Consider the following 87,510-nt stretch of genomic DNA (forward strand, 5'->3'; position numbering starts at 1 on the left):
TTTCATTTTCATGGATGGTGTAAAGATCAATGCCAACAATATCATGTTAATGTTGACGCTTTTGAGGGCAATCCTTGGGAGCAGCATGTTGAGGCTGTTATTGATGCAGTGAAAGAGGGTAAGATACCGAAGGAGCAATATGGCGCACTCTTGATTGACGAGGGGCATGATTTTGATTCTGCCTGGTTAGCNCTCGTTACTCAGATGGTGGATACAAAAACGAATGCACTTCTTTTCATGTATGATGACGCCCAATCTATTTACAGAAAACGGGGGGCATTGGGATTTTCTCTAGCCAGTGTAGGGATCCAAGCTCAGGGACGCACATCGGTATTACGACTGAATTACCGGAATACTAAAGAGATCCTTGCATTTTCCTATCGCTTTGCACAGCAACATTTTGATTCACGTGATGATATGCATACGGCATTTATGCCGCCAGAGGCGGCGGGAATGCAAGGTGTGGCCCCCGAGTTAAAGTCATTTGAATCATTATCAAAAGAAGTGTCCTATCTTATTTCATGGATAAAGCGTGAGCATTCTGAAGGCATTTGCTGGCGGGATATGGCNATCCTTTGCCCTTCTAACAGCGTCGGTAAATACCTTGAAAAAGCGNTGGCTGATACGGATATTCCTCACAGTCACTTTTTTACTGCGTATGATAAAAAACGGTATAACCCGTCAGATGACAACGTGAGTATTTTCCCCTTACCCAGCAGCAAAGGATTAGAGTTTCATTCGGTCGCNGTTATCGACAGTAGCCATATTCTCAATGATGGTCATGATTTAGCGGATGAAGCGCGTCGCTTATATGTCGGATTTACACGAGCAACTCAGCATTTGCTGGTAACCTGGCATCAAAATAATGCACTCAGTATAAGTNTGGAAAACTCATTCAACCATCGTGGTANTTAGCGNTACTCANCTCGTCAATTTTCGATGGAACCAAGCTGTTTATTTTTTACTTTGTTTGAGTAGAACCCAACAAGAAGAAGCAAAAAAATAATTTGTGTGAAGGGAATAATAAATTACCCTGACTGGTGTTCGTCAGGGTAATTTATTTTGCAGACAATTCAGTCTCAGTAGTGTTGATAATTGACGGATACANNCGTATTAACCAATGCTNAATNGGTGTATTTAGGTTTTACTTTATGTTTTCGCTAAAATAGCGCATCAAAAATAGTATTTATCGATAAAACAATAAATAGAATACTGTTAGGCATTACAAATGTGATTTTGGAACGGTGTTAGATAGGGGAGCGTGAAAAAGCTAAATTGGGGTAATCATACCAAATGCCTTAATAGATACTTATGCCTCCTCAATGCTGGTCTTACACTGATAGATGTCATGGGAATGGTAACGGCAGAAGTTACGTTGCCAGAGGCTATACAGGGGGCCGTAGGCAGCAATAGGCTCAGGTGTCATACCAAGCTGATACCCCAACTCCCGACTAAAGTCAAAATCAATGGCATACGTTGATTCTTGACCAAATGGTGTCGCCATATAGGTAAACTCGGTTACGTAACAGATATGCCAGTGATTTCCCTGTTTCCTTTCTAGTCTAATTTCCACAGGGCGGTAACCGCCCGTTTCTGCCGTATAGTCCGCATTGCTGTAATTGAGCGTAATGCTGAAGACTTTTGGGTGACGTTCGATAACGTTGGCCAGCAGGGTAATGAAGGGTTTAAAAATAGGTAAATCACAGGTAATAGTTAAGTGCGGTGCTTTTCGTTTTAATCGGTTAGATTTTATTTTCATGAATATGTCTCATTCTTATGGTTTGTTGTGAACAAAAAGAGAGGTGGTTTTTGCCACCTCTCGGGTTTTAGTCATATTTGGCGATTTATTTTAGACCGGTGTGTGGCGTTGCATTAACCATTCATTCAGCGTTGACTCCAGCCAGCCAACAGATTTTTTACCTAATGGAATCTGTCGTGGAAATGTTGGGTCATACCGGGGTGATTTGGGATTGATCCAGTCGTATATTGTTGAGCGAGATATACCCATCTTTTTCACAACATCTTTCAACCTCAGTACTTTTAGTGGTAGTGCCGTGTTTGTGTTGTCAGGCATTTGCTGGGTATGGCTATGTAATAACATATATCTTTCCTTCTATTTCACATGTTTGCTTCGGTGAGTTCATCTTGCCGACCTAGCTGAATGGTCTGTAGACTGGTAGTATTTTTTTTAATTAAGAACACTAGAAGGATTTACTTTTAATGGAAAATATGAACGAAAATTTTTTTGATGACGTATTTCAAGAGATGTTGGATGCTTTTGATGAACAGTATCGTAAATTAGGGGAACAGCTCGAAGAGGCTGGTGAAAGCGAATATCTGAATACCTTTCGCAACTGTAAGCAGGAGGCCATTGATGCACTTAAAGGATTCAAACTCAGAACGTTAAGTTGTCTTTGTGTTTACGAAGAAATTGAAGGCTGGATGGTGGAGAAGCCTTTTGTATATAACAAAGAATTTAATGAAAGTATCTCAAGTCGTGTGCCTCGAGGCTTACTTTTTTATCGTCTGAATAAATATCAATGTAGTTATTTACCTCTGGCAATGGAGTGTTTTTATTGGGGGCAGCATAAATATGATTCTTTGGAAAAAAAGGAAGGATGCCGAGTACTACTTGATGCTTTCGTTTTTATAAGCTACTGCGTTGCTGGGGATGATAGCCGGAAATCACCAAAGTATTATTCATTAAAGAATAAGTTTGAATATGCAGATAAAAAACAGAACTCAAGAAAAGGTGGGATGAAGCGACATGAACATTCTAACAACCTTAAAACTTGGATTAAAGAATATCTCAAGAAATATGTGCCAGAAGGTGGATGGATAACCAAAAAGGATGCTATTGATGCGTTCTTGTCTTACCTTGAAAAGGAATATCCAAAATGGTGGCGTGACAATCCCAATTCACTACACGAAACTATAACAACATGGGCAAGTGGAGATCTTAAAGCTGAATTTGATGAGGCGGTGATTAGAAAAAATAATATTAAATGATATCGTCGCTGGCGGGATTCAGTGCATCTCTTGCCTACGCCATTTATTCGGGACCTCGATTATTCGAACTTCTGCGTTTTTTACGTCAGTCTCTGACGCTTAAGGCAATACTTATATGAAAATGGTTTTCGATGTAGATATAGCGGTAAAAAATAAAAGCGCCCCGAAAGGCGCAGTGAAAATGTTATCCAACTGAAGAAAACACATAATTTGCCCATACCTGCATCATTGAACGGCGTTCATCCAGCAGGTCAGTGCGATGATAGGCTGCTTCAGATTTATTCTTAATCGTGTGGGCGAGGGCTCGCTCAGCTATATCATGAGAATAGTGATGCTCACTACACCAATCTCGAAAGCTAGAACGAAATCCATGGGCGACGGCATAGCGGCCAGGAGTATCACTGATAGCCTTGGTTCTGCGCAGAAAAGAAGTCAGAACCATATCAGTCAGTACTATCTGCTTTCGTGGAGAGGGGAAGACTAGCTCTTCATGTAATCCTCTCATCTGCCTAAGTATTTCGACAGCTTGGCTAGATAGTGGTATCCGATGCCTTATACCACTTTTCATGCGACCAGGGGGAATGGTCCAGATATTGCGTTTAAAATCGACCTCGGTCCAGCACATGGCTCTAGCTTCACCTGAACGACTGGCGGTCAGAATCGTGAACAGTAGTAATGCGCGGGTAACGTTATAGCGCTCGTGACTATAGACGCGGGAGGCTAGGTATAAAGGTATGACCTTCCATGGCATGGCCGGTTGATGCTCTGTGCGTATACTAACGCTGACCTGCTGAGGAAGAAGGTGGTCAACGACATCGACTGGGTTAGCAGAGCAATGTCCGTGAGCCCATGCCCATTGCATGACTTTATGGATACGTTGCTTAACTCGACCGGCGGTTTCAGGGATCTTCATCCAGAAAGGGCGTAGTACGTCAGCCACATTTGCTGGGGTGATTTCGTTAAGATACACCGAGCCTAAGATGGGAAACACGTGCTGCTCAAGTGTGGATATCCATTGTTTACCATGTTTCTGATTACGCCATCCGGGTAGCAATTCTGTGTGGACTTGTCTGGCGGCTTCTTCAAAGGTGGGAATAATAATTTTAGTGGTTTTTGCTTTTTTGAGCTCTAGAGGATCATATCCAGAGGCTAATTGTTCGCGCATGGTTTGCGCCAATCTAGCAGCTTCAGCAATGGTTATTTCAGGGTAACTACCCAGACCGGCATTGCGACGTTTTTGGGTCACAGGGCTAACATAACGAAGAACCCATTTTCCACGGCCTTTTGTCGAGGACGGATGAAGAGCTAGGCCCGTGACTCCACCATGTGGAAGTGGCTTGTCATCAGGCTTAATGTGACGAGCTTTAGTATCAGTAAGTAGTGCCATGAGCTGAAAACTCCACTATTTTAAGTATGCCGCCAGTATGCCATTCAGTATGCCATTAACAAGAGGCTTAGTTAATATAAGGTTAAGTTGTATTGGACGAAAATTTGGGTAATGTGGCAGTATGGCTGGGTTGGTACGATGGAATTGGTTTGTATTGGACTCATACATGGCAGACGTCCGTTCCGCCACTAAAATTAAAAGGCCAACCTTACGGTTGGCCTTTTTGCTTTTGTTCAAAAATGATATCCTATCTCTAAACACTCATTTACTCCTTTCTTATCGAGTATCGTCGTCGCATATTTTCATATAACCTAACCTCAATTCAGATTTTATGAATTAGGTGACATGGCTATTGGCGTTAATGAATGTACATGCACAAAAGAGGTAGTTAAGTCACGTGCCGAAACCTACATATGCGCTTAGATATACAGCAAAAAATCCAGCAGAACGAATATTTCCTCATTCGGAAAGTTCTTCCGGCGTTGTTTTACCCGGAACGGGTCTATTGCAAGTTATGGTCTGGAATATATTTAAGCAGCAGCGGACTGACTGGTTAAATGTATTAAATAACCATGCATTAGACAGTCAGCTTGTGCTTTTGCAAGAGGCTCAGACCACGCCTGAATTAATCAATTTTGCGACTGATAATTATCTGGCGGCCGATCAGGTTCCCGCAATTATAATGCCTCAGTCAGCCTATGGCGTGATGACGCTGGCTTCAGCTAACCCAGTCTACTGTTGCCCACTACGGGAGCGTGAGCCGCTTCTGCGCCTGTCTAAATCAGCATTAATTACAGTGTATCCGCTAGATGACGGCCGGCAGTTGATGGTGGTAAATATCCATGCCGTCAACTTTAGCTTCGGCGTTGATATCTATCAGCAGCAGTTGAAGCCGATTGGTGAGCAAATTTTGCAACATCGCGGACCCGTCATATTGGCCGGAGACTTTAATACCTGGAGCCGCCAACGTTTGTATTCGTTATATCGTTTTTCGACTCTGACAGGGTTACAGGAGGTTCGTTTTCCGAATGATAGGCGTAAGAAAGTATTTGGCAGGCCGTTGGATTTCGTTTTTTATCGAGGGTTACAGGTTGCAGATGCATTAGTGCTAGAAACGCTGGCGTCAGATCATAATCCGTTAATCGTTAAATTCCACGCTAATCCATAGTGGATTAGCGTGGAAGCAATTTTATCGCTTATATAACGTTAGCGAGTCACCCGGCTGTAGGTTATGTACATCAGCCAATGCGGAGTTCCAGTCTAAAACATCGTTAATATCGACATTGTGGCGCTTGGCTATGCTTGTCAGTGAGTCCCCTTTACGTACCCGATATGTAATCGGACGCTTACGGTTACTATTGCTAACGATCTGTAAAGGCTGACCTATTTTCAGTTTGCTATTTTTAGCCATTTTATTCCAAAGCTGAATATCGCTGGCTTTGACATTATGACGTTTAGCAATTGATGATAAGGTATCGCCTTTGCGGACGGTATACTTAGTTTTAGATATCGCCTGTTTAGAGGCGTTTTGGGCTACTTGGGTCTGTTGCGCCGCTATTTGGCTGATATATTCGCCAGAAATTGGCAAAGTAATGATCTGACCCACAGATATCTGAGCGGTTAATTCGTTGGCCTGGCGAATATCTTGCGCAGCAATACCATAACGTTTTGCTAAGATCTCAACCGTTTCTCCCTTAACAACTCGATGTTGACCCCAATTCACTAAGTTCAGTTCACCATTGCTCAATGATTCTTTCAACTGCTTGGCATTATCAATAGGCAGCATGATCGAGTGAGGACCATCCGGTGCTGTAATATTATGCTTATAGCCTGCATTGTATGTTTTGAGCTTTTGTAACGGCATTCCTGCCATTTTTGCAGCCTGAGTTAACTCAATTTGCTGACCAACTTCAATGCGGGTTAATGCCCGGGTTATGGTGCTGTTGGGCAATGAAATGTTATAGCGTTCCTGATGCTTAATCATGTCGCTTAGGGCGAGCAGCTTAGGAACATAAAGAGAGGTTTCTTTAGGTAAACTTAACGACCAATAGTCGGTAGGGCGCCCCTTAGATTGATTGTCTTTTATTGCTCGAAGAACTCGGCCTTCACCACAGTTGTAGGCGGCGATTGTTTGAAGCCAGTCGCCTTCAAACATACCGTTCAGGCGCTCCAGCATATCCAGCGCGGCCGTTGTAGACTCGGCGACGTCTCTGCGACCGTCATACCATTTGTCTTGTTTCAGACCGTAGTAAAGACCCGTTGTTGGCACAATCTGCCATAAACCAGCAGCACGTGCTGATGAGGTGGCATTTGGGTTAAAAGCGCTCTCCACTATGGGTAATAGTACCAGTTCCATCGGCATATCACGTTCTTTGATTTGGCTGATGATCCAGTACATATACGGTTCAGCCCGCAATGTCACATCGTGGAGATAGCTCTTATGCTTTAAGTAGTACTCTTTTTGAACGCGAATCCGGTCATTATCCGGAATCTCCATCTTCAGCTCTTCGCTGACTACTTTCCAGATATTCTTCTCTGTTTGGCCATCGTCATTCATAAGCCAATCGATATTATCTACCTGAGAAGTTGCTGTGAAAAAGTCACTGGCTGAAGACAAATTCTGATCTACTTGAGGTAATTGTGAGACATCTTTATTTGTTGCCTGACAACCGACAAGTAGCACAGAGGCGAATAAGATCGCTCTTGCCTTCATGTATCGATTCATTTGTTGATTAAAAGTCGAGCGATAATACTTTGCTTAGCAAGATAACTCAACTAAAAGCATTAGTAATTGTCTTTCATTGACCGTAATCGCTCAAAAACTTGCCAAGTTTCAATACTTGGAACGTTCATTCCTAACTTTCTTTGTAAATCAACCTCATGGCATCGTAAAAAAAGATTAATCTTTCTTTCTAATTGCAGCTCTGTTGGTATAGAAGCTTGTCCTTGTGCGCGTAACAGTTCGATTTGTTGCTGATATGTTTCAATTTCGATGTTTTCAGGTAAAACTGAATGCGCAAAACGTAAATTTGACAGTGTATATTCGTGAGCGCAGCACACTTTTGTTGAATCGGGTAGTGAGGCTAATTTTTGTAGCGAGTGATACATTTGCTTAGCCGTGCCTTCAAAGATTCTTCCGCATCCGGCAGAAAATAGCGTGTCACCACAAAATAAATAAGGCTCAGAGTAGTAGGCTACATGCCCGAGGGTATGCCCGGGAACTTCAGTAACGCTGAACTGAATAGTACCAATGCTGAGTTTATCTCCCTCTTTTACAATTATCTGGGCGCCTTTGTTACGGGTTTCTTCCGGACCATAAACCTTTAGCTCTGGATATTGTCTAACTAGTTCAGCAACGCCACCGGTATGATCGTTATGGTGATGGGTTAAGAGAATGGCCGTTGGCGCTAAATTCTGTTGTATTAATGCATCAATAACGGGCTTAGCTTCACCGGGATCCACAATAATCGTTGTAGGGTTATTGTTGGTTAACAGCCAAATGTAATTGTCTTGAAATGCCGGAATCCTGATAAGATGCATGATAGCCCCTGATTTTTAGATGAAGATAACAGAGATAATACGTCATGAGAGCTGCCCGTACCTCAAAGATTTTATCACCGCCATCATCTTGGGATGAACTCTCTTACGGTAATTCTTATCGCAAGGCTTTAGAGCAACAGCTTGAACCTTGGTTGCCCAGACTATTCGGTTTTCATCTGATGAAGTTAGGCAGACTGAGTGCATTATTAGATACTCAATCTTGTATGGTCTCGCATCATTTTAATGTTGCTTCTTCCGGTTGTGATATTCAGGTATACGCAGATAGCTTCCAGTTACCTTTTCTAGATAAAACTATTGATGCCTGTTTATTGGCCAATACTCTGTCTTATTCGGAAGATCCTCACCGTATTTTGCGTGAAGTGGATCGGGTTTTAATTGATGATGGTTGGTTAATTATGAGTGGCTTTAACCCCTTTAGTATTGTCGGGGGAATGAAGCTGATTCCATTTATCAGAAATCGCCACCCTTACTGCTGTCGCGTATTCAGCAAAATGCGCATGATTGACTGGTTAAGCCTGCTAAATTATGAGGTATTGCACCATTCACATTTTCAGGTGGTGCCATGGGGGCCTCAAGGGCGATCGCTACTGAGTGCCCATATTCCTGCAGTAGGATGTCAGACTTTAATTATTGCCCGTAAGCGGACTATTCCATTGACACCGAATCCGCTTTTGGCATTTCAAAAGCGATTTCGTGTTAGCCGCGGGGCCGTCGGTGCAACGAAAGATATGCATAATGAAAAATAGCGTATTTCTCACTATGCATCTGGTTGGTAACCTTCATCTTTAAGCGTTGGTTGCTCTGCTGCAGTTCTGGCTAGTTGGTCACAACGTTCATTTTCTTCATGACCTGAGTGGCCCTTGACCCAACGCCAGTCAATAGTATGTCGAGTAATTGCTTCATCGAGACGTAGCCATAAATCAACATTCTTGACGGGCTTTTTGTCACTGGTTTTCCAACCACGTTTTTTCCAGTTATGTATCCAGCTCATGATACCCTGACGGACGTATTGGCTATCGGTACTAAGAATGACATTGCATGGCGATGTAAGAGACTCAAGCGCCGTAATAGCGGCTAAAAGCTCCATTCGATTGTTGGTGGTAAGAAAATAACCTGCGCTAAGGGTTTTCTCATGCTGTTTATAGCGTAAAATAGCACCATAGCCTCCGGGGCCGGGATTACCCAGACAGGAGCCATCGGTGAATATTTCTACCTGTTTTTGCATCTCTGGTAGACTCGTCATTAAGTTTAAAAACGGTAAGTCTGACACAAAATGGAACCAATAAGCACTGAAATTACACGCCAGATCGTTCTGGATACTGAAACCACCGGTATGAACATGGTTGGCGTTCACTATGAAGGTCATCGAATTATTGAAATTGGTGCCGTTGAAGTGATTAACCGTCGGCTAACGGGACGGCATTTTCATGTCTATATTAAACCTGACCGCTTAGTGGATCCTGAAGCTTATGGCGTTCATGGTATTAGCGATGAATTCTTAGCGGATAAGCCGTCGTTTGCTGAAATTGCTGATGACTTCTATGAGTTTATTAACGGTGCTGAGCTAGTCATTCACAATGCATCGTTTGACGTCGGCTTTATGGACTATGAGTTCCGCAAGTTGCGCAGTGATTATCCTAAAGTTGACTCTTTTTGTACTATCACCGACTCCCTAATGCTGGCCCGTAGAATGTACCCCGGTAAGCGTAATAGCTTAGATGCATTGTGTAGTCGTCTGGATATTGATAACAGCCGGCGTACTCTCCACGGCGCTTTACTCGATGCCGAAATACTTGCTGAAGTCTACCTGACCATGACCGGCGGCCAGACTTCTTTATCGTTTTCAGTCGAAGGCGAGTCTGCATCACAGTCCCGAGGTGCTGAAGTTCAACGTATCATTCGTGCTGAAACAGCCTTGAAAGTTATTTATGCCAGTGACGATGAAATAGAAGCCCATGAGTCACGCTTAGATCTGATTGCCAAAAAAGGCGGGAATTGCCTCTGGCGAACAGCGACTGATGAAGAGACGATAAATTAACCCATTTTACGCACTTCGTTGAATTTATGTGCAAATGACGCTGTTTTAGTAAATTTTCATTGACTCACCATGTGGGTAACCGTACTATCTGCTTCGCTTTCAAAGAAAAGCAACTGTGGAGCGGTAGTTCAGTTGGTTAGAATACCTGCCTGTCACGCAGGGGGTCGCGGGTTCGAGTCCCGTCCGTTCCGCCACTATTTAGGCTCATGTTATTATTTAACATGGGCTTTTTTCTTTTTGTAATATTTGAGTATACAATCCAGTATCCTACTGCCGTTCATCGAGCCGATTAAATCATGTTAGTCTAATTTATTTTGATAGTAGCGGCCAGGCATACCTGGCTACCTCTGTCCGAATGGGTTATCACTTTTCTATCGGCCTGCCGCTGTTTATTTTTCAAATCACTTTGTAAGTGCCTAATAGGATAGCTTCCTCAGATTGTCTTGGAGTACTTTGATCATTCTGGTTATCAGCAAATCATGCTGTTGTTTACGCGCATAAAGTGTTCGTCTACGTTATGCCCACAATATCGGTAGCTACTGAACACATTGCAAATGAAAGCTACAGAAACCGCGTCTTGAGTTTTTTAACGAACGAGAATTTTCCAGTAAATCTGACATCACAAATATGGTGGTTTTTTTAAATAGTATTTTCCATTTCAACAGTAACGATAGATTTATAGAGCTCGTTTTACTCACCTACGATGTCATCGTTATACGCTTCAACAAATAGATAGCCATGATCAATATCAGATAAGCAATATCGTGGAAATAATCTGGAACTAAATATTAAAATGGCAGATGTGGCAGTAAATAAACGTTATATTCGGGGCAAGAGACTATAGGGAACTATCCCTTGAACAGGAATGAGCGTTGTTATATTTCAGCGCCTATTAACTAGATAAAATAGCAAAACGCCCATCTCTATATCCATTATTTAATCACAGACTATTTAAAGCCATTTTGGTCTTAATGTGATAAAAAATAGAACAAAAAACTAAATTTAACCTTTATTTTAGATGGATGTAGCTGTTTTGGTGTTTTAGTGTAAGAATTACTAGGTAGACAGCGATTATTTAATTTGCTTAGATCGGCTCAATTTTGCGAAAAATAATTTATTCGTTGATACGAAGTTACCTAATCATCCTAATTATATTGGGACTAACGGATATGGATAAAGGATATATTCACAATAGTGGTCATGATATTAGTGGGATACTCTTAGATGGAGCTAAAAGAATTTTATCAGAGCGAGTTTTCAATTCTTAAAGAATTAGCCCGAGACAGGGCTTCTGTTCATCCTGAGTTAGAGAATTTTTTTTCCCCATCGGCTTCTGATCCTGATGTAGAGCGCTTGTTTGAAGGGGCTGCATTTTTAAATGCAAGACTGAGACTAAAAATTGAAGATGGCTTCCCGGAACTGACTCATAGCCTATTGGAAGAAGTGTGGCCAACGCCGTTAAGGCCGCTTCCGGCAACGACCATCATTGAATTTAAACCTACAGATAGTGGTGAAACGCTATATGTAGGGGCGGGAACCCATCTTAAGGGGCAAGCCGCTGAAGAAGGGTATCTGTTTAAAACGAGTCGAGATGTTGAGGTTCTACCTTTAGCCGTTATCGATCGAAAAATGGCTCATAGTAGTGATGGTTCGAAGATCACGTTAACCATGCAATGGTCCGGGGAACTGACCAATGACGTCTGGCAACTACAACCATTTACTTTCTTTCTTAGTACCGATCATGCAATCGCAGGATTACTGTCACTGTGGCTATCTCGTTATATTAAAAGCATAACGGTCAGATCGGCCAATCGTTCTTATTTTGTCGGGAAGCATATTTTAGAGACTTTTACGCCAGAGCTTGAATCTTTAGCTTTACCCATTGATGTAAAGCAATTTTGGCGTTTACAGCTACTTCAGGAATATTTCTATACCCCACACGTAAACGACTTTATTACGGTAGATCTTACTCAGGCAATGTCTGAATTACCGTTAGATGAAGGGGGCGTATTCGACGTGACTTTCGATTTTAATCGAATTTTCCCTTTTGAATATGTAATAAGTGAGAACTCATTTAAATTACACTGCGTACCTGCTATTAACCAGTTTGAAGCGATGAGCAATCCGGTTCAATTTGTATCTGATAGTAAAGTTCAGCAGCGTTACCCGTTAGAAACAACGCAAAAAAACCATAAATTATTCCAAGTTAAGTCAGTATATTCACCCACTGAAGCTGAAAGTAACGATCGAGGTGATGTAGAAATATATCGCCCGATTACTCGCTTTATTCCGACTCGCTTTTCTAAAGATCTCGGTCACTATTATTATAAATTAGATCTTGAAAATGATTTACGTGAACAACCAAAGCATGCGATCTCATTTTTTGATCATGCGGGTAAACCCGTTCTGAATATCGAACATCGATATTTTGTTTGTCAGCTAGAGTGCGTAAATGATGACAGCGTAATGAATTTGTCCGTAGGGGATATTTGTATTCCTACGGCTGATGTACCTACGGGAGTAACCTTTTTAAATATTACGCCATTAACCCTACAGCAAGCTCCGGTGATTAATAGCCACAGGCATTGGCCGCTTATTTCGCATCTTTCTTTGAGCCCGGTGTTTTTAGATAACGTTGAGGCTATTAAACAGGTTCTGCTCGATTTTGATATTCACGGTACGTCGAATTTACCGGCTTACGAAAAGCATAAACGCTATTTCGCCGGTATAGCGAAAGTGTCCAGTATCCCTGTAGATCGTCTTATCCGTGGACTCCCCGTTCGAGGGTTGAGAATGGATGTATATCTGGATCCAAATGCTTATCCGGACGTTGGTGAAATGTATCGCTTTGGTTCCTTGTTATCACAGGTATTCGTATTTTGCATTACGGACAGCAGCTATCTGCTTACCCGTATCTTCAATACTCAAACAGATGAATGCTGGACTCTGCCTCAGATTAAAGGAAGCAGAGAACAAATTTAAGGAGTAAAAATGAAACAGGATGGACTCTACTTCAGGTGTAAAATCGGCAAGCTGGATGAAAGCACTTTTGCGGTGCATCGGTTTACATTAACGGAAGCATTAAACGACCTGTATACGCTGGAATTGCATGTTGCGACAAAAACCTCAGATATCGAACTTCAGCCACTTATTTGTCAACAGGCAACGTTCAGCGTTTATTCTGGTGGTTCAGTTCAACGAACGATTACCGGTCTGGTAGAAGGTATCGAGTTGGGCAAAGCCGGCTTTAGGCGGATTATGTATAAAATTATTATCCGTCCTCATGCCTGGTTACTGACTTTACGCAAAGACAGCCGTATTTTTCATTTTAAAACGGTGCCGCAGATTCTCGACAGTATGTTCCAGTTTCATCATGTTCAGACGGCAAATAAATTATTCGGTAAACATAAAGAGCGCGAATATACCACTCAAAAACGAGAAACCGATTATGAGTTTCTTTGCCGTTTAGCATCTGAAGAAGGGATCACTTTCTGGTATGAGCAGGTGGGGGATGATAATGCGCAAATCTTCTATTCAGACAGCCGCCTTGGGCAAAAATCTACTAATAAACTGATTTACAATACTCATCCACAGAGTTCAAGTACCGATGATATTGCCAGCGATGTCCGATTTGGCGTCTATATGCGTCCGACTCAGGCTATTCATAAAGATCGCAACTATCTAAAGCCAGCCTATGAGCTTCAGCATAAGTCAGTATCTGACGGGGCTAATGCCAAAGACGATCGTTTTGCCTTTTTTGATAGCTATGGGCGCTTTGATGATGATGAACCGGGTAAACCTTTCACACAATATCGGTTAGAAGCACTACAGGCTGAATCAGAGCTGGGCCGGGCAACCACCAACTGCGTTAAGCTAATGCCCGGCACAATTTTCTCTTTGTCTGAACATCCTGAAAGCAAGATGAATGCAAAATGGCAGGTTATACGTATCCGTCATGAAGGCATTTGTCCGCAGGCGCTGGAAGAAGAGGCGGATAGTGGACCAACGGTGCTGACCAATGAAGTTGAGTTTATCTCTTCATTGAAAGAGTGGCGTGCGCCGTATATTCAAAAGCCAATACAGGAATCAAGTGAAGTCGCTGAAGTTGTCGGTCCTGAAGGTGAAGAGATTCATGTGAATGAACATGGTGCTATTAAGGTGCACTTTCACTGGAACCGCTATGACAAAGCGGATGATCGCGCCTCCTGCTGGGTGCGTGTTGCGCAAGCTTGGAACGGTAATGGGTATGGTTTTTTAGCGACGCCGAGGATTGGTCAGGAGGTGCTGATTTCTTATCAGGACGGGGATGTTGATCGTCCTATCGTTACTGGTGCTAACTATAATGGGGTGAATAAGACGCCGGTTCAGTTGCCGGTTAATAAAACCCATTCCACCTGGCGGAGTAAAACGCATAAGGGTGAGGGGTTTAATGAATTTCGTTATGAAGATGAAAATGAGCAAGAGCGTATTTATATGCATGCTCAGAAGGACCATGTAACAGAAATTTTGCACGATCAAGATCATACCATTGGTAATAACCGAACTAAGAAAGTGGGTGTCGATCAGAAAGAGACGATTGGGCAGGATAAAAGAACGGATGTAGGGCGGGATCATTTTGAAACTATTGGCAATAACTCGGTTATTAAGGTTATCAACGATCAAGAAATTCAGATCGATAATAATAGGACGTTGATAGTTAACAGCTCCGAGAGAAAGGAGATTTATGCTGATTCTAAGGACGAGATTGGTGGCAATAAGACTATCGTGATTCAAGGTGTTAAAGATGAAAAGGTTAACACCAAGATATTTTCCCGCACTAAGCAGTACATTATGCACGCCGAAGATAAGATGGTGATAGCCGGGCCCGGGGGGAGTATTACGATTGATGCGGGTGGCGTGACGATTAAGGCTAAAAGTTTGAAGATATTAACGCCTTCAATGGCGATCAAAGGCGGTGGAGTTGATCAAGTTGGCGCATTAACCGCAATGGTTAAAGAGGGCCAACCGTTCTGTGAAATCTGTGCGAAAGCTAAAGAAGCAGCAGAGGAAGCGGCGAAAAAATGAATAGATTAAATAAAATTGATCTGCCCACTGACCAGAAAGAGGCTTCGGCTTTAATTAAAGAATATTTATTTGGTTCTGTATCGTTATTTATGTCGGAAGACGTGACGGTTGTGCGGCCTGAGTTCGGGGCAAGTTGTTCAACGTATGCGGTAATAGACGCAATGTATAAGCCGGACATTTCCATATTTCTTGATGCGTATGATACCGAGTGGGAATGTTTGTGGAAAGGGGAGAGTCAGGAGCACTTTGAACTATTTGCGCCTTATATAGTTAAAGTCACACCGGATACTCAATTTTCTGAATGGTTGCTTGAAAGCGGGTGGGGGAAAGAATGGGGAATTTATCTTAGAAGCTACCTGCCTTTGAGTAAGCTAACACACCACCTGCGAAAATTTAATCAAATATACAATGAAATAGATGAACGCTGGGTCATGTTCAGATACTACGCTCCGGTAACGGTTAAAACATTTATCCCTTTCATGTCTGCCAGTGATTTCGCTGAATTCACAGATGGAATAACTCAAATTATCTCTGAGGATCCGGAACAGAGACGACTGTTAGTTATTTAAACAACTTGTTTTTGCGTTTGCCATCTAAGAATAGGAATTAAATTATGGACGTAATAGGAAGTGCAGTAAATACAGCCACTGAATTGGGAAAAGAGGCGGTGTCCTCCGTTGCTGATAAAGTTGGCGGTGCCATGAATGATGCTTCTGGGAGCATTGGCTCTGCGAAAGAGTTCGGTAGTGAGTCAGTCGAAAAATTGACCAATATGGCTTCAGACTATGGCGAACAGCTGGATTCAATGTTGACGACTGGCCAGAATAAAATCAATGTCTTAGGTTCTGCTCTGGTTTCAGATATGAAGGATGCTCCTGCTGATCTTCGCACAGGGCTTGCGCCGACGACGGAAGATGCAAAGGATGAGCCGGTACCCAGTGATATTCCCAAAAGTGACTGTACGGCTGATGTGAATCGTGGTTTTCTCGAAATACCTGATTCGCAAGTTGATGAACAGATTTCACTTGTCTACGACACGCCGCCGTATCCTCCGATATTAGAACCCTATGATGATGATGATGAAAAACTGGAAAAAGAACCTGCCGAGTTAGGTATTCCGTTTGATATATTTAATCAGAAAGTTACATCAACTGCCAAAGAGGAAATTGGGGATAACCCTTTCCAAAATAGGGCAATTGAGAGTGCAATAGATTTAATGATTATGGATGAATTCTATGAGGCTATAAAAAATAAATTAGGTGGAGAGAAGTTTATTGTCTTTATGGGGCTTTTTAATAAAGCACAGAAAGGTGATGGGAAAGGGAACGAGCTTAAAATTAACTATAAAGGTGAAGATATTCTCTGCGAGGATGCCAAATATACTCTGAGTATAGTTAAAAAGGGGGCTGTAATACGTCCTAAAAAACAAAGACCTTATCCTAATACTAGCTCTGGGGATAGAGTTGTTGATGATTCAGAGCCAAAATACCATGTGGATATTCGTAATGATGTTCTGATTACTGATGATTTTGATATTCAAATTGCTATTGATATTGAGGTTTTTATTTTATCTGATGCAATAGTTTTCAACACTGGTTATTACAGTCAAGATTTAAATATGCAGTATATGGGTCTTTCATATTCAGAAGCGTTGACAAAAGCTAAAGCGGAAAGTTTAGAATCGACCGGACAAATATATAGCCAACCGGTAGAGAAAATTGCTGATGACTTTCTGGATCTTATCTTTGAACATATTAAGAAAAATAGAAGTTGGGATATTTTCCGCGATGTGGCACTTGAAGTACTCGATGTAGGCTTAACTATTGCTGCAATTTGTACCGGAACAATTGCAATAAAGGCTGCCGCAAAAGTCGCGATGACTACTGGGACAAAAGCCATTCAGGCCGGGCGCGTAGGTCTGGTTGGGTTAGAAATGAATAATATGGTTCGGGCAACAGACCAACTAGTTGTTAGACGGATGTTTGGTGTTAAAGGTACAGCAATAGATCCATTGCTAGGTTTCTCCCAGTTTTTGGATAAAAAAATGGGAACTGGCCATGCTCTAGAGATTACCTATTTTGGATTTAATTGTTTAATGATATTGGGTAAAACACCAACGCAGAAATCAGTATCCGCGGTTAGTTCTGCTACTGGTGCTTCCACTATGGCTTATTGGTTTATTTCTAAGAATACGGGACAAATTGAAAATCAAGAAGCTCTAGAACAGCAGGAGGTTAAATAATGGCTGGGCGACTACGGACAAACCACGTCAGAACGGTTGATAATGTCGACCTCCAGTTAGTTAGTGTTGATAACTTTACTCGATTTTATAGTGGTAGATGGGATCGAATTGATTCGACGGATATAAGATTTAATCATTACTTCGAGCACTATAAACTTAGTCTGGAGAATCTTGAAATTGATGTGATGATTGGCTTTGTGGTCGATGGCGCTAGGCAGGAGGGAGCATTAATAAGGATTTCAGGTAGTACTCATACAACAGGCTCTGAGGTTAGAGGTATTATTCAGGCAATGCCAGGTAACCCTAGCGTTCGTGCACAAATATCATCTAATTCACCTACTTCTATTGAGTTTTTATTAACCGATCATTTATTTGCTGGTTTCAAGAGCTATAAAATAACGAGCTTTCTTGGCGGTATTGGTGAGGCAAACGTCTGGCGTAAATTATCGAATGGTGTTTCTGGAAGCCCAGCTATTTTTAATATCTATTCTAAATCTATCAGAGGAATAAAAACGATCGCATTTACCCCCATTGAGGGGACGATAATGCACTTTCAAAAGATAGGATGTGAACATGGTATTGATATTGTTTTTCAAATACTAAACCCTCAAAATCCAAGCCAAAAGATTTGGGTCATATTAGAAATAAAAACTACCAGCGTAAGATCGGATAGTTTAACCACTATAAAGAGATATCAGGGGGATCTTTCTGAGCCTCAGAGGATTGGTGATGAGTACTTTATTCGAAAACTGAATGAGTTTCTTGCTAAGCCAAGAATATATGGTTCAGCTGTAGGTGATTCAAAATATAATGCTGCAAAACAGTTACTTAAGGATTTTGAGGCCCAGATGTCCGGAACTGTTATGAGTAGTAACAGTACAGTAGTTGCTCTGGCTTTAGGCCAATCAGTCGACCAAAAATTTAGTTCCGTGAGTAGCGCAGCCAGAGTAAAGCAGTTAGGATTAGACCCTGATATGATGTTTCTCTCTGGTATGGCAGGTGAATATACCTCTCTAGGTGAGAAACTAGGTGTAGTTATCCCTAGGCATACACAAATGTTAGATTTATAGAATATGGGTAATAATAATGAAAAACTTTGAAAGTATAAAACAGTTCTACTTAAAATATTTAAAACTAGAAGAGGAAATTAATGACTCTATTCTAATAGAGGATATGGCTTTGAAATATTTCGAGTCAAATTTTATTAATGAAAATGATGTAATGAAAATACATTTGGCTAAAGGGTTGTTCTCAGATTTAGTCTATAGTAGTGGGGAAAAGTATACATGGTTATTGAATTTTAAAAACCAATATAATAATCAGGCTCTTTGTGATTACATAGCTTTTGTTTTTATGAATTTATTCTCTATCGGTGTTGCTAAATATAATGATAAGCAATCCTATATCACTGGTTTTCATACTCAGGGTTTTCAGTTATTAATTTTAATGGCGACACATAATATTGAAATGGCTGATTTATGTTATTCCCATCTAAAAAAGAATGTAATGGACGGTGTTCTAACAAGAACGGTAAGGAGAAATAAAAACGCTGATATTCCACCTAAAAAGTTGGGTGTTTTAGGGTATGGCATGTTAGCGTCAATCCATAACGAGACCTTTGACTGGGATGCTGCCCAAATTCCCTATGATCGTTTATATACCGATTTTGTCAGAGATAGCCTTTACTCTGGAGATGAGACATTAGTCGCCGAAGGCATTCTCTCCTTATTAAACAGTCATATAAAATGGGCATCGAGAAGTCTCGATATTGAAAGTGAAGTGCATTTCTTAGGGTATGAGTATGATGAGGATTATGCATTATTATGGCCATTTGAGTATCAGGCCATTAAAAACATTCGTGCACAGCGTGGGTTAACGACTCCGGTAGTTGCACACCCGTTATGTGAAGGGCCTTTGGCTACCACGGACCACCGTCCAGATTTCAGTCGGTGGCAGGCCCCGGAATGGTTTTTCCCAGTAATGGATCGATTAATTGCAATTGAGCCTAAATTTGCTGAAGCGAAAGCGTTATTTAAATAAGTAAAATTCCGGGAGAAAAATAGCATGAGGCTAACATCCGCAACGCTTGATAATGTCAATAATCGGCGCATGTTTGCGTTTGTCGAGACGTGTGTGGATTTTGTGAGTACACGTTTTGCTGATGTGATTAAGTATCGTAATATACAGCTAGAGCAGTTGCGATTAGCCGTAAAACAGACTTATGAATGGACTGAACTAGCAGGTAGGCCTAGTCAGTTGCTTACACTAAGGCTTATCTGTGCGCGAATATGTTTTGGTTCTTATTTTATGGAAGATATACGCTATTCAGAATTACAGAATATTGTTAATCGCCAGGTGGATGCTGTTCGTTTGACCGATGAAGACCCTATTTATAATTTTATTGTCGAGCATATTGATGACTGGTCGTTTGACTGTTTTGTAGAGAACCTTGAGATTACATGGAGTCTTGCGGCATCAAGACAGGTTATTCCCCGAGAATCACCAGACTGGCCTAGCGGTGAACAAATTTTCGATAAGCTATTTGACGCTGAAACAAGAACCGCATTTCACCTGACGGATACTTTGCGCTCTGGCATTTTTCAAATGCTGAAGGATACCGTTTCACCTATTTCATCCCTTCAGGCGGGAGAGCAAACACAGCTATTACTCGCCATAGCCCAGTATTATGACGGTTTTCGCTGCTTTGATGACCCTCTCAGACCACGATGGTATGGGGTATTAAATTCAGAAGATATGGACGTAACCCGCTGGCAGATCCAGAAGGTATATACCCCGGAACAAGGAAATTAAAATGAGCAAAGCCGTTGCCCTAAAAGGACATCAACATACTTGCCCTATGGTTGATCCCGGCCCTAAGCCTCACGTTGGTGGTCCGATAGATGAATGTCAGCAAACCTTTGTGACTTATAATGGGATACCTATTGCGTTAGTCGGCGATAAGCTAACCTGTGTCGGGGGGAGTAGTAAAGATACTATTTCGTCGGGGTCTTCAACGTTAACCATTAATGGAATTCCTGTTGCTCGAGTGGGGGACTCAACCGCACACGGAGGCGTTATTGTTGAAGGGGCCTCAGGGCTTAAAATTTCGTAATTTACCCACGCTTTGGCACTCTATTTTAGCAGTTTTTTAGGTACTCATTACTGCATTGAATAAACCACTGCGTCGCGCAGAAATATGAGTATTATTTGAAGGTGAAGGAATATCTATAATGTTTATAACACGAACAAGAAAAGCAGCTTTTTTCATTATTGCCGGAGCATTATTATTGTCCGGCTGTTCTACACCGGCCTCAAAAAATCCGACCTACGTCAGCTCACGGGCAATGCAAGCTCAACTCTCTGATAATGATGTGTTTGATAGTGATTTAGCGCATGAAATTACTAATGAAGAAATACGCATTACTTACGACCAGCCCAATGTAGGCGTAAATTTAGCGTCTCATTCACCGATTATTTTAGTTCAGTCGGGGTCACTGGTGCCTGATGCGTCTATGCAAACTGAAATGGCAAAATACTATCGGGTATCTGTTTATTCAGGTATTCCACCGACTAAGCCGCGGGTTAAGAAAGACAGTGAACCGGTTATTCAGAACAACTATATGAAGTCACTGCGCTTGGTGGCGGCGAAAGGTAAACAGCCTACGGTGGTAGTTTATTGGGGGAGTCTGGAGACGGGGATTTATGATGAAACCAGTAAGTCTATGATCTGGTCTCCATATCGTGGCGGAAAGCTACCGACCAATACTAAATCACTTCGTTATTTAGTGCGCTTTGTTGCAGTAGATACCCGAACCGGTAATTGGGTAACACATTCTCCGCTGAATACCGAGACTGATTACACCGTCGTGCCATTTGGTTCACAAACTAACGAACTGGCTCAGCTTGATGAGTTGAAGAAAAATGCGTACATAGCCGCTGCCAATGATTTTTCTACTCGTTACCAGCGTATAGCAAAATAAATTATTTTAGGATTACTGTGTTTCAATTTTATCAAAATATAAGCCGTATCTAATAGCTCTATACCCAAAATAATTCGAGTTGCATCGCTACCTGCAGCGGCCTTATCTCGATAAGCTTATTCAAGTATGTGATTCGGGTGAATGAGCCTAGCCAACAAAGATGCAGCTTGAAGTATTACGGGTATATAAAATGAAAAAGGAATATCTCAATGAGTAACGGAACAGGAAATACTGCTGACAAAAAGCCACTATCTAAAGGTATGCTCTACTTTTTTGTGGCAATGGGATTATTTTCTCTCGGTAAGCTTGGATATGGAATATATCAGGACCGAATCGAGAGTGCTAAGGAGCAAGCGGCAAATGAAAGAGACTTTAGTCAACTGATTAATGAAGTTGAGAGTAATATGGATAGCTATCTGGCTAACCTTAACAAGCAGCTCCCTATTGAAGTAGATGATGTGACTCAATTGGTTAAACTGGAACGCACCAATAAAGTGGTGAATGCTTACTATCAAATTACAGATGCTAATGCGGCGAATATCCTTTCTAAAGATACCACTAAGGCCTCTGAAGTCATCAAAGATAGCGTTTTAAAAGCCTACTGCACCGAAACCTGGACGAAAAGCCTGCTCAATCTTAACTATCAAATCAAATCGATATACCGTAGCGAAGGGCACCCCGAATTGCTCGACTTTATCGTGCTCAAGGCTGACTGTGCCCGTTTTAGAGGCTTGAATTAATCCAGACTAAAATGTGGGATAAATGGCAACTAACAGTCAGGTTTAAATAGATTAAGGGATTACCTCATATTTTGACCGGCCCGAAAGTATTTCCGGTCTTTCTGAGTGGGCATATCGGGTTCCTTTTTTGTACCAGCTACTTATGTCTGGCAGCCCTAGACTGTGCGCTTCTCTAATTTCGAACGGATTTGACGCAGAGCCTGATGATGAAAAGACAAAACTGTATGCGATCAGTAGTGATTTTGAGACGGGATTTGTGCGGCTGAAGAGGTTTTTTTCAATCTTAAAGGCACCTGAATCAGATGCTGTTCCGCGACTTATCGCCGACATGGAGAATGCAATCAGGTTTCTTGAAGAACATACCGATCGCTATCTTCTTCTTGAAACGATTGAGTTAGATATGATGACTGAAATCGAGGAAGCCAAACTGCGTGCGCGCGTTGAGACGGAAATCAAGAGCTGTCTGCTTGTCGGAGCTGCTGTTGATGCTCTTCCGGAGAATGTAAACGAAGCGGCAACGCTTCTGAAGAAAGCTACTCAACAAAAATGTGATGCTACGCTTGACGCCCTTTATGGTCTTCGATTTGACGATACCTGTGATTATGCGCGAGTTGACCATCCTTTGGGCGTTTCAGAGTGGAGTGAGATCCTGTACTTTGGCCTCTGGAATCGTGCTGAGTTTGAAGCGAATAGCTAATTAGCCAGAACTCCGGTTCTGCAGCTGGACATCGTTATTTAAGCTGGCGGTGTTCAGTTGCAGGGTAATGTTACGGTCAAGTCGCATTGACAATGATATGTATGTTGTCAATGGTTGGTTCGGGGAGTACTCAATATTTAATTCTGTGAGTAGCGCGAATGTTCCAATTATAATACCTAAGGCTGGAAAGTAGAAAAGGAATGCTGATGAATCGTTATAAACAAATTTATTCTTATTATTTAAAAAATACTGCATATCTTAATGAACCGCTATTTGATGAACTTTTAGAGTCAGATATATATCGTTTAGTCACTCGTTTTAAATCTGAACCTGAGAGTGAGATAAATTATTTTTCTGGGGAAATATTCAAGAGTCTAAGTGAATCATACTTTCAGAAATATATATGGACAGTTTTCCATAAGCAAGAGATAAATAATCAGTATCTTTCTATATATACTTCTGGTACTAGCATGAATCTATTCGCAAATTATTTCCAGCGCAATGGTGATGAACCATTTCATATGGATACGGCTAGTGTTGGGCTTCAAATTATGATGTTAATTGCTTGTAGTCAATTGAATATTGTTGACTTGCTATATCCTAAGGTTATGAATTCCATTATTACTGGAGACGTTAAACGTTTCGCTACGGATGATGATGGAGAAATTGAATCTCAGAAAATGTTTGTCTTAGCGATGGAGATGTTATCGAGCGAAAAGCAAAGTACTATTGATTGGGCTTCAGCGGGCATTCCGATTGAACGATTTTATTATGACTTCGTCAAAGAGGCTTTATACAGCACGGATGAAACTATTTTAAAAGAATGGCTTAATGGATTATGCGATCAGCATCTTAAGTGGTGTGCCCGGGCTCCTGATATTATGGAAGAAGCCACATTTATGGGATATGAAGTACCAGATCAACTCCATCTTTGGCCTTTTGAATACCATGCCGTTATAAATATTAGGGCTAGGCACGGTCTTAGTACGCCAGTGATTGACCATCCTCTATTAACAAACAACTTCAAGAACATGGCTATTCCAGATTTCAGTCAATGGGAAAAACCAACGTGGTTTACTGAAGTGAGTGAAGAGCTTATCCGCATCAACCCGGATTTAGCGTTCACGCGTGATTTGTTCTGACAAGTAATATTTCACCGAGTGAATGAGAGGGTTAATATCAATGATGATATCTCAGTATATTGTGAAACATTTAAAGGGCGGTTTATAAATGAACAGATTTGATAACATAGCTCAATATTACTTTGACCATCATTTATCCGATATGAATGTTGATAGGTTTTGGAAAACCTATGCCATAAAAGAAGAAATGATGTTAGAGAGAAACTCTGATAAGGGCAATGAAAATGATACGAAACTTTTTTAAGTGCTAATTCATTATTTGATATGTTGTATGGGCAGCATGACGAAGTGTCCTGTACTAGCCTTGGGCCTTTGAGCCCAAAGCTTATCTACGGGCTATTTAAAAAATCGTTTTGCTTCAGCGATTCGAGGCTCTATTTCAATGAGACGATCCATTAGCGGGAAAAACCATTCCGGAGCTTGCCACTGGCTGAAGTCGGTGCGATGCTCCGTGGTAGCTAGAAGGTTTTCACATAATGGGTGGGTAATTTTCGGCGTTGTTAGCCCCCGTTGTCCCCGGATATTTTTAATCGCCTGATATTCAAATGGCCATAGTAATGAATAGTATTCGCTATAGTCATATCCAACCGAGGGAGCTTCCTCTTCAAGGTAGAGGCCTCTGGATGACCATGTTAAGTGACTGTCTAATAAAGAATGGATCCCTTCGGAGATCAGTACTTCATCTTCAGAATAAAGAATATTTTTGACAAAATTAGTATATAAGGGGTCATAGGGAATTTGAACTGTATTCCAATTAAAAGCCTCATTATGGATTGACGCTAATATGCCATACCCCAAAATGCCCAAACGTTGCGGGCTGACATGACTTGCTTTCAATCCTAAAACGGATTTAGTCAGTACTCCATTAGCGACGTTATCTTTCAGGCCAGGATAACAAAAATTGGCCATCTCGACATTATGAGTCGCCATCAGCATCAATAATTGATAGCCCTGACGATTAAAGCTAGTGCTATATCCGTAGTATCCTTCGTACTCAGCTACGCCAGATACAAACATATTCATGAAAGTAACAGCAATGAAATTACATAATGCTTGATTATTTTGTTGATGTTTATTCATCAATAACCACGTATAAGACTCGCCATAGGTATAGTTTAAGTTGTAATAAACATCGGTACCAGCATATATCTTTGGTGTGTTTGTCGTTGAATTAATAGCACGTTGAAATCTCTCTAACAGGGATTTCTCCCGAGATTCTATGTTGGTTAAATATTTTTCCCTTTTATTATACATCTGACTAAATTGCAGAATCTCTTGATATCTGGTCATTACAATTCCCTAAGATAATCATTTCACATTTATTAAAGTAATAATACCATATCGTTCTAGAGTAAATTTCTTATGCTTTATTTTTTGCACTTCTCATTCCAAATGTCATTTCCGGTTTTGTTGATGATTGAACCGGGATCGTTATCGCGAGGGATCAGCATATTCTTGCGATACAAATAGCGCTTTCTGCCTGTGTCATTATATTCTAAAGAAACAATAAATCGTTCCTGATAAAGCTTTTTACCGCTGTTTTCATCAATGGCGGTAACAATACCACATACGTGAGCCATAACACTTTCTGACGTTCTTTCTTGCTCAACGTATTGCAAGTCCTTAAACTCTTTTTTCGCGCTTTCTGGTCTAAGTGATTTCTCTATCCCTTCCTTAGCATAGGTCACCATTGCAGATTCTGAAGGAGGACGCATATATACTTTATAACCTACATAGCTACAAACGGCGATAACCGCCAATATAATTAAGATACGTTTTTTTTTCATTTGGGCATCCATATTCAGAATGTAATAAGTTTTGTATGTAATTTATTTTTCAATATATATTAGTATGTTATCTTAGTTTATATCAGCGTAATTCTGATTGTGGGCCATAGCTAAGTAAATAATAGCGTTTCAAAACCTCATTAAAATAAGCATCAAACGCTTTTTGCTCTGCCAGCGTGATATGCCTGCCATCTTTACTTTGGGCTTCTAGCTTGCGTAAACGTTCTTCCAGCGGCTCTGACTGTGCCATTACGGCTTTAATGTTTTTGACAACGGTTCTTAGCCGGGTAATGGTGATAAATTTATTCTGCCGCTGGGCCTCATCGAGCTCACCGAGCAGGGCATTTAAACCGCGTTCGGTATCATGGTAGCCATTAATGCCTGATAGTGGAAAAGAGGAGGGCTGTAACCATTCTCGCCATGCCTGTTCCAGTGGCTTTTGCTTATCTGAATCTGGCCAGATCTTCTGAGATGTGGCAACGAGGTGATTGCCATAATAATAGGGAGCCAGAGGAGATAGCTGCTTAAGGGTATCTAACTGCTTTTGGTAATTATCAAGTACCGGTGTTTCTAACAGCCGGAGCTGGTTTAGCGGTATGTTCTCGATGTTAGCAGGCAATGATTTGGCTGGTTGATTAATAAACCAACTCAGTTGAGGTTCTGTCAGCATCCTGCCGATCTGTAGCTGTTCCTGCTGTGTTTGGTGATAAAAATATCCCGCGATACCTAATACCAAACTTGCCGTAGTGATACCAAGGATAAAACTTGGCCATCGCTTCACTGTTGCGGGGGGAACTGCGCTAACATCAGACTTAGTGGTAGTAATCACTCTTGGTGGTTGGTTTTTTGGGGGTAATTGATGCAGTTTCGCTGGCTCAGCGGGTTGAGCGTTTTCATAGTGGCTATCTGCAACAAAGATCATCTGAGTCTTATCTTGTGGCAAGTTATCCGGAAGCTGAATGACAGCCGCTTTTTCTAATTCATCTACTTTGGTTTGCACATAAAAATATAAATTATCAATACGTGGTGCTTTAGCCAGCTTGACCTGTTGCAATTTATCCGAAATAAGTTCCAGAGCTCCGCTGGCTCGTCTGAGTAAATTCAGATCTTCTATCTGGTACTCATACTGTCGAATAATTGAACCTACCCGGGTATTTAGCCAATCCAAAGCATCAACCCGTGATGGTATCTGATCCGGCCACATGGTATTCCATTGGTAATATACCAACGCGGCAGCTAATTCGGTACCTTCAACAAACCCGGCAAGACCTGCTTGCTGAGTTCTGGCTAAAGTGAAATAGCATACGCTTAGTAAATCAATACCGTTTTTCTCAAACAGAGTAATAGCGTTTATCTCAATTAACGGCCAGTTAACTGCGGGCTGTAAGGGATGAGTTAGCTTATTGATCTCTGTTCTGACTGCTTCAAATTCATCATATGAACGCGGATCGCCTCCGACATGGATAAAACGATAATGACTGTTTTCCACAATTATTCCTTAATTCCCCGGCGATACAATGCGCCGGGGCTGCAATTAGTAAAGTGTTTCAGATAAACGGAATTGGCTGAAAAGCCCTCCGGCAAACGGATTGTCTGCACTGTCGACATAGACTCTGTACACCATGTACCCGCCATCGACGGTATAGCGAACATCGAAAGTATTTTCGGTGATGTTTGACAGCTGTCCTGCATCTAATAATCTGAGCTGGGCCCATATACCGCTGCGTGAAATACCACGTTGCGTTAGGCTGGCACTGGACATTAAGGTGATACGGCTTTCAACGTTATCACGCATGGTATTGGGCCAGATCATGCGAACTTTATTGCCACGGCCATGACTGTATTCCAGCAGTTGGCCGTCAAGATTGAGTACGCTGCGTCGTTTGTTGCCCGACATCTCTACGGGTTCAATAGCATATTGAATACCTAAGCCATTTTGCGGGTTGAAGAAAGTTCTGCGGATCTTCTCAATATTTTTTAACTGGTTTAGAACATCACTCCGGATCAGTGACTGATTATCAGCGCCCTGAAGCAGGTTGTTTTCAACAAATACTTTCAGGTTTTCCTGATAGAAGCTGTCAACCGTTCCACCTGGTTTAAAGAAACGGTCAAATTCACTCAGAGGGACATCTTTCATCGATTCTTTGCTAAATGGGTAACGGCCAGCCAGATTAAGCTTATATTCGCTCACTACCTTTTCGTTCCATTCAACTTCAAGGGATTGAATTGCCTCCCTCACCACGACATCCCATACTTGAGTGGCGAGCTCATTGAGCCAGCGACCAAGCGGCTCAGGTAATGTTTTAGCTAACTGCTGGACCTCAAAAATAGGATCGCTACCGTTATTATTCAGACGTAGCTGAACGGCTTTAAGAGCAGCCTTACCCGGAGACGGCGAATTCTGTATTGCTAACAGATATCGGTGTAGATCCCCGAGCTTTTGCGTCGCATTTTGAATGGCGCTTTCCTGATTATTGGTTTCATCTAAAACCGACGTTTCTTTAGTAAACTCCCGGTGAATACGGTTGATCATCAGGCGGTCTTTAGCTGATACCGTCGCGGTAGCCAGCTCTTTTTCTGTCGGCGGATTCATTCCCTGAGTATTTTCTTGCAGTGCTATCAGCGCTTTTTTTAGCGGTTGCTCACCACCGATAACATTTTCCAGTGCAGAGATAGCCTCTGGTATATCAGAAAACTGTTTGATACTGAGATTAGCGACGGCACCATGCCAAGTACTGACATAATCACTGACATATAACTCACTGATCTGTCTTTTGATTTCAGCCCGATCGGCATCGCTATATTCAACGTTTTGCGTGATATTCAGCACCCAACTGTCCATGGAGGTTAATTCAATCAGATGGTCGTTTTGTTTCAGAAAATAGTTGAGCAACCCTGAGTGAGTTAAGAATTTTGGTATATTCAATAGCTTTTCATTATTGGCTACGAATATCGTATCAAAGCTGCTGCCGATCTGTGTTTTTAAGTTGAGATCGTTTGGTAGTACATCGCTCGCTTTGATGCGTAAATTCTGATAGACCCGCTGGTAAATCGATAGCTTACTGAGCTCTTTCTGCGCTTCTTTTATCGGTGTCTTATAGGGTGAGAACGCCTCTAATGCGCCGGCATTGCCATTTTGGCGAGACTGGTACCACTGAACGTGATCCATCGCGTATCCAAGATGATCATAGAGTTGGTCTTGTAGTGCTCGCTGCCCTTTAAACTCATTACTCCAGCGATTTTGCATGTAGCTTAAAACCAATGCATTGTTGCGGCCGGATTCATCTTCAATCATACGGATAATACGTAGAATACCTAACTTCTGCTCACTCTCTTTAGGGGCGGCGTTCAGTTCGGTAAATAAGCCGTCCATGATGGCCGGCAGATATTTTTCTTGTAACAATCGCAGGTATGTTTTTTCGATATTAGGACCGATATTGTAGCCCTGATAAAGCCCAAAGTCGGCAATAAATCGGTTACGGTCATGGTAGTTTCCGTACGCAAACATAGCTTCACTTAATGGATTGAGTAACGGTAACTGCAAATTGCCGTACAAATCTTTGCCTGTGGACTGTTCGATCTCCATAAACGCTTTAGCCTGTTTTAGGACATCTTCGCCGGCACGATAGTTTTGAATATAGTAATACTGCCAACTGCCGATAAGGCATAGGGTAAGTAAGGCGGCGCCGCTACCAAATATCGTCATTCGGCGCCGGGCTAACCGGGTATAGTGTTCATTTTCACCGGCTAGATTTGGCTCAGAAAACAGCACTTGTGAAAATAGATTACGTGTAAAATATGGCACTGTTTGAGCAGTTTGCCAGGTCGGATAGGGCTGGCGGCTGAGTTGGTACTGTGCCGCTGCAGATTTGACGAATAGGTCATCCATCTGGCCTTTTTGTGTGGATGACGTGAGGTAAAGCCCTCTAAGCAACAGGCTATTTTTGTCGATATTAAATAATAAAGACTCAATCAGATTTTTTGCAAACTCTTCCATTCCTACCATTTGGCGGCTGAAAGTAAAAAGCGAGCTACGTTGATGGCTGTCAACGTTATTCAGCATCATATCAGGCATTGCTGAATTAATACGCTGTATCCAATTTTGCCAGAATCGGGCTAATTCAGCTTCCCAACTTTGTTCATCGTTAAGAGTGAACGTGACGCCTAAGATGGTATCGCGCTCTTCTTTGCTCAACGACTGGTAGATGGATTCAAAACCATAAAATAGATCGAGCTTGGTAAAAATTAGGTAGAGCGGCACTCGATTTTGACGGGTGTTCACAATATCCGTAAGCCGTTGGTTCAAGGTGGCAATATAGGTTTCACGTTGTTGCTTGCTTGAAAGAATAAACTTATGAATATCAATCGTAAGAATAATTCCGTTCAGTGGTTGACGGGTGCGTTCCGTGGCCAACCACTCCAATAGAGAGGTCCACAGGCGGCTATAAAGTTTAGGTTTATCCTCAGGACTGTCATTTTGATTGATTAATTCACCGCGAACGTCAAAAATTGCAGCTCTGTCGCTTAATAAACACTCAAGATAGAGGTGTTCATCGGTGTCATCGGTTTCCTCTACCTCATACAGACGGGTTAATTTGATGCTTTCGTTTAACAGCGTTGTTTTACCACTGCCTTTATCACCTAACATTAGATACCAAGGAACCTGATAAACAGCAGAGCGAGACTGCTTAAAATGGCGTTGTAGCTTAATTAACCAATGTTGTAGATAGCGTTGCTGCAAGAGAACATGAGTGCTAACCGGATCTTTGATCTCTTCTTTAGTTTCTTGGCGAGCTTTTTCGTATTGGCGAATTTTTTGTACCATTAGCCAAACAACCCAAATACCCACGGTGAGCGCATAAACTGCGGTAATCAGTAAGCGTTTAGTGATGCTGGCAAACGGCGCGTAGTCTCCTATCTTCCATTCAGAACCCCATACCCATAGCCAAATTAGTGACAGTACGATGAATGCGGCAATCATTAAGGTGACTGACGATCTGACATTGGGTAACCGTGGCTTCACTAATCGAAATATTGGAAATTTTGCAGGCATTTTCATTTTGGATTCCTATTCCGATTAGCGAGAGGAGGCGGTCAATGCGCTAAGAGCGGCAAAGAAAGATGGCTCCCACTGCTCAATTGACAGATGTTTGCTGCCGTTGAGCAGGCTTTGAGCCTGCTGAGCCGCGAGTACGCCAAACCCAGCTTTAGATAACAGTTGGGCACTGAGTTTTTGTTGATGATATTGTTGGCGCATTTCTTGTCCAGGAGGTTGGGTATTGAGCTTTCTTAAGGCCTCTTCGTATCCCTGTGTCTTAAGGCATTCAAAGAGTTCGGCATCGGTATCAGAGGTTTGGTTTAAAGCCTCTGACTCGTTTTGCCGTAGCCACATTTCCATTTCTGTGGTAACTAAGCGTGATTTGTCGTTAAAGCACAGTGCGCTTATTGCCGGTAATTGAACAATAAATTGCTGAAGTGATAATTTAATCGCGTCCGCCGTAGCAGAAAAGCCGAGTCGGGTAGCAAATTGCGCTGAAATATAATGCCCTTCAAGCCACCACGGCATTACCGTCAGGCTATTCTCAAGCTTGAGCCATTGTTCGTGGGTCGGTTTTGCCAGTGATTTGTACTCAGCCACTCTGTCGGCATTTTGTGGCGGTAACTCGGTAATACCGTTACGGTTAATGGGTTCAGAAAGCGTGCTGAAAATAGCATGGCGACGAAGTTGAAAGGCAATAGGTTCTCCGGGCGAGCGTTCAAACAGAATTTCTGAAACTTTAATAAGCGTTCGTTTCCAGTCCTGATCGGTGTGCTGATTGATATTTACCTGAGGCATCACGGGGCTTGTTACGTTGGATAACTGGGCCTCAGTCAGTATGCTATTACTGTCTGGTATTGACTGATCTATGGCAGGCAGGGTGTCAGCGGTAATGTTTTCCGTGGCTATTAACGCATAGCCTTGGATCGTTTGGTTAAAGTCGTCATCTATAGGCAGATGATTGACTGTGAAGTAGTTGTATATTCGCTGTAGTTGCAACGACGCAATCTCACGTTCAATCACCGTAGATTCTGAAATAAAAAGAGGTTTAGCCTGTAAGAACCGCTGAATAATTTGTTTAAATAAGCGTAATTTTAATTTCTGTGGCGGTGCGCTACTAACCCAGTATTTTTCAATATAATCTGCGAGTAGAGAAAAGGCTAAAGCAATATCATGTGGTTTTTTTCCATGCTGGAGGGTGCGTAACAAATGAGTTACGACGCGCATATCTTTTGTCTTTTCTAACAAAAGGATCGCGTGTTCCTGAATTTTTCCAATATCGACATTGCCGTGGCCAATGGTACCCAACTCAGCAATCCTGGCATCAATATATTCCCAGTCAGAGTCGCCATCTTTAGCGGCACAGGTGACATCATCAACGTCACTCAGTATTGCTTTTCGCAAATGATGATTTTTAAATTCCATTCACATCCTGCCATATTACCAATGACAAGCCGATCGCAGAGGCGCGATAGCTTGGGGTAAAGTCGATAAATTAAAGACCAGTCCGTCCAAAACCGGATCGTCAGATTCTAACGTTAGCTTTTCTGCATTAATAAGTTGTTGAATCTCTTGTATGCCCGGTAAGCCTCGGCTGCCTTCAAAGACATAACCATTATCACGAATAAACCACTGTGTTTTGATGGCACCGTGGTTAGTTTTTAGCGTTATGTTGTTGCTACCAGAGCGGATAGGGTCAACCAATATCACTTGTATCCGAGTGATGTTGTCGACACAGCTAAATAACAAGATCGGACGAGGAGGTTGGCGACCAAGTGCGGGTGTCGTTATCAATACCTTTGGATTATCACCACCGCTGTTGCTGGATAAAAACGCTGTTTCATTGGTGCTGGTGCGATTTTTTTCCAGCTCATAGGCCCAATCCCATGCTGGTACGTGCTTAATGCTGGTTGCTGTAGTCTGTTGAACGAGCACTTCCGGACGAAGAATTTGGTCATAACAATCAAGGCGACCAAAAGCTGAAGGGTCGTTTGCACACTCAGTCAATAACTTGAGTTTGGCGGCATCATCAGGTGCCGCTAATGCCAAACTTCCCCACAGGCTCATTAGTATAATGATCAAACTACCCGATGTGATTTTCATCCGTATAGTTCCTTCTTAATCACCATGAATTACTCTACCTCGGCAATAAATTGGTTATTTACAACGGTGAAATTGATGGTGGAAATAGGTTCACCGGCAGATAGTTTATTGAGCAGAAGCAGCGATACCGGGGGTAAGAGTGCTCCATCAATGATTGATTCCAGCATACGGGCACCGTTTTCAGTACGCGTTGAACGGGATAAAATTTCATTGGCTACATCGTCAGCGAAAACTACTTCGGCGCTGAAGCGTTGGCGCAATACTTTATCCAGACGCAATAACTTATCGGTGATAATAGATTTCAAGGTATCCGAAGACAGAGGTAAGTAAGGGATGACTTCCATTCTGGCTAAAAGGGCGGGCTTAAAGAAGTCAGCCAGTTCTTGATACAGATGATCAATAATGGTGTTCGGCGAATCGGCGTAGTCTACGATGGTCTGATAACCGAGGTTGGATGTTAAAAAGAATACGATATTCTTACAGTCGATTATGCGACCTTCACCATCAGCAAGTTCACCTTTATCGAATGCTTGATAGAACAGGTTAAGCACATCCGGATGCGCTTTTTCAACCTCATCAAGTAATACAACAGAGTAAGGTTTCTGGCGAATAGCTTCGGTTAACACCCCGCCTTCACCGTAGCCAATATAGCCCGGTGGCGAGCCTATTAAGCGAGAGACGGTATGCTTCTCCTGAAATTCAGACATATTAATCGTGGTCAAGTACTGGCGGCCACCAAACAGCAGGTCTGCAATTTGTAACACGGTTTCTGTCTTACCCACCCCTGAAGGGCCCACAAGCAGAAATGCACCCAGCGGACGGCCAGGTCTGCGAAGATCTGCCCTTGAAGTTAACAGATGCCGATGTAAGTGCGCTATCGCGAGATCTTGGCCTTTAATTGATTTATTCAGATAAGTTGGAAGCTGAGTTACTACTTTCAGCTCATCCTGCGATATCTGATTTAAGGGGACGCCAGTCCATTCAGCAATTACGCTGGCGATCTGGGTTTTGTTTACATGCGGTGATACCAGAATATCCTGTTTCTGTAACGCGCTTAATTCATCGGTTAATAGTGTGAGCTTAGCCAGTATTACGGGCTGTCCATTGACCTGTTCAGGTAAGACAAGCGGATTTTCGGTAGTCGCAACTGAATGCTGAGCATCAGTTTGCGTTAATAGTTCGGAACGCAGGGCGATGATTTGGTGTACCAATGCTTGCTGCTGCTGCCATTGAGTATCAATTTGCGCTAATTCTGATTGAGCATCACCTTGCATAGTCTCCAGAGTGGCTAATCTTTCTGAGAAGTCATTGAGTCCCAGACGATGCTCCCGTTCGAGCAGGATTGATTCTGCCTGTAACTGATGGAGTTTGTTTTTTAAGGCCGAAATCTGACGAGGTGGCGAGGTTAAGTTAATGGCTACCCGAGCGCAGGCGGTATCCAGAACGTCGATGGCTTTATCCGGTAGTTGGCGGCCAGATAAATAGCGGTCACTGAGCAATGCCGCCGCCTGAAGTGCATCATCATCGATCAGAACATTATGTGATTTCTCATAAATATGGCGTAGGCCACGCATGATGATGATAGCTTCTCGCGCATTAGGTTCATTAACTTTGACTAACTGAAAGCGTCGGGATAAGGCGGCATCTTTTTCAAAGTATTTTTTGTATTCACTCCAGGTCGTTGCCGCAATAGTTTTAAGCTCCCCTCTGGCAAGCGCTGGCTTAAGCAGATTAGAAATATCAAGGCCACCCGCATTATTTCCTGCACCGATTACGGTATGCGCTTCATCAATAAATAGAATAATGGGGGTAGGCGACTCCATAACCTCAGCCATCACGCCTTTAAAGCGTTTCTCAAACTCTCCTTTGACAGATGCCCCAGCCTGTAAAGCCCCCAAGTCAAGATTCATCAGTTCAGTACCTCGTAATTTATCGGGAACCTCACCGTTAATAATCCGCAGTGCCAATCCCTCAATGAGGGCGCTTTTACCGACACCTGCCTCACCAACGACAATCGGATTATTTTTACGACGACGACAGAGAATGTCGATCATCAGATCAATTTCCTCATCTCGACAAAGCACCGGATCCAGTTTTCCGTTTCTGGCTTGAGCCGTAATATTCGTGGCATAACGGTTCAGTAGAGATGAATCAGTACTGGTTGGGTATTTACTATTTTCTAAGTCTTCGGATGCGCTTTCATTTTCAGCTGAACCTTGGGTCCAGATGGTGAACTGATTTTTGACCAGTTCAACGTTGATGACCTGCAACTGCTTAGCAATCTCTGCCGACAGATAGCGAGCCGGGTTGTCCAAAAGAGCCAAGAGCAGAGCGCCGGTTCGAATACTTGATTGATTAAGTTCCGCCGTTGCGAGTAAAAGTGCATCTTTGAACCACTCAATCAACAGGGGGGAGAATGCGGGGGTATCATCGCGTTTACCTTGCTGATAAGCACAATTTTCAAGACTGTTTTTTATTGCGTCGTAGCTCAGATTAGCCTTGTCGAAAATAACTCGCATATCGCATAACGGGGTATTCAGACATTCAAGTAAATAATGGGCAACGGTAATTTCGGACTCTTGTTGACCAACACAAGTGGATGCCGTGGTTTCTAAAATTTGTTTACTGATAGGGTTAAACCGGGCAACCAGTTTAGGGATGTCTATTCTGATCATCTTAAAGTCCTTATTAGTGCAATAACTTGTTCAGTTGCGCAAGAATGTCCATGCTTTGGCTGTGCAGCTTAAATTGATAAAACACGTATACCACGCATAGGCCAGCAGCCAACCAGACAGACATACGCTTAATGGAAAGGCGATTACTAAGAGAGTATTTACTTGTATTTGCCCTGCCTTGATGAAGTAAGGTTCCGCCGGCATCACTATCTTCTTTTAAAGCTATTATCTGATCATGCAAACGACGGAAAATTCGGTTAAATTCTTCACTGTTTCCTTCAATCACTTTGTAACGACCGCGAAATCCTAAACAGAAACAGATGTAAATGAATTCCAGTAAGTCTTTATATCTTTTTGGTTCAGCTTGAAGGCGCTCCAATAATAAATAAGCGCGTTCTCCTCCCCAGGCTTCATTATGAAATTTAACTAATAGAGATTGGTTGCCCCACGTATTTTGATTATCCCAAGGGTGTTGCATGGCAACTTCATCAATAAAAGTACAAAGAATGTAGCGGAATGAGACTATTTGACTATTTTCATACCCTTGGGATTGTAATATTTGCTCAATCGCCCCCATATCGTTGACGACTTGGCGGTATAGAGATTCTGCATTATCAAGATGAGTAATATCTCGAAGTCGTTGCACCATACCTAATAGCGGAGTGGCAGCATCAATCATAGGATTTACACTATTTCCTCGCAGGGTAAAGGCATGCTGATTCATATTTTTATTCGTCATTATTTGCCCCTGATTGCCCAAAACTGCATATCTAGCTCAGGAAAATTACCTGATACATGGAATGCAATAGCACTATTAGTCACTATGTCAGCCCATGCAGGAGCTTGAGTATCCAGTTGGAAATAGGTGTAGCCTGAATGGTGTGGCAGTTGTGCCGGTGCTGCATTCAATGGAATTAGTGGTACACCCTGTATTTGTACGCTGACCAAATCGCGAATTTTATTTGGTGATGAAATTTTAGTTTGTTGAACAAATTGGCGGAACAGTTGGTCTTGCGGTACACGAGCTTTTACCGCAATGATGAAATCTGAAGTTGCCAGCAGTTGTTTATCATGAATAACGCCGTCAGAAATACCGTGCGATCTTTTGGTCAACTGAATTGAGACCGCTCTTGGCGTTAAGACAATGCTGAGTGCACGGCGAGTTATCATCATTAACTCATGGAAGGTTAATGACAAATTGTCATGGTCATAATGAGCGAATATTGGGGCAACGCGGGATTCATCGGTAAACGTCATCAGTTCACCACACAGTGAGACTAGCTGGCGGTATAAATCTTCAGGATGAATGGCGCTACGTTTTGCCAAATGGATAAATATAGGCTGCATACGATTAAATAGCTGAAGCATCATGAACTCGGCAACATCTGCAACACCTTGCTGACCGGGAGCACTAATACGACTTGATAGCTGTTTAGCTCGTTCAGTAATTAAGCCAGAAACTTCACTAAGAAAATCATATAAGTAAGGTACAGTGATGAGTGAATTGCACGTTGGAATAAACGTTTCATCAAGTATGAGTGTACCGTCTGGGTTTCGCTCTTTGATGCAGCAAACAGGCAGCGTTGTATAGGCGCTAAGATCTTCTGAACCTTGAATAAGTTTAGGGGCTAGCATCGAGACAGGGATTGTGTTGACGCTTCCATTACGGCCAAATACATCCCGGACATCATTACTACCCTGAACAAAACGTGTGCTACCCGTTTTTAACTCTTGGGCCGTGTCAATATTTGCTATGGAAAAGTTACGAATAGGCAAAGCAAGATAAATAATTCGGCTAGATGCGTCATTTATTTGAATAATATCTAATGGGTCAGGAGACTTATCTTGATAAGGGAGTTCAAATAAGGTCCCATCCGGCATAGTTCCTTCAGCAGAAGAGAGACCAATTCGACCTAAACGCAAGTATTCCCGGTTTATTTCTAAATGGCTAAAACCATAAAAATAGCAATTCAACATGTTGAGCAGATGGCTAGACAGGTATTCATGATATCTTTGCTGTTGCTGAAAGTGTTGAGGGCCAATGGCTCCGTTTAACCAGACAACATTACTTTGCGTTCCCATTATTTATCTTCCTTTCTAATTTCAACTCGATCGGCACGCGCATGGATCATTATGTTTTCTTTTTTACCCACGCTTTCGACGTCGATAATGTCGTACCACTGCGAATCATCAATATAGGAGTAGTGGGCGATAATACCGATGAAGCGAGTTTCAGCATCGAGCTTTATGGGCGGCAGTGATTTAAACTGGCCTGGTAACAGGCTGTAGTCCTGATGGTTAACATAATTTTTGCCCAATGCTTTTTCAGGCCCGTCATTTAATATTTGGTCATAATCAATGGATGAAAACTTAGAGTCATCATTGAGATAAACAACCTGAAGTTCTATTGGCGTTGGTTCACCGCTTTGGTTAGGATTCAAATCGGGCTCTGATACCAGCGTCAGTGAAATCTCCGTAGGATTTTTCGATGGATAACCCACCGGAACATTCGGATCTTTAATCACTTCCACAATCTTTTGTGTTGTTTCACAACCAGTTAATAACGCTACCACCACCATGAAAAACAGTGGTAACAGATAGCGGTGGATACTAGGCATGATTTTCACGCTCCAGATTTAGCTTACGGATCTGTTTGTCATATTCTTGTTCATAGTGTTCCCAGAACAGCTTTTCAAATCCGGTTTGGCGGTTAGAAGAGAGCTCTTGGTAGTAGCTGCAAAACATTTGCCAACTCCAGTTGTCATCCATCTCCTGACGATTACGCCCATGTCTGTAACTTGTGAATCGGCTAAGTAATTGTTCAGGAGAAAATACATCAAGTATGGCTGAGAGGGCATATTGAGTTGCCGTATGGCTTGCCTGATTGTGGAGCTGAATGTTGTCTAAGCTTTCAGCGACCGCCGTGGGAGCGGATAAGTGCACTGAACATGCTTTAGAGGAGAATAAACTAGAGATAGTGTCTTCATAGGTTTGATTTAAGCGCAGCGGGTTATCTTCAATAGCGCGAAGATTTTTATGATTTAGAATGCTTTTAGATTGCTGAAGCTTAAGTAATCCTTCAATTGATGCACGAATTGTTTGCCCTAGCTCTTCAAGGATGATGTTTGCTTCATCGGTATTCTCAATATCAAGGCTCACGCCAAGCCCGCGTAAAAGAGGCGCGACAGCAAGATACATCTCGGGAGATAAGCGGTTATTGTGTAAGTTATTATCGCCATTATTTCTATTGGTTTTAATATTCAGAAAACCGGTATTTAGCCCTGAGGTTTCTTGTTTGAGGTTATAGTCATAAAGTTCTGGTTGAGTTGAAGATTCCGGTAAAGAGGGTGTATTGTTATGAAATTGGCTGATTACACTTAATGAATCGGCATCAATCGCTTTAAGCGGATCAATGATTACATTATCTTGGGTATCTTCAACTGAGTGATGTGATTGAGTTTTGGGATGGCTTCTTAATAGTTCTTCCAGTGGCTTATCGCTGTGATGAATAATATCCGTTGGTTGCGTACTTAATATATCGATAAAGGCCTCTGGATTTGAACCAGTCTGAATGTTGACATTAAGTTTACCGATTTGCGCTTTATCACCATGTTGTAATTTGATACGTTGATGGAGAGAACTAACTTCTGAACCATTAATAAATATGGCTTTACCACCCGCTAAGGAGATAAAAAATGCACCATCTTGGTAATCAAGATGAACTTGTGATTCGGCAATGTTGAGATTTATATCTTGCAAAATCCAGTCATTGGTTGCGGCACTGCCAATTGTTCCACCGTTTATTGAAAAATAGTGTTCACTCTTCTTCCCACTTTGCATCAGTTGTGGATTGGTGACTTTAAGCAATAGGGTATGCTGATTCTTTTCCATGTGATTATTCCCGCACACAAATAGTTACGTTTGGGTTGACTGGTACTTCACCAATAAACGAGGTCCAACCCAAGAGACAAGAGACGTCGTCGCTTAAATTCATTGTTGTTATTTGATCGGATGCCAGAGATAGTGTGATATCAAAAGCAAACTGGTCGCGCAGAATGAAAGAAACGAAATTTTTTAAAGGCTGGTAGTTATCACCAGTCGGTAGAAATGATAGATAGCGTTTAATCGAAAGGTTACCTAGGCAAAGCGTAAATTTACTGCTGCAATCGTGTAAATAGTCACCGATAACAAACGTATCACCGAGTTGTGAATTAGATATGCCTAAATTTGTTTGTTGATCCTCTGGAATTGGAACTATCCGTGGTTGCAGAGGGTTGATGTTGACATCGGATAGGTCAAAGCAATGAGCGATGATACCGCTCAAGACTTCTTGTGAGCGAGATGTGCCTGAAAGCATTCCTGCATAGGCCAGCATTTTTGTATGATTAACGTTTAACGTTCCTCGGATAGCTGCCTTCTCTAGACCAACCAAGGCAAACATTCTTTGAGAAAAGGGGTCATTCCCCCGATCTTTGAACGAAATGTAGTATCGATATTTTCGCCAAATCCGATGAAGTAACGTGACATCTCGATGGTTAAATAGATCCAAAAAATTATTTAGTCCCGCCTCATCTTGTGAATACTCCCAGGCTAAAGGTTCCAGATAAAAACCGGGCAGGGGAGATTGGCTTCCCTGTAAACCAAGAAAGTTTATGGCGAGATGGAAGCGGCCGTCGTCGTTTTGATAAAGTGATGTAAGATCGGAATGAGGAAAAGCCAGTGAACCACTGGCAGAAAAACAAATCAGTTCATCGTCTGGAGAAAGTTCTTTATCCAGGTAATCTTGCTTCCCTTCATTTTTATAAATTAACTCCAGGAGCTGATAAAAATTATATTTCTCAGGAACTATATCAGCGAGTGCTGACCGATTTTCATTGGCCATGTGTATCGCTCCTGATTATCCATGTTTATCATTGTTAATAAATGGTAAGAATTTAATGCGGCTACTTGTGAAAAAAATTGTGATAACACGGTACCGAATAAATACATCTCACCTTCAGAATTGAACGTCGATTGCTTTATAAAAATAGATGTTTCAAAGCCCCGAACCATCAATCCATCGGGTAATCTTCTCTCTGAGGGCTTGGTCTCCATTTTTTGGATACCGCTAAGTTGCTTAATCGCATTTTTTTCAGATTGACGATTATGTTGAGCCGGGAAGTTATAGCCCATTAGCATCTGTTTAAGTACTTCAGTATCTAGCAAAGACATGTAATTTTGCGCCAGATTAGAAATGGCCTTCCAGTACAAAGTGCTGTCTAATATTGGTGATAGTTGCATTGTTGGACGAGTGATGTTTTGCACTTTGATTACGTCTGCAAGTCCCTTATCAGTAATATGAGATATCTCACCAATATGAAGTTGAGCGGGCATATCTCTGTTGGTACACATCAGCCGTAATGAGATGATTTCATCCTTATTCTGCCAAAGCTCTTCATCACCTCTGACAAACGATAGCCAATGGGTGATTTTTTTATTTTTAATGTGTTGTGTCTGTTTTGATTGGTAATAGAGCCTTTGATAGCCTTTTTCTCGTTGTATCTGGTGTTTAAAACTGTTAAACGGGACGTAGGTATATTGATGCTGATTGCCATTGGTAGTTGAGCGACGATTACAGCTTTCAACATGTTCGACTGAAAAAATATCGTAATCTTCGGGATACTGATAGCTAGCGACAATAGGATATTGTGATTTTCTGCCATGAAGAATGATCGGCTCGCCATCATGATGAAAGAGATTTATCGCAGGAACACAGTTAATCTGAACGCTATCGTTGCGAAGCTTTAGTGATGGTGGAAACGAGCGACTAAAATTCACCTTGAGGCTGAATGTGGAATATTTTAAAGATTTTGGAAAAATATTTTTGTTTTCATGGGTGATGCGTAAAAAAAGAAAACCTTCATTAAAACAAAAATACTCTTGCAAGAGTCGATTACCGGTATTGGTATTCTCGGGATATGGGATCATGGCGTCGGAACGTTCGAACCCGACCAGGTTAAACTTTGGTGTTTCCAAAGGCAGCTCAACATCGTTGATAACAACCGAAGCAGAGGTGACGTAGTTAGTGAGCATCATATATAGCTGTGAGCCGATATAAGGATCTTGCCCAAGATAAAAACTGTATTGTTCTAAATCCAATGGTTCTGATGAGTGATTAAATGAGAAGGTCAATAATAGTGAATCAGAAGACTCTCGAACGATCTGACTTGATTCTAGCTTTGCCGGAGTTACGATTAAGTCTCGGCATATCTGAAATATACAAGCAGGTTGATCTGATGTAGACGTTGTGACTTGGGTTCCTTTAGGTATGAAGTTTATCCGATCGCTTAATGACGTCGCATTCATAATGGTTATGCTGGGCACCGGGCGTAGATAATTTGGCCATAGCAACTGGATCAAGTCTTGAGACAAATTTGGGAAATCTTGTTTGAGCTTTGCCTTTAAGGTTGCCGTCATATATGCCAGTCCATCGAGCATACGTTCAACGTCAGGGTCTTGCCCTTCTTCTATGAGAAATTGAGATAATTGAGGATTCATATCAGCAAAATCATGAATTGCTGATTTGATGAATGTCATTTCATCCTGAAATTGTTGCTGTAATGGCATAAAGTCCTTCAAATATCTAATAAATAATGCCGTTCATTATCAAGGCGAAGTTGAAATTCAACGTTCGTCGAACCCTGCTCATTTTGTATTGTTGCCGTAATATCAAAAAGCATGGTAAGAGGGTCATGATTATTGACCCTTGGTGTTACTGTCGCAGTCGATATGCGAGGTTCAAATTTTTCAATGCAGTCCTTTATGGACTTGCAAATAGTGATGTTTAGCTCTGTACTTGTTTGCGTGGCGTCATTTAGATCAATAACGCCTATTTCTTTGGTACTTTGGCTACTACCAGGCCGCGTATTAAGAATTCGAGTCAGGTTAAGCTTTATCGACAATAATGGATCCGTAGATACGCTATAATCATCTCTGTTTGCTTTAGCCCGAACTCTTTCGAATAGACTCCGTTTAGAGTCTTTAGACCATCTTAATAACGCGGCCATGGTATTTACACTTCCTAATCTTTGTCCAAACGTCCAACCAGCGACAGTTCAAAATTTGCACCCATGTATTTAAAATGCGGGCGAACTGATACGGAGACTTGATACCAGCCCGGATCGCCTTCAACATCAGATACGGTTATTTGAGCCGCACGCAATGGCCGGCGGCTGCGCACTTCTGCTGGTGGATTTTCTTGATCGGCAATGTATTGTTTTAACCAGGTATTGAGCTCACGTTCCAAGTCACCGCGCTCTTTCCAAGAGCCCAACTGTTCACGTTGTAAGACTTTAATATAGTGAGCAAGACGGTTGATAATAAACATATAGGGGAGTTGAGTGCCTAACTTATAGTTAGTTTCAGCCTGCTTGCCTTCCGGAGTATTAGGAAAGCGTTTAGGAATTTGCACTGAATTTGCAGAAAAGAATGCTGCGTTATCACTCCCCTTACGCATAGTTAATGCAATGAAACCTTGTTCAGCTAATTCAAACTCACGGCGATCGGTGATTAGGGTCTCTGTCGGAATTTTTGGCTGAATTTCACCCAATGATTCATATAGGTGAACAGGTAGATCTTCTACCGCTCCTCCGCTCTGTGGTCCGATAATATTTGGACACCAGCGATATTTCGCGAAAGAATCAGTAATCCGAGTACCCATAGTAAATGCAGTGTTAGCCCACAAGAAGTTTTCGTGGTTGGTATCAACATCTTCTGTGTAGTTGAAAGATTTAATCGGATTATCTGTATGTGAGTAGGGGAGTCGGGCTAGATAACGGCCAGCCACTAAACCTAAATAGCGAGCGTCCTCACTTTCTCGTAGTGCACGCCATTTTGTGTATACAGGGCTCTCAAAAATTGAGCTCAATTCTTTAATTGAAGAAAGCTCGGTATAGCTATCGATACCGAAGAATTTCGGTGAAACGGCTGAAATAAATGGCGCGTGGGCCATCGCGCCAACTGCGCTGACATATTTCATTAACTTCAGGTCTGGAGCACTGGCTGTATATGCATAGTTACCTAAAACCACACCAACGGGCTCGCCACCAAACTGGCCATAGGTATTGGAATAGATATGTTTGTAATAGCCTGTTTGAACAATTTCTGGGGCATATTCAAAATCTTCAAGAAGCTCTTCTTTTGTAGCGTGAATAAGATTGATTTTGATATTTTCGCGAAAATCAGTGCGATCCACTAAGAGCTTGATACCACGCCATGCACTTTCAATTTGCTGAAGTTGTTCATTGTGCAAAATGGCATCCATCTGTGTAGATAAAGTTTTATCTAACTCAGCGATCATTTGATCAACCAGAATTTTATTAACTGGTTCTTCGGTGTTCCCACTTTCCAGCATATTAGTGATAAACATGGCGACGCCTTGTTTAGCAACTTCATAGCCTTCATCGGATGGCTCAATGCGAGATTTTGCCATTATCTGTTCTAAAACACTTGGATTATGGGAAGTCGATTGGGCTTCTAAACTACGATCTTTTACTTGAGATTGAGACATACAAATTCCTTTCTCTGTCAGCAACATATAGTCATTCTGGCGGGGTTACTCGTGTTCTGGCTTATAAGCAGCTAGTTCTTCAAGAATTTTCTGCCGAGCTTTTTCATCTTTTAATACGTTCGCAATTTGCTCACGGAACCCTTTGATATTTCCCAATGGACCTTTTAATGCGACTAAGGCCTCTCTAAGTTCAAGAAGTGATTGCAATTCAGGAACTTGTTTTGCGATATTATCTGGTGAAAAGTCCTGCAAGTTTTTGATATTCAGTTTGACAGTAAGATCTTCTTCTGCGTCTTCTTTGAGCGTATTCGGCACGGCTAAAGTCAGGCTGATTTCTGATTTTTCCATAACGTCATTAAAGTTGTTCTTATCAATAGAAATTGCAGGCCTATCTTCAATCGAAGTTTCTTCTGTTCTGCCTTTATGATCGCCAATGACCACCATATTCAATGGTAATTCTTTTTCAGCTACCTGACCGCCGGTCGCTGGTTTGAACTTGATATTAATTCGTTCTTTTGGTGCAACACTTACGCTTTTATTACCACTCATAGGACAGTCCTTTTATTACATTCATTTCCGACAAAGATATTTAGAAAACATACAACAAAAGGCCACCCGATTATGGAAACAGTGAGGGTGGCATATACATACGCATTTATCTTAGGACATAATAATTATCACAAATTTTTAGTGTAATCTAGAAGATATTACTCGTTTCCTAAAAGGAACGACATATTTATGATTTTTTAAAAAACCTGTCATTATTACGAGCTGTATTCATTAATAGACAGGGTTATAATGACGGCATTTATATTTTGAAAATATAGATTGCCGATAGAGTATTTCTAACCATATTGGCCTATTTGATATTGGCTGATTTAATAATGAAGTTTTAAGGAGAGAACTGAATGCCAACCCCATGTTATATTTCAATCGAAGGGAAAACTCAGGGTAATATTACCGCTGGAGCTTTTACCGCTGAGTCTGTTGGTAATATTTTTGTGGAAGGTCATGAGGATGAAATGTTAGTGCAAGAATTTCTGCACAACGTTACCGTACCTACAGACCCACAATCAGGACAACCATCTGGCCAACGGGCGCATAAACCTTTTATTTTCACTGTTGCTTTAAATAAAGCCGTTCCACTGCTTTATAATGCGCTGGCTTCAGGTGAGATGCTGCCTAAGGTTCAATTGAAATGGTACCGTACTTCGATCGAAGGTAAACAAGAGCATTTCTTTACTACATCGCTGGAAGACGCGACTATTGTCGATATTAATCTGCACATGCCTCACTGTCAGGAACCGACTCAAAAAGAGTTTACTCAATTAATGGCCGTATCTCTGGCATATCGTAAAATTGTTTGGGAACACACCGTCGCTGGAACTTCTGGTTCTGATGATTGGAGAGCTCCACTCGAGTCATAATAATTATAATCCGCCCGCCTTCGTCGAGGGCGGATTAATAGCTATGTTATTAATTCATAATATAGCTATTACTTTAGAAGCATAAAGAATGATTAATGTCGAGAGAAATAGATTAAAACGGACTAAGAAAAAAGTAACCTCGTAATACTTTATACCTTGGTAATTAATACATGTATTTTAATGATCAAGGTATTGATGTTTCTAACGGGGTAGCCTGTTTTTATCCTACAACGAATAAAATGCAGCATCGAGGCACTATTTTCTGCTGTAATATTTCTTCGCTTGTTATTTCATTGTCATTATTGTGAGATTTATCTGGTTTACTGGGGATGGTTGGATATTTATCGTTAATTTCTTTAGTAAGGCTTGTTTGAAATAATTAATCAGGTTGATTAATGGTGAAATTACCTCCACTAAGTTTTAATGTGGTTAGGGTGATGATTTTAACTGTAACTATAATTTATTGCGTTAATATAACGATATAAATAATGATATAGCTATGTATTTCGTTCTCCCATCCATGCTCCGCATCGTTGGCGATTTTATACTTATGCATTTTCAGGCTTATGACATACACGAGTCCATCTTGTTAACTAAACGAGTCGGATATGAGCTTAATTAAATATAGCTATCTACGTGTTTTTATAATTAACCTCATAGGAACTAAATGGCTGAGCTTATCCCTGCGCTAAACAGTTGTACTGAAAAAATGATGCCCGGAGAACGCCGCTTGGCCAAGCGACTCGAAGCCTCTCTCGATAATAACTGTCTATGTTGGTACGACATTCCTGTCGGTCAACAACAACAACGTTACCCAGACTTTATTATTCTGAACCCGGAACGTGGATTACTATTCTTAGAAGTGAAAGATTGGCGAATTGAGAACTTACATAAGATAGACAAAACTCGAGTGGAATATGGCCGTGCCACCTTAGTTAATCCGATTGAGCAAGTTCGTCAGTGTAGCTATACCGTGATAAATCAGCTCAAGACCGACAGGCAATTATTACAACAGGATGACCGCTATAAAGGGAGTCTGTGCATCGCCTATGGTTATGGGGTCTTTTTTAGCCATATCACACGTAAACAGTTAAATAACGCCATACCTATCGACGAGCAAGTTAACCTTCTTCCTCCTCATTTAGTTATTTGCAGTGATGAAATTACTGACTCTGTCAGCCATGAATCATTTAATCAGGCGCTTTGGGCGCTATTTCCCTATCAATTTAAAACGGCACTCACGTCAGTCCAACGTGACCGTATTCGTTGGCATCTCTTTCCTGAAATTCGCATTACTCATACTCAGGCTGATTTATTCCATACTGATGAGACAGATGTGGGCAAGGGCTCTTATCAATCAGCACCGGACATCATCCGAATCATGGATATTCAACAAGAATTACTGTCCCGCAGTTTGGGGGAAGGGCATCGAGTAATTCACGGCGTTGCAGGTTCAGGCAAAACACTGATATTACTGTACCGATGTCTGTATCTTGCCGAAGTGTTGGCCTCTCCTATTTTAGTCCTTTGCTACAATACGACGTTAGCGGCTCGATTAAAATGTCAAATTGCTGAGCGAGGGCTGGATAATCGGGTACAAGTATTTCATTTTCATGGATGGTGCAAAGATCAATGCCAACAATATAATGTTAAGGTTGATGCTTTGGAGAGCAATCCTTGGGAGCAACATGTAGAGGCCGTTATAGATGCAGTGAAAGAAGGTAAGATACCTAAGGAGCAATACGGTGCACTTTTGATTGACGAGGGACATGATTTTGATTCTGCCTGGTTAGCGCTAGTTACTCAAATGGTGGATACAAAAACGAATGCACTTCTTTTCATGTATGATGACGCCCAATCTATTTATAGAAAACGTGGCGCATTAGGATTCTCTCTAGCCAGTGTGGGTATTCAAGCCCAGGGGCGCACATCTGTATTACGACTGAATTACCGTAATACTAAAGAGATCCTCGGATTCTCCTATCGCTTTGCACAGCAATATTTTGATTCACGTGATGATATGCATACGGCATTTATGCCACCAGAGGCGGCGGGAATACAAGGTGTGGCCCCCGAATTAAAGTCATTTGAATCGTTATCTAAAGAAGTCTCCTATCTTATATCATGGATAAAACACGAGTATTCCGAGGGCGTTTGTTGGCGGGATATGGCTATTCTTTGCCCTTCTAACAGCGTCGGTAAATACCTTGAAAAAGCACTGGCTGATACTGATATTCCTCACCGTCACTTTTTTACTGCATATGATAAAAAACGGTATAATCCTTCAGATGACTGCGTGGGTATTTTTCCCTTACCCAGTAGCAAAGGATTAGAGTTTCATTCAGTCGCAATTATCGATAGTAGTCATATCCTTAATGATAGCAGTGATTTAGCAGATGAAGCTCGCCGCTTATATGTCGGATTTACGCGTGCAACTCAGCGGTTGCTGGTGACCTGGCATAAAAATAATGAGCTTAGTACAAGTCTGGAAAATTCATTCAGTAATTGTGGTTGTTAGCGATATTCACTTCATCAAGGTTCAACTAGACTAATCTGTTTGTTTTTTTGTCTTGCTTGAATTGAGCTCGGTGGAATAAACAAATGTATGTGTCTTCACCGATACCGGGGTATCCCGTGAAAATGGGCCTATATACTAGTCAGCCTCTCGCATGACATTTCACTTATGGGGCAGTAGCGTAATTTAGTGGAAATAATTTCAGGAACAAATCACTTTACACACGCCTGTTATTTAGTCTTAATCACCTTATTGATGGACTGGCAGAATGACTATTTTGGTTGAAGGTTTCTATGTGGTTCTTAAAATTTTTATTTAAAAAGCGTTTTGATTCAGAATTTGTCGAGCAGCTTTTCCTGTCACTCTCTGAACGCATTAGTGATTTAGAGATCGTCTGGAAAAAGGGTGGCTCAGTCGTTGTGAAGTCAGACGCTTCATCGGCCATGATTAAAAAAGGCAAGAAAGTGCTTTTTGTTCAAAATTCGCGTGGCGGATGGGTTGATTTATTGTTTGCCGGAGAAGACCGACAGGCTTTGACTGAGGTGATTAAGCAATACAAACTGGGGCAAGAAAAACCTAATTTTGCTCCCGGTATTATTTTGGCAGTGATTTACCTTTTATTAGCCCTAAGCTCTTTAAATGTCAATGAAGGAACCGTCGAAATAGTATACCGCGTTTCCATTGCTACCGTGGTGCTGGGAACGGCGCTAATGGTGATGGGCTATTCATCAAACTGGTCTAATAATGTGCGTAGCTTATGTGCCACTATTTGGATTATGGGAATGATTATTGCCGTGCCCACTTCTTTGCTGCTGTTACCTCTGGTTATGGCCTCTAATCGACAGCAATTGACCCGCTTATATCATTAAGCTTATCGGTGGATAGCTGTTCACCTATATTCAACGATAGCGCTTCTCGCTGTAAGCGCTATCCGCTAAACTTGTATTTAATAATTTATTAAATTTCATCAAGCAAAAGAGGTTATTCATGTATCAAGATCTGATCCGCAGTGAATTGAATGAAGCAGCCGATGTTTTACAAAAATTCCTGAGTGATGATGCCAATATAGAATCAGTACAACGCGCTGCTCTATTGTTAGCTGATTCTTTTAAAGCCGGTGGCAAAGTCCTCTCCTGTGGTAACGGTGGCTCTCACTGTGACGCCATGCACTTTGCCGAAGAACTTACGGGTCGCTACCGTGAAAATCGTCCAGGGTACCCGGCAATTGCAATTTCAGATCCGAGCCATATCTCTTGCGTCAGTAATGATTTTGGCTATGACTATATATTCTCGCGTTATCTTGAAGCGGTAGGCCGTGAAGGGGATGTATTGTTCGGTTTATCAACGTCCGGTAATTCAGCAAATATTTTAAAAGCGATTGAAGCTGCCCGAGCTAAAGGGATGAAAGTGATCGTGCTGACGGGTAAAGATGGCGGCAAGATGGATGGCTTGGCTGATGTTGAAGTACGAATTCCTCATTTTGGTTATGCAGACCGCATTCAGGAAGTTCATATTAAAGTTATCCATATCCTAATGTTACTCGTTGAAAAAGAGATGGTTAAATAGTCGCTGTTATTAGTGGGTATTTTTCGTTGAAAGGTGGAGGCCGGTATGTGTGAGTTGCTCGGAATGAGTGCTAATGTGCCAACGGATATTTGTTTTAGCTTTACCGGCCTGATTCAACGCGGTGGCCGTACCGGGCCACACAAAGATGGCTGGGGTATTACTTTTTATGAAGGGAAAGGATGTCGGACATTCAGAGATCCTCAACCGAGTTATAATTCTCCGATAGCGAAGTTAGTGCAGGACTACCCGATTAAGTCCTGTGCAGTGATATCCCACATTCGCCAGGCAAATCGCGGGGCGGTGGCGTTAGAGAATACCCATCCTTTTACGCGTGAACTTTGGGGTAAAAACTGGACCTTTGCGCATAATGGCCAATTGAGCGGGTATCGTGGATTAAAGATGCCATTCTTTCAGCCAATCGGTGAGACTGACAGTGAGTATGCTTTCTGTTGGTTATTGGAACAGCTAAAACAACGTTATCCGCGTAAGCCCGGAAACTGGCCGGCGGTATTTAAATTTATTGCTGAGTGTGCTGCACAGCTAAGGGAAAAGGGCATATTCAATATGCTGCTTTCAGATGGTCATTACGTGATGGCTTACTGCTCAACCAATTTATATTGGTTAACCCGAAGAGCGCCGTTTGGCAAAGCGACATTACTCGATGAAGATGTTGAGATTGATTTTCAAAAGCAGACAACACCGGATGATGTCGTCACGTTGATTGCTACTCAGCCACTAACCGGTAATGAACAATGGCAAAAAATCCCGCCGGGAGAATTTGCCCTGTTTCATTTCGGCGAGCGAGTGCTTTAGTGAGCAAAAGGATTACGCTGATCTTGGGTGTGGTTACTCGCCAGTAATCCCTGAGGGGCTAAATCGTAGCGCCCATTATTCACCACCATGGTTGGCGGCAGGCGGTTTTTCTCAAAGAAGTCGTAGCCGGTTTTAAGCTGCTGCCAAAATTCATAATGCACATTGTGGCTATAACGCTGCATATTTTCTTCGGTCATGCGAAATGGGAATATATTTACATCCACTTCCGGCTGGCCGTTGATCAGCGCATATTCAATAAACTGGTAGATCTCTGCAATTTGTTTATTGGTCATCGCATAGCAGCCTTCGGATACACAATCACCGTGGACCATTAGATGCTTACCGGTAAAACCATGGGCCTGATCGTATTGATTCGGATAACCAATATTAAATGAACGATAGAATTTACTGTTAGGGTTGAGGCTTTTCATCGTCACCTGATAAAAACCCTCAGGACTTTTAAAGTCGCCCTGAATACGTTTTGGTCCTAATCCGCCAGAGTAATTACATACCGGATACGACTGAACTAATTTATAGCCACCCTGATTTTTAACAAATAGCTCCAGAGTCTTGTCTTCTTTTATAATCCGGATATAGACTGGTAAGCCTAATAGTTTTTGTTTTTCTGGTGACATTTGTGGTGCTGTTGGCTGTTCTACTGTTGGCGCTTCTGCATTTGAATAAAATGAAATCGGCGACAATAATAATAGGCTGAGCATTAATATGTATTTGCCCATGGTTCTTCCTGTTGTTAACGGCATATATCCGGATAGTTAATTAATACAATATTGCTATATTTATAACCAATTTTCTTGCGCGCTAGTGTAAGTCAGATTATAGAAAAAGAGTAATTCTTTTTTTATGATAAATTGTTATTTTTGTTTTTAACATTATGTATATTAAGGTAAAAAGTTTGAAGATTTTATCTAATTCATTGATGTCATTATTAGTTTTTGGCCTCTCTATTTTTCTTACGGCATGTAATCCTCAACAATCGTCAATTAACGGTCAAACCATGGGGACTTATTATTCGATTAAATATGTTGGAAATTCGGATTTGCCTGATGAAAAGACCTTACAAAAAGAAGTGGATAAATTACTAGAACAGGTTAATGACCAGATGTCGACTTATCGGCCGAACTCCGAATTAAGCCGATTTAATAGTAGCCGTGAGGTTAATCAGCCATTCCCGGTTTCAGCGGCGACGGTAAAAGTCATTAACGAAGCCATTCGGATTAATCAGCTAAGTCAGGGAACCTTAGATATTACCGTTGGGCCGTTAGTCAATTTATGGGGATTTGGTCCGGAAAATCGCCCGGATGAAGTTCCTTCAGACAGTGAACTGGAAAAACGTAAAGCTTGGGTTGGTATGGATAAATTCAGCGTTGAGGGAAATACGCTGATCAAACATGTTCCTGAACTCTATCTTGACCTGTCAGCCATTGCTAAAGGCTATGGCGTTGATGTTATCGCTGAATATCTGACATCGTTAGGTATCAATAATTATATGGTTGATATTGGCGGGGAAGTCCGGACTAAGGGACTGAACGATCGCAAAAAACCGTGGCGTATTGCGATTGAAAAACCGGTCGCCGGCATCGAGCAAAATGTTCAAGTCATTGTTGAGCCGGGGGATATGGCTATGGCGACATCCGGTGATTATAGGAATTTCTTCGAGGTCAACGGCGTTCGTTATTCCCATACCATAGACCCGCGCACCGGCAGGCCGATATCGAATAATATTGTATCTATAACGGTAATGGATTCATCTTGTATGACTGCAGATGGTCTTTCTACTGCCCTAGGCGTTCTGGGGGAAGAAAAGGCCATCATACTGGCTAATCAGCTGAATATACCGGTTATGATTATTACAAAGTCGGCTGAGGGGTTTTCTGAACACTATTCTGACAGCTTTAAAGCTAAGTTAATCAAACAGTAAGTTCCCGCATTTAGACAGACTTGAGCTATTATCGTTTAGCCTGTATATTTATACAGTCTTAATGGTGATGGCTAAAGGTGAGTTGTGCGTAAAATCATACATATTGATATGGATTGTTTTTATGCGGCAGTTGAAATGCGCGACGATCCTTCATTGGCTAATATTCCCATTGCCGTCGCTGGTCGTTCTGAGCAGCGCGGGGTGGTAAGTACCGCAAACTATATGGCTCGTCGTTATGGCGTTCATAGCGCAATGCCGGTAGCTCAGGCGCGCAAACTTTGCCCGCATCTAAAAATTCTACCCGGCCGCATGGCTGTGTATAAAGCCATTTCACATCAGATCCATGAAATATTCCTGCGTTACACCTCAATCATCGAACCACTCTCTTTAGATGAAGCCTATCTGGATGTGACCGACTGCTTAAAATTTAACGGCTCAGCGACGCTAATTGCGCAAGATATCCGACAGGCTATCTTTAATGAATTAAAACTAACGGCCTCAGCCGGCGTTGCATCGATTAAATTTTTAGCCAAAATTGCCTCGGATATTAATAAACCTAACGGGCAATATGTTATTGCTCCCGGCCAAATAGCCGATTTTTTGGCACAGTTACCATTAACTAAAATATCCGGGGTCGGGAAGGTTACCGGTAGTAAGCTGGCTGAGCTTGGGCTGTACACCTGCACAGACGTTCAAAATTATAATTTAGCCGATCTGTTACGCCGGTTTGGTAAGTTTGGCCGCGTTTTGTATGAACGCTGCAATGGGATTGATGAACGGGCGGTGTGTAGCGATCGCCAGCGTAAGTCGATTGGTGTTGAAACGACGTTGTCTAAAGATATTCATGACTGGGATAGCTGCCTGAGCGTGATTGACGGTCTGTATACGGAATTGGAACGGCGTTTGTCGAATGTCAATCCGGACCTAAGAATTGCCCGTCAGGGTGTTAAACTTAAGTTTGATGATTTTCAGTTAACCACGCAGGAACACGTTTGGCAGAAGCTCGACAGAGAAGATTTGTTAACCGTCGCTGAACAGGTTTGGCAGCAAAGGCGTAATAACCGGGGAGTCAGGCTGGTTGGCCTTCATGTAACCTTGATTGATCCTCAAATAGACCGACAGTTGGCGCTATTTTCATAGCCCGATTATGGCCAGTCGACTGTTTTATCGATTCAGACGATTATTGTTTAAAACAATAATGGCGGGAATTGCTCCCGCCATTGTTCATCAGCTATCAATATCAAATACTATTAATTGCGCTCAGGAATCGATTTAAGCAATTGAGTCAGCAACTGCCAGTAACGTGCAACGCTCGGAATATGAACCTGCTCATCCGGTGAGTGCGGGCCGGTAATCGTTGGTCCAATAGAGACCATATCCATATCAGGATAAGGGCGTTTGAACAGACCGCACTCCAGTCCGGCATGAATCACCATAATATTGGGTGTGGTATCAAACAGTTTTTTATAGCTATCACGAACCAGGCTCATAATCGGAGATTCAGGGTCTGGCTGCCAGCCAGGATAACCGCCTTTAGCACTGGTTTGTGCACCGGCCAACTGCCCCAGAGAGATCAGCATATCGGCCACATACTCTTTTCCGCTATCGATTAGCGAACGAATCAGATAAATAACCTGTGCCTGATCCTGATCGGTTGTTACAACACCAAGGTTAAGGGATGTTTCTACCACGCCTTTTACCGAGTCACTCATACGAATAACGCCATTCGGGCTGGCATTGAGTAATCCAATCAGGCGAGATTGGCTATCCGCGGTCAGTGCTTTCAGCCCGCATTCGGTAGGCTCAACGACCAGCGCCAGATTTTTTTCAACTGCGGATAATTCGTGTTTGATTACGCTGAGATAATCGGAAATAGCCTGTTTTAGTCGGTCAACATTACCCGCCGGAAGGCTTAAAACTACGGTTGCTTCACGAGGAATCGCGTTACGTAAGGTACCACCGTTGAAGGATAACAGACGTAATCCAAGGGATTCAGCATTAGCAAATAAGAAGCGCGACATTAACTTATTTGCATTACCCAAGCCTAAATGGATATCTCCGCCGGAGTGACCGCCTTTTAAGCCTTTTAATGAGAGCTTAAATAGTTGATGGCCTGCGGGTATATCTTCGCGGCTGAGGGGTAAATTAGTCTTACAGTCAACGCCACCGGCACAGCCCATATAAATCTCGCCTTCGGTTTCAGAGTCTGTATTAATTAGGATCTCACTCTGTAGCCAGTTAGGCTGTAGGCCAAATGCACCGTCCATACCGGTTTCTTCCGTCATGGTCAGTAACACTTCAATCGGGCCATGAGACAGACTGTCATCGGAAAGAACGGCCAACGCTGAGGCCATTCCAATTCCATTATCTGCACCTAACGTTGTTCCACGCGCTTTAACCCATTGACCGTCAACATAAGCCTGAATCGGATCTTTCTCAAAGTCATGCTCGGTATCATTATTTTTTTGCGGAACCATATCCAGATGGGCCTGTAGCACCACTGATTTACGATTCTCCATACCGGCAGTTGCAGGCTTACGAATCAGGATGTTACCCACAGCATCACGTTCAACGTGAAGTTTTTTCTCTTTAGCCCAATCAACAATATGATTAGCTAAAGCTTCTTCATGCTTCGATGGGTGTGGAATAGAGCAAATTTTTGCAAAGTGTTGCCATAAAATGGTTGGCGTAAGTTGAGCTAAATCAGACACGATAAATCTCCTGTAAAGATGTTTTGCTCTGTGACCGTGGATTACCGGTACGATTGACGATAAAAATAAGCGGGTAGCTACAGATAGAATGTGTTAGCTAGTTGTAAGACAGAATAACACTTAAAGAACAAAGTTTTTCTTAGTAAATGCGTTTATTGGTCACGCTTTTGTCTTTTTTTTCACTAAATGAATACTATTTGACCATAAGATAGCCATGACTGAAATGGGCTTGCTTTGAGAGATAAACCTGTTGATCGTTGTTGAGCGATTTGTTCACTATAATTAACTCATTGGGATGTAGACCAATTGGAGAAATTTTATGACAGATACACTTTTTGCCATACCGCTGGTAACGATTAGCGGTGAAAAACGTACATTAGCGGATTATTCTGCCAAAGCAATCTTAGTGGTGAATACCGCCAGTGAATGTGGTTTTACTCCGCAATATAAAGGTCTAGAACAGCTATGGCAGGCTTATAAAGATCGAGGGTTGATGATTCTTGGTTTTCCGTGCAACCAGTTTGGCCGACAGGAGAAGGGGAGTAACCAGGAGATAGCCGCTTTTTGTGAAGTTAATTTTGGCGTCAGTTTTCCGCTGTTTGAGAAAATTGACGTCAATGGTGAAGATGCTCATCCCCTGTATGTTTATTTAAAAAAACAGGCGCCGGGCGTGTTAGGTAGTGAGAAGATTAAGTGGAACTTCACTAAGTTTCTGCTCAGTAATCAAGGCAAAACAATTGAGCGCTTCTCTCCGACGACTAAGCCTGAAGAACTTAAGGCCAAAATTGAGGCAATACTCAAGTAATGTTCTCTTGGCTGATGACGGGCTTGTCTCTATCTGGAAGCAGATAAGTTTATATTTCTCTGACAGAACCGCTGGTTTTTATGGGCCAGCCTCTTTATAATCCCCTGCAACTTTTTTCCCCTGATTTTATAGGCCACCAGACTGGCTTGGATACGATTGATATGAGCGAAAAATACGTCGTCACTTGGGATATGTTGCAAATGGAAGCCCGCAAACTGGCCCGCCGTTTACTGCCAAGAGAACAATGGAAAGGTATTATTGCGGTAAGCCGCGGTGGATTAGTGCCTGCAGCGCTTTTGGCGCGTGAGCTGGGTATTCGCCATGTTGATACCGTTTGTATTTCAAGCTATGACCATGATAATCAACGCGAAATGAATATTATAAAACGCGCTGAAGGTGATGGTGACGGCTTTATCGTCATTGATGATCTTGTTGATACCGGCGGTACGGCGAAAGCAATTCGCGATATGTATCCAAAAGCGCATTTTGTCACTATTTTCGCCAAGCCTGCGGGTAAGCCATTGGTTGATGATTACGTTGTTGATATCCCACAAGACACATGGATTGAACAACCATGGGATATGGGCATTACTTTCGTTAAGCCAATTGGCGATAACTGATTGATAGTGAATATATAGCTAACGCTGAATCAAAGAAAACCGGCCATCTGGCCGGTTTTTTATCGCCAGTATCCCGACTAATCAGCAATATTCAGGATAATAATACCGTCTTCATCGGCATAAATATGATCGCCATCGTTAATAGTCTGTCCGGCAAATTCCAGCGGTTGGCCAAGGACTCCCTCTTTTAATTTAATCGGCCCCATCGGCACTGAACCTAATGCTTTTACTCCTATGGGTAATAAAGCCAGTTCGGCACTATCCCGGATAAAGCCGTAAATGATTGCCCCCTGCCAGCCATTATTGACTAGGTTTGCCCCCAGGTTGTCTCCCAGCAGTGCACAACGAGCGCTTCCTCCGCCGTCAACAACCAGAATCCTTCCATTGCCCGGCGTTAAACTCAGCGCTTTTACTGAGGTATTGTCTTCAAAACACTTTATGGTGGCCGCTTTACCGTTGAAGGTTTTTTTTCCGCCAAAATCATTGAAAATGGGTGATAGCATCCTGATTTGTTCTCTGTATTCATCACACAGATCGGCAACTTTGACGAGATTGTTATTATTATTCATGGTTAGTTCCTACAAAAAAGAGGTAGAGGAAACATAACGTAAGCCGTGGGTTTTATCTAATGGATTTAATACTCGACGGTAAAATTTATGCTGTCGCTATAGCTGTCCTGTGGTTGCTCTGACTGGTTAGGATTAATTGTTGTAGTGTAACTAATGCTTTGAGTTAATCCTGTTCCGTTAGCTAGCAGCGGCGTTGTACTGTCCCAGACTGTCGATGTATTCGGATGATAGATATTGTACTGCAACATATTGGTTGAACTGCCTTTCATGCGACGCCATGGCGATTGAAAATGACTTCCGGAACTGAAATAGGCTTTATAGGGAGCCTGTAATGTACAGGTCAGAGTAACGCTTTGCGTAATTGACTGAAACTGTTCAACCAGTGGGCTGCTGGTAAATTGAACGTTAGGCGTGCTATTTATCACACAGTTATTGGTTACGGTTAGGTTGATTTGTATTGTACTGGTACCCGTAATCGGAGGATCGAGTGACACGCAGATGCCTAAAGCATTAAGTAAACAGATGCGCGCGTACCAAGTGATAATGACCGTGTCAGTATATATTCCTGCAGGAACGTTGGCCCCGGGAGATGTGCGCGTATAGATGGTCGTTGAACCGCCGGTACCAACCAATAATAGACCGAGCAAGTTTAATCCGCCGGGGCCGTAGTCCATTGCGGTGTTTAGCTTAAACGGATAGTTAGTCGTATTATCGCCATAAAGGGTATATGGGATCTTTGCCGTGGCATTTTGGGTATTGACTAAATTGAAGCCATTAGTGGTACTGGTAATGGTCCCATTAACCGTACTGGTACCAGCCAGACTGATACTTAATCCTGAGCAACTGAGTCCGCCGGGTCCTGAGGTGTTAAGGCTGGAGTTATAAACGTTAGACGCTGCCGCCGTACCTAAATTTTGTGGTACAGGAGTAACCGTAATGGTACAGCTTGCCTGAGCTGCTGAGGCGATTAATAGCCAACATAAAATAAAGAACAATACTACTGGTCGGAGCGGGCTCAGTTTATTGGCAGGTTGGGGACTGTTATTTATCTTCATTATTATCACCTGTTACAGACCAGCGTATTGAGTGAATGAATACCATTCGTCGGATGTTCTGGTAGCGTAAAATGGACCTGACATTGAGTGTTATCATCGGCTCGTAGAATAGTTAGCTTATTTTCTGCTGCTACATTTTCAAGATAAGAGTCACCGTCCCAACCGACGTAGCTCACGTCATCTCGATCGTTCAAATAGATAATGCTACCTTTAGGCAGTGGAGTACCTGATTCATCAACTAACGTCAGCGTTGCTGGTGTGATTTTGGTGACGGGAAATTCGATGAGCGTGCCGCTACTCTCTTTAATCGATCGGGTTTGTTCCACTACCGGTATTTTTACGTCTACCGGCAGGTTTACGGGGTCAATTTCATATTTACCATTGGCATAAGAGGTGACCGTGGGTATCAGTAAATATCCATTGTTATCTGTTTTACCTAATAGCTGATTTTCATAGCGGACCGGAACATCGGGATAACCGTCGGTTGATATTAAAGCAAAAGCATCGTTAATCGGTCTGGAAGCATAGATACTACGGCCCATTGCGACCAAAGAACCACTCAACTCCCCCCAGTAGGTATAGTTTTTGTCTCCATAAATACCGCCTTGAGCTTTGGCTTTTTGTGCCAGGTATTCCACTCCGGCCTGCTTATAGTCGCTTTGATTTCCTGAGTTTTTAGCATAGGACATGTTCCAGCCGATACCTCCGTCGGTTGGCGCTGCGCGGTTATAAGATGCCTGATGAGTCCATTTGTTATTGCTATCCCGGCTAGAACTCATTGAGGCTCCGCCCCAGTTACCTAACGGAATGCTAACAATAATTTGAGCGCTATATCCTTGCTGGCCGATTTCTCGATTGATTGAGGTATAGAGACTATTTTGCCCAAACACCGTGGTGCTATAAGAGATATTGGCCAGACGTAAGCGCGAGTTATCGAAGCGCTCGACGTCAAAATAGCCTATACCGATAGAGCCAAGATCGCCCAGCGTGGTGCTGCCGGTAATTTGGCTGGTTTTTTTATTGGGGCGATAGCTGCTTTTATAGTTTGAAAGGTCCCCGTAGCCATCACTACGTATCACTCTTTGAGCATTGATACTGAAATTGCGCTGAGTATAGGAATAACTGATTGAACGCTGATCTCCGCTATTCCGGTTTTGTTGTGGGTTATAAGGATCGTCTGACTGGGTAGCATCATCGTAATAGTCGTAGGCTTGATTTTCTGGTTTAAACGCACCGTCTTTAGCTTTACTTGTCGTGTATGAGCCACCCAGAACCCCAAACTGACCAAGCATAATATTACCTCCGGCGCCGCCAACCATCAGTTGGCTGGCTTTTTCTGCCCGGCCTTCCAGCGTTAGCCAGTTAGTCAACCCATAACGGAGTGTTCCACTGGCGGCGTTATTCTGATAATCAAAATTTTCCAGGCCATAGTTATTACGGATTTTTCCGCCAGATAAGCTGAAGTCGACTAACCCTTTTTGCAATAGCTCACTGGACACATAGAAGGGGACTGAAGTACTCACTTGGCGGCCCAATGGGTCTGTGACAACCACCGTAGCGTTACCCGCGCCGTTAATAAACGGAATAGTTGATATTGTAAAGGGTCCCGGGTTGACGTTAGTCGTGGAGTTTTTGAAACTATCAATATAAAGGTCAACTGAACTAGGAACCGCAGCCTGACCAGCAAACTGAGGGAGAGGATAGGTAATTAAATCAGGTCGGGTAGCAAAGTTACGTGACAGCTGTAGCCCGCCGAGTCTGACTGACGTCCCCCATGCTAAAGAACCGGTGATGATATCTCCTGCGCTGTACCTCAGCATGGATTTTTCATCATTGTAAAACCACTTAGTATCGTAACGAATATAGCGATTTTGTGACGAATTTACCTTTTCAGAATCAAATTGCTGGTTATAAATGCCGTTGTTGGAAACGATACCGAATGGCCCTAGCAAACGTTGTTCTGTAAACGCAGAGATATAATCACTTTGAGTAATTTCAGTTGAATGACTGGCATAAACGTCGTAGTTAAATAGCATTCCTAGCGTACTGTCTGAAGCTTCGTAACCTGCCGTTTTGTATTGCGATATATTTTGTTCAGGTAACCAGTCAGTAGGAATATTGACCAAAAGCTGCTGTGTTGCGCTTTCATAAGTCACATTCAAGCCTTTGACTGTGTCAATCTCAACTTCCGGTAAGTCATCGAACTTGATTGGCAACCCGAGGCTGTTGAAGTTCTCGGATGAAATATAGTAATGGCCGGAACGATGTATTACCGGTACAACGTTTTGTGACTGCTTGCCGTTGATAACAACTTCAAGCATCAGCGACATTTCGGGCAATTGCTGGGGGCTGTCCGCTTGTTTAGCGGTTGCGGTTTTAAGTTCTATTTCGACGTTTTCCATATCCGAAGGAGGGGGTAAATCCGCCAAAGCTACAGCTGGAATTAATAACAATAGACTGCTTGAGCAAAAAATGAATTTAGATAATACCGCTGAATATGATACAGGGGCCTCTACGGAGCTGGCTCCGTAGATCATTTTTAGCTTAATCAGCATCGAATTAGCGTTTTTCTAGTACTACAGGCGTTGGATTATTATTGATGAGTGCCTGCAGTTTTTCACTGCCATTAATCTGATTTGTTGGTAACTGTAGCGTCATGCTTGAATGTGCAAGAACGTAGCCTAACAGGCCTTCAACCAGAACTTTTTCACCACTGCCTGATGCGTTAGTAATATGTGATAAACGCGCGTGTACAACCCCATCGTTCTTAACTTCAAGCAATCGACGATTGTTCTGATTGATCACCCGATAGCTTAATTTGGGGGCGGTTGCTTTTTGTATATCCCTATTTTTACTGTAATCAGGATTGGTCCAAATACCTTGTCCGCTAACAAAAAGTGGTACTGAATAACGCATCTGGAAGTTAATTCCAACGCTGGCGGGTGATGATTCTGTTATTTCATCCGGCTTTTTGGCTCTGGGGGCCTCATCAACGATAATTCGATAGGCCCTTTCCTGGTTAGGTTGAACTTTTATATTCTTGATTAACCTGATTAGTTGGCGCTTACCTGGCTCAATCAGTGCGAATGGCGGACTGACTGCAATATCAGTTTGTTTAGTATATTGATTATCATTATCTGACTGCTTCCATTCAAATACCCTGATTTGCATATATACCGGCTTATCATCTTTGTTTTCCAGCCAAAGAGAGGCTGAATTTTGGTCATCTTCGATTACCGGATCGATGGGCCAAATAAGGATTGAACTTGCATATCCCTGTGGTAATGAATAGAAGCAAACCGAAACAAGCGTGCCAATAAAAAGCCATTTTAACGATCTTCTATTTTTCATTTGTGTCTTCCAAAAATAAATACTATTCAGTATGTTATGGTTACATTCACAGTATCGCTGTACTGACCTACCGCCGGTAATGCTGTAGTAGCAAACAGGCGGGCATATAAACTAAAAGGTTTCACAGTACCGTCGGCGGTATAGCTGTAGATTTGGCCGCCGTTACTGCCATTTCCCCAAACGGTGCTGTAATTACTATCTTGGTAGAGTTGATACCTCAGCGTGCTGGCCCCCGTTGTCATCTTCATAAAACGGCCATTGCTGACGCTGCCGCCGCTGTTTAGTCCGGCGTCAATGGCGATAGTAACGCTGATACCCGGCGTACATTTCACTACAACAGAGCCGGCATTCTGTGCTGAGACCAGGTTAATATCACTGAACAAGCTTGAGATATTGCCAAAGTTGATGTTGCCAAAGGTGGTAGGATCATTGCTTGCGCTGCCTAACATGCAGCCTTTAACAATGGAGGCATTAACGGTGAAGGGGTTACTCAGCGTTTGAGACGTAGCTTGAGGCGTTATTGATATATTGAGTAACAGAACCGTCGTTACGATCAGAGAATTTCGGTAATGGTTATCTGACAAACGCACAATGGTTTTCATCATATTCTTGCTACCAGCTCACGGTGACTTGGACTGTATCAGTGTAAGTATCGACGATGGGCGTTGATTGGGCTGGAAGCTGACCATAAACTGGAATCCATTCGGGTTGCCCTGTTCCGGGTCTGGTCACTCCGGTCGTATTATTCCAAACGATCGAATCGTTAGCGTCGGTATAAAGGTTGTAATTAACGTGCTGACCTGAGGTTGCTCCGGTCATATATCGTTGGGCTACGTTGCCGCTATTACCGGTACTTAATACCACTTGATAATTTACGCCAGACGCACACTGGACCAAAATAGCCCCGGCGTTAGGTTGCCCTATCAGCCTGATGGTCTTATTTAAATAATAGAGCGTACCAAAATTGAGCGTACCGAAGGAGGTGGTTCCTGAGGTCGTAGTACCAGCGGTGCAGGCCGGTAAAACATTAACCGATACGGTCACTGTGGCTGATTTTGTCGCGGTTGTTCCAGTGCCAGAAATCATCCATAGCAGGAGAATCAATAACCGCATCCTTGGTTGATTCTGTTTTAACTGAGACGTCATTCCTTCACCCGAGATAGCACCGCTGCTAATAAATAGCGTTATATTATGGTAACGTATTGATTTACCAGTCAACGGTAACTAAAACGATATCACTGTATAAACCTTGAGCCGGTGTTGTTTGTGCCGGTACCAATCCATAAACGATCATATTGACGGCATTACCTGTTCCTTGAGCACTGAGTATGCCTGCACCCGCACTGTTCCAGGGGAGAGTACGGCTGGCATCTTGGAATAAGGAATAATTAATATAGTCATTGCTTGGGCTCACACCGCCGATTAACCGGCGTTGCGAACCAGTGGCATTCTGGCCGTTATCAAGCTTGACGGTATAAGGCAGAGCGGTAGTACATTGGATTTGTATTGCTCCGCTGGTACCTGTTGATTGCCCGGTGATAATATCTGCCAACGAAGAATACTGACCAAAGTCTAGGGTACCAAAATCATTGACCGCTCCTCCCGTACTGCCACCGGTAACGGAACAGCCGTTACCAATGGTTAGCTGAACGGTAAGATTCCCGTTAATCGTGCCCACAGCAAAAATATTTGAACTACATACCATGGCTGCAGTGCAGCCTAACGCAATCAACAGTTTTTTCATGCCAAACCCCGAAAATCATTTTGCTTAATAAGATGACTTACAGTTTAAGCGCCACCGTTAAACAACGCGCTCTGATAATAGTCACAATGGAATAATACAAATAAGCCTCTTTCAAGGGCCTGTAATGCATTAAAAGTAAATATAGTAAGTATTTTAAAAAGTTCCACTTACAAAAATATATAGTTAAAATAATAGTTTGTTAAATGCCGGGTGTATTTTTTAACCAATTGATTTTAATTTATTTTTTTAATTTTTCTTCTATGAATCTTCCTTAAAATATGAATTTATATACTTATAGGTTCATTCTATTTTTTGTTTTTTTATTACAAAATTAATTGATAGTTTTTATTGAATGTTTTGCATTGCTAGACTATTAATTTGTTATTTTTTGAGATGCGAGTATATATTGTCATCTCATTTTTTATATTTCAGCCATTCGGAATATAGTTCAGGGTAACTTCGGTTCTAAATTCAAATGTTGGGAAGGACAAATCAACATCTTCTTCTACCCATGTTTATTGGTTACACTAGGTTATAATGCCTATACCCGTCATACTTTAAGCTGCATCTTTGTTGGCTGCGCTTGCTCACCCGAATCACTTAGCTGAGTAAGCTCATCGAGGCAAGGCCCATTCATGGGCCTTGCCTCGATGAGGCCGCTGCAAGCAGCGTTCAAATCTGTTGCAGACAGATTGGTCGCTCTCTTGCCGACGCTATGCAACGCGAATTATTTGGGTATGTATACCACCAACCCACGATGCACCGGAGGCCGTAGTCTACTATGCCAAAAGCTAACCTTTCAGAAGTGTTGTTTAAACCTTCTTTTAAACATCCGGAAACGTCCACGTTGGTGAAACGAGTGACGCAGTCATCAGCCACCGTTCATTCGCCATTAGACGGTGAGACCGAATCTAATTGGTACCGTATGATCAATCGTCCAATGTGGGCATGGCGTGGTATCGATCCTATTGAGGTTGAAACCGTGTTGGCGCGTATTGCCGCATCTAAAAATCAGCGGACCAATGAAGCCTTACTAGATACTGTTGTCGGTTATCGGGGTGGGAATTGGATTTACGAATGGGCTAAAGAAGGGATGCTGTGGCAGAAAGAGGCTCAGGATCTGGCCTGTAAGGATCCGATAAAAGCCGGTAATTGCTGGTTAAAAGCCTCTAATTTCTACAGTATTGCCAGTTATCCGCATCTACGGGGAGATCGGTTAGCCGAGCAGGCTGAAATTCTGGCCGATCGCGCTTATCGTGAAGCCGCGGATCTCCTGCCTTTTGAGCTAAAACCCATCGATTTCAACGTAGATGGTGGCACGTTGACCGGATTTCTGCACGTTCCACCCACCGGGGATGCCCCTTATCCAACGGTATTGCTTTGCGGTGGGTTAGATAATTTCCAGAATGACTATTATCCGTTATTCCGAGACTACCTTGCCCCAAAAGGCATCGCCATGCTGTGTGTCGATTTGCCTTCTATTGGTTTCGCTTCGCGCTGGACGTTAACTGAAGATACCAGTGCGCTGCATCAACAGGTGCTTAACCAACTGGATCAGGTTGCTTGGATTGATAATCAACGTGTTGTTGCACTGGGCGTTCGTTTTGGTGCCAACGTCGCCGTTCGTCTGGCCTATCTTGAACCTCGCCGTTTGCGGGGAGTCGCCTGTATCGGGCCGATCGTGCACGAGCTATTAACTAATAAAGAGACTCAGCAGCGTATACCAAACGTATATCGGGATATTATTGCCAGTCGCTTGAAGTTAGATTCAACCACCGATAGTTTGCTATATATAGCATTAAATAATTACTCGCTGAAAACGCAAGGATTGCTCGGGCGACGCTGTTCGACGCCGATGTGCTCAGTTGCCTTTGAAAATGACATCTTCAGCCCTCCGTCTGAATCTAAGCTGATTTCCTCCTCCGCCAGTGAAGGAAAAGTGATTAACATTGCCTCAACGCCGTTAAGAAGTAGTTTTAGTAATGGATTACAGCAACTAACAGAGTGGATTAGTCAGAAATTATGTTAATATTCGGATGTTTTTTAACAAGCTGTTAAAAAGTTGAATCTCAGGAGTCAGCATCATGCTATTACCCAACGGTCATTCCAGAAGTCGGTTATTAAAAGAGTTTATTAGTTTAGGTCCCTATATTCGAGAATCTCAATGCAAAGGCAATCGCTATTTTTTCGATTGTTTGGCTGTTTGTGTAAGCAGTAAGCCTTCTCCTGAAAAGAGAGAGTTCTGGGGCTGGTGGATTGATATGGATGCTGACGAAGAAGGGTTTGTGTTTCATTGTCAGACCGGCCTTTTTGATAAATTAGGGGACTGGCAGCCAAAACCGATTAAAGATGCTGAAATCAAAAAAGAGATTGATGCCAATCTTCAGGAATTCTTGCAAAAGCTAGGTAACTATTTGACCTCAATTAAGCTCACTCTTCGCCCTATGGATGATGAGCAGGTCAAAAACATCGATAAATCTCCTGTCTGACAAATTATTTACTCTAATTCTCACTTATTTTGCGTTATGCCTGTTGGCATAACGCTCCACTCCTGCTAAAAAGGTTTTCTCGCTTTATTCTTAGAATTCAACGGCAGAACAATTATGAATAACAGCCAAACGTTGGTTGTCAAATTAGGCACCAGTGTTCTTACAGGTGGATCTTTACGTTTAAATCGTGCTCATATCGTTGAGCTGGTACGCCAGTGTGCGCATCAGCACGCATTGGGGCACCGAATTATTATTGTTACGTCGGGCGCAATTGCCGCCGGGCGGGAGCATCTTAACTACCCTGAACTTCCTACTACCATTGCTTCTAAACAGCTTTTGGCCGCAGTTGGGCAGAGTCGTTTGATTCAGCTATGGGAACAACTTTTCTCTATTTATGGCATTAATATTGGCCAAATGTTACTGACCCGGGCCGATCTTGAGGATCGTGAACGTTTTCTGAATGCCAGAGATACCATGTTAGCGCTGCTTGATAACCATATTGTACCGGTAATCAATGAGAATGACGCGGTTGCCACGGCTGAGATCAAAGTCGGTGACAACGATAATCTTTCGGCATTGGCGGCTATTCTTGGCGGTGCTGATAAGCTTTTATTATTGACTGACCAGCCGGGGCTGTTTACAGCGGATCCTCGCCATAACCCGGATGCCGAACTTATTCGTGAAGTTCATAGTATTGATGATGCATTAAGAGCCATTGCTGGCGATAGCATATCAGGGTTAGGAACTGGCGGTATGGCCACTAAGCTCCAGGCTGCAGATGTTGCTTGTCGCGCCGGAATTGATGTGATTATTGCGGCGGGTATTAAACCGGGCGTCATTGGTGATGTGATTAACGATGTTTCCGTTGGAACCCGTTTTCATGCTCAACCTTCGCCGCTGGAAAGTCGTAAACGCTGGATTTTTGGCGCACCGCCGGCGGGTGAAATCAGCGTAGATGATGGTGCCGTTCAGGCCATGTTGGAGCGCGGCAGCTCGTTATTACCGAAAGGTATTAAGAACGTCATCGGTAATTTTTCACGCGGTGAAGTGATTCGGATTCGCAATCTGGCCGGGCGCGATTTAGCCCACGGAGTGGCTCGTTATAATAGCGATGCTTTACGCATGATTGCCGGCTACCACTCTCAAGAGATAGATTCTATTCTAGGCTATGAATATGGCCCGGTTGCCGTTCACCGTGACGATATGATCATCAGCTAAGGGGTTTAACTATGTTAGAACAAATGGGGCAGGCAGCCAAAAAAGCCTCTTACCAGTTAGCGACATTAAGCTCAGCAAAGAAGAATCAGGCTCTGGCCGTTATGGCTGATACGCTGGAAGCTAATAGCGATGTCATTCTGTCCGCTAATGAAAAAGATATGGATGCGGCGAAAGCCTCCGGAACCAGTGAAGCGCTGCTCGACCGTCTGCTGCTTACGCCTTCTCGTTTAGCTGCAATCGCTAATGATGTTCGCCACGTTTGTCGTTTAGTCGATCCTGTCGGCCATATTATTGACGGGTCATTGCTCGACAGTGGCCTTAATCTTCAGCGTCGCCGGGTTCCGTTAGGGGTTGTTGGCGTTATTTATGAAGCCCGGCCTAATGTCACCATTGATGTAGCTTCTTTATGTTTGAAAACCGGGAATGCGGTAATTTTGCGCGGTGGTAAAGAGACGGTGCATACCAACAAAGCGATGGTTGAAGTGATTCAACTGGCGTTAAGTCAGTGTGGTTTGCCGGCAGCGGCTGTACAGTCTATTGATAATCCGGACCGTGAATTAATTAATCAATTACTCAAGTTAGATCGCTATGTGGATATGCTGATCCCTCGCGGTGGAGCTGCATTGCATCGTTTGTGTCGTGAGAATTCCACTATTCCGGTAATCATTGGTGGTATCGGTATTTGTCATACCTTCGTGGATGAAAGTGCCGATTTTGATAAGGCTCTGGCCATTATTGATAATGCAAAGACTCAGCGTCCGAGTACCTGTAATACGCTGGAAACTTTACTGGTTCAGCGCAGTATTGCATCAACTTTCTTGCCTAAGCTGAGTGAAAAAATGAAAGGAAGCGGGGTGACATTACACGCGTCACCTGAGGCTATGATGTATCTAAGTGGCGGTGAGGCCATCGTAGTTCCGGTGATTGATGAAGACTACGAAAAAGAGTGGTTGTCATTAGACTTAAATGTCACCGTTGTTGACGGATTAGATGAAGCTATCGGGCATATTCGTGCTCATGGCAGTGCCCATTCTGATGCCATTTTAACTCGTTCGCTTTCTAATGCAGACCGCTTTGTCGCCGAAGTTGATTCAGCCGCGGTATATGTTAATGCCAGCACGCGCTTTACCGATGGCGGACAGTTTGGATTAGGGGCGGAAGTCGCCGTAAGTACTCAAAAACTCCATGCCAGAGGTCCGATGGGGCTCGAAGCGCTAACCACCTATAAATGGATAGGCTACGGCGACGACCTTATTCGTCGCTGATATCGGTTGTTTTAATATGCCCGTTACTCTTTTTATCATGTAGTAACGGGTCTCATCCATCCCCTTTATAATCTGCGTTGATTAAACTAATAAATAATATTTATTATCATTTCAATATATTATCGGGCACTGTTGGTCTTTCCTCTAACTTTTAAAAGAACATACCATTTATTTTTAATTACTTCCGTTATTATTTTATTGTTATTTATTTTCATTTCGCGTGATTTTATTTTTTATCTTATTGTAATTTAAAGATAAAATTAATTTGTCGCCATTCTGTTTTATTTTTTTCATTCTGTGAACTTATACTATTAAAGATTAAGTTGGTCGTTGTCTTTATTTTATCTTATTGTTTGTAATGGGTTTTATATGTATATTTATTTAATATTCTTAATGATTTGGTTATACCGATCTATTGTGTCGCCTTGTTAGTCTTATCGATGTATTATTCTTTATTGTTGCTTTTTGAACTTACTTGACGATCTAAAAGGTTGTTTTTTTATTCTATTGTAGTTTAATTGGTGTGCTTTGTTCTTGGTGGGGCATTGGTAGTGCTTGGATGGGTATATTTTAAAATAACTTACTGAGATATCTGTTGATATTAGTTGGCATAATTCAATGTTAAGTTAATTTTTGATTTTTATTCTAATTGATGGAGTTTGATAGTTTTAATTGTCGGAATGAATTCTGAACGCTAAGCCATAAATATAATTAGAAATAAATGCGTTTTAATGCGCAATGGAAATAATACTAAAGGGAGTTATTCGATGAAGAAATTCAATTTAACCAAAATCAGTGCAATGCTAATAGTCACACTCAATACCACTGTAGTATACGCGATAGAAAGAGGCAGCATATACGGCGGAGAAACGGTAGGAGATGATGTGACGGTTATATCTTCTGCCTCACCTGAACCTACCTTTGTTGGGCATGCATTTGGTGTCTATGTTAATGCTGACTCACACGCAGTTGCCGGAGACCGTTTAACTATTATTGTTTCAGGTCAGGCTGCTGATGGTCTGCGCACTAACCCAAGTAATTCAAATGCTGTTGGGACCATTACAATTGGTGACGGTCTTTCTATTACGACCAAAGGGCTTAGTGCCGATGCCGTTAACCTGAATGGCTACAGTAAAGTGTTTATTGGCAATAATGCCGTTATGCGTACTGAATATACCGGAGATATCCCTTTACTGAAAGAAGGGGCTCATGGACTGAGGGCTAACTATGGCAGTCAGATTTATGTCGGAAATGGTTTAGATTTAACGACATTGGGCACTAAATCTTATGGTGTTTATGCTAATGGCTCCTACGGTTCGTTGGTTGATATTGGTTCTGACAGTAAAATTAAAACTCAGGGAACCAGTTCAACGGCAGCGCAAATATCAGGTACCGGCTCGAAATTGACCATTGGAGATCGAGCCCTATTTGATACGCAGGGGAACAGTGCCCATGGTATTTATGCTAATGGCCGCAATGGAACCATTGATATTGGTAATGACTTTATACTGAATACTGCGGGGGATAGTGCTCACGGTATTTATGCTTATGGTCGCGATGGGACTGTGGATATCGGTAATGGATTAATTCTCAATACGACGGGAGAGAAATCTTACGGCGTATACCTGTACGGAACGAAGAGCAGTACTCTGGTTTATAATAGTGATGTGACTTTAGGACAACAATCAACTATCCGTACTGAGGGAAATGGCTCTCATGCAGCCTATATGTACTCCTCTGACAGTTCTTTGACTCTGGGAGCTAAGTCCAATGTAACAACGTTGGGTGATGATGCTCATGGGCTCTATGTTTCTGGATTACAATCAAGCTCTACTACGGTGATTGGCGATAATGGCAAAATTGTTGCCGGTGATGGTATGACGATTAACACGTCAGGTAGTCAATCTCACGGGGCTTTTGTTAACTGGAATACTGGGCATATCGATTTTCTTGGCGGAGCTAATATCAGTACTACCGGGCCTGATAGTTATGCGATTTATGCCAATGCGGGTCAGATAACATCATTAACCGATGGCAAATATATCATCACTGGCAATATTCTTGCGGATAACAACGGGTTGATCGACCTGAGTATGACTGATGGTTCGATCTTTACCGGTACCTCGCAAAGCACCGGCAGTACCGACGGTATAATCAATTTAGCTATTTCGGGTAGTGCCAGCATTTGGGATATGAACGGCGATTCATCATTAACCGGGCTGAGGTTAGCAGATAATGCCACGCTAAAATTTAATCACGCTGACGCGTCATTTAAAACCCTTAACGTAACCAAAAACTATACCGGAACTGGTGGCCGTATTGTGATGAATACGGCTTTAGGGGATGACAATTCCCTGACTGATAAGCTAGTTATTAGCGGAAATACTTCCGGCTCGACTTTAGTCAAAGTGAATAATATTGGTGGCAATGGTGGATTAACCAATTTGGGTATCGAACTTATCCAAGTTCAGGGTGCATCTGACGGTGAGTTTGTTCAAGATGGCCGTATTATCGGTGGCGCTTTTGATTACTTCTTAAAGCGTGGCGATGACACCAAAGGCGCTGATGTTAAAAACTGGTATTTGACCTCAGTGTATACGCCGACTGAACCAGAACCAGAGCCGGAGCCAGAGCCAGAGCCGGGCGAGAAACCAAACCCTAAACCCAAGCCTGAGCCGGAACCTGAGCCAGTTAGAACCACTCGACCTGAAACCGCCAGCTATGCTGAAAACTTACGGGCGGCAAATACCTTATTTGTCACCAGGCTACACGATCGTAACGGGCATTTGCCCTATATTGATCCATTAACGGGTGAACAGCAGATCAGCGCTTTATGGATGAGGCAGGTTGGCGGACATAGCCGTATTCGTGATACCCGTAATCAATTTAAAACCACCAGTAATAGCTATGTTTTGCAATTAGGGGGGCATCTGATTGATGAAATCAACGATAATGGTGAATGGATCCTTGGTGTGATGGCAGGATATGCCAATAATCATAACTCTACTGATGCCAGATTAACCGGAACATCGTCCAAAGGGCGAGTTAATGGGTACAGCCTCGGAGTGTATGGCACCTGGTATCAGAATAAAGTTGATGAAACTGGTGGATACGTCGATTTATGGACGCTTTACAACTGGTTTAATAATACCGTTGAAGGGAAAGGTCTCTCATCTGAAAAGTATGATTCAGATGGTTTTACCGCATCGATTGAAGGCGGATATACCTTTAAGTTATCGGATAACCAAGGGGTAAATTACTATGTTCAACCTAAGGCTCAGGCCGTGTGGATGGGCGTAAAGGCTGATAATCATCGTGAATCTTCCGGTGTCGATGTTAGAGGAACGGGTAATGATAATGTTTTAACCCGCCTTGGCATAAGAGCTTTCTTTAAAGATGATAGTAAAACTAAGGATGAAACCAATTTACAGCCCTATATGGAAGCTAACTGGATTCATAATACGGAAAGTTTTGGCGTTAATATGGGTAATTACCAAGTGACTCAGGATGGAACAAAAAACACTTTTGAAGCTAAGTTAGGGTTATCTGGGCAAATAAATAAGAAAGTTAGCCTCTGGGGCGATGTGACACAGCAAATTGGTAGCCGCCATTACAGCGATACAGCCGGTATGGTAGGTATTAAATATCAGTTTTAACTAATTGAACCATTAAGCTTTTTATTAATATGTGACAAGTACTGCTGCAAAGGATGGCTAAATCTTTGCAGCAGCTTTTTTATTTAAAGACCATCAGGAAGTTATCATCTATTTATTATTAAAATAATTAAGGTAATATGCGGGCATAATAATATTGTCACAACACATCGGATGACATGGTGTTTGGTACAGCAATCTGGCGGCTCTGATTTTAGAAGGATCTTAAAATGAATAAAAAAGTCTATCGTTGCGTTTCTGTTATTCAGCTTGCTGAGAATGGTGATATTGAATTTGAGCAAAAGCCTACGGGTATCACTTTTTTGATGTTTGGCCTCTTTGCGCTGTTTTTTAATAAGAAAAGAAGAGTGCTGTGTAATAAGAATGATATTAAAGAAATAACGTCAAGCTCTAAGGCGATGACCGGTAAACTTATTGGTATTACAACTCAAAATACGATGTATATTCTAGAAATGAGGAATGCAGAAGCACAGTCTGAAGGGCTTAACCTGCTAAAATCAATTGAATGCGTCGCTTAATTTAAGTTATATAAATTAATATTAGCGGCTTAATCAGCTATTTGTTGTGTGTTTTTGCGGGCGCGAGCCAGTGTTTTGCTGGGCAATTCGCCAAAGGCTTTTCTATATTGTTCGGAGAAGCGGGCTAAATGTTGGAATCCCCACCTGTTGGCAACCTCAGAGACTGATGTGCTCTCAGTGCCCTGCATTAAATCGCGTAGTGCACCATTAAGCCTAATATTAATAAACCAACGGGTGGGAGTCATACCAACCGTTTTTTTAAAAATCAGTTCCATTGCACGCAGTGAGTAGCCGGTAAAATCTGCCAGTTCTGTTAATTTTACGTGTTGCTCCATATTCATTAACGCCAGATGTTCACTTCCCATTACAAGCTGGCCGTGAAAACGGTTAAGAGACAAAGATTTTGCATCCTCAATAATATTTTGCGGTGCGCATATTGCCTTAACATACGCACTCATCAAGTTATCTGAGAGCATTTTTGCAATGCTTGATGTTGCTGTATCTCTGAATTGACTCAATTTTTCTGCCATGACCAAAACATCCGCGACTTCTTGCTTGAGCTGTTCCAGAACTGCTGGTGTGATATGCAATGTGATTATTTGGTCAGTCGATAACTGGAACAAACCAGCAGAATATTGGTCTAGTGCTGCTTGAAGTGTTTGGCGCGATATAGAATAAGTAAACCATTGAGCGGCACCTGTTGCCTGATAAAGTACCTCTGTTCCCTCTGGATAGATCCGCATTCGCCCAGCTTCTACCGGAATACCATTGTAACGAGTGGACTCCGCACCTACGCTCATAAAACCGATATATATAGTGTTGGGGGCAACTTTACCTCTGGCTATTATAGGGAAATTATGGCTTCCGGACTCTAATTTAGTATCTCCAAGAGATAACCTAACGTGTTTTAAACTATCGCTATCAAAAGAAAGTAATCGATGTTCAAAATATCCACCATCAATGATGCTAACGGCCTTAATTGCATCAAGGCCTTGAAATGATGCCTGCTGATAATCGAATACAAATGGCATACTTTTCCTGCGAGCTATAGGGTCAGATAGATAAAGCGTTACATAACTGCCTCAATACATCAAATAAATATGTTAATAAAAATAGAGGCAGCAATAACTTATGTGTTTATTTAAGTCGGCTCGAAATAAAGGCTTGGTTATTAAGAGCAAGAGAAGTGGCGTAATGCATCGGGGCCAATATACAAAAATGCCAGCATCGGTAATGACTGGCATTTTAGGGTATTTTTAATCACTAGAAGTTGTTATAGCCTTTGGCGCGCATACATTCGCCGACCAGGTTAAACTGGTGCTGTTCAGATTCAAGCACTTGGCTCACCGGGCTATCCGTGTTTACAACGGTTAACGGATCGGCATGAAGACCATTATTGGCTGAAGATCTTGATTCGGCCTCGCACTGTTCTCTGTCCTGCGCTGCCATCTCTGCCGACATGCCTGACTTAGACCACTCCCCTGAATTTGAACCACTGCACCCAACCAATAAAAAGAGGGGGAATAAAGAGGCAAGTAATACTTTTTTCATTGTCACTCCGTTAGTTATTTTTAGTCTGAACTGTAACTGATTATAAATATAGACCACATCCGCGGTGGTAAATGACGATTATTGTTAAAATACAATAATAAATGATGCCACACCTATTTACTTACGACCTTCAAATATCATGCGTACTGCTAATCCGGCCAAAACAGTCCCCATTATCCAACGCTGAATGACAATCCATGCTGGCCTTCCCGTCAGAAAAACGGCAATCGACCCTGCGGTCATTGCGATCATGGCATTGATAGTCACACTGATAATAATTTGAATAGAGCCCAAAACCAGAGACTGACTAAGGATGCTGCCGTGGTCAGGCATCAGGAATTGAGGCATTAATGAAACGTACATAATGGCTATTTTGGGATTAAACAGGTTGGTAATAAAGCCCATCATAAACAGTTTTTTCGGGCTGTCTTTAGGTAGGTTTTTAACCTGAAAAGGAGAGCGGCCTCCGGGCTTGACTGCTTGCCATGCCAGATAAAGCAAATAAGCCACGCCACAAAAACGCAGAGCATCGTAAGCGTACGGCACAGCCATCATTAAGGTTGTGATTCCGAAGGCTGCGCAGAGCATGTAAAACACAAATCCCAGAGCAACGCCAATAAGAGAAATCAGCCCGGCAGTCCGTCCTTGGGAAATTGAACGTGAAACCAGATACAACATATTTGGGCCAGGGGTTAGAGCCATACCTAAGGATAAGAGAGCGAAAGCGGCGAGATGTGTGGTATCTGGCATGGCATGTTCCTCAATGCATAAATGTATAGCGCTAAAATAATAACTGGTAGCAACTTGTCTTATTGTTATATCTGATTTTTTCTTGATGGATAAGGCATTTATTTAATTTAGTGTCATATCCGATAATTTATTTTTTATTGTTTGAAATGGTTGTTTTAATCAACTAAATTAAGTTGATTAAAACAACCATCAGGGATAGCAATGGAACCTACCACATTACGTTATTGGTCACGCGCCTTAGTCAGAGAACTAGGCGTTATGGATAAATGGGTAAGCGAAACTCAACTTTCCCCGTTACAGGCCCATAGTTTGATTGAGCTCAGTGATAAACCGATGACCGGATTAGCACTTTCATCTGTATTGAAAATTGATAAATCAAGCGTTAGCCGAATCTTGCAGGGGTTGAATCAGAGAGGACTAATTGATACTCAATCTAATCCTGATGATGGCCGGAGTATGCTTAATAAAATAACGGCTGAAGGGCGGGAAGTATTGGCCGATTTGGAGCAAAAGGCTAATCTTTATAATGCCAAAATTCTCCAGCAGTTAGCCGATGATGAATACCAACAGCTGGTGCAATCGATGAAAAAATACGCCTCGGCGATACGCAGCGTAGCGAGGCAAAATGGCAGAACAATTACGATTCGTCCCCTTGAAGAGCGGGATAATACGGCGATTGCTGAGATTATTTTAGCGGTATTCGGTGAATATGGATTACTCGATCGGGAAGGATTTAGCTTTTCCGATCCTGCTTTATATCGGCTGTCAGAGATTTATTGTCAAAAGGGCAGCGGATATTGGGTAGTCGAACTTGATGGCGTAGTGTCCGGCGGTGTCGGTATTGCTCCGATGAACGACGGTTATTGCGAATTACAAAAGCTCTACTTTCTGCCAACGGTAAGAGGAATGGGTATTGCGAGGCGGATGATCATTAGTGCGCTTGAGTTTGCTCGTGAAGAAGGCTATCACTCTTGTTATCTTGAAAGTACTGCGGTATTAAAAGAGTCACTAAAGCTGTATCAGTCACTAGGCTTTGAATATATTACCGACCGAATCGGCGATAGCGGTCATCATGCCTGTGAAGTGTTAATGCTCAAATCTTTGAAGCCGTGAACGGCAGTAATGAGTAATAGCTAACGCGGGAAATAAGCCATACCCGCGTTACATTATCTTCGGCTACGGGCTAAGTCCGCCAGCCTGAAATAATAATTAGCATGCCGAGCAGGGCAATTCCGGCTCCGATCCAGTCAAACAGAGATAACTTCACGCCATCAACCACGCGCAGCCAAACCAGTGCGGTAGCGACATAAACGCCACCATAGGCGGCATAAACCCGCCCGCTGGCTGCCGGATGTAAACTCAACAACCAGACAAACAGTATCAGGCTACCCGCTGCCGGGACTAATAACCAGACCGATGCTGACTTTCTCAACCATAGATAGGGGAGGAAGCAGCCAACAATCTCAGCCAGCGCAGTGGCAAAAAAGAGTAAGAATATTTTAACCATAGGGGAAACCTGTGACAGACCACCAGGCTCAGTCCTGATGGCCCAATACTCTAACATGTTGCCGCTTAGTTATACCGTGCCTTTTTCAAAGGATAATAATCTTTCTTTAACCAGCAAACCGCCGTCATAGCCGGTAAGTGAGCCGTTACTACCAATAACCCGATGGCATGGAATAATCAGGCTGATGGGGTTAGTCCCGTTAGCCCGCCCAACTGCTCGTGATGCTTTTGGGTTACCTACGCGTGTTGCCAGCGTTTGATAGCTGATTGTCTGGCCAAATGGAATCTTACTTAACTCATTCCAGACTTTGACTTGGAAGGGCGTACCTTCCAGGCTCAGTGGTAGATCAAATTCAACCCGCTCGCCTTGTTCATATTGATGAACCTGATCGGCGACGAATTTAACCTGAGAGTCATCACGCGCCACTGAGGTTAATTGGGCATGTTGCAAATCATCATCAATGTTGAACGACAGACGGGCCAGCTTACCTGATTGATCCAGCCATACGGCAATAGGGCCAAATTGGCTATCAAATATACCCATAACCACAGTATTTCGCAAAGTACTAGCTTTCTGTTTCATGATTTTTCCTTAGGCTTTCCCATAGATAAGCCGTTGCCAGGGTGCGGAACGGAATAAAGGGTTTCATTAAGCGTTCAGCTTCTTCGGCTACGGGCCGTTTATCTAACTGATAAAATTGTTGTAAGGCCGTATGCAGTCCGCTATCTCCAACGGGAACACAGTCAGCAAAGCCCATCCCGCGCATTAAGGTATAGCGGGCAGTCCATGGGCCAATTCCTTTAATTTCACGCAATTTTTTTTCTGCCACTATTGCAGAGCCGAATTCCAAGTCGTCAATATTCAGTTCACCGCTGACAATCGCTTTCGCCGCGGCGATTAAATATTCTGATTTAGCTCTAGAGAAGCGGATGCCACTGAGTTGCTGGGGGGATAGCTGAGATATCGCCAGCGGTGTTGGGTGTATTTTCAGATCGCTTGCAGGTATTTCAACACCGGCTAGTTCAATCAGCGCCTGCCTCAGGCTGGCAGCAAACGTTAGGTTAATCTGTTGGCCAATAATCGCCCAGGTTAAGGCTTCAAAAGGCGTTGCGGTTAGTGGTATATAAATGTTTCTCGTCGGGCTAAGCAATTTTTCAACTTGCTTATTCGACTTAGTCAAACTGCGAAAGCCGCTGATGTCAGTATTAAGCCCCAGCAGGCGAATTACCTGTTGATGAATAATCACCCCGGCGGGGAGTTGACCCGCCTGATGAAGGGTATCGGAGTCTTGCCACCAACAATGGGCATAGCCGCCATCAACCGTCAGGTGAATAAGTACTGGCTTACCCTGAACCCATAAGCCTCTGCTCAGTGTCTGATGCTCCAGACGTTCTGATAGACTGTTTTTATCACGAAGATGGTAGCGCCAGGCATCTTCTGCTGAATAGTCAGCCGGTAGCTTAAGGCTGAATTTGGCCGACTCTCGCAACAGTCGATAGGCATTCGGCGTCATGGCCATTCGGCATAAGAATTGACGATGAAAACTGGCTTCACTGTCAAAGCCGGCGGACAGGCCAATATCCAGAATTCGATCGTTAGCATTGATTAATGCAATGCTGGCAGCATGAATACGTTCGCGGCATAGTAATTCAGCCGGTGAAATATGTGCGTGAACACGTACTAACTCATTCAGTTTTGTGGTGCTGATTCCGCAAACTTTAGCCATAGTCGTGACGCTTTTTATCTCATCCGGATTGGTGCGGATACGGATTAACATTTCACTGAATAATGTGTGATCCGGATTTTCTCCCCGATAAAAAAGATCGGGACGGCAGCGCTTACAAATGCGAAACCCTGCTTTTATTGCTGCTTGCTCGGTAGGTAAAAATTGGATGTTTTTTTGCAGTGGTTTTCGGGCCGGGCAAGAGGGCAGGCAATAGATACCGGTAGATTTAACACAGGTAAGAAACTTACCGTCGTAGGTACGGTCATGGTTCAGAATTATCTGGTACATGAAATCATCACTCCAGCGTAGAGATTTCATTTTCATTTTTACCTTCCCGTTTTGGTGTTATCGGTGTCTGTGCCAATACTCTCGTTATCTATACTCCTGATATTTTAAGCAACAGAGATTAGATAACATGATTGCCGGTAAAACTAGTGTGCTTAAAACGGAGAACAAATTCCTCTCAATTAGACCGTTAGATATTTTTTTGCTTTCTACTGCTGAAAAATCACCCAGAAGCACCACACTTAGCATCACTATTCTGATGGAAATTCGTTATTCTATTATTAGCATGATGACATAACATTATCGGTTAATATCTAAACAATTGAGCTGCGGTTTATCAGAATTTTATTCTATTTCACCTACCTGTTTGGCTAATATTTTATCTTTGTTTAGTTTATTGTTCTGTGATGGTGGTTTGGACTTGTTTTTCACCATCATAATTGTGTTTACTTAGCGCCGTTGTTAATCGCTTTGCCATTAATACCTCCTTTCAAGATGACAATAACTGCGCCATTTTTGCGTGCGGGTTATTCAATTCTGAGGCAACAGGTTGCCCAATCCGGACTTGGTTAGGTTAGTAAAGCAGACAAAATAAATACTTAGAAATTACTGTATATAGGCTTTATCCTAAATATGAAACACTTATCCCCTAAAGATATTATTGCGCTGGGCTTTATGACATTTGCCCTGTTTGTTGGCGCGGGTAATATTATTTTTCCTCCGATGGTCGGTCTACAGTCAGGTGAGCACGTTTGGGTGGCATCTCTGGGCTTTTTGATAACCGCGGTTGGTTTACCCGTTATTACTGTGATTGCGCTGGCTCGGGTTGGCGGTGGCGTTGAAGCGCTGAGTAGTCCGATAGGACAGCGAGCAGGGCTGATTCTTGCCACTCTGTGTTATCTCTCGGTAGGGCCTCTTTTTGCTACTCCGCGTACGACCACGGTCTCTTTTGAGTTAGGTATTGCTCCGTTGGTGGGCAATAGCGCGCTATCGTTATTTATCTATAGCCTGGTCTATTTCTCCTTGGTGATCTTGGTTTCTCTCTATCCGGGTAAGCTACTGGATTCCGTTGGTCGTTTCCTTGCCCCGATAAAGATTATCTCGCTGGCTATTTTGGGACTGGCTGCGTTAGTCTGGCCTGCCGGTCATCATATGCCGGCGCTTGAGGTCTATCAGAATATTCCATTCTCAAAAGGATTTGTTGAAGGTTATCTGACGATGGATACCCTGGGAGCGCTGGTATTTGGCATTGTTATTGTTAATGCGGCCCGTTCCCGTGGTATTACCAGCACCCGATTATTAACTCGCTATACCATTATTGCTGGTCTTATTGCCGGTGTAGGCCTGACGCTGGTGTATTTGAGTTTGTTTAACTTGGGTTCAACCAGTGGCTCTTTAGTGCCTGATGCCGCTAACGGAGCGGAGATCCTTCACGCTTATATTCAACAAACGTTTGGCAATTATGGTAGCCTGTTTTTAGCCATTCTGATCTTTGTTGCCTGCATGGTGACGGCGATTGGCCTGACCTGTGCCTGCGCTGAGTTCTTCTCTAAGTTAGTCCCTTTAAGCTATCGTCAGCTGGTGTTTATATTGGCGATTTTCTCGATGGTGGTTTCAAACTTAGGTTTAAGCCATCTGATTAAATTTTCAATTCCGGTACTAACGGCGATTTATCCGCCTTGTATTGCGTTGGTTGTATTAAGTTTTACCAGCCGCATGTGGCGCTCTGAAAGACGTATAATGATGCCGGTGATGCTGGTAACATCATTGGTTGGTATTTTGGATGGGGTTAAAGCCTCTGCATTGGCTGATTTTTTACCGGTATGGGATAGCGCTATTCCTGCCCAGCAGCAGAAATTTGCCTGGGTATTGCACCAATTTGAACAGGTTCCCGGCGCTGAGCAAGGATTAACCTGGTTGCCATTTGCCTTAGCTGCATTAGTTATTGCGGCGATAGTTGATCGCGTACTGCCTGAATTTGCTGAAGCGACCGGAACAGAGTCGCGCTGATTCAATCGGTATCAGTAAAGACGCCGCGAATAATCTTCGCGGCGTTATAACGAGAAAAATAAGACATTATTGCATGGGACACGGCATGGAAAAGAAAAACAATACGCTTAAACGAGGGTTAAGCGCACGTCATATTCGCTTTATGGCTCTGGGGTCCGCTGTCGGAACCGGGCTATTTTATGGTTCTGCCAGTGCTATTCAAATGGCCGGTCCCAGCGTTTTACTGGCCTATCTGATCGGCGGTATTTTCGCTTTTATTATTATGCGTGCTTTAGGCGAAATGTCGGTTAATAACCCGCAGGCCGGCGCTTTTTCACGCTATGCACAAGACTATTTAGGACCATTGGCCGGTTATATCACCGGCTGGACCTACTGCTTTGAGATTCTGATTGTTGCCATTGCAGACGTAACGGCCTTCGGTTTCTATATGAGCTTCTGGTTCCCTAACGTTGAACTTTGGGTCTGGGCAATCAGCGTGGTGCTGATTATCGGTGCCATTAATATGGTCAACGTACAGGTATTTGGTGAATTTGAGTTCTGGCTATCTTTTATCAAAATTGCCACCATCATTATTATGATTGTGGCCGGTATCGGGATTATCGTCTGGGGTTTTGGCAACCAGGGCCAACCTACCGGAATTCACAATCTATGGGCCAACGGCGGATTCTTTGCTAATGGCGTCATAGGTATGATTCTGTCATTGCAGATGGTGATGTTTGCTTACGGTGGTATTGAAATTATTGGTATTACCGCCGGTGAAGCGGAAGACCCGAAGAAAACTATTCCTAAAGCGATTAACTCAGTACCTTTCCGCATTCTGATTTTCTATGTGGGAACGCTGTTTGTCATTATGTCTATTTTCCCATGGAATGAAGTGGGTACTCACGGAAGCCCGTTTGTACTGACTTTTGAGAATCTTGGCATTAAAACCGCCGCAGGTATTCTTAATTTCGTGGTGATTACCGCCTCTCTTTCTGCCATTAACAGCGATGTGTTTGGCGTAGGCCGGATGCTGTTCGGTATGGCTGAGCAAGGTCATGCACCAAAGATGTTTACCAAAATATCAAAACGTGGCGTTCCTTGGGTGACGGTGTTATTCATGATGGTCGGGCTGCTTTTTGCCGCTTACCTGAATTACATCATTCCTGAGAATGTGTTTTTGATCATCGCATCCCTGGCGACCTTTGCCACCGTATGGGTATGGATTATGATCCTATTATCACAAATCGGATTTCGTCGCCAACTTACGCCTGAGCAGATTAAAGGGTTAGATTTCCCTCTGCGTGGCGGCGTGACAACGTCAATAGTCGCGTTGGTCTTCCTGTTTGGCATTATCGGCCTGATTGGTTACTTCCCGACAACTCGAGTATCACTGTATGTGGGTGTCGGCTGGATAGTTCTGTTAGTGGCGGCTTACTACATTCGTAAGGCGATTGCTGATAGGGCAACGACAATAACGGCAGACTGATAGATCTAATAATGTTAAACGCCCCGACCAAGTATGGTTGGGGCTAATCTTCCTGTCAGCGATCCTTTCCAAGCTTCCTTCCCGCTATTGACACTGCTGCTAAATACCGTCTACTGATTAAATTTGCCGCACTTCGGCCGCTAGAAAATGGTTATATTCCGATATTCTATTTGCGGACGAAATTAGCGATAAGACAAAATTAAATGACTAAGTGGATAGACGGGAAGGGTGCTGGTATTTTATCGGCTTAAAAATATTACCCCTTAGCCGCGAGAGAAAATAAATATTCCACTATGGGGTATTTGGGCTATGCGGACGAAATTTATTATAGAGCTGAATTAAATAATTTTGTTGTTAAAAAAAGAGCCGCATAAGCGGCTCTATTGTGGTGAGGTTCAGAATTACAGCTTAGCTGCGTTCTGAGAAAGATATTTAGCTACGCCTTCTGGAGCCGCATCCATACCTTCTTTGCCTTTTTCCCACTGTGCAGGGCAAACTTGACCGTGCTCTTCGTGGAATTGCAGAGCATCAACCATACGCAGCATTTCGTCAACGTTACGGCCTAATGGCAGGTCGTTAACAACTTGGTGACGAACAACGCCATTTTTGTCGATTAAGAAAGAACCGCGTAGTGCAACGCCAGCGTCCGGATGTTCGATACCGTAAGCTTTTTGGATTTCGCGTTTAACGTCAGCAACCATTGCGTATTGAACTTCGCCGATGCCGCCGTTATCTACAGGGGTTTTACGCCATGCGTTGTGAACGAATTCAGAGTCAAAAGAGATACCAACAACTTCAACGCCACGTTTTTTGAATTCAGCGTAACGGTGATCAAAGGCAATCAGCTCTGATGGACATACAAAGGTAAAATCCATTGGCCAGAAGAAAAGAACAGCTGGTTTGCCATTCAGGTGGTTCTTTAAGTTGAAATCGTTAACGATTTCGCCGTTACCAAGAACAGCTGCAGCGGTAAAATCAGGGGCTTGGCGAGTAACCAGTACCATAATAACTCTCCTGTCAATTATAGGTTAGTGAGTGATTGTTCGAATTTGTGTGTCAGTATAGGACGATAAGCTTTAACTGCAAGGACATAAGGCCAATTGTTGAGATAGCTTTCACCTATGAATTAATATCTTACTGCTTTCAGGGATTAAACATACTCATGCAGGATGTTGCTGTAAAGCCGTTATACGCTAATTTACGTTAGTCTTGATTTACAAGCTGATAACCCGGTCATAAATTTTTAGCTGCGGCCAGTTTCATCATTTGCGGATAAAACTGTAAAAAGATTGCTTCAAACTGGGCATAGTTTTGCTCTATATCCTGAATACAGTCAGCTAACGCGTGTAACTTTGGCCGCCTGGCAGCCATGTTTTTTAAGGTATTATCGATAAAGGGTAATTCAGCATATCGCTCCAGCCAACGATCCTGCCATAGATATTGATTAATATGTCGGAAGCCTTCAGGTGTCGATGCCAGCTGTGGAACAATGGCATCTTGAGCCTGCTGAATAAAGTCGCTTAATGTGATGCGGGGTTCCACTTTCGACCAGTGTAATGACAAAAAATGGTCCCATAAAACATCAAGGGCAATAGGTGCAACCCGATAGTGCCGGTCGCAGAACAGCTTTCTGGCCTGCTTCACTTGCTCGAGACTATCCGTCATTTTATCTATTCTGCGGTGCAGCATAATGCCACTGGCAATCGGCTGTGAATAATCAGCGTCAGGGCTGCCGCGAACAAAATCGGCAAGAAGATTCCCTAACAGAGAGCTGTCCGCCAAAGAGGCTAAGTGGAGGTGGGCTAAAAAGTTCATGGGTTAAAGTATAGTGCAATCTTGCTGATTTTATCGTTTTTCTTATTATACCGTCGACTTTCAGTTGGTTGCGTTCCCGCCCCTCCAAATTATTTTGGGTATATAATATGTGCTTTTGGCGCCTTATTAGTTGCAGCCTTATGCGAGTGGCTCTAGACTAGGCCGCTTGTTTTTTGAGATTAGAAAACCCATGCGCGTTACTGATTTTTCGTTCGAACTTCCGGAGTCTCTGATAGCCCGATACCCTCAGGCTGAAAGGAGCGCTTGTCGCCTGCTATCTCTTGATGGCATGAGCGGCTCATTATCTGATGGCGTTTTTACCGATGTACTTGATAAACTCGAGCCCGGCGATTTGCTGGTGTTTAATAATACTCGAGTGATTCCTGCGCGCCTGTTTGGCTGTAAGGCCAGCGGTGGCAAGGTTGAAGTGCTGGTTGAACGGGTATTAGACGATCGTCGGGTACTTGCGCATGTGAGAGCGTCTAAATCGCCAAAGCCCGGCACTCAACTTTTATTAGGTGATGATGAGTCCATTCCGGCCACTATGGTTGCACGTCATGATGCACTGTTTGAACTGCATTTTGACGATGGCCGTGACGTTTTGACCATCCTGAATGCGGCCGGTCATATGCCTCTGCCTCCTTATATAGATCGCCCTGATGAAGAGTCAGATCGCGAATTATATCAAACGGTATACAGTGAGCGCCCGGGAGCCGTTGCTGCTCCGACAGCCGGCCTGCATTTCGACCAGCCTTTACTTGATGCATTAAAAGCCAAGGGCATTGAGATGGCATTTGTCACGCTGCACGTTGGCGCAGGCACTTTCCAGCCAGTGCGGGTTGACGATATCAAACAACACATCATGCATTCTGAATATGTGGAAGTCCCTCAGGATGTTGTTGATGCGGTGCTGGCCTGCAAGGCTCGGGGTAATAAAGTTATTGCCGTGGGTACGACATCGGTACGTTCTTTAGAGAGCGCCGCACAGGCGACTCAAAATGGCCTGCTTGAGCCGTTTTTTGGTGATACCTGTATTTTTATCTATCCGGGTTACCAGTTTAAAATTGTTGATACTCTGATTACTAATTTTCATCTGCCTGAATCAACGCTGATCATGTTGGTGTCGGCCTTTGCCGGTTACACCAATACGCTCCGCGCTTATCATCGGGCCGTCGAGAAACAATACCGCTTCTTTAGTTATGGTGATGCGATGTTTATTACCCGTAACCCTGAAGCGGTGAATGAAATTCCCAATCGGGAATTATAATTAACTGAAACAAGCTCCAGACTGTTTTTCTGGTAGCGTATCGCTGAAATATTACTGATTGATGAAATATACATAAATATAATTAACCAGTTACAAGTTTAAGGCGCGGAGTGTTAGCGCCTTTGCTTTCATCTTGTGCCAGAAATGTGACAGCATCGCTGTATTTGGCTAAATGATCACCACTCAAGTGAGCATACTTATTCACCATCTCCAGCTTTTCCCATCCCCCCCATTTCTTTCAGTACCATTAGCGGCGTTCCGTTTTGAACATGCCAACTGGCCCATGTATGCAGGAGGTCATGAAACCTAAAATTAGTGATGCCTGATAACCTCAACGCCCTAGCAAAATCCCATCGATTGATATTGTTCCTTATGCGCCCATTGTCGGGGAATATGTACTCGCTATCCTGCGGAATAGATTTGAATATAGCAATGGCATCATGATTAAGCGGCGATACCTTACCCATAACTTTGCATATTCTCCTCTAGTAAATGGATGGATAGTTAAGGAGGCTGATATAGTTATTTTTGATATATGTGAAGTGTATTCAAACAGAATGGATATCATTAAAGTATTGTTAAAGTAATATCGCCTCATTTCATTGAGTATAATTGCAAATACGCGGAAAATGGATTATCAGACTAATCAGAAGAGCATAGTAATAACAGAACTAGCTCATATGAAAATACTATTGGTGTGCGTATAAATTGTACTTGTAGTGGTAGTAGTGGAGCAGCTATAAAAGATAAAGATGAGAGTGGAACGTATAATATGACAATTAAAGTTCACAACTCAACTGTAGGAATCGTTGTTACAGATATAGAATTAAGGGGGGTGGGCTTATTTATTACATTGATGATATAAGCTCACTTAGTAACCGTTCAAGAACATCTTCGAATGTGGCTGGCGATATCTCCGAAAATAGCCAGAATGTATTAGTGAGAGTCAGAGGTAATGGCACCGATCGACAGGTTATTACACAAAATTATCAGTAGTGAAGTATTTAAATGTGATTGGCTATAATTTATTATGTTGTAGGTTGCTGTTTCTCTATTTTTTTATTAAAGCTCATATTGGTGAGGTGTTTTGATATTTTATTGGTATATCTTATTGTTGGGATATCTATAAATCTCTCAAACGGTACTGATATTAATATGGTAATAGATATTGATAATGCACTTAAAATTAAGAAACTAATAAAATTATTGCTAATACCATGCCAGTCGGCAAGATTTTTAATTGCACTAAGGATTCCCGCGTGTAATATGTATGCTGAGAAAGATATTTTACCTAGAAATTGGAAAAGTGAGCTTTCAAAGAATGATCTAGCCTTTATAGAGTAAAATAATGAAACAAAGATCAGTGGGCAACCTATTTTTTGCATTATGTCGTAATTTTTTGATGCATTATCACCAAGAATAAATTGAACATATGAGTATATTCCAATTCCGGTTTCAACACCATCTCTAGGTAGTGGGGTTGATATAAATAAAATACCGAGAAAAAACATAATTGATAAGAAAATTCTATTTATATTAATGTTTTTTCGGGATGATAAATCACTTATTATTAATCCAAATATAAACATTGAGTAAAATGTATTAACGCTCAATAATAAGCAGATTAAATAGATTGGCAGCCTTATGTTGCTTCGTCCAAATATTGCAAGCAACGAAAAAACAAGAAATGATCCATAAATCTCATATGGTATCGTCCATAACGGATAGTTATAAAGAACCCTATCACCATCTGAACTCATGAATATAGCTTGCTTAATGGCTGTTACGAGTGATAGACCAAATCCTTTTCCTGTTATGTGCCCTGATACTTTATAAATCATAAAAATAAACATCATTGATACCAATATTGGTATCGCCAATCTGAAATATCTTTTTATCACACCTGAAATTAATATTTTATCATCATTGTTGTTATATTTAAAAGATAAGACAAAGCCACTTAATATAAAAAATATGTATACAGAAGGAAGTCCACTATAAACTATGTTTAATGGGCTTAGTGCAATTACTCTAAGTATTTCGCCTTTAACCCCTTCAGTTCCAGTAAATCTCAAAGATGGCATAAAAATGTTGACGCAGTGATCTATTATCACAATAAAACAGCACAAGCCACGGATACCTTCAAGGGAAATTATTTTATTCATGAATTACTCTTAAGGTTAGCCATACTGTTATGATGCAATTATGGATGTTGCATAAGTATATCGCAATGCATGTGATGCTGAAAGTTACAGTTTTGTCTTTTCCTGATTAAGTAACCCAAGTGACCGTCCGTTAATAACTTCTTAAACTCCCTCGTGTCACTAAATTCATGCTTCGAATGTACTGTAAATATTATCGGTGTTTTGAGTGTGCTATGTCATTAGAAATTTTATCTTCAGTTGTTGGTGATGTTCTGCCAATACCGCTGTTCGCTAAGTGTATGCCAGCGAGATTTCTTTCACCGACACTTTTTCCATTTACGTTAACCATCTAAATAACTTCGCATATTAACGCTCCACTTTAGCAAGTCCGTGTTGATTGCCTGGGAACGGTGAAGCAGCCCTCATAAACTGATTGAGCTGTTTCAGTAACTACCACATATAGCGGCACTGATGGTTTCGCGTTATGGTTTCGTGTAACGATAACCACAGCAATTCTATTGGGTTCAGCCACGGTGAATATGTCGGCAGGAATAACAACCGNAACTTCCCGTTCTTTTCCAGCCAGCGCCCTACTTTGCGGCTTTTATGAATGACGTAGTTATCAAGAACCAGCGTAATGGTTTTCGCTCGCCGGTATGTACACCGTAATGCCACTAACAGTCTGATAAATAAATCA

General features: G+C 42.5%; 77 protein-coding genes, 1 tRNA gene and 2 pseudogenes. 38 read left to right on the top strand and 42 right to left on the bottom strand.

Translation table 11 applies throughout. The annotated features are described in order from the left end of the window. Positions 1 to 237: 237 nt before the first annotated feature. Positions 238 to 915, top strand: coding sequence for a 3'-5' exonuclease (locus YWE_RS27050; protein WP_428829264.1), 678 nt, complete (start codon positions 238 to 240; stop codon positions 913 to 915). A 394-nt stretch (positions 916 to 1,309) separates the two neighbouring features. Here the strand turns inward: YWE_RS27050 and YWE_RS0110350 are convergent, their stop codons facing one another. Next, positions 1,310 to 1,759, bottom strand: a complete 450-nt coding sequence (locus YWE_RS0110350) for a DUF2787 family protein (protein ID WP_051323282.1) — start codon at positions 1,757 to 1,759, stop codon at positions 1,310 to 1,312. A gap of 90 nt (positions 1,760 to 1,849) precedes the next feature. After that, entirely contained in the window at positions 1,850 to 2,101 is a 252-nt protein-coding gene (locus YWE_RS0110355) for a helix-turn-helix transcriptional regulator (protein ID WP_051323283.1), read from the bottom strand. A 119-nt stretch (positions 2,102 to 2,220) separates the two neighbouring features. Here YWE_RS0110355 and YWE_RS0110360 point away from each other — a divergent pair, with 119 nt between their 5' ends. Continuing rightward, the gene (locus YWE_RS0110360; RefSeq protein WP_029094466.1) at positions 2,221 to 3,009 is read left to right on the top strand and encodes a hypothetical protein; all 789 of its coding nucleotides are present in this window, start codon (positions 2,221 to 2,223) and stop codon (positions 3,007 to 3,009) included. A gap of 184 nt (positions 3,010 to 3,193) precedes the next feature. On the opposite strand, the gene YWE_RS0110370 is transcribed toward YWE_RS0110360, so the two are convergent. Then, positions 3,194 to 4,396 (bottom strand): tyrosine-type recombinase/integrase, encoded by a 1,203-nt coding sequence (locus tag YWE_RS0110370; RefSeq protein WP_029094467.1) that lies wholly within the window; start codon positions 4,394 to 4,396, stop codon positions 3,194 to 3,196. Positions 4,397 to 4,793: 397 nt separating this feature from the next. Between YWE_RS0110370 and YWE_RS0110380 the strand changes: the two genes are divergently transcribed. Beyond that, entirely contained in the window at positions 4,794 to 5,564 is a 771-nt protein-coding gene (locus YWE_RS0110380) for an endonuclease/exonuclease/phosphatase family protein (RefSeq protein ID WP_029094469.1), read from the top strand. A 21-nt stretch (positions 5,565 to 5,585) separates the two neighbouring features. Here the strand turns inward: YWE_RS0110380 and mltD are convergent, their stop codons facing one another. Together mltD and gloB are read right to left on the bottom strand one after the other, a co-directional pair. Further along, positions 5,586 to 7,109, bottom strand: a complete 1,524-nt coding sequence (gene mltD, locus YWE_RS0110385) for a murein transglycosylase D (protein WP_051323284.1) — start codon at positions 7,107 to 7,109, stop codon at positions 5,586 to 5,588. 71 nt (positions 7,110 to 7,180) lie between these two features. Further along, a complete protein-coding gene (gene gloB, locus YWE_RS0110390) occupies positions 7,181 to 7,936 on the bottom strand; it encodes a hydroxyacylglutathione hydrolase (protein WP_029094471.1) in 756 nt (251 codons plus the stop codon). 44 nt (positions 7,937 to 7,980) lie between these two features. On the opposite strand from gloB, the gene YWE_RS0110395 reads away from it, so the two are divergent. Continuing rightward, complete coding sequence (locus tag YWE_RS0110395) at positions 7,981 to 8,703, top strand: methyltransferase domain-containing protein (protein WP_029094472.1); 723 nt, start codon at positions 7,981 to 7,983, stop codon at positions 8,701 to 8,703. A gap of 11 nt (positions 8,704 to 8,714) precedes the next feature. Here YWE_RS0110395 and rnhA read toward each other — a convergent pair whose 3' ends face one another. Next, entirely contained in the window at positions 8,715 to 9,182 is a 468-nt protein-coding gene (gene rnhA, locus YWE_RS0110400; protein ID WP_029094473.1) for a ribonuclease HI, read from the bottom strand. 57 nt (positions 9,183 to 9,239) lie between these two features. On the opposite strand from rnhA, the gene dnaQ reads away from it, so the two are divergent. The 15 genes from dnaQ (at position 9,240) to YWE_RS30390 (ending at position 24,104) form a co-directional block, all read left to right on the top strand. Beyond that, positions 9,240 to 9,995: a DNA polymerase III subunit epsilon gene (gene dnaQ / locus YWE_RS0110405; RefSeq protein ID WP_029094474.1), complete on the top strand. Its 756-nt coding sequence runs from the start codon at positions 9,240 to 9,242 to the stop codon at positions 9,993 to 9,995. 117 nt (positions 9,996 to 10,112) lie between these two features. Then, positions 10,113 to 10,189, top strand: a tRNA-Asp gene (locus YWE_RS0110410). A gap of 1,030 nt (positions 10,190 to 11,219) precedes the next feature. After that, the gene (tssF, locus tag YWE_RS0110415; RefSeq protein WP_029094475.1) at positions 11,220 to 12,977 is read left to right on the top strand and encodes a type VI secretion system baseplate subunit TssF; all 1,758 of its coding nucleotides are present in this window, start codon (positions 11,220 to 11,222) and stop codon (positions 12,975 to 12,977) included. A gap of 9 nt (positions 12,978 to 12,986) precedes the next feature. Next, positions 12,987 to 15,059 carry a type VI secretion system Vgr family protein gene (locus YWE_RS0110420; protein WP_029094476.1) on the top strand — a complete coding sequence of 691 codons (2,073 nt, stop codon included), beginning with the start codon at positions 12,987 to 12,989 and terminating at the stop codon, positions 15,057 to 15,059. Further along, entirely contained in the window at positions 15,056 to 15,628 is a 573-nt protein-coding gene (locus tag YWE_RS0110425; protein ID WP_029094477.1) for a DUF4123 domain-containing protein, read from the top strand. Before YWE_RS0110420 ends, YWE_RS0110425 begins: the two co-directional genes overlap by 4 nt. Positions 15,629 to 15,672: 44 nt before the next feature. Continuing rightward, complete coding sequence (locus YWE_RS0110430; RefSeq protein ID WP_029094478.1) at positions 15,673 to 17,301, top strand: hypothetical protein; 1,629 nt, start codon at positions 15,673 to 15,675, stop codon at positions 17,299 to 17,301. Next, positions 17,301 to 18,371 carry a hypothetical protein gene (locus YWE_RS0110435; RefSeq protein ID WP_029094479.1) on the top strand — a complete coding sequence of 357 codons (1,071 nt, stop codon included), beginning with the start codon at positions 17,301 to 17,303 and terminating at the stop codon, positions 18,369 to 18,371. The genes YWE_RS0110430 and YWE_RS0110435 overlap by 1 nt, the downstream gene beginning before the upstream one ends. Positions 18,372 to 18,387: 16 nt before the next feature. Continuing rightward, the gene (locus tag YWE_RS0110440; RefSeq protein ID WP_029094480.1) at positions 18,388 to 19,341 is read left to right on the top strand and encodes a hypothetical protein; all 954 of its coding nucleotides are present in this window, start codon (positions 18,388 to 18,390) and stop codon (positions 19,339 to 19,341) included. Positions 19,342 to 19,365: 24 nt separating this feature from the next. Further along, positions 19,366 to 20,112 carry a hypothetical protein gene (locus YWE_RS0110445; RefSeq protein WP_127526487.1) on the top strand — a complete coding sequence of 249 codons (747 nt, stop codon included), beginning with the start codon at positions 19,366 to 19,368 and terminating at the stop codon, positions 20,110 to 20,112. Between the two features lies 1 nt (position 20,113). Continuing rightward, the gene (locus tag YWE_RS0110450) at positions 20,114 to 20,413 is read left to right on the top strand and encodes a PAAR domain-containing protein (RefSeq protein WP_029094482.1); all 300 of its coding nucleotides are present in this window, start codon (positions 20,114 to 20,116) and stop codon (positions 20,411 to 20,413) included. A gap of 118 nt (positions 20,414 to 20,531) precedes the next feature. Next, positions 20,532 to 21,281, top strand: a complete 750-nt coding sequence (locus YWE_RS27055) for a lipoprotein YafT (RefSeq protein WP_051323286.1) — start codon at positions 20,532 to 20,534, stop codon at positions 21,279 to 21,281. 209 nt (positions 21,282 to 21,490) lie between these two features. Further along, positions 21,491 to 22,021: a hypothetical protein gene (locus tag YWE_RS0110460; RefSeq protein WP_029094483.1), complete on the top strand. Its 531-nt coding sequence runs from the start codon at positions 21,491 to 21,493 to the stop codon at positions 22,019 to 22,021. A gap of 58 nt (positions 22,022 to 22,079) precedes the next feature. Then, positions 22,080 to 22,718, top strand: a complete 639-nt coding sequence (locus tag YWE_RS0110465) for a DUF7822 domain-containing protein (protein ID WP_438358115.1) — start codon at positions 22,080 to 22,082, stop codon at positions 22,716 to 22,718. Between the two features lie 206 nt (positions 22,719 to 22,924). After that, the gene (locus YWE_RS31385; RefSeq protein WP_029094485.1) at positions 22,925 to 23,860 is read left to right on the top strand and encodes a hypothetical protein; all 936 of its coding nucleotides are present in this window, start codon (positions 22,925 to 22,927) and stop codon (positions 23,858 to 23,860) included. An 88-nt stretch (positions 23,861 to 23,948) separates the two neighbouring features. Beyond that, positions 23,949 to 24,104: a hypothetical protein gene (locus YWE_RS30390; protein WP_154661407.1), complete on the top strand. Its 156-nt coding sequence runs from the start codon at positions 23,949 to 23,951 to the stop codon at positions 24,102 to 24,104. 92 nt (positions 24,105 to 24,196) lie between these two features. On the opposite strand, the gene YWE_RS30075 is transcribed toward YWE_RS30390, so the two are convergent. The 16 genes from YWE_RS30075 to tssB all read right to left on the bottom strand — a co-directional run bounded on the left by YWE_RS30075 (position 24,197) and on the right by tssB (position 44,560). Further along, positions 24,197 to 25,150 carry a hypothetical protein gene (locus YWE_RS30075; RefSeq protein ID WP_051323287.1) on the bottom strand — a complete coding sequence of 318 codons (954 nt, stop codon included), beginning with the start codon at positions 25,148 to 25,150 and terminating at the stop codon, positions 24,197 to 24,199. A 77-nt stretch (positions 25,151 to 25,227) separates the two neighbouring features. Beyond that, positions 25,228 to 25,647, bottom strand: coding sequence for a hypothetical protein (locus YWE_RS0110485; protein ID WP_029094486.1), 420 nt, complete (start codon positions 25,645 to 25,647; stop codon positions 25,228 to 25,230). Between the two features lie 82 nt (positions 25,648 to 25,729). After that, entirely contained in the window at positions 25,730 to 27,136 is a 1,407-nt protein-coding gene (locus YWE_RS0110490; protein ID WP_029094487.1) for a VasL domain-containing protein, read from the bottom strand. A 45-nt stretch (positions 27,137 to 27,181) separates the two neighbouring features. Continuing rightward, a complete protein-coding gene (gene tssM, locus YWE_RS0110495; RefSeq protein ID WP_036015708.1) occupies positions 27,182 to 30,706 on the bottom strand; it encodes a type VI secretion system membrane subunit TssM in 3,525 nt (1,174 codons plus the stop codon). Between the two features lie 18 nt (positions 30,707 to 30,724). Next, entirely contained in the window at positions 30,725 to 32,110 is a 1,386-nt protein-coding gene (gene tssA / locus YWE_RS0110500) for a type VI secretion system protein TssA (protein ID WP_029094489.1), read from the bottom strand. Positions 32,111 to 32,125: 15 nt separating this feature from the next. Further along, positions 32,126 to 32,788 (bottom strand): type VI secretion system-associated protein VasI, encoded by a 663-nt coding sequence (gene vasI, locus YWE_RS0110505; protein WP_051323288.1) that lies wholly within the window; start codon positions 32,786 to 32,788, stop codon positions 32,126 to 32,128. 29 nt (positions 32,789 to 32,817) lie between these two features. Next, a complete protein-coding gene (tssH, locus tag YWE_RS0110510; protein ID WP_029094491.1) occupies positions 32,818 to 35,463 on the bottom strand; it encodes a type VI secretion system ATPase TssH in 2,646 nt (881 codons plus the stop codon). Positions 35,464 to 35,476: 13 nt separating this feature from the next. Continuing rightward, positions 35,477 to 36,202, bottom strand: coding sequence for a type IVB secretion system protein IcmH/DotU (gene icmH / locus YWE_RS0110515; protein WP_036015711.1), 726 nt, complete (start codon positions 36,200 to 36,202; stop codon positions 35,477 to 35,479). After that, positions 36,202 to 37,545, bottom strand: a complete 1,344-nt coding sequence (gene tssK / locus YWE_RS0110520; RefSeq protein ID WP_029094493.1) for a type VI secretion system baseplate subunit TssK — start codon at positions 37,543 to 37,545, stop codon at positions 36,202 to 36,204. The genes icmH and tssK overlap by 1 nt, the downstream gene beginning before the upstream one ends. Then, positions 37,545 to 38,081 carry a type VI secretion system lipoprotein TssJ gene (gene tssJ, locus YWE_RS0110525; protein WP_029094494.1) on the bottom strand — a complete coding sequence of 179 codons (537 nt, stop codon included), beginning with the start codon at positions 38,079 to 38,081 and terminating at the stop codon, positions 37,545 to 37,547. Before tssJ ends, tssK begins: the two co-directional genes overlap by 1 nt. Further along, complete coding sequence (gene tagH / locus YWE_RS0110530; RefSeq protein WP_029094495.1) at positions 38,074 to 39,354, bottom strand: type VI secretion system-associated FHA domain protein TagH; 1,281 nt, start codon at positions 39,352 to 39,354, stop codon at positions 38,074 to 38,076. The genes tssJ and tagH overlap by 8 nt, the downstream gene beginning before the upstream one ends. A 4-nt stretch (positions 39,355 to 39,358) precedes the next feature. After that, positions 39,359 to 40,345 carry a type VI secretion system baseplate subunit TssG gene (gene tssG / locus YWE_RS0110535; protein ID WP_029094496.1) on the bottom strand — a complete coding sequence of 329 codons (987 nt, stop codon included), beginning with the start codon at positions 40,343 to 40,345 and terminating at the stop codon, positions 39,359 to 39,361. Next, on the bottom strand, positions 40,309 to 42,069 hold the full coding sequence (tssF, locus tag YWE_RS0110540; protein ID WP_029094497.1) for a type VI secretion system baseplate subunit TssF: 1,761 nt from the start codon (positions 42,067 to 42,069) through the stop codon (positions 40,309 to 40,311). The genes tssG and tssF (YWE_RS0110540) overlap by 37 nt, the downstream gene beginning before the upstream one ends. Positions 42,070 to 42,077: 8 nt before the next feature. Next, complete coding sequence (tssE, locus tag YWE_RS0110545; protein WP_029094498.1) at positions 42,078 to 42,509, bottom strand: type VI secretion system baseplate subunit TssE; 432 nt, start codon at positions 42,507 to 42,509, stop codon at positions 42,078 to 42,080. A 14-nt stretch (positions 42,510 to 42,523) separates the two neighbouring features. Further along, positions 42,524 to 44,011, bottom strand: a complete 1,488-nt coding sequence (gene tssC, locus YWE_RS0110550; protein WP_036015715.1) for a type VI secretion system contractile sheath large subunit — start codon at positions 44,009 to 44,011, stop codon at positions 42,524 to 42,526. Positions 44,012 to 44,056: 45 nt separating this feature from the next. Further along, positions 44,057 to 44,560, bottom strand: coding sequence for a type VI secretion system contractile sheath small subunit (gene tssB / locus YWE_RS0110555; protein WP_029094500.1), 504 nt, complete (start codon positions 44,558 to 44,560; stop codon positions 44,057 to 44,059). 359 nt (positions 44,561 to 44,919) lie between these two features. Here tssB and YWE_RS0110560 point away from each other — a divergent pair, with 359 nt between their 5' ends. The 5 genes from YWE_RS0110560 to YWE_RS0110580 all read left to right on the top strand — a co-directional run bounded on the left by YWE_RS0110560 (position 44,920) and on the right by YWE_RS0110580 (position 50,332). Then, complete coding sequence (locus YWE_RS0110560) at positions 44,920 to 45,438, top strand: Hcp family type VI secretion system effector (RefSeq protein ID WP_029094501.1); 519 nt, start codon at positions 44,920 to 44,922, stop codon at positions 45,436 to 45,438. A gap of 667 nt (positions 45,439 to 46,105) precedes the next feature. Beyond that, a complete protein-coding gene (locus YWE_RS0110565; protein WP_029094502.1) occupies positions 46,106 to 47,956 on the top strand; it encodes a 3'-5' exonuclease in 1,851 nt (616 codons plus the stop codon). A gap of 290 nt (positions 47,957 to 48,246) precedes the next feature. Then, positions 48,247 to 48,822, top strand: a complete 576-nt coding sequence (locus YWE_RS0110570; protein WP_029094503.1) for a hypothetical protein — start codon at positions 48,247 to 48,249, stop codon at positions 48,820 to 48,822. Positions 48,823 to 48,940: 118 nt separating this feature from the next. Continuing rightward, positions 48,941 to 49,519 (top strand): D-sedoheptulose 7-phosphate isomerase, encoded by a 579-nt coding sequence (lpcA, locus tag YWE_RS0110575; protein WP_029094504.1) that lies wholly within the window; start codon positions 48,941 to 48,943, stop codon positions 49,517 to 49,519. 45 nt (positions 49,520 to 49,564) lie between these two features. Continuing rightward, a complete protein-coding gene (locus YWE_RS0110580; RefSeq protein WP_029094505.1) occupies positions 49,565 to 50,332 on the top strand; it encodes a class II glutamine amidotransferase in 768 nt (255 codons plus the stop codon). Here the strand turns inward: YWE_RS0110580 and YWE_RS0110585 are convergent. Further along, positions 50,329 to 51,069 carry a L,D-transpeptidase family protein gene (locus tag YWE_RS0110585; protein WP_029094506.1) on the bottom strand — a complete coding sequence of 247 codons (741 nt, stop codon included), beginning with the start codon at positions 51,067 to 51,069 and terminating at the stop codon, positions 50,329 to 50,331. The genes YWE_RS0110580 and YWE_RS0110585 overlap by 4 nt on opposite strands. Before the next feature lie 200 nt (positions 51,070 to 51,269). On the opposite strand from YWE_RS0110585, the gene YWE_RS0110590 reads away from it, so the two are divergent. Together YWE_RS0110590 and dinB are read left to right on the top strand one after the other, a co-directional pair. Beyond that, positions 51,270 to 52,271, top strand: a complete 1,002-nt coding sequence (locus YWE_RS0110590) for an FAD:protein FMN transferase (protein WP_036015719.1) — start codon at positions 51,270 to 51,272, stop codon at positions 52,269 to 52,271. Positions 52,272 to 52,355: 84 nt separating this feature from the next. Next, on the top strand, positions 52,356 to 53,411 hold the full coding sequence (gene dinB, locus YWE_RS0110595; protein ID WP_029094508.1) for a DNA polymerase IV: 1,056 nt from the start codon (positions 52,356 to 52,358) through the stop codon (positions 53,409 to 53,411). A 110-nt stretch (positions 53,412 to 53,521) separates the two neighbouring features. On the opposite strand, the gene YWE_RS0110600 is transcribed toward dinB, so the two are convergent. Beyond that, positions 53,522 to 54,982, bottom strand: coding sequence for an aminoacyl-histidine dipeptidase (locus YWE_RS0110600; RefSeq protein ID WP_029094509.1), 1,461 nt, complete (start codon positions 54,980 to 54,982; stop codon positions 53,522 to 53,524). A 319-nt stretch (positions 54,983 to 55,301) separates the two neighbouring features. Between YWE_RS0110600 and YWE_RS0110605 the strand changes: the two genes are divergently transcribed. Both YWE_RS0110605 and gpt read left to right on the top strand, forming a co-directional pair. Continuing rightward, positions 55,302 to 55,787 carry a glutathione peroxidase gene (locus YWE_RS0110605; protein ID WP_029094510.1) on the top strand — a complete coding sequence of 162 codons (486 nt, stop codon included), beginning with the start codon at positions 55,302 to 55,304 and terminating at the stop codon, positions 55,785 to 55,787. A 161-nt stretch (positions 55,788 to 55,948) separates the two neighbouring features. Beyond that, positions 55,949 to 56,407: a xanthine phosphoribosyltransferase gene (gene gpt / locus YWE_RS0110610; RefSeq protein ID WP_029094511.1), complete on the top strand. Its 459-nt coding sequence runs from the start codon at positions 55,949 to 55,951 to the stop codon at positions 56,405 to 56,407. A gap of 77 nt (positions 56,408 to 56,484) precedes the next feature. Here the strand turns inward: gpt and rraA are convergent, their stop codons facing one another. The 7 genes from rraA to YWE_RS0110645 form a co-directional block, all read right to left on the bottom strand. Next, positions 56,485 to 56,976, bottom strand: a complete 492-nt coding sequence (gene rraA / locus YWE_RS0110615) for a ribonuclease E activity regulator RraA (protein WP_029094512.1) — start codon at positions 56,974 to 56,976, stop codon at positions 56,485 to 56,487. 65 nt (positions 56,977 to 57,041) lie between these two features. Next, the gene (locus tag YWE_RS0110620) at positions 57,042 to 58,031 is read right to left on the bottom strand and encodes a Csu type fimbrial protein (RefSeq protein WP_051323289.1); all 990 of its coding nucleotides are present in this window, start codon (positions 58,029 to 58,031) and stop codon (positions 57,042 to 57,044) included. Positions 58,032 to 58,036: 5 nt separating this feature from the next. Then, complete coding sequence (locus YWE_RS0110625; RefSeq protein WP_227659970.1) at positions 58,037 to 60,433, bottom strand: fimbria/pilus outer membrane usher protein; 2,397 nt, start codon at positions 60,431 to 60,433, stop codon at positions 58,037 to 58,039. A 157-nt stretch (positions 60,434 to 60,590) separates the two neighbouring features. Beyond that, entirely contained in the window at positions 60,591 to 61,382 is a 792-nt protein-coding gene (locus tag YWE_RS27065; protein WP_071605857.1) for a fimbrial biogenesis chaperone, read from the bottom strand. Between the two features lie 26 nt (positions 61,383 to 61,408). Next, on the bottom strand, positions 61,409 to 61,987 hold the full coding sequence (locus YWE_RS0110635; RefSeq protein ID WP_051323290.1) for a Csu type fimbrial protein: 579 nt from the start codon (positions 61,985 to 61,987) through the stop codon (positions 61,409 to 61,411). 7 nt (positions 61,988 to 61,994) lie between these two features. Further along, positions 61,995 to 62,528, bottom strand: coding sequence for a Csu type fimbrial protein (locus YWE_RS0110640; protein ID WP_227659969.1), 534 nt, complete (start codon positions 62,526 to 62,528; stop codon positions 61,995 to 61,997). Between the two features lie 61 nt (positions 62,529 to 62,589). Continuing rightward, positions 62,590 to 63,126 carry a Csu type fimbrial protein gene (locus YWE_RS0110645; RefSeq protein WP_029094517.1) on the bottom strand — a complete coding sequence of 179 codons (537 nt, stop codon included), beginning with the start codon at positions 63,124 to 63,126 and terminating at the stop codon, positions 62,590 to 62,592. Between the two features lie 781 nt (positions 63,127 to 63,907). On the opposite strand from YWE_RS0110645, the gene frsA reads away from it, so the two are divergent. From frsA to YWE_RS0110675, 6 genes are all read left to right on the top strand, one after another. Next, complete coding sequence (gene frsA / locus YWE_RS0110650; RefSeq protein WP_029094518.1) at positions 63,908 to 65,155, top strand: esterase FrsA; 1,248 nt, start codon at positions 63,908 to 63,910, stop codon at positions 65,153 to 65,155. A gap of 55 nt (positions 65,156 to 65,210) precedes the next feature. Then, the gene (gene crl, locus YWE_RS0110655) at positions 65,211 to 65,615 is read left to right on the top strand and encodes a sigma factor-binding protein Crl (protein ID WP_029094519.1); all 405 of its coding nucleotides are present in this window, start codon (positions 65,211 to 65,213) and stop codon (positions 65,613 to 65,615) included. Positions 65,616 to 65,729: 114 nt separating this feature from the next. Further along, positions 65,730 to 66,833 (top strand): glutamate 5-kinase, encoded by a 1,104-nt coding sequence (gene proB / locus YWE_RS0110660; RefSeq protein ID WP_029094520.1) that lies wholly within the window; start codon positions 65,730 to 65,732, stop codon positions 66,831 to 66,833. Between the two features lie 11 nt (positions 66,834 to 66,844). Further along, positions 66,845 to 68,098 (top strand): glutamate-5-semialdehyde dehydrogenase, encoded by a 1,254-nt coding sequence (gene proA, locus YWE_RS0110665; protein WP_029094521.1) that lies wholly within the window; start codon positions 66,845 to 66,847, stop codon positions 68,096 to 68,098. Between the two features lie 767 nt (positions 68,099 to 68,865). Further along, positions 68,866 to 71,754, top strand: coding sequence for an autotransporter outer membrane beta-barrel domain-containing protein (locus YWE_RS30395; RefSeq protein ID WP_051323291.1), 2,889 nt, complete (start codon positions 68,866 to 68,868; stop codon positions 71,752 to 71,754). Between the two features lie 227 nt (positions 71,755 to 71,981). After that, a complete protein-coding gene (locus YWE_RS0110675) occupies positions 71,982 to 72,290 on the top strand; it encodes a hypothetical protein (RefSeq protein ID WP_029094522.1) in 309 nt (102 codons plus the stop codon). 29 nt (positions 72,291 to 72,319) lie between these two features. On the opposite strand, the gene YWE_RS31650 is transcribed toward YWE_RS0110675, so the two are convergent. The 3 genes from YWE_RS31650 to YWE_RS0110690 form a co-directional block, all read right to left on the bottom strand. Beyond that, positions 72,320 to 73,321: a helix-turn-helix domain-containing protein gene (locus YWE_RS31650; protein ID WP_036015724.1), complete on the bottom strand. Its 1,002-nt coding sequence runs from the start codon at positions 73,319 to 73,321 to the stop codon at positions 72,320 to 72,322. Between the two features lie 232 nt (positions 73,322 to 73,553). Then, the gene (locus tag YWE_RS0110685; RefSeq protein ID WP_029094524.1) at positions 73,554 to 73,841 is read right to left on the bottom strand and encodes a hypothetical protein; all 288 of its coding nucleotides are present in this window, start codon (positions 73,839 to 73,841) and stop codon (positions 73,554 to 73,556) included. Positions 73,842 to 73,958: 117 nt separating this feature from the next. Beyond that, positions 73,959 to 74,591, bottom strand: coding sequence for a LysE family translocator (locus YWE_RS0110690; RefSeq protein WP_029094525.1), 633 nt, complete (start codon positions 74,589 to 74,591; stop codon positions 73,959 to 73,961). Positions 74,592 to 74,792: 201 nt separating this feature from the next. On the opposite strand from YWE_RS0110690, the gene YWE_RS29580 reads away from it, so the two are divergent. Further along, a complete protein-coding gene (locus YWE_RS29580; RefSeq protein WP_029094526.1) occupies positions 74,793 to 75,704 on the top strand; it encodes a bifunctional helix-turn-helix transcriptional regulator/GNAT family N-acetyltransferase in 912 nt (303 codons plus the stop codon). A gap of 70 nt (positions 75,705 to 75,774) precedes the next feature. Here the strand turns inward: YWE_RS29580 and YWE_RS0110700 are convergent, their stop codons facing one another. The 3 genes from YWE_RS0110700 to YWE_RS0110710 all read right to left on the bottom strand — a co-directional run bounded on the left by YWE_RS0110700 (position 75,775) and on the right by YWE_RS0110710 (position 78,148). Continuing rightward, the gene (locus tag YWE_RS0110700; RefSeq protein WP_029094527.1) at positions 75,775 to 76,098 is read right to left on the bottom strand and encodes a YnfA family protein; all 324 of its coding nucleotides are present in this window, start codon (positions 76,096 to 76,098) and stop codon (positions 75,775 to 75,777) included. A gap of 69 nt (positions 76,099 to 76,167) precedes the next feature. Further along, positions 76,168 to 76,680 (bottom strand): methylated-DNA--[protein]-cysteine S-methyltransferase, encoded by a 513-nt coding sequence (locus tag YWE_RS0110705; RefSeq protein WP_051323292.1) that lies wholly within the window; start codon positions 76,678 to 76,680, stop codon positions 76,168 to 76,170. Next, positions 76,664 to 78,148 carry a DNA-3-methyladenine glycosylase 2 family protein gene (locus YWE_RS0110710; RefSeq protein ID WP_029094529.1) on the bottom strand — a complete coding sequence of 495 codons (1,485 nt, stop codon included), beginning with the start codon at positions 78,146 to 78,148 and terminating at the stop codon, positions 76,664 to 76,666. Before YWE_RS0110710 ends, YWE_RS0110705 begins: the two co-directional genes overlap by 17 nt. Positions 78,149 to 78,742: 594 nt before the next feature. Between YWE_RS0110710 and brnQ the strand changes: the two genes are divergently transcribed. Beyond that, positions 78,743 to 80,119 (top strand): branched-chain amino acid transport system II carrier protein, encoded by a 1,377-nt coding sequence (brnQ, locus tag YWE_RS0110720; protein WP_029094530.1) that lies wholly within the window; start codon positions 78,743 to 78,745, stop codon positions 80,117 to 80,119. Between the two features lie 85 nt (positions 80,120 to 80,204). Then, positions 80,205 to 81,587, top strand: coding sequence for a proline-specific permease ProY (gene proY, locus YWE_RS27075; RefSeq protein ID WP_051323293.1), 1,383 nt, complete (start codon positions 80,205 to 80,207; stop codon positions 81,585 to 81,587). A gap of 401 nt (positions 81,588 to 81,988) precedes the next feature. Here proY and YWE_RS0110730 read toward each other — a convergent pair whose 3' ends face one another. Both YWE_RS0110730 and YWE_RS0110735 read right to left on the bottom strand, forming a co-directional pair. Continuing rightward, on the bottom strand, positions 81,989 to 82,591 hold the full coding sequence (locus tag YWE_RS0110730; protein ID WP_029094531.1) for a peroxiredoxin C: 603 nt from the start codon (positions 82,589 to 82,591) through the stop codon (positions 81,989 to 81,991). Positions 82,592 to 82,820: 229 nt separating this feature from the next. After that, a complete protein-coding gene (locus YWE_RS0110735; protein ID WP_029094532.1) occupies positions 82,821 to 83,402 on the bottom strand; it encodes an acyl carrier protein phosphodiesterase in 582 nt (193 codons plus the stop codon). 190 nt (positions 83,403 to 83,592) lie between these two features. Here YWE_RS0110735 and queA point away from each other — a divergent pair, with 190 nt between their 5' ends. Then, positions 83,593 to 84,669 carry a tRNA preQ1(34) S-adenosylmethionine ribosyltransferase-isomerase QueA gene (gene queA / locus YWE_RS0110740; RefSeq protein ID WP_029094533.1) on the top strand — a complete coding sequence of 359 codons (1,077 nt, stop codon included), beginning with the start codon at positions 83,593 to 83,595 and terminating at the stop codon, positions 84,667 to 84,669. Between the two features lie 82 nt (positions 84,670 to 84,751). On the opposite strand, the pseudogene YWE_RS0110750 reads toward queA, so the two are convergent. From YWE_RS0110750 to YWE_RS0110760, 3 genes and pseudogenes are all read right to left on the bottom strand, one after another. Further along, positions 84,752 to 85,121, bottom strand: a pseudogene (locus YWE_RS0110750) (tyrosine-type recombinase/integrase); the annotation flags it as partial. A gap of 576 nt (positions 85,122 to 85,697) precedes the next feature. Continuing rightward, on the bottom strand, positions 85,698 to 86,834 hold the full coding sequence (locus tag YWE_RS27080) for an acyltransferase family protein (RefSeq protein WP_051323294.1): 1,137 nt from the start codon (positions 86,832 to 86,834) through the stop codon (positions 85,698 to 85,700). 345 nt (positions 86,835 to 87,179) lie between these two features. After that, positions 87,180 to 87,510 (bottom strand): annotated as a pseudogene (locus YWE_RS0110760) (transposase); the annotation flags it as partial.

It is taken from the genome of Budvicia aquatica DSM 5075 = ATCC 35567 (genome assembly GCF_000427805.1).
Classification (GTDB): Bacteria; Pseudomonadota; Gammaproteobacteria; order Enterobacterales; family Enterobacteriaceae; genus Budvicia; species Budvicia aquatica.

Excerpts from the sequence above, each read along its gene's own strand:
- YWE_RS0110350 (WP_051323282.1), bottom strand. The coding sequence starts at position 1,759 with ATGAAAATAAAATCTAACCGATTAAAACGAAAAGCACCGCACTTAACT.
- YWE_RS0110355 (WP_051323283.1), bottom strand. The coding sequence starts at position 2,101 with ATGTTATTACATAGCCATACCCAGCAAATGCCTGACAACACAAACACG.
- YWE_RS0110360 (WP_029094466.1), top strand. The coding sequence starts at position 2,221 with ATGGAAAATATGAACGAAAATTTTTTTGATGACGTATTTCAAGAGATG.
- YWE_RS0110370 (WP_029094467.1), bottom strand. The coding sequence starts at position 4,396 with ATGGCACTACTTACTGATACTAAAGCTCGTCACATTAAGCCTGATGAC.
- mltD (WP_051323284.1), bottom strand. The coding sequence starts at position 7,109 with ATGAAGGCAAGAGCGATCTTATTCGCCTCTGTGCTACTTGTCGGTTGT.
- gloB (WP_029094471.1), bottom strand. The coding sequence starts at position 7,936 with ATGCATCTTATCAGGATTCCGGCATTTCAAGACAATTACATTTGGCTG.
- YWE_RS0110395 (WP_029094472.1), top strand. The coding sequence starts at position 7,981 with ATGAGAGCTGCCCGTACCTCAAAGATTTTATCACCGCCATCATCTTGG.
- rnhA (WP_029094473.1), bottom strand. The coding sequence starts at position 9,182 with ATGCAAAAACAGGTAGAAATATTCACCGATGGCTCCTGTCTGGGTAAT.
- tssF (WP_029094475.1), top strand. The coding sequence starts at position 11,220 with ATGGAGCTAAAAGAATTTTATCAGAGCGAGTTTTCAATTCTTAAAGAA.
- YWE_RS0110420 (WP_029094476.1), top strand. The coding sequence starts at position 12,987 with ATGAAACAGGATGGACTCTACTTCAGGTGTAAAATCGGCAAGCTGGAT.
- YWE_RS0110425 (WP_029094477.1), top strand. The coding sequence starts at position 15,056 with ATGAATAGATTAAATAAAATTGATCTGCCCACTGACCAGAAAGAGGCT.
- YWE_RS0110430 (WP_029094478.1), top strand. The coding sequence starts at position 15,673 with ATGGACGTAATAGGAAGTGCAGTAAATACAGCCACTGAATTGGGAAAA.
- YWE_RS0110435 (WP_029094479.1), top strand. The coding sequence starts at position 17,301 with ATGGCTGGGCGACTACGGACAAACCACGTCAGAACGGTTGATAATGTC.
- YWE_RS0110440 (WP_029094480.1), top strand. The coding sequence starts at position 18,388 with ATGAAAAACTTTGAAAGTATAAAACAGTTCTACTTAAAATATTTAAAA.
- YWE_RS0110445 (WP_127526487.1), top strand. The coding sequence starts at position 19,366 with ATGAGGCTAACATCCGCAACGCTTGATAATGTCAATAATCGGCGCATG.
- YWE_RS0110450 (WP_029094482.1), top strand. The coding sequence starts at position 20,114 with ATGAGCAAAGCCGTTGCCCTAAAAGGACATCAACATACTTGCCCTATG.
- YWE_RS27055 (WP_051323286.1), top strand. The coding sequence starts at position 20,532 with ATGTTTATAACACGAACAAGAAAAGCAGCTTTTTTCATTATTGCCGGA.
- YWE_RS0110460 (WP_029094483.1), top strand. The coding sequence starts at position 21,491 with ATGAGTAACGGAACAGGAAATACTGCTGACAAAAAGCCACTATCTAAA.
- YWE_RS31385 (WP_029094485.1), top strand. The coding sequence starts at position 22,925 with ATGAATCGTTATAAACAAATTTATTCTTATTATTTAAAAAATACTGCA.
- YWE_RS30390 (WP_154661407.1), top strand. The coding sequence starts at position 23,949 with ATGAACAGATTTGATAACATAGCTCAATATTACTTTGACCATCATTTA.
- YWE_RS30075 (WP_051323287.1), bottom strand. The coding sequence starts at position 25,150 with ATGACCAGATATCAAGAGATTCTGCAATTTAGTCAGATGTATAATAAA.
- YWE_RS0110485 (WP_029094486.1), bottom strand. The coding sequence starts at position 25,647 with ATGAAAAAAAAACGTATCTTAATTATATTGGCGGTTATCGCCGTTTGT.
- tssM (WP_036015708.1), bottom strand. The coding sequence starts at position 30,706 with ATGAAAATGCCTGCAAAATTTCCAATATTTCGATTAGTGAAGCCACGG.
- tssA (WP_029094489.1), bottom strand. The coding sequence starts at position 32,110 with ATGGAATTTAAAAATCATCATTTGCGAAAAGCAATACTGAGTGACGTT.
- vasI (WP_051323288.1), bottom strand. The coding sequence starts at position 32,788 with ATGAAAATCACATCGGGTAGTTTGATCATTATACTAATGAGCCTGTGG.
- tssH (WP_029094491.1), bottom strand. The coding sequence starts at position 35,463 with ATGATCAGAATAGACATCCCTAAACTGGTTGCCCGGTTTAACCCTATC.
- icmH (WP_036015711.1), bottom strand. The coding sequence starts at position 36,202 with ATGACGAATAAAAATATGAATCAGCATGCCTTTACCCTGCGAGGAAAT.
- tssK (WP_029094493.1), bottom strand. The coding sequence starts at position 37,545 with ATGGGAACGCAAAGTAATGTTGTCTGGTTAAACGGAGCCATTGGCCCT.
- tssJ (WP_029094494.1), bottom strand. The coding sequence starts at position 38,081 with ATGCCTAGTATCCACCGCTATCTGTTACCACTGTTTTTCATGGTGGTG.
- tagH (WP_029094495.1), bottom strand. The coding sequence starts at position 39,354 with ATGGAAAAGAATCAGCATACCCTATTGCTTAAAGTCACCAATCCACAA.
- tssG (WP_029094496.1), bottom strand. The coding sequence starts at position 40,345 with ATGGCCAATGAAAATCGGTCAGCACTCGCTGATATAGTTCCTGAGAAA.
- tssF (WP_029094497.1), bottom strand. The coding sequence starts at position 42,069 with ATGCCATTACAGCAACAATTTCAGGATGAAATGACATTCATCAAATCA.
- tssE (WP_029094498.1), bottom strand. The coding sequence starts at position 42,509 with ATGGCCGCGTTATTAAGATGGTCTAAAGACTCTAAACGGAGTCTATTC.
- tssC (WP_036015715.1), bottom strand. The coding sequence starts at position 44,011 with ATGTCTCAATCTCAAGTAAAAGATCGTAGTTTAGAAGCCCAATCGACT.
- tssB (WP_029094500.1), bottom strand. The coding sequence starts at position 44,560 with ATGAGTGGTAATAAAAGCGTAAGTGTTGCACCAAAAGAACGAATTAAT.
- YWE_RS0110560 (WP_029094501.1), top strand. The coding sequence starts at position 44,920 with ATGCCAACCCCATGTTATATTTCAATCGAAGGGAAAACTCAGGGTAAT.
- YWE_RS0110565 (WP_029094502.1), top strand. The coding sequence starts at position 46,106 with ATGGCTGAGCTTATCCCTGCGCTAAACAGTTGTACTGAAAAAATGATG.
- YWE_RS0110570 (WP_029094503.1), top strand. The coding sequence starts at position 48,247 with ATGTGGTTCTTAAAATTTTTATTTAAAAAGCGTTTTGATTCAGAATTT.
- lpcA (WP_029094504.1), top strand. The coding sequence starts at position 48,941 with ATGTATCAAGATCTGATCCGCAGTGAATTGAATGAAGCAGCCGATGTT.
- YWE_RS0110580 (WP_029094505.1), top strand. The coding sequence starts at position 49,565 with ATGTGTGAGTTGCTCGGAATGAGTGCTAATGTGCCAACGGATATTTGT.
- YWE_RS0110585 (WP_029094506.1), bottom strand. The coding sequence starts at position 51,069 with ATGGGCAAATACATATTAATGCTCAGCCTATTATTATTGTCGCCGATT.
- YWE_RS0110590 (WP_036015719.1), top strand. The coding sequence starts at position 51,270 with ATGTCATTATTAGTTTTTGGCCTCTCTATTTTTCTTACGGCATGTAAT.
- YWE_RS0110605 (WP_029094510.1), top strand. The coding sequence starts at position 55,302 with ATGACAGATACACTTTTTGCCATACCGCTGGTAACGATTAGCGGTGAA.
- gpt (WP_029094511.1), top strand. The coding sequence starts at position 55,949 with ATGAGCGAAAAATACGTCGTCACTTGGGATATGTTGCAAATGGAAGCC.
- rraA (WP_029094512.1), bottom strand. The coding sequence starts at position 56,976 with ATGAATAATAATAACAATCTCGTCAAAGTTGCCGATCTGTGTGATGAA.
- YWE_RS0110620 (WP_051323289.1), bottom strand. The coding sequence starts at position 58,031 with ATGAAGATAAATAACAGTCCCCAACCTGCCAATAAACTGAGCCCGCTC.
- YWE_RS0110625 (WP_227659970.1), bottom strand. The coding sequence starts at position 60,433 with ATGGAAAACGTCGAAATAGAACTTAAAACCGCAACCGCTAAACAAGCG.
- YWE_RS27065 (WP_071605857.1), bottom strand. The coding sequence starts at position 61,382 with ATGAAAAATAGAAGATCGTTAAAATGGCTTTTTATTGGCACGCTTGTT.
- YWE_RS0110635 (WP_051323290.1), bottom strand. The coding sequence starts at position 61,987 with ATGATGAAAACCATTGTGCGTTTGTCAGATAACCATTACCGAAATTCT.
- YWE_RS0110640 (WP_227659969.1), bottom strand. The coding sequence starts at position 62,528 with ATGACGTCTCAGTTAAAACAGAATCAACCAAGGATGCGGTTATTGATT.
- YWE_RS0110645 (WP_029094517.1), bottom strand. The coding sequence starts at position 63,126 with ATGAAAAAACTGTTGATTGCGTTAGGCTGCACTGCAGCCATGGTATGT.
- frsA (WP_029094518.1), top strand. The coding sequence starts at position 63,908 with ATGCCAAAAGCTAACCTTTCAGAAGTGTTGTTTAAACCTTCTTTTAAA.
- crl (WP_029094519.1), top strand. The coding sequence starts at position 65,211 with ATGCTATTACCCAACGGTCATTCCAGAAGTCGGTTATTAAAAGAGTTT.
- proB (WP_029094520.1), top strand. The coding sequence starts at position 65,730 with ATGAATAACAGCCAAACGTTGGTTGTCAAATTAGGCACCAGTGTTCTT.
- proA (WP_029094521.1), top strand. The coding sequence starts at position 66,845 with ATGTTAGAACAAATGGGGCAGGCAGCCAAAAAAGCCTCTTACCAGTTA.
- YWE_RS30395 (WP_051323291.1), top strand. The coding sequence starts at position 68,866 with ATGAAGAAATTCAATTTAACCAAAATCAGTGCAATGCTAATAGTCACA.
- YWE_RS0110675 (WP_029094522.1), top strand. The coding sequence starts at position 71,982 with ATGAATAAAAAAGTCTATCGTTGCGTTTCTGTTATTCAGCTTGCTGAG.
- YWE_RS31650 (WP_036015724.1), bottom strand. The coding sequence starts at position 73,321 with ATGCCATTTGTATTCGATTATCAGCAGGCATCATTTCAAGGCCTTGAT.
- YWE_RS0110685 (WP_029094524.1), bottom strand. The coding sequence starts at position 73,841 with ATGAAAAAAGTATTACTTGCCTCTTTATTCCCCCTCTTTTTATTGGTT.
- YWE_RS0110690 (WP_029094525.1), bottom strand. The coding sequence starts at position 74,591 with ATGCCAGATACCACACATCTCGCCGCTTTCGCTCTCTTATCCTTAGGT.
- YWE_RS29580 (WP_029094526.1), top strand. The coding sequence starts at position 74,793 with ATGGAACCTACCACATTACGTTATTGGTCACGCGCCTTAGTCAGAGAA.
- YWE_RS0110700 (WP_029094527.1), bottom strand. The coding sequence starts at position 76,098 with ATGGTTAAAATATTCTTACTCTTTTTTGCCACTGCGCTGGCTGAGATT.
- YWE_RS0110705 (WP_051323292.1), bottom strand. The coding sequence starts at position 76,680 with ATGAAACAGAAAGCTAGTACTTTGCGAAATACTGTGGTTATGGGTATA.
- YWE_RS0110710 (WP_029094529.1), bottom strand. The coding sequence starts at position 78,148 with ATGAAAATGAAATCTCTACGCTGGAGTGATGATTTCATGTACCAGATA.
- brnQ (WP_029094530.1), top strand. The coding sequence starts at position 78,743 with ATGAAACACTTATCCCCTAAAGATATTATTGCGCTGGGCTTTATGACA.
- proY (WP_051323293.1), top strand. The coding sequence starts at position 80,205 with ATGGAAAAGAAAAACAATACGCTTAAACGAGGGTTAAGCGCACGTCAT.
- YWE_RS0110730 (WP_029094531.1), bottom strand. The coding sequence starts at position 82,591 with ATGGTACTGGTTACTCGCCAAGCCCCTGATTTTACCGCTGCAGCTGTT.
- YWE_RS0110735 (WP_029094532.1), bottom strand. The coding sequence starts at position 83,402 with ATGAACTTTTTAGCCCACCTCCACTTAGCCTCTTTGGCGGACAGCTCT.
- queA (WP_029094533.1), top strand. The coding sequence starts at position 83,593 with ATGCGCGTTACTGATTTTTCGTTCGAACTTCCGGAGTCTCTGATAGCC.
- YWE_RS27080 (WP_051323294.1), bottom strand. The coding sequence starts at position 86,834 with ATGAATAAAATAATTTCCCTTGAAGGTATCCGTGGCTTGTGCTGTTTT.